Origin of the sequence: Nocardia sp. NPDC052112 (assembly GCF_040680135.1) — a bacterium.
In the GTDB taxonomy this organism is placed as follows: domain Bacteria; phylum Actinomycetota; class Actinomycetes; order Mycobacteriales; family Mycobacteriaceae; genus Nocardia.
This window is the reverse complement of record NZ_JBFAWD010000002.1, coordinates 170018-285360: the sequence shown is the minus strand read 5'-3', so window position 1 is coordinate 285360 and position 115343 is coordinate 170018. Positions and strand designations below refer to the sequence as shown.

General features: G+C 66.4%; 108 protein-coding genes (2 of these 108 running past the window's edge). 71 read left to right on the top strand and 37 right to left on the bottom strand.

Going from position 1 to position 115343, the window contains the following annotated elements; all coding sequences use genetic code 11:
• Both AB0L58_RS04655 and AB0L58_RS04650 read left to right on the top strand, forming a co-directional pair.
• On the top strand, positions 1-603 hold the final stretch of the coding sequence (locus AB0L58_RS04655) for an FAD-dependent oxidoreductase (protein ID WP_364381042.1). Its footprint begins 789 nt before the window's first position; only the last 603 of its 1392 coding nucleotides appear in the window; its start codon lies off the left edge, out of view; the stop codon is at positions 601-603.
• Between the two features lie 14 nt (positions 604-617).
• Positions 618-1889 carry a cytochrome P450 gene (locus AB0L58_RS04650; RefSeq protein ID WP_364381039.1) on the top strand — a complete coding sequence of 424 codons (1272 nt, stop codon included), beginning with the start codon at positions 618-620 and terminating at the stop codon, positions 1887-1889.
• A gap of 457 nt (positions 1890-2346) precedes the next feature.
• On the opposite strand, the gene AB0L58_RS04645 is transcribed toward AB0L58_RS04650, so the two are convergent.
• Together AB0L58_RS04645 and AB0L58_RS04640 are read right to left on the bottom strand one after the other, a co-directional pair.
• A complete protein-coding gene (locus AB0L58_RS04645) occupies positions 2347-2865 on the bottom strand; it encodes an endo-1,4-beta-xylanase (protein ID WP_364381036.1) in 519 nt (172 codons plus the stop codon).
• Positions 2858-4021 carry a hypothetical protein gene (locus AB0L58_RS04640; protein WP_364381034.1) on the bottom strand — a complete coding sequence of 388 codons (1164 nt, stop codon included), beginning with the start codon at positions 4019-4021 and terminating at the stop codon, positions 2858-2860. The genes AB0L58_RS04645 and AB0L58_RS04640 overlap by 8 nt, the downstream gene beginning before the upstream one ends.
• Before the next feature lie 220 nt (positions 4022-4241).
• Here AB0L58_RS04640 and AB0L58_RS04635 point away from each other — a divergent pair, with 220 nt between their 5' ends.
• Positions 4242-4985, top strand: a complete 744-nt coding sequence (locus AB0L58_RS04635) for a TIGR02391 family protein (protein WP_364381031.1) — start codon at positions 4242-4244, stop codon at positions 4983-4985.
• Positions 4986-5140: 155 nt separating this feature from the next.
• Positions 5141-5863 (top strand): peptidase E, encoded by a 723-nt coding sequence (locus tag AB0L58_RS04630; protein ID WP_364381029.1) that lies wholly within the window; start codon positions 5141-5143, stop codon positions 5861-5863.
• Here AB0L58_RS04630 and AB0L58_RS04625 read toward each other — a convergent pair.
• Entirely contained in the window at positions 5853-7130 is a 1278-nt protein-coding gene (locus AB0L58_RS04625) for a helix-turn-helix transcriptional regulator (RefSeq protein WP_364381026.1), read from the bottom strand. The two genes, AB0L58_RS04630 and AB0L58_RS04625, sit on opposite strands and share 11 nt — an antisense overlap.
• 216 nt (positions 7131-7346) lie before the next feature.
• Here AB0L58_RS04625 and AB0L58_RS04620 point away from each other — a divergent pair, with 216 nt between their 5' ends.
• Genes AB0L58_RS04620 through AB0L58_RS04605 form a run of 4 tightly spaced genes read left to right on the top strand, consistent with a single transcriptional unit; the run spans position 7347 to position 11057 of the window.
• The gene (locus tag AB0L58_RS04620; protein ID WP_364381023.1) at positions 7347-8123 is read left to right on the top strand and encodes a sugar phosphate nucleotidyltransferase; all 777 of its coding nucleotides are present in this window, start codon (positions 7347-7349) and stop codon (positions 8121-8123) included.
• On the top strand, positions 8114-9343 hold the full coding sequence (locus tag AB0L58_RS04615; RefSeq protein WP_364381020.1) for a radical SAM protein: 1230 nt from the start codon (positions 8114-8116) through the stop codon (positions 9341-9343). Before AB0L58_RS04620 ends, AB0L58_RS04615 begins: the two co-directional genes overlap by 10 nt.
• Complete coding sequence (locus AB0L58_RS04610) at positions 9340-10281, top strand: GDP-mannose 4,6-dehydratase (protein WP_364381017.1); 942 nt, start codon at positions 9340-9342, stop codon at positions 10279-10281. Before AB0L58_RS04615 ends, AB0L58_RS04610 begins: the two co-directional genes overlap by 4 nt.
• Positions 10278-11057: a class I SAM-dependent methyltransferase gene (locus tag AB0L58_RS04605; RefSeq protein ID WP_364381014.1), complete on the top strand. Its 780-nt coding sequence runs from the start codon at positions 10278-10280 to the stop codon at positions 11055-11057. Before AB0L58_RS04610 ends, AB0L58_RS04605 begins: the two co-directional genes overlap by 4 nt.
• Here AB0L58_RS04605 and AB0L58_RS04600 read toward each other — a convergent pair whose 3' ends face one another.
• From AB0L58_RS04600 to AB0L58_RS04590, 3 genes are all read right to left on the bottom strand, one after another.
• Complete coding sequence (locus AB0L58_RS04600; protein ID WP_364381011.1) at positions 11058-11924, bottom strand: glycosyltransferase family 2 protein; 867 nt, start codon at positions 11922-11924, stop codon at positions 11058-11060.
• Between the two features lie 156 nt (positions 11925-12080).
• Positions 12081-12467, bottom strand: a complete 387-nt coding sequence (locus tag AB0L58_RS04595) for a DUF397 domain-containing protein (protein ID WP_364381009.1) — start codon at positions 12465-12467, stop codon at positions 12081-12083.
• Positions 12468-12472: 5 nt separating this feature from the next.
• Entirely contained in the window at positions 12473-13333 is an 861-nt protein-coding gene (locus AB0L58_RS04590; protein ID WP_364381006.1) for a DUF5753 domain-containing protein, read from the bottom strand.
• Positions 13334-14026: 693 nt separating this feature from the next.
• Here AB0L58_RS04590 and AB0L58_RS04585 point away from each other — a divergent pair.
• The 9 genes from AB0L58_RS04585 (at position 14027) to AB0L58_RS04545 (ending at position 18347) form a co-directional block, all read left to right on the top strand.
• On the top strand, positions 14027-14497 hold the full coding sequence (locus AB0L58_RS04585; protein ID WP_364381003.1) for a hypothetical protein: 471 nt from the start codon (positions 14027-14029) through the stop codon (positions 14495-14497).
• 3 nt (positions 14498-14500) lie between these two features.
• Entirely contained in the window at positions 14501-14707 is a 207-nt protein-coding gene (locus AB0L58_RS04580) for a hypothetical protein (RefSeq protein ID WP_364381000.1), read from the top strand.
• Complete coding sequence (locus AB0L58_RS04575; RefSeq protein ID WP_364380997.1) at positions 14704-15597, top strand: hypothetical protein; 894 nt, start codon at positions 14704-14706, stop codon at positions 15595-15597. Before AB0L58_RS04580 ends, AB0L58_RS04575 begins: the two co-directional genes overlap by 4 nt.
• A 13-nt stretch (positions 15598-15610) precedes the next feature.
• Positions 15611-15883, top strand: coding sequence for a hypothetical protein (locus AB0L58_RS04570; RefSeq protein WP_364380994.1), 273 nt, complete (start codon positions 15611-15613; stop codon positions 15881-15883).
• Entirely contained in the window at positions 15880-16143 is a 264-nt protein-coding gene (locus AB0L58_RS04565; protein ID WP_364380991.1) for a hypothetical protein, read from the top strand. Before AB0L58_RS04570 ends, AB0L58_RS04565 begins: the two co-directional genes overlap by 4 nt.
• The gene (locus AB0L58_RS04560) at positions 16140-16580 is read left to right on the top strand and encodes a hypothetical protein (protein ID WP_364380988.1); all 441 of its coding nucleotides are present in this window, start codon (positions 16140-16142) and stop codon (positions 16578-16580) included. The genes AB0L58_RS04565 and AB0L58_RS04560 overlap by 4 nt, the downstream gene beginning before the upstream one ends.
• A 58-nt stretch (positions 16581-16638) precedes the next feature.
• Entirely contained in the window at positions 16639-17097 is a 459-nt protein-coding gene (locus tag AB0L58_RS04555; protein ID WP_364380985.1) for a hypothetical protein, read from the top strand.
• Positions 17098-17168: 71 nt separating this feature from the next.
• Entirely contained in the window at positions 17169-18068 is a 900-nt protein-coding gene (locus tag AB0L58_RS04550) for a hypothetical protein (protein ID WP_364380982.1), read from the top strand.
• A 15-nt stretch (positions 18069-18083) separates the two neighbouring features.
• Positions 18084-18347, top strand: a complete 264-nt coding sequence (locus AB0L58_RS04545) for a hypothetical protein (RefSeq protein ID WP_364380979.1) — start codon at positions 18084-18086, stop codon at positions 18345-18347.
• 459 nt (positions 18348-18806) lie between these two features.
• On the opposite strand, the gene AB0L58_RS04540 is transcribed toward AB0L58_RS04545, so the two are convergent.
• Positions 18807-19616: a helix-turn-helix domain-containing protein gene (locus AB0L58_RS04540; protein WP_364380976.1), complete on the bottom strand. Its 810-nt coding sequence runs from the start codon at positions 19614-19616 to the stop codon at positions 18807-18809.
• 754 nt (positions 19617-20370) lie between these two features.
• Between AB0L58_RS04540 and AB0L58_RS04535 the strand changes: the two genes are divergently transcribed.
• The 9 genes from AB0L58_RS04535 (at position 20371) to AB0L58_RS04495 (ending at position 28450) form a co-directional block, all read left to right on the top strand.
• A complete protein-coding gene (locus AB0L58_RS04535) occupies positions 20371-21138 on the top strand; it encodes a hypothetical protein (protein WP_364380973.1) in 768 nt (255 codons plus the stop codon).
• On the top strand, positions 21135-22388 hold the full coding sequence (locus tag AB0L58_RS04530) for a cutinase family protein (RefSeq protein WP_364380970.1): 1254 nt from the start codon (positions 21135-21137) through the stop codon (positions 22386-22388). Before AB0L58_RS04535 ends, AB0L58_RS04530 begins: the two co-directional genes overlap by 4 nt.
• Positions 22385-23512: a lipase family protein gene (locus AB0L58_RS04525; RefSeq protein WP_364380967.1), complete on the top strand. Its 1128-nt coding sequence runs from the start codon at positions 22385-22387 to the stop codon at positions 23510-23512. Before AB0L58_RS04530 ends, AB0L58_RS04525 begins: the two co-directional genes overlap by 4 nt.
• A 266-nt stretch (positions 23513-23778) precedes the next feature.
• Entirely contained in the window at positions 23779-23952 is a 174-nt protein-coding gene (locus AB0L58_RS04520) for a hypothetical protein (RefSeq protein ID WP_364380963.1), read from the top strand.
• Positions 23949-24149 carry a hypothetical protein gene (locus AB0L58_RS04515; RefSeq protein ID WP_364380960.1) on the top strand — a complete coding sequence of 67 codons (201 nt, stop codon included), beginning with the start codon at positions 23949-23951 and terminating at the stop codon, positions 24147-24149. Before AB0L58_RS04520 ends, AB0L58_RS04515 begins: the two co-directional genes overlap by 4 nt.
• A complete protein-coding gene (locus AB0L58_RS04510) occupies positions 24146-24751 on the top strand; it encodes a hypothetical protein (protein WP_364380957.1) in 606 nt (201 codons plus the stop codon). Before AB0L58_RS04515 ends, AB0L58_RS04510 begins: the two co-directional genes overlap by 4 nt.
• Before the next feature lie 2 nt (positions 24752-24753).
• Positions 24754-25629 (top strand): hypothetical protein, encoded by an 876-nt coding sequence (locus AB0L58_RS04505; RefSeq protein WP_364380954.1) that lies wholly within the window; start codon positions 24754-24756, stop codon positions 25627-25629.
• A gap of 168 nt (positions 25630-25797) precedes the next feature.
• Positions 25798-26571, top strand: a complete 774-nt coding sequence (locus AB0L58_RS04500; RefSeq protein WP_364380951.1) for a hypothetical protein — start codon at positions 25798-25800, stop codon at positions 26569-26571.
• Positions 26572-26647: 76 nt separating this feature from the next.
• Entirely contained in the window at positions 26648-28450 is a 1803-nt protein-coding gene (locus AB0L58_RS04495) for a BTAD domain-containing putative transcriptional regulator (protein WP_364380948.1), read from the top strand.
• Between the two features lie 455 nt (positions 28451-28905).
• Here the strand turns inward: AB0L58_RS04495 and AB0L58_RS04490 are convergent, their stop codons facing one another.
• Positions 28906-29205 carry a hypothetical protein gene (locus AB0L58_RS04490; protein WP_364380945.1) on the bottom strand — a complete coding sequence of 100 codons (300 nt, stop codon included), beginning with the start codon at positions 29203-29205 and terminating at the stop codon, positions 28906-28908.
• Here AB0L58_RS04490 and AB0L58_RS04485 point away from each other — a divergent pair.
• The 6 genes from AB0L58_RS04485 (at position 29199) to AB0L58_RS04460 (ending at position 34804) form a co-directional block, all read left to right on the top strand.
• Positions 29199-30392, top strand: coding sequence for an AAA family ATPase (locus AB0L58_RS04485; protein ID WP_364380942.1), 1194 nt, complete (start codon positions 29199-29201; stop codon positions 30390-30392). The genes AB0L58_RS04490 and AB0L58_RS04485 overlap by 7 nt on opposite strands.
• 34 nt (positions 30393-30426) lie before the next feature.
• Positions 30427-32220, top strand: coding sequence for a VWA domain-containing protein (locus AB0L58_RS04480; protein WP_364380939.1), 1794 nt, complete (start codon positions 30427-30429; stop codon positions 32218-32220).
• 130 nt (positions 32221-32350) lie between these two features.
• Positions 32351-32911 carry a hypothetical protein gene (locus AB0L58_RS04475; protein WP_364380936.1) on the top strand — a complete coding sequence of 187 codons (561 nt, stop codon included), beginning with the start codon at positions 32351-32353 and terminating at the stop codon, positions 32909-32911.
• A 32-nt stretch (positions 32912-32943) separates the two neighbouring features.
• Positions 32944-33258, top strand: coding sequence for a hypothetical protein (locus AB0L58_RS04470; RefSeq protein ID WP_364380932.1), 315 nt, complete (start codon positions 32944-32946; stop codon positions 33256-33258).
• Positions 33259-33536: 278 nt separating this feature from the next.
• Entirely contained in the window at positions 33537-34289 is a 753-nt protein-coding gene (locus tag AB0L58_RS04465) for a hypothetical protein (protein WP_364380929.1), read from the top strand.
• 86 nt (positions 34290-34375) lie between these two features.
• A complete protein-coding gene (locus tag AB0L58_RS04460) occupies positions 34376-34804 on the top strand; it encodes a hypothetical protein (protein ID WP_364380926.1) in 429 nt (142 codons plus the stop codon).
• Between the two features lie 99 nt (positions 34805-34903).
• Here AB0L58_RS04460 and AB0L58_RS04455 read toward each other — a convergent pair whose 3' ends face one another.
• Genes AB0L58_RS04455 through AB0L58_RS04430 form a run of 6 tightly spaced genes read right to left on the bottom strand, consistent with a single transcriptional unit; the run spans position 34904 to position 42583 of the window.
• On the bottom strand, positions 34904-36328 hold the full coding sequence (locus AB0L58_RS04455; protein WP_364380924.1) for a cutinase family protein: 1425 nt from the start codon (positions 36326-36328) through the stop codon (positions 34904-34906).
• Positions 36329-36355: 27 nt separating this feature from the next.
• The gene (locus AB0L58_RS04450) at positions 36356-37369 is read right to left on the bottom strand and encodes a bifunctional lytic transglycosylase/C40 family peptidase (protein WP_364380921.1); all 1014 of its coding nucleotides are present in this window, start codon (positions 37367-37369) and stop codon (positions 36356-36358) included.
• 7 nt (positions 37370-37376) lie between these two features.
• Complete coding sequence (locus AB0L58_RS04445) at positions 37377-38378, bottom strand: replication-relaxation family protein (RefSeq protein ID WP_364380918.1); 1002 nt, start codon at positions 38376-38378, stop codon at positions 37377-37379.
• Between the two features lie 2 nt (positions 38379-38380).
• Positions 38381-40882, bottom strand: coding sequence for a DUF87 domain-containing protein (locus AB0L58_RS04440; protein WP_364380914.1), 2502 nt, complete (start codon positions 40880-40882; stop codon positions 38381-38383).
• The gene (locus AB0L58_RS04435; RefSeq protein WP_364380911.1) at positions 40879-41892 is read right to left on the bottom strand and encodes a DNA methyltransferase; all 1014 of its coding nucleotides are present in this window, start codon (positions 41890-41892) and stop codon (positions 40879-40881) included. Before AB0L58_RS04435 ends, AB0L58_RS04440 begins: the two co-directional genes overlap by 4 nt.
• Before the next feature lie 46 nt (positions 41893-41938).
• Positions 41939-42583: a hypothetical protein gene (locus AB0L58_RS04430; RefSeq protein WP_364380909.1), complete on the bottom strand. Its 645-nt coding sequence runs from the start codon at positions 42581-42583 to the stop codon at positions 41939-41941.
• 471 nt (positions 42584-43054) lie between these two features.
• Here AB0L58_RS04430 and AB0L58_RS04425 point away from each other — a divergent pair, with 471 nt between their 5' ends.
• The 7 genes from AB0L58_RS04425 to AB0L58_RS04395 all read left to right on the top strand — a co-directional run bounded on the left by AB0L58_RS04425 (position 43055) and on the right by AB0L58_RS04395 (position 52181).
• Complete coding sequence (locus tag AB0L58_RS04425) at positions 43055-43981, top strand: hypothetical protein (RefSeq protein WP_364380906.1); 927 nt, start codon at positions 43055-43057, stop codon at positions 43979-43981.
• On the top strand, positions 43978-44382 hold the full coding sequence (locus tag AB0L58_RS04420; protein ID WP_364380903.1) for a pilin: 405 nt from the start codon (positions 43978-43980) through the stop codon (positions 44380-44382). Before AB0L58_RS04425 ends, AB0L58_RS04420 begins: the two co-directional genes overlap by 4 nt.
• 2 nt (positions 44383-44384) lie before the next feature.
• A complete protein-coding gene (locus AB0L58_RS04415) occupies positions 44385-46256 on the top strand; it encodes a hypothetical protein (protein ID WP_364380900.1) in 1872 nt (623 codons plus the stop codon).
• Positions 46253-49192 carry a PrgI family mobile element protein gene (locus AB0L58_RS04410; protein WP_364380897.1) on the top strand — a complete coding sequence of 980 codons (2940 nt, stop codon included), beginning with the start codon at positions 46253-46255 and terminating at the stop codon, positions 49190-49192. The genes AB0L58_RS04415 and AB0L58_RS04410 overlap by 4 nt, the downstream gene beginning before the upstream one ends.
• A 521-nt stretch (positions 49193-49713) precedes the next feature.
• Positions 49714-49968, top strand: a complete 255-nt coding sequence (locus AB0L58_RS04405) for a helix-turn-helix domain-containing protein (protein ID WP_364380894.1) — start codon at positions 49714-49716, stop codon at positions 49966-49968.
• 104 nt (positions 49969-50072) lie between these two features.
• Positions 50073-51482, top strand: coding sequence for a tyrosine-type recombinase/integrase (locus tag AB0L58_RS04400; RefSeq protein WP_364380891.1), 1410 nt, complete (start codon positions 50073-50075; stop codon positions 51480-51482).
• Positions 51483-51965: 483 nt separating this feature from the next.
• On the top strand, positions 51966-52181 hold the full coding sequence (locus AB0L58_RS04395; RefSeq protein ID WP_364380888.1) for a hypothetical protein: 216 nt from the start codon (positions 51966-51968) through the stop codon (positions 52179-52181).
• A gap of 51 nt (positions 52182-52232) precedes the next feature.
• Here AB0L58_RS04395 and AB0L58_RS04390 read toward each other — a convergent pair whose 3' ends face one another.
• On the bottom strand, positions 52233-52412 hold the full coding sequence (locus tag AB0L58_RS04390) for a hypothetical protein (RefSeq protein ID WP_364380885.1): 180 nt from the start codon (positions 52410-52412) through the stop codon (positions 52233-52235).
• 402 nt (positions 52413-52814) lie between these two features.
• On the opposite strand from AB0L58_RS04390, the gene AB0L58_RS04385 reads away from it, so the two are divergent.
• The 5 genes from AB0L58_RS04385 (at position 52815) to AB0L58_RS04365 (ending at position 59279) form a co-directional block, all read left to right on the top strand.
• Complete coding sequence (locus AB0L58_RS04385; RefSeq protein ID WP_364380882.1) at positions 52815-53513, top strand: hypothetical protein; 699 nt, start codon at positions 52815-52817, stop codon at positions 53511-53513.
• 731 nt (positions 53514-54244) lie between these two features.
• On the top strand, positions 54245-54517 hold the full coding sequence (gene tatA, locus AB0L58_RS04380; RefSeq protein WP_364380880.1) for a Sec-independent protein translocase subunit TatA: 273 nt from the start codon (positions 54245-54247) through the stop codon (positions 54515-54517).
• 104 nt (positions 54518-54621) lie between these two features.
• Positions 54622-55575, top strand: a complete 954-nt coding sequence (gene tatC / locus AB0L58_RS04375; RefSeq protein ID WP_364380877.1) for a twin-arginine translocase subunit TatC — start codon at positions 54622-54624, stop codon at positions 55573-55575.
• Between the two features lie 2 nt (positions 55576-55577).
• Positions 55578-58400: an RNA helicase gene (locus tag AB0L58_RS04370; protein WP_364380874.1), complete on the top strand. Its 2823-nt coding sequence runs from the start codon at positions 55578-55580 to the stop codon at positions 58398-58400.
• Between the two features lie 150 nt (positions 58401-58550).
• A complete protein-coding gene (locus AB0L58_RS04365; protein ID WP_364380871.1) occupies positions 58551-59279 on the top strand; it encodes a DUF4333 domain-containing protein in 729 nt (242 codons plus the stop codon).
• Positions 59280-59460: 181 nt separating this feature from the next.
• On the opposite strand, the gene AB0L58_RS04360 is transcribed toward AB0L58_RS04365, so the two are convergent.
• Positions 59461-60432 carry a 5'-3' exonuclease gene (locus AB0L58_RS04360; protein WP_364380868.1) on the bottom strand — a complete coding sequence of 324 codons (972 nt, stop codon included), beginning with the start codon at positions 60430-60432 and terminating at the stop codon, positions 59461-59463.
• Positions 60433-60521: 89 nt separating this feature from the next.
• Here AB0L58_RS04360 and AB0L58_RS04355 point away from each other — a divergent pair, with 89 nt between their 5' ends.
• Entirely contained in the window at positions 60522-61652 is a 1131-nt protein-coding gene (locus AB0L58_RS04355; protein WP_364380865.1) for a Xaa-Pro peptidase family protein, read from the top strand.
• Positions 61653-61998: 346 nt separating this feature from the next.
• Here the strand turns inward: AB0L58_RS04355 and AB0L58_RS04350 are convergent, their stop codons facing one another.
• Complete coding sequence (locus AB0L58_RS04350) at positions 61999-62409, bottom strand: PPOX class F420-dependent oxidoreductase (RefSeq protein ID WP_364380862.1); 411 nt, start codon at positions 62407-62409, stop codon at positions 61999-62001.
• A gap of 178 nt (positions 62410-62587) precedes the next feature.
• Between AB0L58_RS04350 and AB0L58_RS04345 the strand changes: the two genes are divergently transcribed.
• The 3 genes from AB0L58_RS04345 to cbiE are packed head-to-tail and all read left to right on the top strand — an operon-like array spanning position 62588 to position 64900.
• Positions 62588-62848 carry a hypothetical protein gene (locus tag AB0L58_RS04345; RefSeq protein ID WP_364380859.1) on the top strand — a complete coding sequence of 87 codons (261 nt, stop codon included), beginning with the start codon at positions 62588-62590 and terminating at the stop codon, positions 62846-62848.
• Between the two features lie 43 nt (positions 62849-62891).
• Positions 62892-63647, top strand: coding sequence for an SDR family NAD(P)-dependent oxidoreductase (locus AB0L58_RS04340; protein ID WP_364380856.1), 756 nt, complete (start codon positions 62892-62894; stop codon positions 63645-63647).
• Between the two features lie 11 nt (positions 63648-63658).
• Complete coding sequence (gene cbiE / locus AB0L58_RS04335) at positions 63659-64900, top strand: precorrin-6y C5,15-methyltransferase (decarboxylating) subunit CbiE (RefSeq protein ID WP_364380853.1); 1242 nt, start codon at positions 63659-63661, stop codon at positions 64898-64900.
• Between the two features lie 29 nt (positions 64901-64929).
• On the opposite strand, the gene AB0L58_RS04330 is transcribed toward cbiE, so the two are convergent.
• Positions 64930-66000 (bottom strand): dihydrodipicolinate reductase, encoded by a 1071-nt coding sequence (locus AB0L58_RS04330; protein WP_364380850.1) that lies wholly within the window; start codon positions 65998-66000, stop codon positions 64930-64932.
• Between the two features lie 14 nt (positions 66001-66014).
• Entirely contained in the window at positions 66015-66842 is an 828-nt protein-coding gene (locus AB0L58_RS04325; RefSeq protein ID WP_364380847.1) for an SDR family oxidoreductase, read from the bottom strand.
• A 97-nt stretch (positions 66843-66939) separates the two neighbouring features.
• Here AB0L58_RS04325 and AB0L58_RS04320 point away from each other — a divergent pair, with 97 nt between their 5' ends.
• The 3 genes from AB0L58_RS04320 (at position 66940) to AB0L58_RS04310 (ending at position 69048) form a co-directional block, all read left to right on the top strand.
• Positions 66940-67533: a TetR/AcrR family transcriptional regulator gene (locus tag AB0L58_RS04320; RefSeq protein WP_364380844.1), complete on the top strand. Its 594-nt coding sequence runs from the start codon at positions 66940-66942 to the stop codon at positions 67531-67533.
• Between the two features lie 187 nt (positions 67534-67720).
• Positions 67721-68302, top strand: coding sequence for a hypothetical protein (locus AB0L58_RS04315; RefSeq protein WP_364380841.1), 582 nt, complete (start codon positions 67721-67723; stop codon positions 68300-68302).
• Positions 68299-69048 carry a cobalt-precorrin-6A reductase gene (locus tag AB0L58_RS04310; RefSeq protein WP_364381758.1) on the top strand — a complete coding sequence of 250 codons (750 nt, stop codon included), beginning with the start codon at positions 68299-68301 and terminating at the stop codon, positions 69046-69048. The genes AB0L58_RS04315 and AB0L58_RS04310 overlap by 4 nt, the downstream gene beginning before the upstream one ends.
• Positions 69049-69106: 58 nt before the next feature.
• On the opposite strand, the gene AB0L58_RS04305 is transcribed toward AB0L58_RS04310, so the two are convergent.
• Positions 69107-69637, bottom strand: coding sequence for a PadR family transcriptional regulator (locus tag AB0L58_RS04305; protein ID WP_364380838.1), 531 nt, complete (start codon positions 69635-69637; stop codon positions 69107-69109).
• Between the two features lie 120 nt (positions 69638-69757).
• On the opposite strand from AB0L58_RS04305, the gene AB0L58_RS04300 reads away from it, so the two are divergent.
• Together AB0L58_RS04300 and AB0L58_RS04295 are read left to right on the top strand one after the other, a co-directional pair.
• A complete protein-coding gene (locus AB0L58_RS04300; protein WP_364380835.1) occupies positions 69758-70219 on the top strand; it encodes a hypothetical protein in 462 nt (153 codons plus the stop codon).
• A 3-nt stretch (positions 70220-70222) separates the two neighbouring features.
• The gene (locus AB0L58_RS04295; RefSeq protein ID WP_364380832.1) at positions 70223-70690 is read left to right on the top strand and encodes a hypothetical protein; all 468 of its coding nucleotides are present in this window, start codon (positions 70223-70225) and stop codon (positions 70688-70690) included.
• Positions 70691-70768: 78 nt separating this feature from the next.
• Here AB0L58_RS04295 and AB0L58_RS04290 read toward each other — a convergent pair whose 3' ends face one another.
• The 4 genes from AB0L58_RS04290 to AB0L58_RS04275 form a co-directional block, all read right to left on the bottom strand.
• A complete protein-coding gene (locus tag AB0L58_RS04290) occupies positions 70769-71323 on the bottom strand; it encodes a dihydrofolate reductase family protein (protein ID WP_364380829.1) in 555 nt (184 codons plus the stop codon).
• A gap of 107 nt (positions 71324-71430) precedes the next feature.
• Positions 71431-73374 (bottom strand): precorrin-2 C(20)-methyltransferase, encoded by a 1944-nt coding sequence (locus AB0L58_RS04285; protein ID WP_364380826.1) that lies wholly within the window; start codon positions 73372-73374, stop codon positions 71431-71433.
• Positions 73371-74000 (bottom strand): precorrin-8X methylmutase, encoded by a 630-nt coding sequence (locus tag AB0L58_RS04280; protein WP_364380823.1) that lies wholly within the window; start codon positions 73998-74000, stop codon positions 73371-73373. The genes AB0L58_RS04285 and AB0L58_RS04280 overlap by 4 nt, the downstream gene beginning before the upstream one ends.
• 104 nt (positions 74001-74104) lie before the next feature.
• The gene (locus AB0L58_RS04275; protein WP_364380820.1) at positions 74105-74542 is read right to left on the bottom strand and encodes an Lrp/AsnC family transcriptional regulator; all 438 of its coding nucleotides are present in this window, start codon (positions 74540-74542) and stop codon (positions 74105-74107) included.
• A 148-nt stretch (positions 74543-74690) separates the two neighbouring features.
• Here AB0L58_RS04275 and ddaH point away from each other — a divergent pair, with 148 nt between their 5' ends.
• Positions 74691-75554 (top strand): dimethylargininase, encoded by an 864-nt coding sequence (ddaH, locus tag AB0L58_RS04270; RefSeq protein WP_364380817.1) that lies wholly within the window; start codon positions 74691-74693, stop codon positions 75552-75554.
• 34 nt (positions 75555-75588) lie between these two features.
• Here ddaH and AB0L58_RS04265 read toward each other — a convergent pair whose 3' ends face one another.
• Both AB0L58_RS04265 and cobG read right to left on the bottom strand, forming a co-directional pair.
• The gene (locus tag AB0L58_RS04265) at positions 75589-76140 is read right to left on the bottom strand and encodes a hypothetical protein (RefSeq protein ID WP_364380814.1); all 552 of its coding nucleotides are present in this window, start codon (positions 76138-76140) and stop codon (positions 75589-75591) included.
• 221 nt (positions 76141-76361) lie between these two features.
• A complete protein-coding gene (gene cobG, locus AB0L58_RS04260; RefSeq protein ID WP_364380811.1) occupies positions 76362-77660 on the bottom strand; it encodes a precorrin-3B synthase in 1299 nt (432 codons plus the stop codon).
• Between the two features lie 670 nt (positions 77661-78330).
• On the opposite strand from cobG, the gene cobN reads away from it, so the two are divergent.
• Positions 78331-81951: a cobaltochelatase subunit CobN gene (gene cobN, locus AB0L58_RS04255; protein ID WP_364380808.1), complete on the top strand. Its 3621-nt coding sequence runs from the start codon at positions 78331-78333 to the stop codon at positions 81949-81951.
• A gap of 171 nt (positions 81952-82122) precedes the next feature.
• On the top strand, positions 82123-82653 hold the full coding sequence (locus AB0L58_RS04250; protein ID WP_364380805.1) for a hypothetical protein: 531 nt from the start codon (positions 82123-82125) through the stop codon (positions 82651-82653).
• 112 nt (positions 82654-82765) lie between these two features.
• Here the strand turns inward: AB0L58_RS04250 and AB0L58_RS04245 are convergent, their stop codons facing one another.
• The gene (locus AB0L58_RS04245; protein WP_364380802.1) at positions 82766-83740 is read right to left on the bottom strand and encodes a YafY family protein; all 975 of its coding nucleotides are present in this window, start codon (positions 83738-83740) and stop codon (positions 82766-82768) included.
• Positions 83741-84297: 557 nt separating this feature from the next.
• On the opposite strand from AB0L58_RS04245, the gene AB0L58_RS04240 reads away from it, so the two are divergent.
• Positions 84298-85191, top strand: a complete 894-nt coding sequence (locus AB0L58_RS04240) for a class I SAM-dependent methyltransferase (RefSeq protein WP_364380799.1) — start codon at positions 84298-84300, stop codon at positions 85189-85191.
• Between the two features lie 580 nt (positions 85192-85771).
• On the opposite strand, the gene AB0L58_RS04235 is transcribed toward AB0L58_RS04240, so the two are convergent.
• The 3 genes from AB0L58_RS04235 to AB0L58_RS04225 all read right to left on the bottom strand — a co-directional run bounded on the left by AB0L58_RS04235 (position 85772) and on the right by AB0L58_RS04225 (position 87138).
• Complete coding sequence (locus AB0L58_RS04235) at positions 85772-86005, bottom strand: hypothetical protein (protein ID WP_364380796.1); 234 nt, start codon at positions 86003-86005, stop codon at positions 85772-85774.
• 10 nt (positions 86006-86015) lie between these two features.
• Positions 86016-86819, bottom strand: a complete 804-nt coding sequence (locus tag AB0L58_RS04230) for an SAM-dependent methyltransferase (RefSeq protein WP_364380793.1) — start codon at positions 86817-86819, stop codon at positions 86016-86018.
• 184 nt (positions 86820-87003) lie between these two features.
• Complete coding sequence (locus AB0L58_RS04225) at positions 87004-87138, bottom strand: hypothetical protein (protein ID WP_364380790.1); 135 nt, start codon at positions 87136-87138, stop codon at positions 87004-87006.
• Between the two features lie 556 nt (positions 87139-87694).
• Between AB0L58_RS04225 and AB0L58_RS04220 the strand changes: the two genes are divergently transcribed.
• Together AB0L58_RS04220 and AB0L58_RS04215 are read left to right on the top strand one after the other, a co-directional pair.
• A complete protein-coding gene (locus AB0L58_RS04220; protein ID WP_364380787.1) occupies positions 87695-88861 on the top strand; it encodes an epoxide hydrolase family protein in 1167 nt (388 codons plus the stop codon).
• A gap of 121 nt (positions 88862-88982) precedes the next feature.
• On the top strand, positions 88983-89360 hold the full coding sequence (locus AB0L58_RS04215) for a PPOX class F420-dependent oxidoreductase (protein WP_364380785.1): 378 nt from the start codon (positions 88983-88985) through the stop codon (positions 89358-89360).
• Between the two features lies 1 nt (position 89361).
• Here the strand turns inward: AB0L58_RS04215 and AB0L58_RS04210 are convergent, their stop codons facing one another.
• Together AB0L58_RS04210 and AB0L58_RS04205 are read right to left on the bottom strand one after the other, a co-directional pair.
• The gene (locus AB0L58_RS04210; RefSeq protein ID WP_364380782.1) at positions 89362-89625 is read right to left on the bottom strand and encodes a helix-turn-helix transcriptional regulator; all 264 of its coding nucleotides are present in this window, start codon (positions 89623-89625) and stop codon (positions 89362-89364) included.
• Positions 89626-89662: 37 nt separating this feature from the next.
• Positions 89663-91291 (bottom strand): hypothetical protein, encoded by a 1629-nt coding sequence (locus AB0L58_RS04205; protein WP_364380779.1) that lies wholly within the window; start codon positions 91289-91291, stop codon positions 89663-89665.
• Between the two features lie 193 nt (positions 91292-91484).
• On the opposite strand from AB0L58_RS04205, the gene map reads away from it, so the two are divergent.
• Entirely contained in the window at positions 91485-92252 is a 768-nt protein-coding gene (map, locus tag AB0L58_RS04200; RefSeq protein ID WP_364380776.1) for a type I methionyl aminopeptidase, read from the top strand.
• Between the two features lie 6 nt (positions 92253-92258).
• Here the strand turns inward: map and AB0L58_RS04195 are convergent, their stop codons facing one another.
• Complete coding sequence (locus AB0L58_RS04195; RefSeq protein WP_364380773.1) at positions 92259-92981, bottom strand: glyoxalase; 723 nt, start codon at positions 92979-92981, stop codon at positions 92259-92261.
• 109 nt (positions 92982-93090) lie between these two features.
• On the opposite strand from AB0L58_RS04195, the gene AB0L58_RS04190 reads away from it, so the two are divergent.
• Positions 93091-93639, top strand: coding sequence for a PadR family transcriptional regulator (locus AB0L58_RS04190; RefSeq protein ID WP_364380770.1), 549 nt, complete (start codon positions 93091-93093; stop codon positions 93637-93639).
• Between the two features lie 43 nt (positions 93640-93682).
• Positions 93683-94066, top strand: a complete 384-nt coding sequence (locus AB0L58_RS04185) for a PPOX class F420-dependent oxidoreductase (RefSeq protein WP_364380767.1) — start codon at positions 93683-93685, stop codon at positions 94064-94066.
• A 35-nt stretch (positions 94067-94101) separates the two neighbouring features.
• Here the strand turns inward: AB0L58_RS04185 and AB0L58_RS04180 are convergent, their stop codons facing one another.
• The 3 genes from AB0L58_RS04180 to AB0L58_RS04170 form a co-directional block, all read right to left on the bottom strand.
• Positions 94102-95493, bottom strand: a complete 1392-nt coding sequence (locus tag AB0L58_RS04180; protein ID WP_364381755.1) for a TldD/PmbA family protein — start codon at positions 95491-95493, stop codon at positions 94102-94104.
• An 8-nt stretch (positions 95494-95501) separates the two neighbouring features.
• On the bottom strand, positions 95502-97031 hold the full coding sequence (locus AB0L58_RS04175; protein WP_364380764.1) for a TldD/PmbA family protein: 1530 nt from the start codon (positions 97029-97031) through the stop codon (positions 95502-95504).
• Between the two features lie 111 nt (positions 97032-97142).
• Complete coding sequence (locus tag AB0L58_RS04170) at positions 97143-97910, bottom strand: glucose 1-dehydrogenase (RefSeq protein ID WP_364380761.1); 768 nt, start codon at positions 97908-97910, stop codon at positions 97143-97145.
• 87 nt (positions 97911-97997) lie between these two features.
• Here AB0L58_RS04170 and AB0L58_RS04165 point away from each other — a divergent pair, with 87 nt between their 5' ends.
• The gene (locus AB0L58_RS04165; protein WP_364380758.1) at positions 97998-98321 is read left to right on the top strand and encodes a helix-turn-helix domain-containing protein; all 324 of its coding nucleotides are present in this window, start codon (positions 97998-98000) and stop codon (positions 98319-98321) included.
• A gap of 76 nt (positions 98322-98397) precedes the next feature.
• On the top strand, positions 98398-99051 hold the full coding sequence (locus AB0L58_RS04160; RefSeq protein WP_364380755.1) for a helix-turn-helix domain-containing protein: 654 nt from the start codon (positions 98398-98400) through the stop codon (positions 99049-99051).
• A gap of 4 nt (positions 99052-99055) precedes the next feature.
• On the opposite strand, the gene AB0L58_RS04155 is transcribed toward AB0L58_RS04160, so the two are convergent.
• A complete protein-coding gene (locus AB0L58_RS04155; protein ID WP_364380752.1) occupies positions 99056-99823 on the bottom strand; it encodes a TSUP family transporter in 768 nt (255 codons plus the stop codon).
• A 55-nt stretch (positions 99824-99878) separates the two neighbouring features.
• Between AB0L58_RS04155 and AB0L58_RS04150 the strand changes: the two genes are divergently transcribed.
• From AB0L58_RS04150 to AB0L58_RS04120, 7 genes are all read left to right on the top strand, one after another.
• Positions 99879-101057 (top strand): histidine kinase, encoded by a 1179-nt coding sequence (locus AB0L58_RS04150; RefSeq protein ID WP_364380749.1) that lies wholly within the window; start codon positions 99879-99881, stop codon positions 101055-101057.
• A 70-nt stretch (positions 101058-101127) separates the two neighbouring features.
• Positions 101128-101787, top strand: a complete 660-nt coding sequence (locus AB0L58_RS04145; RefSeq protein WP_364380746.1) for a response regulator transcription factor — start codon at positions 101128-101130, stop codon at positions 101785-101787.
• Between the two features lie 84 nt (positions 101788-101871).
• On the top strand, positions 101872-102348 hold the full coding sequence (locus tag AB0L58_RS04140) for an FxsA family protein (RefSeq protein WP_364380743.1): 477 nt from the start codon (positions 101872-101874) through the stop codon (positions 102346-102348).
• A gap of 127 nt (positions 102349-102475) precedes the next feature.
• On the top strand, positions 102476-102712 hold the full coding sequence (locus tag AB0L58_RS04135; RefSeq protein ID WP_364380740.1) for a hypothetical protein: 237 nt from the start codon (positions 102476-102478) through the stop codon (positions 102710-102712).
• Between the two features lie 79 nt (positions 102713-102791).
• Positions 102792-104384, top strand: a complete 1593-nt coding sequence (locus AB0L58_RS04130) for an amidohydrolase family protein (protein ID WP_364380737.1) — start codon at positions 102792-102794, stop codon at positions 104382-104384.
• Positions 104374-106068, top strand: coding sequence for an apolipoprotein N-acyltransferase (gene lnt / locus AB0L58_RS04125; RefSeq protein ID WP_364380734.1), 1695 nt, complete (start codon positions 104374-104376; stop codon positions 106066-106068). Before AB0L58_RS04130 ends, lnt begins: the two co-directional genes overlap by 11 nt.
• A 385-nt stretch (positions 106069-106453) precedes the next feature.
• A protein-coding gene (locus AB0L58_RS04120) for an amino acid adenylation domain-containing protein (protein ID WP_364380731.1) crosses the window boundary here: on the top strand, positions 106454-115343 show its 5' portion. It continues 4763 nt past the right edge of the window; the window shows 8890 of its 13653 coding nt (coding positions 1-8890); it begins with the start codon at positions 106454-106456; the stop codon falls past the right edge of the window.

The window sequence follows — 115343 nt, the reverse complement described above, 5'->3', positions numbered from 1 at the left end:
GCAGGTGCTGGGTTGGCCGCCGGTTTCTGGGGGGTTGGTTGTGATGCGGGCTGTCGCGCGTTCGATATCAACGGCGTGGTGACCGACAACATCTTCGTGGCCGGGGATATCGCGCGTCAGCCACACGTGCTGTATGAGTATCAGTTCATCTCGATGGAGCATTGGGACAACGCCGTGTGCGGGGCGCGGGTCGCCGCGAACAACATGATCAGCCTGGAGACCGAACGGTGCCCGCATCTGCCGCTGCCCTCGTTCTGGTCGGCCCAATTCGGGGTGAACATCAAGGGTGTGGGGGTGTGCTCGTTCGGCGATGAGATCGTGTTCACCCAGGGTTGTCCCGACGATTATCGCTTTGCTGCCGCCTATGGCCGCCGCGGCCGCATCGTCGGGGCGGTGACGTTCAACCATGGCAAGTGGTTGCCGTACTACGCAGCGATGATCGAGCGCTCGGCGCCGTTCCCGCCACCGCCGCCGGGCTATGACCAAGCGCCCGACCCGGCACCGATGCCGGCCCGCTTCCCCGATCCACGAGTGCCGACCGAGATTCCCGATGTGGTGCTGACCGGTCACGACCCCACCTCACGGGGCGCCGAGTACCACTGAACAAGGGAGCCAGCATGACTGCAGCGACCGCTTGGGCGGAGGCGATGAAATACGAACACCGCGCCGACCCGTACCCGTTCTTCGACCAACTGCGCCAGACCCCGGTCGCACGGGTAGCCGACAACCTGTACGTGGTGACCGGCTATCAGGAACTGCTGGCGCTGGCGCATGACCCTCGGGTCAGCTCCGATATCAGCCGCAGCCCGCTGGGCGCCACCCTGACAGCAGGCACCGACTCCGAGCCCGGCGCCGAGGACATGCAGGCCTACGGTCGCCAGCCGAGCATCATCGCCTCCGATCCCCCCGGTCACGATCGGGCGCGTCGGCAGGTGATGCGCCACTTCGGCCCACCGCATTCACCCGATGTCATCCCCGACATGGAGCCCGACATCGTGCGGTTGTGCAACCAGCTGCTCGACCACATCAAGGTCAGCGGCAAGACCCGACTGGATGTGGTCGACGATTACGCCTACCCGGTGCCGGTGATGGTGATCTGCAAGATCCTCGGGATCCCGCTCGCAGACGAACCCACATTCCATGCCTGGATCTACGACATGTTGACCGGCATGGATCTGGGCCCGGATGCGGCCACCGAGCAGGGTAAGGCCCGCGCCGAGAAGGCCCGTGCAAGCAGTGACGCACTGATGCACTATCTGACCGGGTTGATCGAGAAGCTCCAGCACGAACCCGGACAGGGATTATTGTCCGAACTGATTCACGACCACGGCCCCGATGGTCCGATGCCGCCCGAGCAGGTGTTGTCCAATGCGAGGCTGCTGCTGGTCGCCGGTCACGACTCGACGGTCAACACCATCACCAACTGTGTGATAACGCTGCTGCGCAACCCCGGATCCTACGACCAAGTACGCAGCCGACCGGAACTGGTCCCACGCGCGATCGAAGAGGTCCAGCGGCTGCAGGCGGCGGTGCAGTTCTTCCCCAGCCGCAGCGCCACCGCCGATATCGACATCGCCGGCACCGTCATCCCGAAAGGCGCCGCAATATATCTGGTCTACGCCGCCGCCAACCGCGACCCGAACAGGTTCGCCAACCCCAACCGCTTCGACATCCAACGCCCCGACAACGAACACTTCGGCTGGGGCAGCGGCATCCACACCTGCCTGGGCGGCCCGCTCGCACGACTGGAAGTCAACCTGGCGCTGGAAACCTTCCTAAGCCGCGTCGCCACACCCCGCCTGGTCGTCGACCCGCCACCATATCGGCGAAGCCAAATCTTCCGCGGCCCACGACACCTACTCATCGACTTCGACCACATCACCGACTGAGCAGAACACAACATCGACGCATCTCCACCCATCGAATGAGCCGATCAATCAACCCCACTCATGCTCGCCGTACCGATGACCCGGAGACCAGGCGACACCGGCAACTCGACAACCATCGAAGTCTCCCGCAGCGGCCGGAATCGCCCGCCGATCTGGGCGACCTACCTCAAACCGCTGAGGTCCCCACCGACAGCTCCAGCTCGTGCTCGATGGTGCCGCTGTTCATCGTTTTGCTCACGGGGCCGCCGCGGACTGCTCTAGCGGAATCCGATTCACTCACCGATTCCGTCCCGTCGGAACGCATCGGATCACACATCACTCTGTCCGGCAGCGACGCCGGTCACGGCACCCAGCCAATCTGGAAAGGTTCAGGTCGACCGTCGGCGTCTTGAAGTTGCTGTTGTAGCGCACCGGCTTGCTAGCGCGAACGGGTGTGCCCCTAGGTGAGGCAGCCAGGTCACTCCGCGAACGGGCCGTACTTCCAGCCTCGTTTCTTGGCTCGGTCGAGCAGTGCTTTCGCCGCTAGTAAACACGCGCCCTTGTCGCCCGGCGGGATCTCGTTGAAGTCGATGTGGCCATGATCGTCGGGCCTGTTGTCGTTCATCGAGTCGTCCCAGGCGGTGAGCGGGTGTCGTGACTCGCTGCCTTGGGGTGACTTGACCTCGACGGACTCGACTTCCTCGACAGTCACCGCGAGCACCCCGGCTGGAGCCTGATAGATCTTGTCGTTCTGCTCGCACCGCTCTTTGATCGCGTTGGCGCGATCCTTATACGCCTGCTCGGGCGTCGTTGCAACGCTGCGCGCGATCGACATGCGATTGAAGTCGTGCTTCCGGTCAGTCTGGCTGATATTGAACGCGTCGGGGGCAATGACGCCGTTTGTGACCCAGGGGCGGATGATCGGCCTTAGCAGTTCCTGGTCGGGGTCGGTGATGCGCTCGCGGACGCTCTCTGGCGTCTCAGCGTCGTTACTCATCGGCCGCCGCCTCGGATAGCCATGAGTCCAGGGCTTCGGGCAGGTCGTCGACGTCGGCGGAGATCTTGCCGTCGTCGAACATCCCGGCATCGAGATCAGCGGCGTGGACGTACAGATCGCCGTTCGGCTCGACATCGATCGTGAGTTGGTTTTCAGCCTCGGGCCAGTAGAAGCGGATGCCGCCCTCTTCGGTGGGAAAGACGATGCGGGTGAAGTTCCCGAGGGTGATCATCGCCTCGATCACGGCATGGCCCCGTTCGATCACGAATGCCGAAATCTTCTCTCCTGACTCGCCATCGACCCACCCCTCGCCGAGATCAGCGAGGGCATCGAGGGATGCACGGGCGATGCGAGCATCCTCGGTGATGTCAATCACATTGAGGGAGTTGACGCTGGCAAGTTTGGTCAGGCGGCCGTTGGCGTTGAACTGGCCGATACCTTCGGCTTGGCACTTGAACAGTTGGCGATCGGAGTCGATGTTGACTGTGAGGCCGGAGGCCAAGTAAGGAATGGGTATGTCAGCCTTGTGTTCTCGGTCTCGGACGATGAGTCGGCCGGAGAGGACATGAAAGTCGACGACCTGACCCTCGACAGTTACAGGTCGCGTCGACTCGACGTCGAGGCTGTTGATGGCGTTGCTGCGTGCTGACGTTGTGTATCGGGGAACGGTGTCCCACTCGATGGCATTGGTGGCGGCGACCTGGATCGTGTCGCCGGGCTGCATGGTCTGGCCGAGCTTCTTGATCTTGTTGGCGGGAAGGCGGCGTATGTCTGCGGGGATCTCGCCTCGACCGGTTAAGGCGTACTCGATGAACGACTCGACGGTGTTGAGGGCGCGGCTGTACTCCTGCTCCAGTTCTTGCTCGGCGAACATGTCGATGACACCGGCGCCGAGGTCGTATTCGAGTAGCGGCACGGCTGAGCCCTCACCGATTCTCTGGACGAGGCGTAGGGCGATGCGGTCGTCGTAGCCTTTGGGGATGCGCTTGTTGTTGGGATGACGGTCGAACCAGTAGAGCTTGACAAGCGATCGAAGAATGTCCTCGAATGCGGCGACCTCGACGAGCGATTCGGCGGGCATGCCCTTAGCGTTGAACCGCGCGCCGCTCAAGCGCATCGCCGCGATGACGCGGGACTCAGGTTCCTCGGCGGGCACGCCCAGCAGGGTAGCCGAAGCTATCAACACATGAGGGTCGAACCGGTCGACCTAGACCGCGTTGTTACCTACAGTGCTGAGTGTTAGGTACGACGGCCGCCCATCGAAGCGGAGGGCCGCCGCACTCTTCGAGACGCCTGCATAGGTCCTTGGTCCCTTCCTTCTTGCTTCGGGATTATCCGGATGCGCCGCGCAGGACGGGTCGGCAAAGATAGATGCCATGTCTTTCGACGGCGTCGACATTCCGTGGGTCCGTCAGCAACTGCGGACGTTCCTCAAGGAGACCGCGCTCTCCCACGACTCCAGCGGCGCGTACCTCCCATGCGGTCACTGCGGATTCATCGAACTCATGGAGATCACCGGACCGATCCTGAATCGGCTGTATCCCGGCTGGGCACAGGAGAACCACGACTGTGACAACACCGACGGCGACGACTACGAGCCGCACCGAGGAGTGCGCGACGCGGCCCGCCGACTGATCGTCCGTCTCGATCATCAGGCCGAGCTGATCGAACGTCTCGGTGGGATAGACACTTCGCCGCAGATGAATGCTTCGATGCTGCATCCGCTGATCTGGAACGCCGCGACCGCGCAGTGGTCGACCGGTCATCGACACGAAGCAGTACTCGCTGCGGCCAAGGCGGTGAACTCGTTGCTCCAGCAGAGGACCGGCCGACGTGACGTCTCCGAGACCGACCTGGTCAAGCAGGCGTTCTCGGACAAGCCACCCGAGTTGGGCAAGCCTCGGCTGCGCTACCCCAGCATCAGCAACGATCAGACAGCCGAATCGATGCGACGAGGAGTGATGGACTTCGGAGCAGGTTGTTTCGGGGCGATCCGAAACCCGATCGGGCATCTACCCAACGACGAGGTGGAGTTGGACGAGCAGTCGGCGCTGGAACGGCTGTGCGCGCTGAGCCTGCTGGTGCGCTGGATCGAGGAAGCCGACCTGGAAAATCTCTGACAACTGGAGATGACCCGCAGACCGAGGCGGATGGCCTTCGGCAACCGCTCCGGAGAGGATCTAACTGCGGTGAGTTGTTCGTGCACTGCTCCTTCGATGGCACGATTGGCCGTTACGCTCGACGGAGATGCTCTGTGTTCCTTGAAGATAGGCAGGTGGGATTGCCCGCAGATCACCCGACAATTCTGGCGACCTCGATGGGTTTCAATCGGGCGCGGGATCCGTGGTTGCCGTCACCGGTATTCCGGTATGCGTTCGAACTCGCCGGAGCGCCGTCCCGTCCTCGACTGTGCTTCATCACTACCGGAACTGGCGACCGGCAAGCCAGCATCGACGCGTTCTACGCCGCGTTCTCCGAATCTGGTGTGCAGACAACGCATCTGAGCTTGTTCGACAAGCCGAACATCGCCGACATGTCTGCGCATCTACTCGGCCAGGATGTGATCTGGGTTGATCGCGGCAGTGTCGTGAATCTGCTGGCTGTGTGGCGTGCACATGGTCTGAACCGAGCGCTCCGGGAGTGCTGGGATCACGGGGTTGTCCTCGGAGGGGAATCGGCGGGGTCCTTGTGCTGGTTCACCGGGGGCACCACCGACTCGTTCGGCGACGTGCGCCCGTTCCAAGATGGTCTCGGGTTTCTTCCTTTCGCCAATGTCGTGCATTACGACACCCGGCGTGAGCAGACACATCAGCTGATCGCATCGGGCACCTTCACCGACTGCTACGCCACCGATGCTGGTGCCGGACTACACTTTTCGGGTACCGAACTGGTGGCCGCATTCAGCGATCGGAAAGACGCAGGCGCGTACAAGATTTCCCGTGCAGAAAACGGTGAGGTCACCGAACAGGTTCTCGAGGTAACGCGGCTCAAGCGGTAGCGCCAAGACGCTGAATAACCGCGCCGACATCGCCGAGCCCCTGCCACCGACGCAACACCGGAAGGGCGCGGCGTAGTTCGCTGAGGGCCGACTGTGACCCGATGCTGGCGATGTCATCGAGCGCGGCGTGTGCGATGTGCGCGGCCTCGTGTGGTTGGCCGACATTGGCGTAGGCGCGGGCCAGTTTGGCTCGGGTGATCGTGGCGGTTCGGGCTGAGGATTGCGACAACCTTGTCAGGCGTGGTTCGAGGATCGGTACGACCCGTTGTCCGCGACCGAGGTAGATGTCGCAGGTGGTGCTGAAGATGGTGAACAGGTCTTCGCTGACGACGCTGCGTTGCCCGAGGATCGCGTCGCCTTCGCGCATGGGTTTCGCGAGCAGGTGCATGGCTCGGTCCAGTGCTCGGGCGCTGGCGTCTTTGTCGCCGGTCAGGGCGTAGCCGAAGGCCATTTGTTTGGCGGCGAGTCCTTGGATGCGCGGTGAGGCACCGTTGGTGTCGAAGACGTCGCTGGCGATGTCGACGGCTCGGTGCCCGTCGCTGGCGAAGCTGATGGCGACCATCGAACGGCGCACGATGGCATAGGCCGACATCTCGGGCCAGTTCGCGGTGTATCCCCACTGACTGGCGCGGTCGATCCAGTATGTGGCGGCGGTCAGATCACCGGATTCCTCGCTGAGCCAGCTCAGTGATTCGGCGTAGCGCGCTTGCATGCGCCCGTATGCGTGGCGTTGGTGCCCGCTGCTGCGTCGGCGCAGTGCGTCGAGGACGGCGACCTTGCCGATCATTCCATCGATCAGATGCTGTGGCGGCATGGTTCGCGCGAAGGACTGGAATGCTGCGTATGCATCCTCGAAGTTCGACAGGTTGTCATCGCCGAGTGCAACCTCGCCGAGTGCTTGGTCGAATTGCGACAGCAGGTGCCCACCGCCGATACCCACGCTCAGGGACACCAGGAGGTCGCGCCGCGACAGCGGCATCGCGGCACCTCCTTCGGGCAGATCCACCACCAGGGTATCGCTGAGCGGCACTAACACTCGGGCGCCGGGCGGCGCTGGGCTGCGGGTGAGGGCGGCGACGACACCGCCGGTCTGATAGATGCGGTCGAGCGCGCTGGCCAGCCAGGGGTGGAGCTGGCGACGGCCCGACTCGACGTAGGAGATGAGCGATTCCGCGCACCCAGCCTGTCGAGCCACGGCGGCAAGGGTCAGCCGCCGAGTCGTACGCAGATCACGCAGTACTGCACCCAATTCGGCGTTGCCGGGCATCCGGCCCCCTCTTGACAGTTCTTCACAGTCCCCTGTGCGCGATCGCCTCCGACTAGTCAAGCACACCAAGCTATTTCAGGTCAGGGCTTGAATCCGACACTTCGGCACCGAGCACAGGGAGCCGGGAATTCTGCCGATCCGGACCCCTGCACCTGATGAATCGGGCCGTCGACGCCAGACGCCTAACGGCCTGAACTGGAGAGAGGAAGCGCGGCAATGTCTGATCACCGATCGGTGCACGGGATTCTCCTGCTCGGAGGACGCGGAACCCGCCTGCGCCCGGCTTACACCGGAAACAAGCACCTCATCACGGTGGGAGGGCGGGCGATGGCGGACTATGGCCTGGAGTTGTTGACCCGGTGCGGGATCGACTCCCTGACCGCAGTGGTCGGCCCCGACGATATCGACGCTTTCGAGCGTCTATTCGCGCGCACCGCACCGGATTACGACATCACCTTCATCGTGCAACCACATCCGCTGGGGACGGCTGATGCGCTCCAACGCTGTGCCGCGACCGTCGATGAGCCATATGTCGCGACCTTGTGGGGCGACAACCTGTTCGAGGTGATTCCGGAACCCACCGTGCACCGGTTCCTGGCCGACCCCGCACCATGCATGATCACGATCGCGCACTCCCCGAATCCGCAGCATTTCAGCACCGCCACCCTCACCGGCGGGCGCGTGTCCGCGATCGTGGACAAGCCGACCGAACCGACGACGAATCTGGTGTGCGCTGGGCTCATGTTGTTCGAATCGACTGCGCTGTTCGAGTCGGTGCGGTGTGTGCGCCAGAACCGCCGTGGCGAACGCGAGGCCATGGACGCGGTACGTGCCTTCCTGCGCGCCGGTGAGCTGCGCTTCGATCGGATAACCGGCCAGTGGTTCGACGCCGCCTTTTCACCCGAATCCTTAACCGAAGCAGAACAATTCGCGCTGCATCGCGGCTTCAACCATCCCTCCAACACTCGACAGGAGACCTTGGCATGGACCTGACACATCCATCCAACCCGACCCGGATTCTGCTCGACACGACCCGCCGGTGCCAGCTCACATGCTGGTACTGCCACTCTTCGTCCGGTCCTAACTATCGTGGCCCGACGCTAGAGACGGACACGATTCCCGAAGTGTTCGACGCCGCTGAACAGATGCGAACCTTCGATGTGACCATCACCGGTGGCGAGCCGACGCTGTGGCCCGGACTTATTGCAGCGCTGGAGAACTCGTACCGATTTACCTTTACGAGCTTGCAGCTGATCACCAACGCGTTGGCTCCCAGTCGCAGGATCCTGCGAGCGATCGAGTCCGCGAACCTGTCACGGATCTGTGTGAGCCTCGACGGAATCGGCGACGTGCACGAGACCAATCGCGGCCCCGGCACCTACGCTCGCACCCTGCGCGGGATCCGAGAGCTGGCGACGGCCACTGACAACATCACCGTGATCTCGGTCATCGACGCCACCAACCACCAACGCTGGCCAGAGCTGACCAGGACTCTGGCCGAACTCGGTGTGTCCCAACATCATCTGGCACCAGTGTGCTTCGCCGGGCACGCGATGACCGACTACCGCGGACTGACCGCACAACAGTTCGCCGAAGTCGCCGAGGACGCTGAATCCTTGTCGGCGCAGCTGCCCGCCGGGTTCATCCTCCGATTCAACGACACGCTCGTGCGCGCACCGCGCTCGCGGACGATGAGCCTGTATCAGATGACCGAGACCTGGAAGGGCTGGCATGTCATCGTGCGCCCCGACGGCGATGTACGCACGGCGGTCCGTGCCTGGGGACGCAGTTGGCGCGCCGACGAAACCCAAGGCAACCTCCATCGAGCACCACTTACCACGATCGCTCGTCCCCAGGGCGCAACTCCGACACCGTTCTCCCGCCCGGAAGAGCTTGCCCGCAAGTTCCACCTCAACGCCACGGACCCACTGATTCTCGCCGACATCGCCGATGTCGCCGTCCAGGATCGGCACCATGAACACACCCCAGGCTCGGTGCACAGCGCACCAAGCCCGGATATCGGAGTTGCCCCCGACCTCGGCATCGACCTCACCGAACTCCGCAACCGCATCCGGGCGAATCCCAGCACGTATCGGTTCCGTGCGGAGGCCGGTTTCGCGCTGCTGTTCAACACCCGCAGCCATGACGTGCACATCCTCGATCACACCGAAACCGCTTCGCTCGCAACCGAGTTGGCGGGAGTCCTGCGATGAAGGTCCTCGTTACCGGTGGCGCTGGCTTCCTCGGCGTTCACGTCGTCGATCAGCTGCTCCGCTGCCCGAAGGTCACATCGGTGACGGTGCTGGACTGCTGCGCACACACCGCAGCGCCACAGGCGCTATCGCCCTCGTACCGGGTCACGTTCATCCGCGCGAGCATGCTCGATGCCGACCTACTGGCCGATCTGCTCGCCGACTGCGACGCCGTGATCCATTTGGCTGCCGAAACATTCGTCGACGCCTCGATCGCCGACGACCGGCCGTTCATCGAGGCGAACATCGAAACCACCGCACAGCTGCTCCGCACCCTCCGCCACGTCGGCGGACGCCGACGCCTGATCCACGCCTCAACCGACGAGGTGTTCGGCGAAGCACTCGACGAACCATTCACCGAAACCTCGCCCTACCGGCCCCGAAACCCTTACGCCGCAACCAAAGCCGCCGCCGACCACCTCATCCGCTCATACACAGCTACCCACCAGATCGAGGCGACGATCTGTCATTTCGGCAACCTGTACGGCCGCTGGCAGTACCCGGAGAAACTGATCCCGGTCACCGTCGCCCGTCTACGGCACGGCGAACCCGCTCAGATCTACGGCAACGGGCACCAATCCCGAACCTGGCTGCACGTCACCGACGCCGCCGCCGCAACCATCGCAGCACTCGAACACGGCCGCGCCGGCGAGTCCTACCTCGTCGCGGGCGACGACGAGCGCACCAGCAGCGCGATCGTCGCCACGATCACCGAACTGATGAACATCGAACGCGCTCCACAGTTCGTTGCCGACCGGCCCGGCCACGACCTGCGCTACGTCATAGACACCAGCAAAGCACGCACCGAACTGGGCTGGTCCCCGAAGGTTCCATTCGACACCGGCCTTGCCGACACCGTGCAGTGGCTGACCGAACACGATGGATGGTGGCAGCAATGAAAGACAAGCACTTCCAGCAGATCTACGCCAACGGCGCAGTATTGAACACCAAAATCGACGTGCACACCCGATTCAGCAGCATCCCCACCGACATACCAGCCGCCATCGCCTCCGCCGTAGGCGCTCCGAGCAACGCGCACGTCCTCGATATCGGCTGCGGCACCGGGCATATGCTGCGGCACTTACGCGACCTCGGCCACCGCGGTCGCCTCGTCGGCTTCGATCTCGCCATCCCGCCCGGAATCGACACCGACGGTATCGAATTCGTGACCGGCGACGCCGAAGCACTGCCCTGGCAGGACGATTCGTACGACATCATCACCGCCGTACACATGCTCGGGCACCTCACCGACATCCCCGCCGCCCTTGCCGAAGCCACCCGCGTCCTGCGGCCCGACGGGGTATGCGTGATATCGGCCAACTCCGACACCTCCTACCCACACACAGCGAAGTACCGACGCCGCGTGCACGAGCTGTACGGCTGGGGTGAACCGGTGTACACCACCACCCGAGTCAACCTCGAGAACCTCGCCCAGGTGCTCACACCGTGGCGGAACGTCGAGATCCGTACCCTCACTGGTGAATTGCGCATCCCCTACCGCGATTATCTCGACTACTTCGCCGCCAACACCGCAGTGTGGGCCGCAAGCCCGACCGCCGACCAACTCGCCGATATCCTCGTCCGCTTACAACGTTGGGCACAGGAAGACTTGGTTGACGGGCACATCATCGAACCGAAGACCGTTGGGATCGCGGTATGCACGATCCCAATCTGATCAGCGAGGGCGCGCTACAGCGGTCCGCAGCACCGACACCGCTCCACGTAATACCAGGCCAGCGGCGACCAATGGTGCGGCCAGCAGCCAGGGAGATCGGCGGTGATAGTCGCAGTAGAACCGCAACGCCGAACGGTGGTGGTTGAACACCTTGCGGAATGGAGCGTGACGGGTGCTGCCGCCCTCACGGTGGCGGATCTCCACCGTCGGATCGACCACCACCCGATATCCGGCACGGTGCACATCGAGGGCGGCTTTGGTCTCCTCGAAGTACATGAAGTACCGCTCGTCGTATCCGCCGATCGCGTCGAATACGCTGCGGCGGAACAACATACAGCACCCGGAGATCCAATCGACGTCGCTGACAACGTCGACCGGGTTACCGAAGTATGCGCGGGTCGCAGGGTTCCCTGGCCACACCGACCCGAGCAGAGCGTGAAGGATGCCGATACCGATCGAGGGGAACCGTCGACCCGTGGGGTATGGGGTGCCGTCGAGGCGGCTGATTCGGGGGCCGACGAGCCCGATCCGGTCGTCCGTCATGGCCGTCTCCACTAGGCGCGCGATCGAGCCTGGCGTCAGCTGGGTGTCGGGGTTGGCGATCAGCAGCCACTCCGTGTCGGCTTGTTCCGCGCCCTGGTTGATGGCGCGAGTCAAGCCGACGTTCTCGGCGTTGCGGATCACCTTCGCGCCGAAGTCCTCGACGATGTCGGCGCTGCCGTCGGTGGAGGCGTTGTCTACACAGGCGATCTGTAGGGAGAGCGGCTCGACCGCACGCGGGAGTGACTTGAGGAAGGGAGGAAGATCATCACTACTGCCGTAGGTGACCAGGACGAGGCCGACCGATTTGTCGTCGCGGCGGGACATGTCGGCGAAGATATCAGGTCCACGCCGCTAGCGAAAAACATGCCGTCAACCCGGTTTTGTATCGATCAGGCAGCGACGAACTCGCCGACTAGAGGATCTGCGAAGCCGGGTAGCCAGAGGGGCAAGATCTCCTCCGGCATCCAACGTCGACGGTTGCTACCGGTAGTCGAACTCGCCGCCCGCGACGCCCTTGGTGAAGGCGTCCCATTCATCCGGCGTGTAGGTCAGCCTCACAGAATCGCCTCCGATGGCCGCCCCGCTGAGGTCGGTCCCGCCGTCACTACGGAGAACGATGGTGAGGGAATCGACCTGGCCGGACTTGGCGGCCAGGGTGAGGTCGAGAACAGTGGCCCACTGCGTAGCCGGGAGGATGATCGTCGGCTGCTCATCAGGAGCGTTGACGTACGCGGTGTTCTGCTTGCTGTCGCGGATGAGCACCCGTTCCTTATCGAATTTCACCTCGACACAGGAGGGACCGTCGTTCGAGAATGACGACTTGAAGAAGACACCGTTGTTGCTGGTGACGGGCTTGATTGCGCTCATATCTATCAGGCTATCCGATCTGCTATCTGGTCTATCAGGGTCAGCGAGTCGTCACGGCTCATCGCGGACTCCAACTGACGGTCGAACAGGATGCGTAGCTCACGCACTCTCGCAGCATCATCGATAATGCCTCGTGTAGCCACCGATTCGTGCCACACAACCGGTCCGAGCATCGGGCTAGCGAAGTGGATGATGTGGAATGGTGAACCGGACAAGATCGGCCGGTTGGCTGCGGTGAACGGGACAATCCGGATGTCGATCGTTCCTGGGTGTTCACGGACCATTGCAGTCAGGTGCCGGAGTTGCCCGCGCATAACCTCATCCGTGCCTGTCCGCTGCTCCAGCGCCGCTTGATGGATTAACGCAGTCAGGTGCAGCGGATCTTCGCCGGTCAGTCGCTGTTGACGTCGCAACCGCACCTCGACATACAGGTCCGCATCCAGGGGACGGATGCGAGCGATGTCAGAGTTCATGATGGCGCGGGCGTAGTCCCCGGTCTGGAGCAGTCCGGGAATGATGAGCCCTTCGTAGCTCTGAATGCTCTCCGCACCATGCTCGAACCCGAACAGTCGGCGATGCTCATCGTCGAACAGGCTGGTGTAATCCATCCACCAGCCGCGTTCCCGCGCGTCGGCGCGTAGATCCTCGAGAATCTTTCGATCATCAGCGTCGAGGCCGAACAGCTTCATCATCGCGTTGAAGTGTTCATCGGTGAGGGCACGACGGTCGCTCATGAGCTGGTGCCAGTGGTTGGTTGTGATCTTCAGGGCCTTGGCCGCTGTCTGAACGTCGATCTTCTGTTCGGTCTTCCACTGGTTCAGTCGAAGCAGTAGCTCTGACCGCGCGACCGTAGGTGACGTCGGCACGCCGACAGCTCCTTCCGCTATGTCTGACCAGATCCTACCGCGCATCCGAAACTGTGCGCGGATCTGTTGTCTGCACTTGTTATGACAAGTTGTCAAAGCTATCGTCAAATGAGTTCATGGTCACCAATGATGACGTGTTTACTCCATAGATGTCACACACGGAGGATCCGCCCATGTCAGTACATGTAGGCGCGCAGATGATGTTTAGCCATCTCACAGAGCACCGTGCGACGGCAGTGGGGCAAGGCGGCTGGGTCGTGGACTTCCTTCCCGGTCGCACGCTGTCGGAAGAACAGGCTCTTGCAGCAGTTCACGCCGCCGAGCAGCTGGCGGCGCTCAAGTCGTACGCCGCCCTACTGGGCTTGACCGCCCTTGAACTGATGGGGATGGCGTCGGTCCCGTGCACGTGGCCGCCCCCCGACGACCGCCGACCACGCACCTGGCAGAAACCGTGCAGGGAGTCGCGATGATGCTCAGCCGGGGCGTTGGTGCATGGAGCACCGTCAGTTCGCGGGCGTTGCCGTGGTTTGGGGGTGTCCCGGTGATGAATCAACGAGCTTTGGCACGGCCCTCGGTGGTGTTCAGCGCTGGTGCGGCGCGGGCTCGTCATGTGGCGGCGGAGGCGCGGCAGAGGTCGCGATCCCACCTCTCAGCGGTATCAGAGCCCGTTGGCCGTCATCGGGAGGGGCGGTGATGTTCGAAAGCTGTCACAGTGCGCATGAGGTAGCCCACGTCTATCGCGAGTTGGGGTTCACGGTGTCGCGTGCGTTCGAGCGCGTGTCAGTGATCGCGACTCCAGCTTTGGGTGCGGTGGCCATGTCCGCAGGGCTCGGCAAGCAGGTGCGTGAGGAACTTCTCGAGGAGACCCGGTGCGTGTCGGTGCCGATCATCAGTTACTCACGACCGAATCGCGAGTGGATCTTCCTAGTTGGCCCAGCCTGGGGCGGCAGGCTCGGCGTGCACACGCTGGCCCAGCTGGAGGAACGCGGCGTACGGATCCTGGAGTCCGGCGAACGAGTGTGGCTTCCGATGACCGACCATCCAACCGGGTGGTACTGGGTATCGCAGCCCTCGACCGCGCGTTCATTGCCGTCACGTACCAGCGTGACGTCCGCTGCCCGTCGGCTCCTCGGCCCAGCCCGGTCTTCCGTGGTGTGGCGGTGATCTATGCACGCTATTCCAGGTCCGAATACGAGCGCAGAGGTCTCGGACGGTTACGAACCCGACGCCGTAGCGCTGTTCCTCTCGGGTGAGGCGCTGTTGTCGGCGTTCCGGGGGCATCACGTAGGAATCCATCCATTGGCGACGCTGGGGCACGAGTTCGGTGTCATGTTCCAGCGGCGACTGGGCATGCGCGTGGGCGTACGGCAATGAGACCTCCACAGTGCGTCCGGCACATCCGTTACGAATCCGGTGCGTTCATCGTGGATTTCCGGGGCAGCGTCGAGCAGATCGGTTGTGTCGCTGTCGAACTCGCCGCCACCGTCGCCGTCGATCGCTCCGATAGCGAAGCCAGGTCACCGCCGAGGCAACGGCTGATGGATATCTCTGCGCGGCTCACTCATCCACATCCACACCCGCACAACCTCGTATCTGGAAGCACCGACATGACACTGACAGCACATCAGCAGGGCCGATCGGCCACCGTCCACAACCAACCGCAGACCCCGCCGAAGGCGATCGGGTTCGAAACGTCCTCGATGGACTCGCCGCGCCGCCGGGTCGCGATCCAACGTCACGCCGAAAAGCGCGGCTACCACTACGTGTACACGGTGCGCCCGCCCGAAGGGCACGCCGACCCGGTCGGCTATGCGCTGAACATCGCCATCGGTATTCATGCGGCGGCGATCATCGTGTACGACCTGGAAGTTGTCGCCCACAGTCCGGCGCGGGTGTGCGAGCGATTCGACCTCGAGACCGTCTGTCCCGAGCAGACATGGTCGCGTGTGAGTGCGCCTGTGGTCGATCAGGTTGCGCACGGGCTCCCCGAACACGAGATAGATCCAGACGAGGCGCACCGGATCTTCCAACAGCACATGGGATGTCGCGCATCGGAGTGCCCACGGAAGCAGAGTGCGGTGCGCCGCCTCGTGGAGGCGGGAAAGCTCCAGCCGCAGACCGTGACTCCGCTGGAGCGGGCCGTCGCACGTGGCATCCCGGTCGAGCCGGTCGTGGATGTTGCGGCGGTGGGTGAGCAAGCGCGGGCGATGCTCGACGCCCTGGACGAACTCGTGGACACCATGCGCGGGCGAGCGCACCAGTAGCCAAGGGGCAGCCGTGACCGACGACGACATTCCGTACCAGCACGTCACCGAATGCGATGGGCTGGAAGCGAGTTGGACACTCGACAAGCACAACATCGAGATCCACGGCATCTATGACACTGCCGGAGACTTGCCGGTGGCCTCGATCGACGGGCCTTACCCGGATCTGGTGGAGGCACGAGAACGCTGGCCGAAGCTGACCGACCTGTGGAACGCGGTTCGCCACGACTTCTGGTCGCAGATGACCCTCCACGCCTACGGCCGGTCCACCAGGGGCCGAGGGTGACCGGCAACCGGGCAGCATCAGGTCCGATCCAGCCACAGCACACGAGCGGCGGATGGCGGCTCGAAGGCAACGAACACCGCTGGTGGCTGTCCAAACACCGCGCCGATGTCGTCGCGAAGGTCCGAGCCACGACCGCGCGCACGTGCAGCTGGGGGATCTACACACATGAGGGCCGGATGATCCGGGAGGCGTCGGCTGGAAACGATGTCGAGGAAGCCAAGGCGAAGGCCGATGCCTGGCTGCGCGGAGGGGAACAATGACGAATCACCATCTATCGCAACGCATTCCGGGCATGTTGAATGGCGGCGATGAGCGCCCGGTCGATCTGCAACCGGCTGATCTGATACGGCGGGTCATCGAGGGCCTCAAGAATTTGAGTACCGGTGCCGTCGGTGTGGTCCGCCTGGACCTCGATGACGCGTGGACCGAGGAGATGCTCCGCGGTGCCGCCGACAAATACGGTGTCACGCTCGTCGAGGTCATCGGGTACACGATCGGCGGGTCGATGTCCTGGTCCGACATTCTCGATGCGGTGGCCCAAGCCGGTGCCGCTGCGGTTGTGACGCCAGCTCTGCCGCACGTGGACCGACACATCACCCGGGTCTGCTCGCTGATCACCGCTGCCGATCACCACATCTGGCCTCGCGGATACCGCTGGCCCGACGATATCGCCGATCACTGTCGCGATCGGCGATGAGCGCGGCCCACAACTTTCGACCATCACTCATTCGACAAACATTGGGAAGAGAGCTTCATTGTCCGAATTGGGAAAGCTGGGCCTGACTGTGCCGCGACTGGCTGTCCTGCGCGCGCTCACCCGGACCGCGCGGCCCGCTAGTGAGTTGGCTACCGCTTCCGACCGTCAGCATGGGCAGGTCCTGCGGATACTCGACTGGCTCACTGGCCACGGCTTCGCGCAGGAGCAGACCGGGTGGGCGCTGACTGCCATCGGCCTGCATACGATCGAGACCGGCGCGCATGAGCGGCTGACCCGGTCGCAGCGCACCCTGTTAGAGGATCTGCGCCACGTCGAGGGCGCGCGGGCATTGACCGACCTCGCCCCCGGCCGCGCCAACACCGCGCTCACGATCACGAGTCAGTGGCTGCACAAACACCGCTATATCCACACGGTCCCCGTGTGGCGGGTCACCCTCGAAGGCTCGGCTACTGCCGCAGCAGATCGCCGCGACACCGGGAATGGTGAGGACCAGTGACCGATTCGCAGACTCCTTCGGAAACCGATTCTGTTGCAGGGCTCGCGGATTCGCCCAGGTCGAATTCTGTGTTGCCGACTGTTGATGATCTGATCGAGGCGATGTCCGGTCGGGATACCGATGATCCGATCTCGGCCGCCATGACTGCGATGTTTGCCTTGCACAAGCAGCGGTGGCTGTCGCTGTCGATGCTTGTCGATCCCAATTCCCGCGATATCGATGCGATGCTGCTCGCTGCCGACCAGCTCAGGGCCGCGCTGTCGGAGACTGCGCGATGGGTCCGCGCGATCGACCAGCACATCACGGTCTCGACGCGGCTGGCTCCGCCACCGGATGCCCCGGTGGCCGACGACACCGTCGGAGGGTTCGCCGCCGCGATCACCTATGCGGCGCTGAGCGCGGGGGCCGAGCGTGAGACCGGCGTGGACCACGGGAGCGCGGCTCGGCTCAGCGGGCTCTGCCGCGCCTACGACGGTTTCCGTGATGCGTTGCTGTCCGGCGCATCACGCTTGCCGCAGCATCCGAGATCATCCGATGCGGGCAATGCGCGGTCGCGCACTGGTGATTCCGCGCCGCCTGTTCGGCCTGCGCTGGTGGGTGAGAGTGTCTGTGTGGCCTGCAAGAAACCAACTGATACCGGCATCGCTGTGGTCGGCACGGGTGAGTGGCCGGTGGCGATCTTGATGCGGTTGGGCTGGAGCTTCGAAGAGGCGATGGTCCTGATCAGCGACATCACCGGATGCATGGAATCGCTGTCGGAGACCGCCCGGTTCGCCACGGTGCCCAAGGACGAGGTCACGCTACTTATCGGTCTGTGCACCGAGTGCGCTCAGCGACACGGCGATTTTCATGTCGAGGCGATAGGCAGCGGGAAAGTCCCGCTCTACAAGCAGACCGACTACTACCAGCCCACGCAGGACGACCCGCGTTCCGTCGGTGGCGAGACCGAAAACCACAGCCCCACAGCCTGATCGGAAGGAATTCTTGTGCCCATCACCGTCGGAGCGGCCCAGCTTATCCAGACCCGCACTCAGCTCACCGATATGCCCACGGGCACCATCGTGCGCACCGGCACGGGCTATCTGTGCGTGGTGGATCACGGCCCCGCCGGGCAATGGACCGGCGGCTGGACCCACATCTATCCGCTCGAGCCCCAAACCGGTTTGTTGTTCTACCCAGCCAACTTCGATCTGTCCTTACCCCTGGCCGCGTGGGTTCCCGCGAGCGAGCATCGACTACCGCTGATCTGAATACGACGAACCGGCCCCAACCCGAGAAGGGTTGGGGCCGTCGCGTTTTCGATGCCTGCCGGTGCCGAGGGCTTGTTCGGCGGGGCATCTCCTGGCGCCGGTCACGCCCCGTCGCTGCGAGGTCCGCGGTATCTTCCCGCGAGCCCTCGCCTTTCGACCGCGATCAGCGAATCGTCGGGATCTGTCCGGGTGTGTGCGACGAGTCGCCGAAGATTGCGTAGTTGTCTGCTAGCAAACCAGCCTTATCCAGTTTCAGCGGCACTCGTCCAGGACGATCGATTATTGCTGTCAACTGTGTGATTGCTGACACTGCTCGAGATGCCGCCCTGGCTCGGCTTCGCGTGCGCCGCTGATGGTTTCGTGTCGTCGTGGGTGCGGCGAGTGTTTCATGGTGGGTGATCGTCACGCGGTGCGACACCACGGTGTTGGCGTGTCTGACCGGTGTGTCGAAGATTGTTTTCAGATGTCGGTGGGTCCGGAGTAGGGGTGGCGGATGGCGGTGACGAGTAGGACGTGTTGGTTTTGGGTCAGGTCGGCGATGCTGATGCGGTAGGACGCCAGGTCGTGGGTGTTGGGGTCGCGCCGGTGCAGCAGGTCGTTGACGTGGCGGCCGTAGGCGACCTGGGTGCTGGAATTCCAGAGGCGCTGGAAGTCTCGGTTGGGGCGAAGTCGGCGCATCAGGTCGCGGGCTTGTTCGGAGTCGCGGTAGGCGCCCAATACCGCCCTGACGACCGCGACGGTGCGGTTGGCTTCATAGCGCCAGTCGGTCAGGATTTCGCGGGCGTGCCGGGTGAACACCCATGCCCGCACGTTCCCGTTTTCACCGATACCCGCCAGGCATGATCGGTATCCGTCGGTCGAGGCCAGGATGTTCCACAGCGGGTCGACATACGCTGCGAAAACATCACGTCGCTCGAGCGCGCCCAGGTAGGTCATGAGGCCGACGTCGTCGTGCACATACCGGCGAAGGCTATCGGTGGTGCGCAGGTGCTCGGCGGGGGCGCGTAGCTCGCGCAGGTTTCGTGTGCGCGGGGGATCGAGTTCGTAACCGTTGATGAGTTTTTCGAGGGTTTCGGGTTTCGGTGTGGTGCGGTCGGCCTCGATGTCGGACAGGTAGCTGGTACTGATCCCGTGACGTTGCTTGGCAACCTCGCGTGAGAGCCCCAACTCGGTGCGGATCTGGAAGCAGGTGCTGCCCAGGGTCGGGATGTGCGGCAGTGGACCACGTCGTGTGCGGTCGTGTGCACGGTGTGCAGGATTCTGGCTCACGTGCAGAGCCCCCCATCTTTCTAGAGTCTTCCGGTAGAGATCTAGCAAAGGTTATGGTGATTGGTTGCCCCCGAGATGATCTCTTGTTCCTACCAGACGGTCTCTGACACGACAAGGTCTTTGCGTCGCGAGATCGCAATGAGGTAGCTCACCGTCAAGCCATCCATGGTCGTGCCCCGGCCGCGAATCAGTGTGCCGTGCAGAAGATTCAGCGAAAAAGTTTTATTGACGTTCCCACCGTCAATTCACCGGCAAACGTGCTGGACAAGCCCAGAATAGCAATTTGACGATCTGATCCTCACCTAAAAATAGGTGAGCGTAAACCCTGGCATTCCAAGCGGTTTCAGGGTTTGGATAGAGAAGTAAGTTCAAACCGATTGAAAGGAAACCGACGTGGATCCCCTCCAGATGTTGAACGACGGGCTGATCGTGGCATCCAACGCCTTGAACGTGGTGTGGCAGGTGCTGTCGCTCATCTTCCTGTTCGTCTGACGTGAACACCTGAGAAGCGGCCTCCCAGAAGCAATTTCGCCTCTGGGAGGGCCGCCGAAAATGCGCTCGCCCCCGCGTATTCACCATTCTTTCTCATTTATCGCCCTGACTGATGAAGGGTTTATTCGGCATGTCTAAATTACGGAAATCCCCGCGCTCACCTCTGGTGCAGCGCTGTGTGGTCGGCGATGTGCGCCGAAACCGTGTGCACACCAGTCTGTCTCGTGGCGGCAGGTCGGTTGTCGCTGGTGCGGTGCCTATCGTGCTCTTGCTGTCGGCGGCGACCGCGAGCGCGATGAGTGCGCCTGCGGTTATCACTGATCAGCCCGGTGTCACCAGCCCCGTGCAACCCGGTACCTCCACCCCAGCTCCGTCGCCCGAACCCGCACTGCCCCCGCCGGTGTACTACTCCCAGCCCCCCGAGATCCGCAACCAGTCCGGGACCCGCCCAGCACCGGCGGCGGACGAACCCGTGGAGCCGATCGCGATCGCGGACCTGCATTTGCCTGAACCAGTGGCACCGGTAGCGCCGATCGAGGCGCCGGAGAACACGATTCGAGTCGGGCAATGGGAAGCACCGCGCCCGGACTGGCTCCCCCCGGAATGCGCCGACGCCATCAACGACGCTGCCGCAGGCGCTGAAGCACAGGTCGCGACCGCCCTGGATTCGGTCGGTATCCCCGCCGGACGCTCCGACCGGGTCAGCGGAGCCACCCTGGGTGGGGCCGCCCTCGGCGGTGCCGGTGGCGCTGTCGTTGCCGGAGCACCGGCCGCAGCTCTGGGCGCGGTTGTCGGTGGTCTCGTCGGCGGGACCGTCGGCGGAATCGCCGGTGCTCTGGTCGGCACGGTGATACCGGTACCGGTCATCGGAACGGTGACCTCCGGTGTGGCCGGTACCGCGTTGGGGGCGGCGGTGGGCGCGGCAGTCGGTGCGATCGTGGCCGGGGTGCCCGCCGCCGTAGTCGGCGCGGTGGCCGCTGGCACAGTGGGTGCGGGGTTCGGTGCCGGTGTGGGGGTTGGGCAGCCATGATCGGCGCGACTAAAAGCCATGCGCGCATCGTCGCGGCCGTCGCGATGGCGACCGCACTCGGCGCAGCTGGCGCGATGAACGCGAGGATCCCGAGCGCGGCAGCAGTGCCCATCAAGGGGTGCCCGGCACTGTATGTGCTCGCAGTGCAGGGCACCGGGCAGTCCTCACCTGGGGCGGACCCACTGGCCGACACCGGCATGCTCGGAGCACTAATCGGCCCGGTGGTGGCCGCTGTCCCGGATCTGGTGCAGCGCAGCTACATCGCCTATCCCGCCGGGTTCGGAGGCGCGATCGGTACCGGCGGCGGCCCCGACCCCTACACGGACTCCGTCCGCGACGGCGTCGCCGCACTCGACGCTGCCGCCGACCAGATCGCTACCGCATGCCCGAACACCGCACTGGCCGGAGTCGGGTACTCCCAAGGCGCGCAAGTGGTCTCGGAATTCGCGCGAGCTGTCGGCGCGGGCGAGGGACCGGTCGGACCCGAGCGGGTCGCGGGCATCGCGCTCTACTCCGATCCCGACCGCGCCCCGGGATCGGTGGTGTTCCCCGGCCGCCCTGGCCAGCTCACCCCGGACCCGGCTCCGGGTACGTCGGGGGTGGCGGTGTCGGGGGTGGCGATCACCACCGCGCCCACTTCCGGGCGCGGGATCGCCGCCGAGGGTGTCGGCTATGGCGCGTTGACCGGGCGGGTGGCGCAGATCTGTGTCGAGGGTGACTTGAGTTGCGCGGCACCCGATCACGCCGCATTGTTGCGGATGGCCGCCGAGATCGCTGCCCAAGCCGACCTGCGTGATCCCCTAGCAGCGCTCGGCTCCATCCAGGCCCTGCTGTCAGGCGTGCTCGGTGACGCCTGGACCACCGTGGTCAACCGCGACTTCCGCATCGGTCCCAGCGTCGTCGACTACGTGCCCGAAGCCAGTCTCGCCGAGCGGCTCACCACCGCCGCCGACCCCCGCACCCCACCTCCGGGGCCGGAGGAGACGGCCGCAGCGACAGCCCGATGGGGTCAAATCACCGGGATCGTGGCAGGAGACCCGATCGGGCAGTTACCGAAACTGGCCGGGCAACTCTCGGGCGCGTGGGGGCAGTTGGTCGCCGACAACGCCGATCTGATGAATCCGGCTGTGTGGCTTCGATACTCCGACGTGATCGGCCGCCACACCGGTTACGCTGCCGCCGGACAACTCGCCAGCGGGGTCACGTGGATGATCGCACTCGCCCACGACCTCGCCGGGAGGCAGCCGTGAACAGCGCCTTCTACGACGCCCCGGCCCTCGACCGTGACAGCCGCCCCGGCGATCTGGTGCGGACACGGCCGGTGTTCGTGCCGCAACTGACCGGGGCGGCCGGAGCCTGGCAGATCATCTACATCTCCACCAATTCCCGCGCCGAACGCATCCCTGCCTCGGGGATCGTGCTGATTCCGGAGGCGGTCGCGGAGCCCGGTGCTACCGCGATCCTGGTGTACTGCCCGGAGTTCCGCGGACTCGGCGGGGTATGCGCGCCCTCGCAACTGCTCGCGATCGGCGCAGAACCCGACACCACCGGGATCGAGGCGGCCTTGCGGCGGGGATGGGTGGTGGCGATACCCGACGGTGAAGGACTCGGCGTCACCGGCCACGGACCGTATACCTTCCTGGCTGCCCGTGCCGGGGGCCGGGTCGTGCTCGATCTCGCGCGTGCGGTCTATCGCGGTGCGAATCTCGGTGCTCCGGTCGCGCCGGTGCTGGCCTGGGGATACGCCGACGGTGGACGCGCGGTCACTGCCGCTGGGGAACTGCACCCCTGGTATGCCCCCGAGGTGGATCTGCGCGGCATCGCCGCCGGAGCCGTGGTCTCTGACCTCGCGGCACTGGCACCCGTGTTCAGTAAAGGCGCGGGCGCGGCGGTGGGGCTGGCCGCGCTGATCGGACTGTCGCGAGCCTACGAGCACATCCCGCTGCGGCACGTGCTGACCGAGGACGCGATAGCCGCCGTAGCCGAGGCGCAACACCTCACCAGAACCGAACTGCTGCAACAGTTCCCGCAACCGCTGGCGCACTGGTGCCGACGCACCGACCCGTGGAACGATCAGTGGTGGCGGCGGGTGCTGGCGTTGGAAACCCTCGCCCACACCAAGCCGGTGGTGCCGCTGCATCTGTATCACGGCAGTGCCGATGCGATCGTCCCGGTGCAGGCCGGGCGCCGCACACTCATCGCCTACCGGCAACGCGGAGCCGAGGTCTCCTGGCGCGAGTACGACGCCGGCCACATCGACACCGCGAGCGCCGCCACCAGTGATGTCCTCGCGAGGCTGGGCGAGGACATCACTCGCCGGCCGCCGGACACGGGCCGTGTTCCGCCGGACTCCGAGCACGCGGCCCGCTCCTAGACCCCTGCGGGGAACCCTGCCCGCACCCCGGCCCCCCTCCACGGGGTGCGGGCAGGCCCCGGGCGAAACACACACAGTCCCCCGAAACGCGCGGTCCCGGACGCACTGCGGATGTCTGAGCCGTTCGCGGGGCGGAGGTCGCGCTTCTGTACCAGTTCGAGATGCCCTGTCCTGCCCTGGTGCCCCCTCCACCGGGCAGGACAGGTGCCACACAACAATCCAACCCTCTTGTGTCACACAAGGATCCAACGAATTACGGAGGCATCGTGACCGATTTCTACAGCGCACCGATCCTGGGGCAGGGTCGTGTCCCTGGTGATCTGATGCGGCTGCGCCCGGCGTTGGTCCCCCCGTTGCCGGGCGCGGCGGTGGCCGCCCACGTCACCGTGGGGCCGACGTTGTCGCGCGGTCACCGCGATAAAGGCAGGTGCAAGGTATGAGAAGCTACCGCGTCTTGGTGATTGTGCTCATCGTGGTCATCGCCATCGTGATCGCAGCGTTCGTGATCACTGTTTGCCACGACGACGGCGACCGAGACGCCACCCCGCCGGATCTGCGCGGGATCGCTGCCGGGGCCGTGGTCACCGACCCGGGCCAGCTCTTGCGGCTCGCCGATACCAGCCGGGCGCGGCCATGACCTCGCCGGGCTCCCCGCTGATTCGGTTGTCGTCGGTCGATGCTCGTGATCTGACCGACCGGATCCGGGTCGGTGTCGAGGCGGTGTGGGAGCTGGTCAAACAGGCGTATGTGTCGCGGGCGTGGTCGGTGCTCGGCTACGACTCGTGGGACGACTACTGCACCCGTGAATTCGGGAACAGCCGGTTGCAGTTGCCGCGCGAGGAACGCTCCGAGGTCGTCGCCTCCATGCGCGAAATCGGCATGAGCACACGCGCTATCGCCGCCGCGACCGGCGTCAGTGACATCACGGTTCGGCGTGAGCTGGCAGGTGCGACAAATGTCGCACCTGAGCCGGTCATCGGAGTCGACGGCAAGACGTATCAGCCGAAACCGCCTGCGCAGGAGCCACAACCGCGCTCGCCTCGTCGGCGTCCGATCACGGATGCGTTCTTTGATGCCACCTACACCTTGACCAAGGACACGGCGCGGATCGCGCGCCTGGCTGCTGATGACCGGTTCGGAAAGAACTCGGACCAGATCGCTGGCTCGCACTTGAGTGATCTGGTCCGCGCACGCGACGCGGTGCAACGCGTCATCGATCTCCTGACCCCCGAAGGATAGCCATGGAACCAGTCCATCCACCCGTCGAGACACCCCCCGACCCCGAGTCGACGCTGCGCCCGGAGGTGGTTGCTGTGGATGCGGCGCTCGCGACGCGGTGGCTGCGGCGCAACACCAACAACCGCAAGGTCCGCGAGAAGAAGGTGGCGCAGTATCACGCCGAAATGATCGAGGGCCGTTGGAAATTCAACGGTGAGGCCATCAAGTTCGACAGTATGGGGAACCTGCTCGACGGGCAGCACCGGCTCGAAGCGCTCGCCCGTACCGCCGGGACCGGACTGGCGTTCCCGATGCTCGTGGTCGTCGGTCTGGGCTCGGATACGCAAGTCACGATGGACCAGGGTGTGAAACGCACCCCCGCCGATCAGCTGGAGCTGCGCGGCATCGGTTCGGCCACCACAGCACAGCTGATCGCGGGCACTATCAGGGTGCTCGAGCGGTGGCTCGACGGCAACGTGTTCGGTGATCAAACCCGGGTGTCGGCGTTGTCGGCGCCGCGGGTTGTCGAGTGGGCCGAGCGCAACCCGCGCCACGTCGAGATCATCACTGTGTATGCGAGTCGGGGGATCACGCGGATCAAGGCACGTCCGTCGGTGACGTCGGCGGTCGCGGTACGGCTGCACCACATCGACCCGGATGACTGCGCGGAGTTCTTCGACCGTGTGCTCAGCGGAGCGGGCCTGGCGCTCGATTCACCGATCCTCGCGCTACGCGAGCGGCTGGACAGGATCGCAACCAACAAGATCAAGACTTCCGATCGGGAGTTCCTGGCGCTGTTCGTCCTCACCTGGAACGCCTTCCGTCGCGGGCGTCCGCTGACCAAGTTGCAGCTGCCCAAGGGCGGTCTGACTCGCGCCAACTTCCCGGAGCCGATATGAGCAACCGAACGAACCCGACTGCTCTCCTACCGCCGGACTCCGAGCACGCGGCCCACTCCTAAACCCCTCCGGGGAACCCTGCCCGCACCCCGAACACCCCCCTCCCGGGGTGCGGGCAAGCCCGGCGAATCAACCATTGCGAGAACAACTCCCGATAGGGGGAGGTAAATGATGTTCGGCAAGAAGCCCAAGCCCAGTGAGCCCGACCCGTGGGCCTGGCTCGAGCAGCCGCGAATGGCACCGGCCCTGCACCTCGTGTCCGACCCCGACCTCGATCTCGACCCCGATCTTGATTCCGAGGCCGGGGTCGGGGTCGAGGCGAGTCCGGAACCATCGGCACCGCGGGGCCGCTGGCTGGTGGCGTTGCCGCAGACTTCTGACGCGGCAGACACAGCGGAAGCACGGCCACTGTGGAACAGGGGCGGGTATCGGGTGCCGGGGCGTGTATGGGCCGCGCTAGCGGCCACTGTTGCCGTGATGATCGGCGTGGTGGCCGTGTGGGCCGACGACGCACGCGAGAACGGTGATCCGGTGCGTGTCACGGCGGTAGCGCCGAGCGCGACAGCGGCGGTAGAGGGGGCGTGCACCGGGTTGTCGGGCACTCTGGTCACCGACCGCCCCGCAGACACCACCGCGACCGTTGCGGGAGTGATCGCGGCGTTCGAGGCGGCCTACTACATCGATCGCAGCGCGCAGGCCGCGATGCGGCTGCTGGCACCGGAGTCCGGGATCACCGCCGAGGGGCTCGCCGCTGGGATCGCCTCGATCCCGATAGGCAGCACCCATTGCGTGGCGATCACCCCGATCTCGGAGACGACCGCGAACGTGCACGTGGTGCAGCTGGGTCCGGACCGGCAACGGGTGGACTACCTCCAGGTCATCAACACCCGCCGCGGTGACGGTGGTGGACTGCTGATCAGCAACGTCCAGGGGCAGGGATGACCACGACGCCAGCACAGACTCCCGCCCGCCGAATCCGCCCGCGCCGCTCTGTCGCGGCGGGTACGAGCGTGTCCTCGTGACGGCGACACCGGCGGGCGCGGGCTCGCAGGCGCCACTACTGATCGCTGTTGCCGGGCTGAGCCCCCGCGCCGGAACCACCACGACCATCGTCGCCCTCGCCCACACCTGGCCCGGCCCGGAGGCCGCCCTGATTGTGGAAGCCGACCCCGCAGGCGGGCAGCTCGCCGACATGGTCGGCGAGGACCCGCGTCTCGGGCTGGCGAGCCTGGCCCGCAGGACCCATCCCGGCCAGCCCATCACCCCGGACGTCCTGGCGCAGCACGTGCAGTTCCTGCCCGGCGGTGAGGCGTTGCTGGCCGCGCCGCCCCAGTACGACCCCGTGCGAGCCGTCACGGCCGCAGAACTGCTCACCGATCCAGACACGGACTGGCGCGGTCTCGGGGCGACCGTGCTCGCCGACTGCGGTGTGCCCGAGCCGGACTCGGGCCCACACCCGGTCATTGCCGCCGCCGACGCCTGCCTGTTCGTTTTGCGCGCCGAGCACATCGACCCTGAGCCCGCCATCGCGCGCATCCGTGCCCTCACCCGCCACGACAGCCCCCGGGGCGTCGTGCTCATCGGCGGCACTCGCGACTACGCCACTGCCCTCGGTGTCCCGGTCGTGGGGACTCTGCCCGCTACCCGCGCCGGTGCCCGAGCGCTACTGACTCCCCGCCGCGTCCGGCGGTCCTCGCAGCTGCTCCCGCCTGCCAGGCTCATCGCCACCGCCGTGGAACTGCAGCTGCGTGCGGCCAGCCGCCGGGCCCGGTCCGCGCCGCCGCTCGCGCCTCGCGCTGCCCGCCAGGACCACCCGAGCCGTCGTGACGACACAGGGCCGACGATCTACCGGATCGACCTGCCACCGCTGCCGCCCGCGCCGGAGCCCGTGGCCGTGGAACCCGAAGCGCCCAGCACGTGGCCACCGGCTCCAGTGCCTGTCCTCGCCAGTGAGGCCGAGGACGCCGGCCAGCTGGGCGAGGGCGACCTCGCTGCGGTGCCGGAGTCCAGCCTGGCCAGCGCGCCGCCGGAGTTCGTCTCGCCGGCCCTCTCGGTGTTCGTCTTCGGGGTGACGAGGATCTTCTGGCGTGCACCCTCCTCCGGTGAGCAGACCGACATCACGAGCTACTTCCAGCCGCGCAGCCGCGAGATAGTCGCCCTGCTGGCACTTCACCCGGAAGGGCTGAGCCGATCTCGGCTGATCGACCTGATCTGGGGCGGACACTCACCGGAGCGTTCGGCCGCATTCAGCAACGCCCTCTCGCGGCTGCGCACCTCGATTACAACGGCCACCGGCGGACAGATCACCGCGATACTGATCGATGACCGGCTGCACTGCCGCCTGTCGGCCACCACCGCGAGTGTCGACTACTGGGAGTTCCTCGCCGCTGTCGCCACGCGCCGCCGCGCCAGCACCGACACCGACCGCAGTGCCGCGTGCCGAGCCATCACCGCCATCGCCACCAGCGACCTGGCCACCGACAGCATCGGCTCCTGGATCGAACCGCTGCGCGAATCCGCCCGCCGCGACGCCCACAACGCGCTGGGCTGGCTGGCCACCCACGACGCCGACCACGACCCCCGCACAACCCTCGGACTGCTCGAGATGACAGCCGAAACCGACCCCTACAACGAAACCGTCTGGCGCGACATCCTGCGTCAGCACGCACGCCTGGGCGAATACGCCGCACTCGCGCGCACCTACACACTCATGACCCGCAAACTCGCAGAGATCGGCGAAACCCCGAGCGGAGAAACCCGAGAACTCCTCGACAACCTCCGCCGAGGAGAAGACCGCAATCCACTCCAACCCGAACCCTGACCAGTCGGGCGGAATCAATTGTCCGTCCATGCCTACAACGCAGGTAATAGTAGGTATTCTGTTTATCGGGAATGGCCGAATCTGTTACGGCCAATTGTCTGCAATCCGGGCCCTGATATTCGATTGCCGGACAGTGTTCGCCGAAATCTATTGCCTCGGTTCGATTCGAAATGTCCGCAAATTCGCTTCCGAAAAACTCCCTGCGATCTCGTGTGGTCGATACGTGGAGAAATACATGGGGAAATACGTGGGAAAATACGTGGGGCGATCAAATTTCCCCACCATCAGCAGGTATATCCGCAGGTAGATGGGCATGTATCCGCGCGTATGCCATCCAGGATTGTCTATATACAAGGCCATATAGACATGCGTCGCCGGTCGACCGTCACCCATATCCGGCGTTCCTTCGAGTCCTGTAATCTGCGTTCACTGCCCATCGTTTTCCTCCTTCCATCTCATTCTTCTTTTATCTCTTTGTTGTTTTTGTTCGCCTGGTTGGCGGCGCGTGGTCGTGCGTGAGAATTGCTGTGCGCGTTTCGTATTCGTATTGCACTGCCGGAATCGCCGTTGTCCGGAAAAATTCCGGGAAATTCGCGCACTTTTGGGGTTGTGAGCACGTTCGAGGTCGAGCTAGCGTCGAGCCGTTCCCGGAATTCGCCGGGAAATTCGCAGAAATCCGAATGGCGGCCCCGCCGCATTTGTGCCGTAAATGGCGCACGAATTCGGAACTGACTTTTCAGGAGTTGCAATGCCAACCACACCCGCCACCGCCACCGCTGCACCGGCCGCCGGTCGCCTGCCGAATGGGGAATTGCGGCGCATGGTCGCCGCCACACTGGCCGCCAACCCGGGCCGCGACATGTCGCCCCGTGAAATCGCCAACGGGCTCAGCCGGTCCTCCGGGGCGGTCGGCAACGCCCTCGAGGCGCTGACCGCCGCCGGGCACGCCGACCGCGCCTCGGCCACCCCCCGCCGCTACCGCGCCAACGCTGACACCGCCAACGCCGCCGCACCGGCCGCCACCACCCCCGCCCCCGCGACGCCTGCCGCCCCGGCGGCCTCGACCCCCGGCCCGGCGGCGAAACCGGCCCGCCGCCGGACAAAGAAGAATGCCACCCCCGCCGCCCCGGCGGCACCGGCGCGCACGGGCAACACGGTGGCCCGCCCGAACGGGCAGGACTACCACGTGCGCAAGCTGGCCGGGCGCACCGATGTCGATGTGTTGCAGACCATGCGCACGGCCGAGGTGCCGGTGCTGCTGTACGGCCCGCCCGGAACCGGGAAGACCTCGCTCATCGAGGCCGCCTACGGTGACCTGCTGACCGTGCAGGGCGACGGGGACACCACGGTCGCCGATTTGGTGGGCGAGTACACCCAGAACCCGGACGGCACTTTCGTTTTCGTGCACGGCCCGCTGGTCCGGGCCATGCGTGAGGGCCGGGTGCTGTTCATCGACGACGCGACCCTCATCCCGCCGACCGTGCTGTCGGTGGTGTACCCGGCCATGGACGGCCGCCGCGAGATCGTCATCAAAGCCAACAGCGGCGAGATCGTGAAAGCCGAGCCCGGGTTCTTCGTGGTGGCCGGACACAACCCCGGGGTCCACGGGGCCATCCTGTCCGACGCACTCGCCTCGCGGTTCGCGTTCCAGGTGCAGGTGGGCAGCGACTACGACCTCGCCACCCAGCTCGGGGTGGAACGGCGCGCGGTGAAAATCGCCCGGGAACTGGCCGCCCGGCAGGAAAAGGGCGAGATCGGGTGGGCACCGCAACTGCGCGAGCTGCTGGCGTTCCGCAAGATCGCCGCCGCCACCGACTCCGCCACCGCCACCGCCAATTTGGTCGGGGCCGCCCCGGAGGAGGACCGAGACATCGTGGCCGCCGTGGTGAAAGCCGTGTGCGGCACCAGCCACGCTCCGCTGGCACTCGGCCCCCGCATCTGACACCCACCCCCGCGCACGAAAGGCACCGCCCGCCATGACCGGCCACGTGATCACCACCCCGCCACCCGCTCCCGCCCCCGCCCCCGCGCCCGCTGCCCCAGGACCCGGCCCCGCCACCGCTGGCCCGGCCACCGCTGCCGCCCCAGCACCCGCCCTCACGCCCGCCTCGGCCTCGGTGCCGGTCACCGGTGGATGGGCCACCCTTTCGGCCGCCATGACCGCAGAGGCCCCGCCGATCGCCGACCGTGACGACCTGACCGTCACCATCGCCCCCGGCGCTGGGTTCGGGAACCCGGCGGTGTTCGTGCCGAGCCGAGCGGCCATCGAGATCGACGGCACCCACCTCAAGATCAACCCGGCCACCGTCCACCCGGAACGCAACAGCGACCGCAACCGGTATCCGGGAGTGTGGGGCGCGCTGGTACACGAGTGTGCCCACGCCAAACATTCGGCGTGGAACCCGCCGCTGGTGGCACACCCCGGGGTGGTCGATGCCGCCATGATGCTCGAGGAATCCCGGATCGAGGCCGCCCAGATTCGCCGCCGCCCCGACGACCGGCACTGGCTACGCGCCAGCGCCACCGAGATCGTGATCGGGGACAACGGCGGGGCGATCGCTGCCGCCCAGATCCCGCCCACCGCCTACAACGCCGCCCGCAACGCCGCCCTCATCCTCGCGCGGCAAGACGGCGGCATCCTCGACGCCGCCGAATGCGCGCCCGCCGCCACCGCGATCGAGAACATCCTCGGCACCGACACCCTCGACAAGCTGCGCGCCATCTGGCGCGAGGCCCACACCGTGGCCGACAACGACGCCGCCGCCATGCTCGAGCTCGGGCAGCGCTGGCTCGACATCGTCGGGCCCGACCTCCACACCGACCCCGACCCGTCCTCGATGCTGGGGGCCGCGATCGGCGACACCGTGACCAACATCGGCAACGCAGTCGCCGCCTCCCCGGTAGAACCCGACCCCGCCGAGATCGCCGCCGCCGCACGGCAGGCCGCCGCCGACGACGCGAAAGACGCTGCCTCGCAAGCACGAAAGGTGTTCGGCGACGGATCGGGCCGGGGCCGGACCGCGAGCAGGCGACGCACCCGCGCCGCCCGCCCGGCCGAGCACACCGCCGCCCGGGTACTGGCCCGCGCCCTCAACACCGCCGCCACCCGCGAACGGGCCACGGTGCGCACGACCTCGGCGCTGCCGCCGGGCCGGTTGCGGATGCGCGGCGCGCTCGCGCGTGAGGCCCAACGCGCCGCCGGGGCGATCCCGACCGCCGAACCGTTCACCCGCACCAGCCGCAAAACCCCTCCGCAGCCACCGTTGCGAGTCGGCATCGCCTGCGACGTGTCCTCCTCGATGGGTGACTACGCCGCCCCGGTCGCCTCGTCCGCGTGGATCATCGCCCGCGCGGCCGAGCTGGCCACCATGCCCGCCGAGACCGCGACCGTGACGTTCGGGGCCTCGGTCACACCGATCACCTACCCGGGCACCGCACCCGCGCGGGTCACCGAATTCAGTTGCCCGGACTACCTCCACGTGATCGATAGCGCGGTCGAGGCCCTCGACGGTGCCCTCGACCTGGCTGGGCCCGGCGCGACGCGGCTGTTGGTGATCATCTCCGACGGTCACTACAACGGCCCCAACCGCCGCCGCGCCCAGAAACGCCTCGACGCATTGCGCGCCGCCGGGTGCGCGGTGCTGTGGCTCGCACCCGCCGACAGCGACCCGAACCCGCTGAACGGGGTGAACGTGCACATGGTCACCGACCCGGCCACCACCGCCGCCGCAATCGGCCGCGCCGCCACCACCGCCGTACGCGCCGCCTGACACCACCCCCGGGGCGCGGGCCACCGCGCCCCCGGGGCACCAGAACCGGGGCCGGAACCAACTACCCGCCCCAGTGCCCGCCCGAAATCCCGCCCGCCCGCTAGGGACAGCGACGACAGGAGACGACACCATGACCGACACCGCCCGCACCGCCACCGACCAGAGCCTCGCCGACACCCTCGACCGCGCCGCCCGCCCCGAGGTGGTCTGCCCGATCCAGGTCGGTGACGAGGTGACCGGCCGCAACAACCGCACCTGGAGCGGCGTGGTCAGCCACATCTACAGCAACGACGGCATCCCCGAATGCGCGATCGAAACCTCCACCGGTGCCAGGGGGTTCGCCACTCCGTGGGCGCTGGCTCCGGCTCACCCGCAACCGTCCCAGGACTGGCTCGACCGGATGCGCGCTTACCAGCGCGCCGAACACGACGGCGCGCTCGCGCGGTTGCACCGTGACCAGGACCGGATCGCCGAGCAGGCAGAGGCCCTCGCCCAGCAGCTGGCCGCGATCGCCGCCACGCTGCGCGCGGGCCGCGTTCCCGACCGGGACACCGAGAACTATCTCGACACCGACGCCAACAACATCGACAACGAACTCGCCGACCTCGCCGAGACCTGGACGACCCTCGCCCACAGCGGGCTGCTGACCATCGCCGAAATCCGCCGATTCACCGCCACCGACCCCGACTGACCCCGACCCTCGACAGCCAAGGAGCCCGAACCATGACCCAACCCGCGCGCCCGATCGCGACCACGCCCGCTCTCGACATCCTCTACGTGATCGCCAACACCGCCACCGGAGCCCAGTTCGTCATTTACGCCCCCGGTAGCCATGACGAGCGTGGCATGTACACCGTGGCTCACGTGAGCGGCAGCGTTGACGGACTCGCCGCCCCGCGCATTCACCTCGTGCATCCCGACGACATCGCCGCCTACGCCGCCGGTGTCGTGAACCGGATGCGCGACAGCGAGTGCGGTCACGCGGTGCAGGTGTGGCTCGACCGCACAACCGGACCTCTGCGGACTCGCCTGTCGTGACCCCGCGGCGAGGCCGCCCGGCGTGAGTCGGTGGGCCTCGCCGCGGCAATTGCCCGCGAGCCGAATTCCTCTCGTGCTGTTCACATTCCGGAAACCGACGAGAGGAATTCGGGGCCGGAATTTGTTTTCCACGTTCCGCTTGACATCGGCCCCGGTATCGAGCGTCCATGGAACCGGGAACGACACCGCCCCTGGGGAATTCGCCCCGATCGGTGTGGTTTCCGTCCCGGCCGGGACATCACCCGAATTCATCCGAACCATTGTTGGAGGGACCTGTCATGTCCAAAAAGAAGAACACCACCACCGCGCCCCCGGCACCGGCCGCGCCCGCCCCGGATGCCGCCCCTGCTGCCCCGGACAGCGGTTCGGGGGCGGCGGGTGTGCCCGTTCTGCGCAACGACACAGACCGGGCGTTGTGGGCGGCGCTGGGCACCCATCCCGGCAGCACCACCGCCGTGTTGGCGGATGCGGTGGGGGTCGGGCTGTCGACCGCCCGGCGATTGCTGACGGGATGGGAAACCGCCGGGGTCGTGCGGTCCCACGCCGACCCCGCATCGCCCCGGGCCGCCAAAACCTGGACCACCGCCGGATCGGCCGCGCCCGTACCCGCCCCGGACGAACCCGCCGCGCCGGAACCGGTTTCGCTCGACCCGGCCGCGCCGGAACCGGCCGATCCCGCCGAGGAGGAGGCACACGCCGACCCCGTGCCGGACAGCGCGCGGGACACGGCGGTCGCTGCCCCCACAGCCGACGAACCCGCCGACCCGGCTCCGGTGACCCCGGCCCCCGACGATGACCCGGCAGCGACCGAGCAGGAGTCGGTGGTGCGGTTGCCCGCTGGCGCGTTGCGCGGGCAGGTCGAGGACTTCCTGCGCGATCACCCGAATCAGGAGTTCAGCCCACATCAGATCGGCAAGGTACTCGACCGTTCCAGCGGCGCGGTCCACAACGCCCTGGTCAAGCTGACCAAGGACGGGACCGCTCGCCAGACCAGCACGGCCCCCAAGAAATTCACCCTCGCCGAGGGCTGACTGGGCGATGCCGGTATCCCCGGAGTCTCTACCTCCGGGGAGCCCGGCACCGCTCCCACAATCTATCTCTTCGAAAGGTGCTCTACATGTTCACCAACCCCAACTCCAACTCCGCGTGCATCGCGGCCGAACTGCACAAGGTTTTCATCAACTCTCCACATGCCGCCGACAGCGTCGAGCTGTGGCTGGCGGTTGCGGCCGAGGCCGAACGCCAGCTCGGCGTGCACATCCCAGCGGCCCTGGTGCCATGGGTGCCGATCTTCGTGCGCTACCGCTTGTTGCGCACCGAGGGCGAGTTCTTCCCGTTCACCGGCTCGACCCGGATCATGACGGGCCCGCTGACCGGCACCACCTACAACAGCCTCGACCACGCCGCCCGCGCGGTCGTCGGCGCGACCCCGGTCGCGTTGCCCCACTGTGCCCGCCACGGTGACGTACCGGATCTGGCGCAGATGCGTAGGCCGGTGCCGTCGTGGCGGTTCCGGGCCCGCGCTGTGCCCCCGCTCATCTCCTGACCTGCCCGCACGCTGAGACGGCCGGTGGGGCCGAGCAAATTGCTCGGCCCCACCGGCCGTCTCGCTGTCCGGCTGTGGTGGTCGGTGTTGTGGTGGGGGCTATTTCGTGTGGTCGATGGCCTGTTCGATCCAGTCGGTCAGCACGGGGGCGGCGGTGTCGTAGCCGGTGGCGGGGAACGTGGCTGCGTCGCCGTTCTGGGGCGCTGGAGCGCCGGTGCCGGTGCTGGTGCTGGAACCGGTTGTGGTGGTGTAGGTCTGGGTGAGCGTGGGGAACTGCGTACCGGTGAACGCGGAAGCGGTGGCCGAGAGCAGGTCGGCGGCGATCGGTGCCAAACCCGTCAGGGCGAGGAAGGCGGCGACGGGGTCGCCTTTGGCGAGGGTTTCGGCGGCGGTCCATGCGATCTCTTGGGCTCGGCCGATGTCGGTGGCGATGCGGGTGATGTCGAGTCCGGCCAGGACACCGACGATCTCGGCGGCGATCGTGGCGACCCCCGTGGTGTCCAGCGGTGCGGCGATCTTCAGTGCGCGAGCGACCAGTCGTAGGTCGAGTCCGGCGGCCATCTGCACGAGCGGGTTGAACTGGTTGTTGAGGTCGCCGGAGACGCGGTGCAGGCCGGGCACGTCGCTGCTGGCGAGCAGGCCCGGCAGTTGGGCGAGGTCGGCCACGATCGCGGGCACGTTCGCGGTGAAGCTGGCCAGTCCGTTGAGGACGGTGACCACCTGGGCGAGAACCTGGGACGCGTTGAGCTGCCCGGTCGAGGTGGTCGTGGCGGGTGTGCTCGTGGTGGTGGTCGGCACCTTCGCCGTTGTCGTGGTCGAGGTCGGCGTGGGGGCCGGGGTGGTTGTGGCCGAGGTCGAAGTGGCGGTGAGGGCGCGGCTGACCGCGGCGAGGACCGGCGAGGACTCGGCGGTGGTCGAGCAGTAGCTGTCGCCCTCGAAGCAGAGGGTCCGCACCTGGTCGGTCAGCTCGCCGAAGCTCTGCGGTCGCGGCCCGGTGACGCCCTGTCCGGAGACCGGGGTGCCGAGCTGGGTGGTGACGCGATCGCGGCGGGGGTCGGAGACGAGTGCGACCGCCACGACCCGCGAGGCCGGGATCGGGCCCTTGCCGTTGCCGATGGTGGTGGCGAGGTCACCGGTGACCTCGGCGCCCTGGCCGTAGCCGGCCAAAACGACTCGCGTGTCCGAGCACAGCCCGGTGAGCGCCGCGGTGAGTTCCTCGCCGCTCACGGACCCGGTACCTGTGGTCGGCGCGGCGAGTGCTCGGACCTCGATGTCGTTGCCGTAGCGGGCGGTCAGCGAGTCCCCGAGCTGAGCGAGGATCCCGGGTGTGGTCCGCCCGGTGGCGGTGGGGGTTGTCTCGTAGCTGCCCGGTGCCAGCAGCGCGGTCCAGCGCGGGCACTGTGCGGCGTTGCGGCCGGATGTCGGTTCTGCGGCGGCGACACCGGCCGTCACGGTGGCGGCGATCGTCGCGCACAGCGCCATCTGCGCGACGCGCCAGGGGGTTCGAGTGTGGATGTGGTGCATGAACTTTCTCCGTTCGTGCGGGGGTTATCAGGGGGCGGCGCGGGAGCCGCCGTCGTCCTGGGCGGGTGCGGGTCGCGTGGCGGTGTAGTAGTCGTCTCCTCCCCAGCGGTAGGGCGAGACCTGGACGGGCTCGTTGAAGGTCGGTGCGTGCACCATCTGGCCGCCGCCGAGGTAGATCCCGACGTGATGGACGTCCCCGCCGGTGCTGTAGAAGAGCAGGTCTCCCGGCGCGAGCATGTCTTCGGAAACCGTTGTGCCAGTGTGAACTTGGTCGTAGGTGGTGCGCGGGATGGCGATCCCGGCGGCGCGGTAGGCGGCCTGGGTGAGGCCGGAGCAGTCCCAGCCGCCGTTTACCTCGGGTCCGTTGCCGCCCCACACGTACGGGAGTCCGAGTTGGGCGCAGGCGAAGGAGATCACTTGCGCGGCAGTCGGGTTCGGTGGTGAGGCGGTGTGGCAGTCGCCGCCGCCGGAGGTGGTGTCGGTGGTGCGGTAGCGGGCGGCTTGGTCGAGGACTTGGTCGACGTACCAGTCGGCGTGGTTGTAAGCCCAGATCGCTGCCCGCAGGTCGCCGGGTGCACCGGAGTCGCACAGGTAGTACGAGGCGGCGTGAATCGCGTCGGAGGGGTTGTAGCGCGAGGGAGGGCTCGCACCACCAGCGGGGAGAGGGTGCCGTGCTGTCACCGAGTCGAAGGTGGCGGACAGAAACTGCATCGGCCCACCCGCGCCGGAGGCGTTCTCGCCCACCGACACTCCCGGCAGCGTGGAGCGGGCGTGATCGGTCTCGATCTTGCCGATCGCGGCGAGCACCGACCAGTCCAGACCGGGACAGTCCCCGACAGTGGCCTGATACAGCACAAGCATCTCGGCCGGGATGTCCTGTTGGGCTTCGGTACTCGGGGCAGAGCCGGTGCCGGTCGAGGCCCCCGGAGCGGGCGCGGTGAGCGCGTGGTCGAACACGACAACCGTGGTGACCACGGCCGCGATGACAACCGTGAGGAACACGAACCCCACGAATCCCGCTCCGAGTGCCTTGACCAGCATCGCTACCTCACCGGTATTCCGAGGCCGGTGGCTGTGGCGGTGGTGGGGCCAGGGCGAGGGTTCCGCTCAGCGGTGCCCAGGTCGACTCCGGGTCGATGCCGTCTTCGGGTGCGGTCCGTCGCGGCCAGACGGTGCAGAGTTCATGCAGGCGCTTGCGGCCGGAGTCGGTGTGCAGCGGCAGCCACACCTGATCGGCCGGGCTCGTCCCGGAGATCGAGCCGAGGAACTCGGCGGCGGCGGTGGCGACCGGCACCGCGTCGGGATCGGGCAACCGTTCCCAGCTCCGCCGCAGAACCACACGGGCATTGACCTCCCGCGCGGTGGTCGGCACCCACAACAGGACCGGGACGATGACCCCGGTGGTTCGGGCCAGTTCGCCGTAGCCGTGCAGCTTGGCCGCGACCCGGGGCAGGGAGGTGGTCCCGAGGTCGTATTCGAGGAAGAAGTCGAGCCGGTTCTGGCCGTGGGTGTAGCGGCCGTGGGCGTCGGGGCGTGCGAGGTCGCCCCAGAGCCGTTGGCAGCGGGTCTGCGACCACCACCACGAAACCCGTCCACCGTGGGATGGGCCGGTGGTGAGGGCGGTGAACCACTCGTTCACGCCGAGGGTGTGGGTCAGGTGCAGGCTGTGGGCGACCGAGAGCGTGGTTTGGTGGTTGTAGCCGAGTTCGCGCACACTCACCCCCGCTTCCGCGGCGAGGATCGCTGCTCCGGCCGGGGCGAGGGTCCAGTGGTGGGGGGCGGTGCCACGAGTTCGTATGGGCCGGAACCGGTCCAGGACCCGGTAGGTGTGCAGGATCGCCAGGCGGCGGCGGGCGATCTTGGCGGTCGGGAACGCCAGGTCGGCGAGCTGGTAGGTGGTCAGGACCCGGTGCTCGTAGACCATGCGCAGGATCCAGCGGTCGCGCCCGGTCAACGCCCGCACCGCCGAACTGTTCTCCGGGCTGGTGGTCGGTGACCAGGCCGGGCGCGGGGCCCGGGTATCGGCTTGCCTGTCGGGACGGGAAATCATCGTTACGGGAGCCTTTCTCGGGGCGTAACCGGAGTTAGGGAGTTGGGGGGTTGGGCCGTCAGGCGGGCCTGGGCGGCGGCGGCGATCTCGCGGGCACGACCCGGGATCGGCGGGTCCAGGGGCCGAGTAGTGAGAGTGAACGGGCGGGCGTTGCGGCCATCGACGAGCAGGCGGGCGGCGGCGTGGAAGGCGTCGAGGTGCGACAGGTCGTGCTCGGACAGCCACGGGTCGGTATGGCGGGCGAGGTCCCGCGCGTCATCGGGGCTGACGGCGAAGACGATCTTGTTGCGGGCATTCGCCGAGATGCCGTCACGCAGCTCCCGCGAGAGCTGGCCGAGGTTCTGATGTGCCAGCAGCAAGGACAGCCGCAGTCCTCGGGCTTCGGCGAGCATGTCCTCGATCGGGGTCGAGAGGTTGAGGAAGTTCTGTGCCTCGTCGAGAACCAGAGCGGCGTCGGGCCGGTCGGCGGCGGGCACTCGGGCACGCGCGGTCACCGCCTGCCAGGTGCGTGCCACCAGCAGCGACCCGACCAGGCGTGAGGTCTCCTCTCCGAGTGAGCCTTTTGGCAGGCGAGCTAGGCAGATGCCGCCGTTGTCGAGGATGTCGGCGAACTTGACGGTTGAGGGGCCTCCCGCGATGGCCGCCCGCACGAACGGTCGCAGCAGGAACGCGCGCAGTTTGTTCAGCAGGGGGCCGGTGAGCTGAGCGCGGCCGGTGTCGGAGAGGGTCTCGTAGCTGTCCCAGAACCCGCGCAGGACGGGGTCTTTGGTGGTGCGGGTGACCCGGGCGCGGAAGGCGGGCTCGGTGAGCAGGCGGGGCAGGTCGGCCAGGGTGGCGGTGCCGGGTTGGGCGCACAGAGTCAAAAGGCTCGCGCGCATGATGTCGTCGGTGCGCGGTCCCCACCATTGGTGGAAGATCCGGTGGAAGACAGTGACGAGGTTGTCGACCGCCAGATCCATCCCCGCCCGCCCGATCCGGTCGATGTCGAGCGGGTTCACACACGGCGGCGGGGCGGGTGAGTCGGCGTCGAAAAGCACTACCCGATCACCCATGCGGGAAGGCAGCCGGGACAGGACGTCGGTGACGAGGTCGCCTTTGGGGTCGATGACGATCACCCCGCGTCCGTTGTCGGCGTCGTCGAGGATGGTGCGTGCCAGCAGGGTGGATTTGCCGACGCCGGTGGGGCCGAGGATGTGCAGGTGGTGGTGGGCGTCGGAGATTTTGACCGCGACCGGGCGGCGAGTCCCGGTGTCGGCCATCCCCAGCGGTTTCGTGAAGTCCCCGCCGACAGGGATCTCCGGGGCGGGGGACAGGGCGCGGGCTCCGGCCCGTTGGAGACCTGGTAGCCCGGTGTCGGTGGGCAGGTGCGCGATCGTGGCGAGTTCGGGTACCGACAGCACGTCCCCGCGCCCGAGACGCCGCTGCCGGATCAGGGTTGCGAGGCGGAAAGGGCGACGCCGCCGGTAGTAGTTGTGGTCGGTGCAGGCCCCGAACACCGTGGCCAGGGCGTCGGCCCGCCCGCGTGCCACCGCTCGCGCCTGCGCTGTCGGGTTGGCGTCGTCGGGGTCTTCGGAGATCGGGATCGAGGTGGCGTAGCGCACGATGGTTTCCCAGTGCGCGCCACGCGCTTTAGCTGCCGCCGCGCGGGCGGCGACGCTGTACTCCATCACGGCTTGGCGGTCGCTGCCCCGGCCGTCGCTGATACCCCCGGCCCGGGTGGATCGGGCGGTGGTGGTGCCGGGGGTGAGCAGATTCAGCGCCTCGCGCAGCAACCCCACCACGATCCCGGCCGAGGTGCCGGTGCTCGCCGCGGCGCGGGTGGCTCGGGCGACTCGGCGGCCGGTAACCGGGCGGGCGAGGATCTGCACACAGGCGGCTTGGCCGGGGGCCAGATCGTCGGCGGCGGTGATCAGGTCGCGCACGAGATCACCGGAGTGATCGGTACTCAACGGCAGTCCTTCACGTCGTCCCAGCCGCAGCTCGCCTCCGGCCACGATCCGCCGGACGCCTTCGGCCGGGGCCGGTAGCGGCGGCCGTGCGGGTTCGCCGGTGTCGGTGTGCGCGCCGGGCCACGCCGAGGCGATGGCGCGTTCGATGAGTCCGGGTGGGATCGCGCCGGGGACCCAGAGCCGGATCGCGGCCCCCTCCTCGGGGGTGACGGTGTACTCGAACCCGAGATGCGGCTGTCCCCACAGCACCCGTGCCCAGGCCGGGCGTAGTTGCCCGATCAGGTGCGCCCAGAAGGCGAGTGCGCCTTTGGCGTCGACTTCGGGTGGGGTGAGCACGGTGATCTGGCGAGCACCCGCACTCAGCCGGCGCCGACGCCACTCGGCCAGAAACCGCACCGCGGCGAGCACCGCGAGCACAGCAACGATGACCCCCAGCCCGGACACGGATCCGAGTGCGTGGTCGATCGACTCGGCCAGATCGTGGAGCGCCGTGCCGGGCGCGAGTAGCGCCCGGCCCAGCCACCCCTGTTCGGGGCTCGCGAGGGGGGCGCTCACGCCGCCCGCCGTTCGGGCTCGGTGCCAACCTGGTTACTCCACGGCACCGACGACCACTTGGGTTCGTTCTGAAGATTCTTCAGTTTTCCTGAACTCACGGACTTTTCGGGCTTGCGCAGGATGACGACGTCCTCGTGGGCGATGAGGTGCATCGGTAGTCCGGCGGCGCGCTGTTTGATGACGAAGTCGCGCTGGAAGAAGCTCGAACGCGCGACGAGCTCACCGTCGGCGAGGCGGCCCAACAAGGCGACGCACCGCTCGACTGGGACCAGCCCGGCCAGGTCGCCGCACGTGACGAGATGGGTGGGCAGGTTCACCAACTCGGCGTGCTGACGCCACGGCCGTGCGGTGATCACGATGTGTCCGCCGGGGGCGAGGTATTCGGCGGCACCGGCGAGGATCTTGGTGAATCCCGAGAGCAGGCGGCCGAGTCCGACGTTGGCGAGGTTGCCTCGGTCGAGGACCGCGCCGTAGCGGTGATTGGACTTCTGAACCGGGGCCTTGCCGTTGGCGGCGACGTGGCCGTGCAGGGAGTCGCCGTAGGGCGGGGAGGTGATCACCAGACTCGCCTGCCCGCGCAACTCGGCCGGGATGAGGTCGGGCAGTTTGCGGGCGTCGCCGGTGTAGACGTTGGCGTCGAGATCGATGCCCGTTTCGCGGGCGAGGCCGATGTTGGTGCGGGCCAGCTCGGCCCAGCGGGACTCGTATTCGACGCCGACCGCGCGGCGGCCGAGATGTAACGACTCGACCAGGGTGGTGCCGATCCCGCACATCGGGTCGAGAACGAGGTCTCCGGGGCGGGTGTAGGTCTGCACCGCGTGCTGCACGATCGCGGGGAACATCTTGGCCGGGTGCGCGGTGCTGTCGGGGTGATAGCGGCCCCGTCGTTGCGCGGCGGGGGCGTTCTGGGCGGTCGCCCACACCGACACCGGCAGTACGGCGGGGCCGGTCTGTGCGGGGGTCGCGGAGTCGATGCCGGGGGTGTTAGTGGCGTTGGCGTCGAGAGTCATGCGGGTGTCCTTCGCGTGAGGGGTTCGGGCGGGCGAGGGGTGCCGGTCAGCCATGAGCAGGCATCAGAAACACACAGACGTCGGTGTGCGCGACGGCGTGGCGTGCGACGGCAGACGAGCCCGGTTCGGCCGGTGCGGCGGTGACGGTGGTGCCGCTGATCGGGGCGGCGATGATGTGCTGGAGGTAGAGCAGATCGGCGGCTTGGGCGGCGGCCACGACCGACCCGGCCGGGTCGAACAGGACCCCGGCGTCGCTGTGGCGGCAACGGGAGAGAACGACCAGCAAACCGCCCATCGCCAGCACCTCGGTCGCGATGTCGGTGACGTGCTCGGCAGCCTCCAAGGGATTGAGGTGATCGGCCAGCAGGCTCGCGATAACCAGATCCATCGGCTCCCCGGAGCGGTCGCGGTCGGTGGGGGCGTCGAGGCCGTGGCGGCCGAGATCACCGATCGAGGCCAGAGCAGCAGCGGTGTCGGGCTCGATGATTCGCAGCGCACCCCGGGCGACGGGGGTGGGCCAGTCGATCAGCATCACTCGCGCGGCCGGTTCGGAGAACTCAGCGATCGCGTGGGACAGGATCGGTTCGGGCCAGCGGTCCTCGGGATCGAGCGGTTCGGGACCCAACGCCCACAGGGTCGAGGGAACGCGCACCGGGGCAGACGCTGAGCGGCGACGGGAATTGGCGGTCATAACGACTCCTGACGAGAGAGAGCGGTGTGTACTCGCTTACTTCCGCCGAAAAGCCGTTTTCGGGACACAATATTCAGGACTTTTTTCTGAGAATTTTCTAAGAGGCAAATGGTGGCGAGACGCTGTTCGGTGGATGGTGGGCAGAATTCTTTTTTCGAGACTTTTCGGCTGATTGCTAACGCGCTCGGGTGGGATATCCACGTCCTATCTGAAATATATCCAGTTCATATCTTGAACCTATCCGCGCGTTCACAGCCGCAGGTAGATGGATATATCAAGCCGGGCATAAGTGGGTGATCGGGACCGGGGCGAAGCGATAGCGAAATATTCGCCAGATCGCTCAAGATATGACTTGGATATGTTTCAGATAGGTTTTGGATAGAGTTTGGATAGGGTTTGGATACGTTTCAGATAGGGGTCGCAGGTGTCCTTGTGAGGTCGGAAATTTTCGATCGAACAAGGAGTTTTGTAGTGACGAATTCACACGTCGTGAAATATTCGGGATCGGGTGGCAAACCGAGATCTCCGCTGGCAGTGGTGCGGGCGGGTTTCGACCGAATCGCCGCCGAGTTGTTGCCCGCCGATCCGCGTGCGGTGCCGACCTCGGAGACCACCGCTGTCAGCTCGGTGCGGACATGGGAGCAGTTGCGCGAGCGGCTGTGGGATCCTGCGGTGCCGATCGCCGAGATCGACGCGATCTGGGTATGGCTGATCGAACGCGCACGCACCCACGACGAGGACGCGATGCTGGCGTGCGCGGGCCTGGCCGTGCCGATGCTGGGAAGGGCTGCCGGGGAGTACGCCGCCCCGGGCAGCAGCAGCCGCCACGACATCGAGTCCGAGGTGCTGACTGGATTCCTCGCCCACCTCGCTCGCGTCGCCTTGGACCGGCCGGGGGTGTGGCATCGGCTGCGGTGGGCGGCCTACCGCGCGATGATCACAGGGGCGAATCAGCAGCAATCACCGGTGATGTCGGCGGGCGACGTCGACTGCGACCTCGGTCCGCTCGCGAGGCGGGCGCGGTCGGCGATCGCCGAACCCGGCCATCCCGAGACTGTCCTGGCCCGAGCCGTGGCCGCCGGAGTGATCTCGGCCGACGCGGCCGAATTGATCGCGGCCTCGCACTGGGAGGGCCGCTCGTTGACCTCGCTGGCGGCCGAGCGTGGCGTGTCGTTGGCGCAGCTGCGCAAGCAACGCCGCCGCGCCGAACGCGCCCTGCTGGCCTGGCTGACCGAACGCCGCCGAGACCTGGACCCGGATCGCACCAGCACCGTCGAAGCCGCGACGGTCACCGCACTCGCGCCACCGTTCCTGTCACCGCGGCGAGGTCGGCCGAAGAAGGACACCTCGGTACCGGCGCAGTCGGGCACCGAGCACGGGCAGGAGGCAGCCGCATGAACGCGAACCGAGGACACCTTTGCGAGGCGCCAGCGCAGTCGGCTCGACAGGCAGTGCGGCGGCGGTGGCCCACGGTCCTCGCGGCCGTGGGCGCCACCGTGGCTCTGATGGTGCTGATGGCAGGGTCGGCGTCGGCCGCACCTCCGCAGACTGCGGTGCTGGCGGTCGCCTCCTCGCTGGATCAGGTGATCGACAACGCCCGCAACTGGGTGATGGGGATCCTGGCCGGGTTGGCGACGCTGTGCCTGACCGTGGCTGGTGCCCGTTATCTGCTCGGCGCGGGCGATCCCGCTGAGACCGAGAAGGCCAAGACCGCGTTCCGCGCCGCGTGCATCGGCTACGGGTTGGCGGTGCTGGCACCGGTCATCGTGTCGGTTCTCAAGTCCATCGTCGGAGGCTGACGGTGAACGCCTCACACGAGCCCGGTCCTACCCGGGACTCCGCCCGAGGGCCGCGCCTCGTACACACCGCCACCACGGCGGCAGCGGTGGCGGTGTTGATGGCGCTCCTGCTCGGCCTTACCGGCGCGGGCGGTGCCACCGCCCAGCCCACAACGCCGACGCCGTCCGTGCCGGTGACCCCGACACCTGCCGCGCCGACCATGCCCCCGCCGTCGCGGTGGGTGACCCCGCCCTCCACCACCGCCCCGAGTCCGGCCACGCCCACACCAACCACACCTGGCACCACCACCTCTCCGGCTCCGGCGGGTTCGTCGACCTCGGCCGAGTGCGGGGTCACCAATATCAACGGGTGCGTGGAGAACGCGATCGACGGGTTCTTCCAGCGGATCGTCGACTCCGCGCTCGACCCGCTGCTCGAGTTGGTCTCGGTCACCCTGCTCACCACTCCCGAACCCGGCGAGATCCCGCAGATCGGGGTGTTGTGGACCCAGTCGTGGCAGCTGGTGAGTGCCCTGTATGTGCTGGTGGTGATGGCGGCCGGGGTGCTGCTGATGATGCGCGAGACCCTGCAGACCCAGTGGTCGATCCGAGAACTCGCACCCCGGCTGGTCGTCGGATTCGTTGCCGGAGCCTCGAGCATGGTGATCGCTACGACCGCGATCGGCTTCGCCAACGCCCTCGCCGAGGCCGTGGCCGGGGACGGTGTCGGCTCCAATTCGGCGGCGGCGGGGTTGAAAGAGCTGGCCACGACCGGGCCGCAGAGCCAGAGCTTCGGGCTGCTGCTGACGCTCGCGCTGGTGGTGATGCTGGTCGTGTTGGTCATCGCCTATGTGGTGCGGGTCGCCATCACGATCTTGCTGATCGTCTCGGCACCGTTGGCCTTGATGTGTCACGGCCTGCCCGGAGCCGAGGCGATCGCGCGGTGGTGGTGGCGCTCGTTCGCGGCGTGCCTGGCGATCCAGGTCGTGCAATCACTGACGTTGGTGACGGCGGTGCGGGTCTTCCTGACTCCCGGCGGGTGGGAGGTCTTCGGACCGAACGCGAACGGGATCGTGAACCTGATCGTGGCTTTGGCGTTGATGGGGGTGTTGATCAAGACCCCGTTCTGGCTGCTGTCGGTGCTCAAGATCGGGCAAGGTCGTTCGTTTTTCGGGTCGATCGCGCGCGGCTTCATTGCCTACAAAACCCTGGGACTGCTCAAAGGTTCCACCGCGAGCAGCGCACGGACTGCCGCCGCACCCGCCCGGCGCGCCACACAGCCCACCCGGGGTCCACGAACGCCCCGCCCCGCCGCCCGCTCCGGACCTCCTAACCCGTACGCGCGGGTTCGTGCCACCAGCACCGGGCAGCTGATACTGCCCCTGCCGGGGGTGCACCGGGTCCCACGACAACCCAACGCTGCCCCCGCCGCCTCTCCCAGCACCACCCCCACCAACACGGCCCGAACACCTCGCGGTCGGCAACTCGCCTTCAACTTCACCCCACCGAATCCCTATCAGGGAATCCGCGCTGGAGCCGGGGGGCAGTTACCGCTGCCGATCCCGGTGCGCCGGGTCCGGCCCACACCACCGGCACCAAGGCAACCACCACAGCGTCCCAGCCCCCGGCGTCGCCAGCCCCAACAGCTCGCCTTCGATTTCACCGATCCCGGCCCGGTCGATCCCTACGCCCGGCTGCGGCCGACTCGCAGCGGGCAGTACCCGCTGCCGTTCCCGGTGACCCGGGTCAAACCCGCACCGCCGCCACCGAACCCACCACAGCCGCCCGCACCCACACCGCCGCGCCCGGCCGGGCGGCAACTGCACCTGCCCATGCCCGACCTGCCCGTGCGCCGCCGCGCGCCGCGCGCACCCCGAGGAGGACAACTTCGATGACCACAATCGTGCGCATACCCGCCGACGTCGAGCGCAGCGACCGGATCCTGGGCCCGTTCACCGCCCGCCAGGTCGCAGTCCTCGCCACCACCGCCCTACTGTTGTACTCGGTATGGATTGTGACCAGGACGGTAATCGCCGCCCCGATCTTCCTGGCCGCCGCCATCCCGATCGCGGTCGTGGTCACCGTCGCGATTCTGACCCGCCGCGACGGCCTCTCCGCCGACCTGCTGCTCGTGGCTGCGATCGGTTACCGCCTCCGGCCGCGTCACCTCGTGACATCGCGCGGGGACGCCGGAATCGGTGCACCGAGGTGGATCACCGACCGCGCCACCGGATCTCGGTCGCGCCCGACCACTCCGGTGGCGTTGACCGCGCACGCGGCACGGTTGCCGGAGTCGGTCTCCGCCAGCGGCAGCGGCGGGGTCGGGGTGATCGACCTCGGCGGCGACGGGCTCGCGGTCGTCGCGGTCGCGGGTACCCTCAACCTGTCTCTGCGGACCCCGGCCGAACAGGACAGCCTCGTCGGGCAACTCGCCGGGTGGTTGCACACCCTGCGCCAACCCGTCCAGATCCTCGTGCGATCGGCGCGCCTCGACCTGAGCGAACACATCACCGGGCTGCACACCGCCGCCGAGCAGATGTCACCGGATCTGGCCGCCGCCGCGCTCGACCACGCCGACCACCTCACCGCACTGGCCGCAGTGGAGAACCTGACGCACCGCCAAGTGCTGTTGGTCTGGCGAGAGCCCCTGCCCGCCACCGCTTCTCGGGCCATGCTGCCCGGCCGTCGCCGGGCACGGCGCGCACCCTCGGCCACCGCACGCAGGGGAGCAGAATCGCGGCTACTACGCCGTATGAACGAGGCCGCTGACGTCCTGGCTCCGTTGGGTGTGTCGGTCACCGCTCTCGATGACACCCAGGCGACCGCCGTCCTGACCAGCTGCACCAACCCGGAAAGCCTCGTCTCCGCCGCCGCCGACATCGCCGCCCCGTCGGCGATCATCACCACCGACCCCGACTCCGCGGCCCGCGACCCGTTCATCAGCGTGGCCGGGTTCGCGCCGGAATCTCTGACCATCGGCACTCGGCATCTCGAGATCGGCTCGGACTGGACTCAGACCCTCGCGGTCACCGGATGGCCGAGAGAGGTGACGGCCGGCTGGCTCGCACCGCTGCTCTCGCACCCGGGCCGGGTCGAGGTCGCCATCCATATCGATCCCGTCGACCCGGTCACCGCCGCCACGCGGCTGCGCCGCCAGCAAGCCCGGCTCGAGTCCTCCCGGATGCACGAGACAAGCCGAGGACGCCTGTCCGACCCGCAGGTCGATGTCGCGGTCGAAGACGCCGCTGACCTGTCGGCACGGGTGGCGCGTGCGGAGGCCCGGTTGTTCCGCGTCGGGGTGTATCTGAGCGTGCACGGCGAGTCCGAGGCCGAACTGGCCGACGAGGTCGCTGCCGTGCGGGCGCTGGCGGCGAGTCTGCTCGTGGACACCTGCACCCTGTCCTACCGTGCCGCGCAAGCCTGGACCACCACCCTCCCGCTGGGACAGGACTTGATCGGAGTCCAGCGGACCTTCGACACCACCGCCCTCGCCGCGGCATTCCCCTTCGACTCCCCACAGCTACCCGCCGTCGACCCTGCCCAGGCCGCGCGCCCGCACGGAGTGCTCTACGGCCGCGACGCCGCCTCGGGACTGCTGTTTGTCGACCGGTTCGCCCCCGAAGCCCACAACCACAACCTGGTGATCCTCGGACGGTCCGGCGCGGGTAAGTCCTACCTGGTCAAAACCGAGATTCTGCGCTCGCTGTATCGCGGGATCGAACAGATCGTGATCGACCCCGAAGACGAATACCGCCGTCTCGCCGAAACTGTCGGCGGCACCAACATCCGCCTCGGCGCACCCGGTGTGCGTCTCAACCCGTTCGACCTGGAAATCCACACCCGCCGCGACGGACGCCGCAGCGCCCCACCCGACGCCCTCACCGGCCGCAAACTGTTCCTCCACACCTTGATGCAGGTGTTGCTCGGTGACCAGAACGCCGCGCAAAGAACAGCATTGGACTCTGCGCTGACGGCGACCTACGCCGCTGCCGGGATCACCGAGGACCCCGCCACCTGGACCCGGCCCGCACCCACGCTGAGCGGACTGCGTGACCAACTCGCACGCCTCGCCACACCGGCTGCCGGGGAGTTGGCCGCCGCACTGCACCCGTTCGTCGGCGGCGGGGCCTATGCGGGGTTGTTGGACGGGCCGACCACCACCGACCCCGAGGGCGGACTGATCGTGTTCTCCCTGCGCGAGCTACCGGAGGAGTTGAAGACGATCGGGACCATGTTGGTGCTGGACGCGACATGGCGGCGCGTGTCGAGTCCGGCCGATCGGCGGCCCCGGATGGTCACCGTGGACGAGGCGTGGCTGCTCATGCGCCAACCCGCCGCAGCCGAGTTTCTGTTCCGGGCCGCGAAGAGTTTCCGCAAACATTGGGCCGGACTCACCGTCGCCACCCAGGACTGCGCCGACGTGCTCTCCACCGAACTGGGGCGCGCGATCGTGTCCAACGCCGCCACCCAGATCCTGCTGCGTCAAGCCCCCCAAGCCATCGACGAGGTCGCCGCCGCGTTCCACCTCTCCGACGGCGAACAACACTTCCTGCTCTCAGCCGCTCGCGGTAGCGGTCTGCTCGCTGTGGGTGGCACCGACCGCGCCGTCTTCGGCTCGCTGGCCTCATTCACCGAAAACGCTGTGATCACAACCGATCCCAGCGAACTCGCCACCACCGGCGATGACGGCGACACCGATATCGACATCGACATGCTGGCACCGCTGCCTCCACTCACCGACCCCGGAGATACCAGGACCGCGACCGCAGACCACGTCGCCGACGATACCGACAGCGGTGAAGAGATAGTCCTCGACGGGCGGGCGGCATGACCCCGGATTCGCCAAACCCCGTCGCCGAGCACAAACCTCGAACGCCCTACGCCCCTGTGCGCTGTCGCACGAGAATAACTTCCCGGTCGCCCACGCGCGGCGCTGTCGCCGATCGCGGGAACCGGATTCCGCCCCCGATGGTGGGCTACACCCACACCCGACGCCCGGACCCGAACAGGGTCACACCGCCCGGAACACGCGCCTGCCGCCATATCGCGGCCCGGCCGGTTCCCACGTGCCCGACCCGGAATCGGCGGCGCTACAGCCCCGACACGAGTCGCGCCGAACACTCAGCCCCTCACCCCGCACGGTGATGCAGGGCATCACGGTTCGCTTGACGACAGCCGGTGTAGGGAGCGTTCATGGACCCGCATTCGGGCACGGTGGAAACGACACCAACACGCAAAAGGAGACGAAATGACCGACACACCACAAGAACTCGACTTCTCGACATCACCGACCACCACCCCACCGGACCCGTATGCACCCGGCCGCCACACCGCCGCCTGAAAGGAACCCCGATGCCCGACCACGAACCGACCACCCCCGCTGACACCACCGCCCACCGCAACCAGCGCGACGACTGGCTCACCACCGCCGAGCTGGCCCAGGAATACAAGTTCACCATCGGGACTCTGCGCTACTGGCGGCACATCGGTTACGGCCCCGCCTGTTTCGCCCTCGGCCGCAAGATCTTCTACCGGCGCACCGACGTCGAGGCGTGGATCACCGAGCAGGAACAACAAACTCGGCGCGGCGGCACCGCCGCCGCCTAACAGGCAGCCCTGATAACGCAGCTGGCCCCCGCCGGTTCAACCCCGCTGCGCCAACAGCGGGCGACGGAGGCCAACACCACTACACCCTCCAAAGGAATAGAGGCATGGTCCAGACTAAACGTGGCCGCCCGGAACTCGACCCCGGCACCGTCCCGGAACCGAACGTGAAACCGCACCCGAGCCTGCCGGGTGTGTGGACGGCATCGGGGCGGCCCCGCGATTGGAACGGCAACTACAAGCGCATCACCCGCTCATCACCCCCGGAAACCGACAGCCGGGGCCGGACCAAACCGGACCGGACCGGCGAACGCGCCCGCCGCGAATTCCTCGACGTCGCACAGGAGTGGATCGATTCCTCGGTCACCCTCGCGGGCGCGCTGACCAAACGCTCCACCCTCGCCGAGACGTGGGCCGCGTACAAAGACGATCTGCGCAAACGCGGACGCCTGGAAGCGACGATCAACAACTACGAACCGATGATGCGCGACACCATCATCCCGAAGTACGGACGCCGCGAAATCGGCATGATCAACACCGCCGTCATCGAAGACATGCTCGCCCATGTGGCCCGCGAGCGTGGTGGCAGCGCTCCACGCATCTTGAAGGAGAACATCCTGTCGGGGATGTTCCGATTCTGCATCCGCGTCGGCGCACTCGGACCAGGCAACCCCGCCAACCCCGTCCGGGAAGCGTTGCTCCCCAAACCCAGTAACTTCCAGCGCCGCCGTGGCGGTGCCGCATTCGTCGACACCGCGACCGTCGCACGCATCCTAGTCGGCGTCTATACCTCCACCGCGCCGTGCCCCACCCTGGACAAGCGACAAGGCAAGCGGGCGTGGAAACAGCGGATGCCTACGGTCGCGCAGTACTGCGACACCCACGATCTGGCCGATTGGGTGGTGTTCGTCGCCGCGACCGGATGGAGGCTCGGCCAAACACTGGGCGTGTGCGAATCCGACATCGACTTCGACACCGGAATCCTCACCCCACGCGGCGCGGTCCGCAACCGCGACGGCTCGGCGCAGGTGTGGACCGACTACACCACACACGACGCCGAAGACCTGAACCAGGGCAAGTTCATCACCAAGCCTGTCCAGCTGCCGCAAGTGGTCCTGGACATGCTGGCTACCCGGATACGCCGGTTGAAGAAGGTCCGGTTGGCGTTGCCGCCGCGCCCGCAGAAGGCGGACTGGCCCGACGATTTGTTGTTCTTCGATCTGGACGACGGCGGGCCACGCAACCTCAAAAGCATGAGCCGACGCTGGCGGCGAATCGCCGCCGCGCTCGGGCTACCCGACGCGGTCACGCCCCACAGCTTGCGCAAACACCTTGGCACCGAAGGCATCTCAGCCGGACTCGACGTCACCAAGGTCGCCGACCAACTCGGCAACACCTCCCGGGTACTGCGCAAATCGTACGTGCGACGCCACCAGCCACACGCCGACGTGACCGCACTCATCGGCGACAAGATTGGCCCCGCACTCAACGAGGTCGCACGCCGCCGCTCCAGCTAGCCCGCGTACCGAACCGAAATGTGGGGCGGCACCGCCAAGCGGTGCCGCCCCACAACTGTGTCCGCCGACGCATGGAATCTCGCACACCTCACCGACGACCGAGCACGACAGCACACCGGACCCGTCCCGCCGTTCGGGAACATGCTTATGACGACACCTTGTTCACCGATATGGAGCTCAGCGCGCCAGTCACCGACGCTGTTTCTGAGTAAGCCTGTAGTATCGGTGCCGCGCTTTGATCAGCTGACGGACGGGCCAAACTCTCACGCCCGATTCCGTTGGAGTCAGCATGATTTGGACGACTCGACAAGGGGTCGACCGGACTGGAGCGCGCAGGGTACAGACTTCCAAGGAAGAACTTGTGCCGGGTATCGGCGCTCCACCGCTCCCGGTTCGATCATCCGCAACCACTGGGATGGCCGAGCCGGTGACGCATGCTCAAAATCTGATCGCGCCCCCCGATGAGGCTGTTCCACAGACCATTTGGGACGCAATGTGTTCAGCGCTTTCTCCGGGATCGCGACTGTTGGTGCAGTCATCATCCTGGCTGCCGTGCCGCTGCTGTACATCCTGTCGATGACCGCAGTATTCGCCCGGGACCGGGAGCGGAGAGAGGCAGCACGGCGTGTGCTGGCGATGCTGTGGCCGTACCGACGACCCAACGACTTCCAGGAGATCGATCCTCCAGACCGGGAGTAGCAGGCATGAGAGTGCACCGACCGGTGTCGGATCCGCCGGTCTGCCCCTGGGTCAGCACTGGAACGGGAAGTACTGCTGCGGCGAAGCAGTCGACTGCACGGGCGCGACGGTCGAGGGCACCACAGCGGTGTCGCCCGTCCTGTCAGTAGTTCCCATGTGGGTGAGGGTCAGCACGATCAGCAGGAAGACGGCACCGCCCACGATCGCGCCGAGGGCCCACCGGATCGGCATGGATGCACTGCGGTAGCCGTCGACGTACGGAGACCGGTAGCGCCCCGGCCGGGCGGGCGGCCGAGGCGCTGCCCGCGGTGAGCGCCGCCCCCGATCGGATCGAGCGCGTCACCGTCGAGGGTAAGCGGCGTGAGGACGTCGAGATCGCCTGTCGCCGAGGCCATGCCGCGAGCGGTATGAGAAAGGGCCGACAAGAATTGTTGGACACCAATACTTTTCGATACGTTTATCGACACATGCCCTGTCCCGCCTACCTGGGCTTCCAGGCCACACCGCGCCCTGGTGCTGGAGTGTCCAAGAACCGATCAATTCTCAACACTCGCGCGGCGGGCGCTGGCGGGTAACGTCTTCGCATCCCATCGAAAGAAGGTCGAGCACACCATGGGAGCATCCCTTGAGCGCATGATGGAAGCCGCTGATGCCGCTGACCGCAACCGCAACCGCGACCGCGCAGGCGCCTTACACCGTCTCATCGAAGCTCACGGCCTCGGCCAACTGATGGGTGTACGCCAAGACGGCGGCGTCTACGTTCACGTTGAACAGCTGAGTTCGATGCCGCCTGATGCATTGAATGACGCGTTACTCACTACCCGGCAAGCACTAGAGGAAGCCCAGAAGCAGGACGCGACGGACTCTGGTGGCACGTTGTCGGTTCGTGCGTTGAGATCCCTGGACCGGGCGCTCCAAATAGAACGCGCACAACGACTTCACCACCAACAGGTGCAGCAGGCTCAGGCCACGGCAGAGAAGGTCGAAGATCCCGATGTTCGAAAAGAACTCTCGGCGCTTATCGGGAAGATCGAGGAACAGCAGCAACAGATCGAGCAGCTGATCCAGGAGAATGGAGATGCCCAGAAGGCGGACTTGGGCCGCCTGAAGTACCGGCAACAGTTGTGGCAGATGCGTAAGTCCCTGTTGGAACGTGAACCTGCAGCCGTACTGCTCGGAGGCGTCTTACTTCTGGCATTCGCAATCACCCTGGTCATTGCCACGTTCACTCATACCGAGACACCAGAGATCGTCGCCAGTGCGTTCTTGTTGATACTGGGATTCTTCTTCGGCCAAACCACCAGCCGGGAGCGAGACCGCGGCAACGACTAGCTTCACCGTGCCGTTGATCGAGTGTGATCGTGACCCTTGGGTATACAGCCTTATCGGCGGTCGGACACCGGATCTGCGCACCTCCTCGTGGCGAGCGATTTCCCCTGACGACCCATCCGCCGAACCCGCGCCGACGAACAGTTGCCGACCGAATCCGCACAAAACCGACAGGAGCGCAATGGTGCGCGGTAGCAGGTTCAGAATGCTCGTGCTGACGTTGGCGGCGATACCGGCCGGGCTGGCCGCCTTCGCCGGGTCGGCCCAGGCGGCACCCGGCGGTACAGCGGCCGGTACCTACTGCCGCTGGGTTACCGGCCGTACCAATAACGCGGCCCGTGCCACCTTGGCCTGGCGTGGGAGGTGTCGTGGCCCTGGGGGTTCGCCTACCGCCGTCAACGTGATCTCAAGCAGGGCCGCTCCGTCGAATTCGACATTCAGCACCGCCCTACACACACGTCGGCCGAATTCTTGACGACTAGATGGCAATTGGCCACAGAACACACGGTACTGTCGGCACCATGACCAGTGCCGACGCGTTTAGCGAGCACATTGGTAACTCGTTGGGTACGCCCAGAAATGAGCACATCGCTCGACCGCCGGCCCGCTACGAAACCATCGACGCACCCACGTCCGGCAAAGGCTCGGGGAGGCGGGGGAGTACACCTACGTGGGAGTTCTCGCATGTCATAGTCCGGTAGCATCAGAGCTACCACATTCTTTGGAGGTTAATTATGGGCAGTCTGAGCATCTGGCACTGGCTGATCATCGCCGCGGTCTTCGTGATGTTCTTCGGCGCGAAGCGTATGCCCGATGCCGCCCGTAGCCTGGGCCGCTCGCTGCGCATCTTCAAGAGCGAAGTCAGCCAGATGCAGAACGAGAGCAGCGCACAGGCAAGTGCAGCACCGGCCCAGCAACCGGCCGCTGAACTGCCGCAGGCCTCGGCCGTTCAGCCGACGGTCGCTCAGCCGCAGGCCGAGCCGCAGGCACAGCCGAAGTCGCTCTGAGCCCAGCCTTGCCGCCGGGGTGAGTAGCGAACTCGCTCCGGGCGTAGTGCTGTTGCCCGCCGACCGCTGCGGGCACCTTCGACCCCAGGGGCCAACACACCACCATGCGAATCCCGTTCGATCCCCGGCGCAGTAAGCGCAGGACGAATCCCGACGGCACCATGTCGTTGGTCGAGCATCTGCAGGAGCTGCGCCGTCGGCTGCTGGTCTCGATCGCCGCGGTCGTCGTCACCACGCTGTTCGGCTTCTTCTGGTATGCGCATACGATCTTCGGCGTCGAAAGCCTGGGTTCGCTGCTGACCGGACCGTACTGCTCGCTGCCCGCCTCGTCGCGGGCCGTACTCACCGCTGACGGCGCCTGCCGACTGCTGGCGACCGCGCCCTTCGAGCAGTTCATGCTGCGGTTGAAGGTCGGTATGACCGCGGGCGTGGTGCTGGCGGCCCCGGTATGGCTGTATCAGATCTGGGCCTTCATCACGCCAGGTCTGTATGCGAAGGAACGCAAGTACGCGGTCGGATTCGTCACCTGCGGTAGTGCGCTGTTCGTGACCGGCGCCGTACTCGCGTATTGGGTTGTCGCGCACGCGTTGAGCTTCCTGCTGAATATCGGCAACAACGCGCAGATCACCGCGCTGAGCGGTTCGCAATACTTCAGCTTCATCATCCAGCTGCTCGTCATCTTCGGTGTCAGCTTCGAGATCCCGCTGCTGGTAGTCGGATTGAATCTGGTCGGGGTGCTGCACTACGACAAGCTCGCCAAGTGGCGGCGCGGAATCATCTTCGGGCTCTTCGTCTTTGCCGCGATCGTGACCCCGCAGGATCCGTTCTCCATGCTGGCGCTGGCGCTGGCCCTGACGGTGCTGTTCGAGGTCGCCATCCAATTCTCCCGGATCAACGACAGGCGGCGCGCACGTCGGGAGGCCGACGCATTGGCGGCACTGTCGGATGAGGAAGCCTCCACGATCTCGGGCCCCGAGCCGATCAACCCGGCCGATTCGATCATGGAGCCACCGGAAAAATCAGCACGACCCGTGTCGGACTACTCCGATACCCTCTGACGGTGACGTATCACCAGTCGCAGGCGGGCGAGCTGGCAAAGTTCTCCGCTGAGCTGACTTTCGGGTTGGATCCCTTCCAACGCAATGCCTGCAAAGCCCTCGAGGGCGGGCACAGCGTGCTGGTCTGTGCCCCGACCGGCGCGGGTAAGACCGTCGTCGGTGAATTCGCGGTGCATCTCGCCTTGGCGGCTGGCGGGAAGTGTTTCTACACCACGCCGATCAAGGCGTTGTCGAATCAGAAGTTCGCCGATTTGATCGAGCGGCACGGGCGCGACCAGGTCGGTCTGCTCACCGGCGACCAGTCGATCAACCCGGATGCGCCGGTGGTCGTGATGACCACCGAGGTGTTGCGCAATATGCTCTACGCCTCCTCGGACGCGCTGCGCGGACTGTCGTATGTGGTGATGGACGAGGTGCACTACCTCGCCGACCGCTTCCGCGGCGCGGTATGGGAGGAGGTCATCCTGCATCTGCCGCCGGATGTGCGGCTGGTCAGCCTGTCCGCGACGGTCAGCAATGCCGAGGAATTCGGTGCGTGGATGGAGACGGTGCGCGGCGATACCGCGGTGGTCGTCGACGAGACCCGCCCGGTGCCGCTGTGGCAGCACGTCATGGTCGGGCGGCGGATGTTCGATCTGTTCGATACCAACTCCAGTGAGCAGAAGGTGCTCGTCGACGAGGATCTGGTCCGCTATATCCGCCATCGCGAGGCCGCGGACCGGATGAACAGCTGGGGTGGACCGCGCGGTCGCGGTGGGAACCGCAGCTTCCGGCCGTTGCCCCGGCCGGAGGTGCTGGCCAAACTCGATGAGGAAGGGCTGCTGCCCGCGATCACCTTCATCTTCAGTCGGGCCGGATGCGATGCGGCGCTCGCGCAATGCCTGCGTTCCCGGCTCGATCTCTCGGGGGCGGCAGTCGGCGGAGCCGACGGGGTGGGTAAGCACAGGGGGGCGGCAGTCGGCGGAGCCGACGGGGTGGGTAAGCACAGGGGGGCGGCAGTCGGCGGAGCCGACGGGGTGGGTAAGCACAGCCGTGACGACGAGTCCGAAGAGATCGACGCGATCATCGAGAAGCACACCGGGGATCTGCCCAAGGGCGATCTCGAGGTGCTCGGCTACTGGGAGTGGCGCGAGGCGCTGCACCGCGGCCTGGCCGCGCATCACGCGGGCATGCTGCCCGCCTTCCGGCACACCGTAGAGGAATTGTTCGTGCGCGGTCTGGTGCGGGCTGTATTCGCCACGGAGACACTGGCATTGGGCATCAATATGCCCGCGCGGACGGTGGTGCTCGAGCGGCTGGTCAAATACAACGGTGAGTCGCACGCCGAGCTGACGCCAGGGGAGTACACGCAGCTCACGGGCCGGGCCGGACGACGCGGGATCGATGTCGAGGGCCATGCCGTCGTGCTGTGGCAGCCCGAGGTCGATACCAGTGCGGTCGCGGGCCTGGCATCCACCCGGACCTATCCGCTGCGCAGTTCGTTCCGGCCGGGCTACAACATGTCGATCAATCTGATCGATCGGATGGGTGCCGACGAGTCACGGGCACTGCTGGAGCGGTCCTTCGCGCAGTTCCAGGCCGACCGATCGGTGGTGGGGCTGGTGCGTGGGATCGAGCGCAACGAGGGGCAGTTGCGCAAACTGCGCGATCAGCTCGGCGGCGAGGACGGCGGCTTCCTGGACTACATTTCCCTGCGCGAGCGGATCAAGCAGCGCGAACGCCAGATCGAACAGCAGGGGCGGGCCGATCGGCGTGGGGCCGCGGTCGAGGCGCTGGTCTCCTTGCGGCGTGGCGATGTGGTGGCGATTCCGTCCGGGCGGCGGGCCGGGCTCGCGGTGATTTTGGAGCCGGATGCCACGCCGGGCGATCCGCGTCCGCTGGTGCTGACGGAGGACAAGTGGGCGGGGCGGGTATCGGTCGCCGATTTCCCGGTGCCCGCGAAGACCCTCGGTCATATGCGGCTGCCACGCAAGATCGATCACCGCACGGCCAGGACTCGGCGGGATCTGGCGTCGGCATTGCGCAGCACCGGGATCTCCGCGCCGGGCCGGTCGCGGCGCGGCGACCGTTCGAAGGCGGGCGAGGACCGCGAGCTGTCGACACTGCGGCGCAGTCTGCGTTCGCATCCGGCGCACACCCGGCCCGATCGCGAACAGATGAGCCGGGTCGGCGAGCGCTACAACCGGCTGCAACGCGAGACCGAGACGATGCGCCAGAAGGTTGCCGCGACCACCAACTCGCTGGCGCGCACCTTCGATCGAATCCTCGGACTGCTCGAGGAGCGCGGGTTCGTGGCCGCGGGCGAGGTAACCTCCGACGGTCGTCGGCTGGCCAGGATCTACGCCGAAAGCGATCTGCTGGTCGCCGAATGCCTGCGGCAGGGGCTGTGGCGCGGGCTCGGTCCGGCCGAATTGGCCGCGGTGGTTTCCATCCTGGTGTACGAATCCCGCCAGGAGGGTGGCTATCTCGGCGCCAGCGGGCCGACCGAACCGATACGCCGGGCCGTCGCCGCGACCGTGGGCGTGTGGAGCGAGTTGCGCTCCGATGAGGCCCGGCACAAGCTGCCGCCCACACGCGAACCCGATCTCGGTTTCGTGACGGGTGTTTATAAATGGGCCCGCGGCGATGGGTTGGCCGAATCATTGCTGGCCAGCGGTGATCAGAACGCGCCGCTGTCCGCGGGCGATTTCGTGCGGTGGTGTCGGCAGGTGATCGATCTGCTCGATCAGATCCACGGAACCGCCGACGATGTGGAGGTCGCGGGAACCGCGGCCAAGGCCGTCCGCGGGATCCGACGGGGTGTCGTAGCCGTGGACGCCGCGTAGCCGATTCGATTGTGATTTGATTTCTTTCGCGTACCGACCGTGGCGGAGGAGTCGGACAGGATCGCGCCTCGTACCGGGATGGTCCTGTCGTGCGACGAGTCTCACGCGGGGGGCTACCGTGTGTATAACGATGCGAGTGGAGGCAACCAGATGAGCGGCCCGTACGGACCGAACGACGCCCCTGGTCCCGGGGAGGGACGCAACGATCCCACCCAGCAGTGGGGCGGACAGCAGGCACCCGGCGCAGCCGGGCCTACCCAGCAGTGGGGTAGTGCCCCGCAGGCTCAGCCGACTCAGCAGTGGGGCGATCCGAACGCGCAGCAGCCGCAGTGGGGCCAGCCGAATCCGCAGAGCCAGCCCAGTCAGCCGCAGTGGGGCCAGCCGAATCCGCAGAGCCAGCCGAGCCAGCCGCAGTGGGGCCAGCCGCAGCCGAGTCAGCCGAGTCAGCCGCAGTGGGGCCAGCAGCCGACCCAGCAGGACTGGTCGGCGCAGCAGGGGCAGCAACAGCCCTGGCAGCAGGGCCAGCAGCAGCCGTGGCAGCAGCAGACCCCGCCACCGAGCAGCGGCGGCAAGAGCAAGGGCCTGTTCATCGGCCTTGGCGTGCTCGCGGTCGCGGTCATCGGCGCCATCGTGGTGCTGGTGCTCGTGCTGACTAGCAAGGACGAACTCGACAAGGCCGCCGTTCAGGACGGCGTCAAGAAGGTGCTCTCGGATTCCTACGGAATCCAGGACGTCGCCGACGTCTCCTGCCCCTCGGGCCAGCAGGTCAAGGTCGACGCCACCTTCACCTGTGACCTGAAGGTCAGCGGTGAACAGAAGAAGGTCACCGTCAAGATCACCAAGGACGACGGAACCTACGAGGTCGGCCGCCCGAGCTGACAGTTCGGGCCTGCGGTCGGCAGGTTGGCGAGCGGGTGTCGGTGGGGCGGCCCCGCTGCCGAAAACGTCCGGTGGGCTTCGATGGCGTACAGCCGTGAGCAGAACCTGTGACCTGCGTGCGGCAGCTACCGGGTGGGCGAGGGCTCAGTTCTGGTAGGTGACCACCGGTGTGGTTCGACGGTCACGCCGAGTGCGCAGCAGTCAGTGCCGTGATCAGGCGGGTGATGGGGCTTTCCGCGTTGTAGGCGGTGGCCAGTGCGCGGAGGCGGTCCGGATCGGCGGGCGTCCTGGGGAGAGTGTCCGGGCGGGACAGTTCCACATCGGCATCGCAGACCACGCGGGTGACCGGGGCGGCGGCCTTCAGGTAGGTCTCGGCGGCGCGGAGTTTGGCGCGTATGCCCTGGGCCAGGTCGGCGGCGGGGTCGTCGACGGCCGAGGTGAGCGCGTCGAGGGAGCCGAAGCGGGAGATGAGCGTCGCGGCGGACTTCTCGCCGATCCCGACGACGCCGGGCAGGCCATCGGAGGAATCACCGCGCAGGGTCGCCATATCCGCATAGGCCGGACCCGCATTCTCCAGTGGCACACCGTATTTCGCGGATACCTCAGCGGGGCCGAACAATTCGGCCTTGGCCAGGCCGCGACCGGCGTAGAGCACACGCACCTGCGGTTGCGGCTCGTCACGGACGAGTTGGAGCAGGTCGCGGTCGCCACTGACGACCACCACCGGATCGGTGCGCTCACGGGTGGCCAGTGTGCCGAGCACGTCGTCGGCCTCGAGTCCGGCTGCCCCACCGGTGGCGATACCCGCCGCGGTGAGCACGTCTAAGATCATCTCGACCTGCGGGGTCAGCGTGTCCGGCACGTCCTCGGCGCCGGGCGCGGCATCGGCGGCGGTGTCGAGGCGGTGGGCTTTGTAGGTCGGCACCAGCGCAACCCGGAACGCGGGGCGCCAATCCAGGTCCAGGCAGACGACCAGCCGGCTCGGCCGGTGTTTGGTGATGAGCGAGGCGACCATATCGGTGAAGCCGCGCAGCGCGTTCACCGATCGGCCGTCGGGTGCGGTGATCTTCTCCGGAATCGCGTGGAACGCGCGGAACCACAGGCTCGCGCCATCGAGCAGCAGGAGGGGCCCACCGGAAGTCGCAGTGTTCACGCCGCTGAGGCTACCTGTCCGCAACGACAACCTCGGGTGATCGGTATTCGTATTCGGGTTGATGTCGGTGGCGGGTACCGTCGGACGGTATGAGCTCGCACACGGAGTCCCGATTCGCGGCGGATGTCTACGGTGATCGACTCGAGCGGGCGGTGCAATTGATGCGCGCCGCTCATCTGGATGCGCTACTGATAACGCCAGGGCCGGATCTGCGTTATCTCATCGGCTCGGCGGCGGAGTCCTTCGAGCGGCTGACCTGTCTGGTGATCCCGGCCGATGGCGCGACCCCGTCGGTGGTGATTCCGAAGCTGGAGTTGGCGTCGCTGGAAGGTTCGGCCGCGGGTGAACTCGGTCTGCAGGTGCTGGACTGGGTCGACGGCGTCGATCCGTATCAACTGGTGAAGTCGTCGCTGCACGTCGGCTCCCGGGTCGCGGTCACCGATGTCATGCCCGCCCTGCATCTGCTGCCGCTGGCGGAATCCGTCAGCGGGCTGCCCACATCCGCGACGCCGGTGCTGCGGGAACTGCGAATGATCAAGGACCAGGCCGAAATCGAGGCGCTGCGCCGCGCGGGTGCGGCCATCGACCGGGTGCATGCGCGGATGGGGGAATTCCTGCGTGTCGGGCGTACCGAAGCTGAGGTCGGCGCGGATATCGCGGCGGCGATCGTCGAAGAGGGCCATACCGCGGCGGCCTTTGTCATCGTCGGCAGCGGACCGCACGGCGCCGACCCGCACCACGGTGTCTCCGACCGTCGCGTCGAAGCCGGCGATGTGGTGGTGATCGATATCGGCGGCCCGGTCGACCCCGGCTACTACTCGGACTCCACCCGCACCTACGTCCTCGGCGAGCCCGCGCCCACCGTGGCGGCGCAATTCGGCGAACTGGAGCGCGCGCAAGCGGCCGCCGTCGCCGCCGTTCGTCCCGGTGTCACCGCCGAATCGGTCGACGCCGCGGCCCGAAACCTGTTGACCGAAGCCGGTTTCGGCCCCGCCTTCGTGCACCGCACCGGCCACGGCATCGGGCTGTCGGTCCACGAGGAGCCCTATATCGTCGAAGGCAACAGCTTGCCACTGCAACCGGGTATGGCGTTCAGCATCGAACCCGGTATCTACTTCCGCGGTGAGTGGGGCGCACGGATCGAGGACATCGTCGTGGTCACCGAGGACGGCTGCGAGTCGATGAATCAGCGGCCGCACGGGTTGACGGTGCTGAGCTGACAGTCCGGGGATGCGCTGGGTGTGCGGTGCGTGGTTGGGGGCTGTGATTCGGCCGCATGGGTCTGCTGGTGCCGGTCCAACGCTCGCTGACCGCCTGCGATGACCGACCTCTCCCTAGGAGGACGGGCCTCAGTCGCTTTCGACGATCGGCTCCGCCCATACGGCCGGAGTCAGCCCGGTCCGAGGCGGCCGGCTCGGATTCACCCGTCGCCGTCCCGATGGCTGTAGCGATCGCGTGCTGCCCAGGCCCTGAGTAGATGACAGGTGTGGCAGCTGCGGTCCGCTGGCACGGCGAAACGGGCTGGGGCGCAATGACTCTTCTCGGGGGCTGGGGCGGCGGTGCGGTTCAGGCTGGGGTGTGGGTGAGGGTGCTGCTGCAGAGTACGCGCTGGACCTGGATGGCGATGACCACGCGCGTCGGGTTCTCGCGGGGGACTCGGTAGCGGCCCGCATATCGGTCGACCGCATCCGCGACATTGTCCGGATCGTCGAGCACGGTGGCCGGGCCCTCCAAGGTGATCCACCGGATTCCGTCCACCTGGCTCACCGCCGCGTAACCGGAACGTCGCACATTGCGCACCTTGACAGAGCCGTCGTTGGTGATCACCCGCGCGATCCCGGCATCGGGATCCCAGGTGAAACCCACCGCGACCACATGCGGTGTGCCGTCGGCGCGCAGGGTGGTCAAGGTCGCGAGGTGCCGCTCCGCGACGAATTCGAGTGCGGCAGTGGACAGCTGTGTTGTGCTGGTCGGCATCTCCCGACCGTAGCGGTATGCGGGCCGCCCGGTACCGGCGCATACCGAGTCGCCAGCTCCAGGTACCGACTGGTTCGTTCGAAATGCGGTGCATGCTCGGATATTCTGACCGCCGAGATCGACAATCGAGGGGTTCGAGGTCGAAAGGTCGTTGTTTCGACACGGCGGTCGGGCTCCGGTGGTAGCGACGGCCAGCGGTCATGCCGAGCTGAACGGCATCACACTGCCGCTGCTGGAAGTGACCAACCGCGCGGCATTCCCGATCAACGCGGCGGCCGGCGGCCCGTTCCCGGTGTCCGGCCGTTTCAAGGCGACGGCACGGGGACTCTGGTGCAGGCTGGACGACCTACTCCGCGGCGCCTACATCCGCACCTTCGGCGGTGAATTCGAGCCGGGCGGCTTCTGGGTCGAGGCCTCCTATCAACTCGAGATCGTCTGACCTGGCGGATCGGCATATCGGGGTGGGGTGAAAGACTGGTGGCATGGGATCGCGTGGAATTGCCGAGGGGTCGGTGCTGGTACTCGGTGGCCGCAGTGAGATCGGGCTCGAGGTGGCGCGGCGGCTGGCGCCGGGGCGAGTGGTGATACTCGCGGCGCGGCGCAGTACGGAGTTGGCGCGGGAGAGTGCGGCGGTTGCGACGGCCGGGGCGACGGCAGTACATACCGTCGAATTCGATGCGGACGATACGGCGAGCCATCCCGCGCTGCTGGAGAAGATCGCGGCCGAATACGGGGGCATCGGGGTCGCGGTGGTCGCGTTCGGGGTGCTCGGGGACCAGGCGCGGGCCGAACGCGATCCGGCACATGCGATCGCGGTGGTGCACACCGACTATGTCGCGCAGATCAGCGTTCTCACCATCCTTGCGAATCTGCTTCGCACACAGGGCAGCGGGCAGCTCGTCGTATTCAGCTCGTTCGCGGGCGCGCGGGTGCGTCGGGCCAACTACGTCTACGGTTCGGCGAAGGCGGGTCTGGACGGATTCGCCGGCGGCCTCGCGGATGCTTTGCACGGCAGCGGTGTTCACCTGCTCCTGCTGCGTTGCGGGTTCGTCATCGGCCGGATGACCGAGGGCATGGACCCGGCCCCGATGTCCAGCACCCCCGACCAAGTGGCGGACGCCGTCGTGCGCGGTCTGCGTCGCCGTGCCGGTCGGGTTTGGGTGCCGGGCATCCTGCGTCCGGTCATCTTCGCGATCCGCCTACTGCCCCAATCCATCTGGCGTCGGATGCCGCGGTGAACGGCGGTGCGGTGACCACCGATTGGAGCGGGCCACCGATCGCCGTGGTCGGTATCGGTGCCGATGGGTGGGGTGGGCTCGGCGGGGCCGCGCGCGAAGCGGTCTCGGCTGCCGAGATGGTATTCGGGTCGGCGCGGCAACTCGAGCTGATTCCGGAGGACGTAACGGTGAAACGGCGAAGGTGGCCTTCGCCGTTGGTCCCCGCACTGCCGGGATTGTTCGCCGACCACATCGGGCGGCAGCTATGCGTGCTGGCCAGCGGGGATCCGATGTTCTACGGCATCGGCGTGACATTGGCGCGCTTGTTCGGGGCGGACCACCTGCGGGTATTTCCGCAGGCGTCATCGGCGTCGCTGGCCTGTGCGCGGCTGGGGTGGGCATTGGCGGAAATTCCGGTGGTGAGTGCGGTGGGGCGGCCGGTGGCCACGGTGTTGCCGGAGTTGGCCGCCGGGCGGCGGCTGCTCGTGCTGAGCGCAGACAAGCACACGCCGGGACAGCTCGCGGAATTGTTGCGGGGCAATGGCTTCGGGGAGTCGACGTTGACCGTACTCGAGCAGTTGGGTGGCCCGCGGGAACGGGTTGTGCGCGATCGCGCGGCGGGGTGGGAGCTCGAGACGGGTGATTCACTCAATATCGTCGCGATCGACTGTGTCGCCGATCCGAAGCATCCGCGGGCGACACGGGTGCCCGGACTGCCGGATGGTCTCTACGGTGGTGACGGTCAGCTCACCAAGTCCGAGGTCAGGGCGTTGACCCTGGCCGCGCTGGCGCCCGCGCCCGGGGAACTGTTGTGGGATGTCGGCGGCGGTTCGGGCAGTATCGCGATCGAATGGTGCCGGACGCATCCGAGCTGTCGTGCCGTGAGCTTCGAGCGGCTCGAACACCGGCGGCGGCAGATCGCCGACAACGCCGCCGCCCTTGGTGTTCCGCACATCGGTGTGCGTGGAGACATACGCACCGATATCGGAAAATCTACCGAATCAGCGCCTCCAGACGCTATTTTCGTCGGTGGCGGCCTTACTCAGGATGGCGTGCTCGAGACATGCTGGTCGCATTTGCGTCATGGCGGCCGTTTGGTGGCGAATGCGGTGACGGCGGAATCCGAAGCGCTGCTACTGAACTGTGCCACCGCGCACGGTGGTGAACTGCGGAAGTTTCAGATTTACCGTGCCGAAGCCCTCGGCAAATTTACGACCTGGCGGCCGCAATTGCCGGTCACCCAGTGGACGGTTGTGAAAGGCGGCTCGGTCTAGCGACCTCGCTTTCCGGGTGCAGCAGCCACTCAGCGGATCGTGCCTGCGCCCGGAATCAGTGGCAGATCCAGTGCGGTTATCCAGCCGGGCGGCAGTTCGTTGACCGCGGGTACGGCATTGAGCGCGCGCATACCCGTGGCCAGACAGCCCGCCACGGCCGGTGTGCGGCCGGAACCGTCGGTGAACCGGAATTGGGTCTCCTGGGATATGGAGGGGGAGCCGATGATATCGACGCGGTAGACGTCGTCGCGGGTTCCGGCGGGCCAGTGCGGTGCGGCGTCGCGGCCGATGCGGTTGACGTGTTCGAGTGTGATGACCTCGCGTCCCTGGTAGACACCGTTGATGGTGAATCGGATGGCGGCGACGGTGCCCGCTTTCACGATGCCCTTGGCCGACGGGCGATCCTCGGGGGTCACCCACTTGTCCCAGGTGGTGGTGACGGCGTCGAGTTCGATGCCCGCGGCGCTGGCGATCATGGGTACCGTCGGACCCCAGGCCATGATCAGTAGGTCCGGATATTCCAGTAGCGCTCGGAATTCCGGCGGATGGCCGATGCCCATCTCGAATTCGTAGTCGCCTTCGTAGTCGGTGTAGTCGAGCAGTTCCGAGGCCCGCACCGACTCCACCGCACCGCACAGGCCCATGAGGGTCATGGGGAACAGGTCGTTGGCGAAGCCGGGGTCGATGCCGGTGGTGAAGCATGACGCACCGCCCTCGGTGCACGCGTCGGTGATGGGATCACGCCATACGTCGGGAGTCCGGTCCATGGCGGGCCAGACCCACGGTGTCATGGCCGTCGAGCACACGTCGATGCCAGCGCGCAGGAACGCGCTGATGACCCTGATGTTCTCGTCGGCGAACTGGGCGGTGGGGCCGTAGTGCACGACCGCATCGGGTCGCAATGCGATCAGGTCGTCGACCGAATCCGTGGCCAGGACACCGGTTTTCTGCGCTCCGCAGAGGTCTCCGGCATCCCTACCGACCTTGTCGGGGTTGCTGACGCCGACGCCGACCAGTTCGAAACGTGGGTGGCGCAGCATTTCCGCCAGCACCATCGAGCCGACGACGCCGGTGCCCCACAGGACGATTCGCTTTGCCATGGTTGCTCCTGTGCTCATCGGTGGAACTCGCCACAGTCGACGGTCAGCATCTGCCCGGTGACGGCGGTGGCCAGGTCGCTGGCCAGGAAGAGCGTGGCGCGGGCGACTTCCTCGGGTTCGGCCAGGCGCTGTAGATCGGTTGGTGCGGCCTTCTCCCGGTAGATGTCGGCGTGGGTGACTCCGGCTCGGCTGGCCAGCCAGTCGAAGTAGGCCTTGTTGATGTCCTCGTAGACGTACGACGGTGCGACGCTGTTCACGCGGATGCCGCGTGGGCCGAGCTCGGTGGCCAGGGATGAAGCCAGATGCTGCAGTGCGCCTTTGGACAGCTTGTAGCCGGAGTACTCCGGTTGCGAGCTGTAGGACACGCATGAGTTGAGCATGATGATCGAGCCGCGCGCGGCCGCCAGTGCGTCGGCGAACAAGGCCGAAAGGCGCAGTGGCGCGAACACATTGGTTTCGTTCACGGTGCGCAGGTGGTCGATCTCGATCTGGGTGATCGGGTTCATCGGGGGGATCGCGAAGGCATTGTTGATCAGGCAATCGATACGTCCGTACTCGGTGAGTGCGCGGTCCACCAGGGACTGTCGCTGCTCTTCGACGGTGATATCGGCCGGTGCGACCAGGGCCGTGCCGCCGTGGGCGCGCACCTCCGCCGCGATCTTGTCCAGCTTGTGCTCCGTGCGGCTCACCAGGACCAGGTTCGCGCCCATGCGGGCGGCCTCGATGCTCAGCGAGTGTCCCAGGCCGGGGCCTACGCCCGATATCACCAGGACTTTGTCCTGCAGCAGCGGAACCGGTCGATATGTTTCGGCGAGTGCGGTGATGTGCGGGGCAGCTGACACGGTTTACTCCTCGAGTCCCCAGCGGTTACAGAATGTAACGACTAATGCTGTGACAGACTGTAACGACTCCACCTCGCGCGGACAAGGGACGAATTTCATGACCGAACGTCACCGGCTGGGCCCACGCCGTGATCCCGCGGTCGATCGCGCAGTGCTCGACGCCGCACGCGCCCTGCTGGTCGAAAAGGGGTATGCCGCGGCGTCCATCGATGCCATCGCGGCCAGGGCCGGAGTCAGCCGCCCGGCCATCTATCGTCGCTGGCCGTCCAAGGCCCACCTCATCGCCAAGGCGGTGTTTCCCGACGTGGGCTCCGACCAGGTGGCGCCCGACCTGATCGGCGAGATTCGCAAGGTGATCCGCGGGACCGTCCAACTGTTCGGCTCCGCCGAAACCCGCGTCGCCATGCCCGGTCTCATGGCCGAGATGCGCGAGGACTCCGGACTCTACGAGAAACTCGCCGCCCGTCTGGACACCCCGACCCGCGTCGAACTCGGCGACTATCTGTCCGGCGACAGTGCATCGGCACGCCCAGGCCTCGATGCGAACACCCTGCTCGATGCCATCGCCGGTGCGGCCCTGTTCGCCATGTGCATCCGTGACATCGATGATGTCGACGGTTTCGCTGCGTCGCTCGAAGATCTGCTGTTGTACGGGGTTATCGGGGCTCGCGGCGAGTCTCGAACTTCCTGACGATCACGGTGTGTGTGGTCGTGGCCGACGCGCTGATGGGTTGCGTGACCTGAAGCCGACGAGTTGGACCGGGGAATCTCGCTCGGATTGCGACGTCCTTAGTGAAACATCGGTGAGTAAAAGGTATGGTCTGGGCCCAAGACTCGCAGTGTAAAAGGGGTCTGATACCAGCTGTATCGGGAGATTTATGAAGTACAAGAAGTTTGCCGCCACCGCGATGATGGCCGTTGCGGCTACCGGTATTGCGGCGGGTACGTCCGGCGCCGCGCCGACGGCACCCGCGCCTGCCGTGCAGAACCAGGCCGCGCCCGCGGTACAGGGCGCGGACCATGATGTGAACTACGCGGTGCAACTGGTGGACAAGTCGATTGTCGCGGCGGTCACCGGCGGTGTGTTCGGTCTGGACGCCGACCAGAAGTACGTCACGGTGAAAAACACCGAGGGCGCGGTCGTCACATCGATTCCGTTGCAGGCGCAGGTCGGGGACCAGTTGATCCCGATCGCGGCCACCATCGACCCCGCCGGGCAAAAGCTGACGCTGACACCGGAGGTCAAGCCGACCGCCGCGGTCAGCGCCGAGGCCATTTCCTCGCAGGAGTGGTTCTTCAGCGAACTGCAGCGCGCCTCGCTCGGCGCGGTGATCGGCGGCATCATCGGATTCTTCTTCTTCGGTATCGGTCTGCCGGTGGGTGCGCTGATCGGCCTGCTCATCGCGGGTGGTCCGAACCTGATCAACGCGGGCATCGCCTACTTCAGCGGGCAGCCCTGAAAACTCTGATTCTGGGCGGCACCCGGGAAGCCAGGGAAATCGCCCACATCGCCTCCGGCGAGCGAGGATTCGACATCGTCTCCTCGCTCGCCGGTCGTGTTCGCGACCCACTGCTGCCGGACGGGCCGGTTCGGATCGGCGGCTTCGGTGGTGTCGAAGGCCTACGGAAGTGGTTGGCGGATAACGAGATCGCGGTCGTCGTCGACGCCACACATCCGTTCGCGGGCACGATCAGCGCGAATGCGGCCGGTGCCGCAACGGACCTCGGCCTTCCGCTCTTGCATGTGCGGCGGCCGGGATGGTCCGAACGGCCGGGCGATCGGTGGATCCGGGTGTCCGATCTCGACGCGGCCGCGCGGGAGGTTTCGGACCTGGGGGATCGCGTGTTCTTGACCATCGGTCGTCAGGGGGTCGCCGCCTTCGCTGACCTGGCGAACCAGTGGTTTCTGATCCGTGCCATCGATCCGCCCACCGGCGCGCTGCCGCCGCACCACGATGTCCTGCTCGCGCGTGGGCCTTTTACACCTTCGGATGAGCAGCGTCTGCTGACTCGACATCGGATCGACGTGTTGGTCACCAAGGACAGCGGTGGGGACCAGACCGCCGCCAAACTCGACGCCGCTCGCTCGGCAGGCCTACCCGTGGTCGTCATCGATCGTCCAGGGTTACCGCCCGGCGCGGTCGTTGCAGGAACTGTTGATGCGGCGTGGAAGTGGTTGCGGGAGCACGCATCCGGCAATTCGTAAATCGGCCGGATGTCGTGGGTTCGGTCTGCGCCGGCACCGTGCTGTGGCGCGGCCTTGCTCAGCGTCCGAGGAGTTCCGGCAGCCGGTCGAACCAGGCCAGCACCGTGCGCTCGTAACCGATGCCGAATTCGAGAGTGGCGCGTTGGTAGGGGGACATATCGGTGTGGTCGTCGATGAGGTAGCGGTCGAGTCGCTGCTGATGAATTTCCTTGTTGGCGGCGATGATTCGATCGAGGTGATCGGGATCGACATGCTTGCCGAAGGACAGGGTCAGTAGCAGCGGCACCCGAATGGTCTCCGCGCCCGGATCGCGGGCGATCCATTCGAGAAATGCTTCGCGACCGGCGTCGGTGATCTGATACGGCGTGCGCTCGCGGGCCCCGGTCTCACCCTTTTCGACGAGTCCGGCCGCGTCCATGGCGGCCAGTTCTCGGTAGACCTGGCTTTGGGTAATGGTCCAGAAATCGCCGATCCGGTCCTGGGCCTGGCTGACCAGATCCCAGCCCGACATCGGACCGTCGTGCAGAAATCCGAGCAGCGACGCCGCCGTGGAATTCAGCGATTTGCGTTGTGTCGAGGTATTCGCCAACGTACTGCTCCTTTCGCTCTCAACGTTCCATAGTGGAATGTTATATGACTCTCGGCCAGGGCCCATGTCGGGCCCCATGGCCCATCGCTCAGCGAGGGGGAGATCGCCACCGATCTCGGCATGTCACGGACCCCGGTGCGGGAGGCATTCCTGCGGCTCGAGGTAGCGGGGTGGATGCGGCTGTATCCCAAGCGGGGTGCACTGGTGTTGGCGATGGCGGTGGGAAGTAGTTGGCTCGAGGAACTATCGCAGCCGCCGTTCGGGCCGGAATTGCCCGCGCGGACCGGTGCGCGACGTTCGGCCATGAGCCTGACCGGTGGGTTCGCCGTCGGTGCCGGTGTCGCGGGTGGGCTCGCGCGGTGGGCGCGGCTGCCGAATACGTTGGCGTATCCGATCAATGTGCTGTTGTGCCTGATCGCGGCGGTGTGGGTGCCTCGGGTACCGGAAACGCTATCGCCGCAGCGGAATTCGGGGCGGTTGATCGACGACCTGAAGGTTGTTCCTGCGGCCGCGCATCGCAGGCTCCGCTGTGTTGCGCTGCCGGTCGCGCTGTCGTTGTTCAATTCTGCCGCAACGGCTTAGGCGGTGCTGCCTACCCTGCTGGCGTCGCGGGTGCACGATGCGCCCATCGCGTTCTCGGCATTGATCACGGTGATCACGCTGGGCTGCGGTTTCGCGATCCAGTCGCTGGCACGACGGATCGATCGGCCGGGCACCGCCCGTGCCGCTGTTGTGGCGCTGGTCGTATGTGGAGTGGCCCTGGCCGCATGGGCTTGCGGTGCATTGGCCCTCGTGCTCGCTGTCGTGCTCGGTGCCGGTTATGGGATCGGGCTGGTCGCCGGACTGCAGGAAATCGAACGCATCGCGCGTCCCGATGATCTCGCCGGACTGACCGCGGTGTTCTATTCGGTCGGCTACCTCGGTTTCGGCGTTGCCGCGCTCCTGGCATTCCTGCACCAGTCTGTTGGTCTGGAGTATCCGAGGATGTTCGCCGTAGCCGGCCTCGGTGCGGCCGGATGCTTGGGGGTCGTAGTCCGGAACTACCGTGCCTGACCGGTACTTTCGGCTTCCGGAAGATGCCGATGGATTCGCTGATCGGCATCTTCCGCGCGTGGTTGCGGGCGGCCGCGCTCAGCTGCTCTTCGGCCGGTAGTGCAGTTCGGTCACACCGCACTCGAATCCGGTGGCGGAAACGAGGTCGAGTCGGGTAGTGCCGCGGAAGACCGGCAGGCCCGCACCGATCGCGGTCGGATTGACGAACAGGTGCAGATCGTCGATGAGGTTCTCGGCGATCAGGTTCGCGACGAGGGTGCCGCCGCCGTAGACGATGATGTCGCCACCCGGCTGGGCCTTGAGGCCGTTGATGGTCTCGGTAAGGTCGCCGCCCGCGACGACAGTGTTCTCCCACGGCGATTCGGTGAGGCTGTCGGAGATCACGACCTTGGGCGTGTTGTTCATCTTGTCGATGGCGACCTGGGGCTCGTGTTCGGGCTTGGAAGCCCAGTGTGGAATGAAGCCCTCGGCGAGTTTACGGCCGAGCACGATCGTGTCGAAATCCGCGGTAATGGCAGTGACGCGGGCGGCGAGGTCATCCGACCACTGGAATGTCATCCAGTCCATCTCGCCGTTCGGGCCGGACATGTAGCCGTCGATGGTGGTCTGAACCTGGAGCTCGAGCTTGCGCATCGGGTTGCCTTTCCGTGGTGTGCGGTCCGTCCGGCCCGCTGTTGTTGATGCCTTCAGCGTGGCCGAACCCGTTTTCGGAATGTTTACGGTTTGCTGCGGAACCGGAATCAACGCTGGTAGCGCCGCGAGGTGAAGACCCTGGTGCCCTGGTCGGATTCGATTACCGCGGTGGTGGAGGCACCGATGATCAGTAGCGTACGCATATCGACCACGGCCGGATCCAACTCGGCGAGGGTGACCACACGGACGGATTCGGTGGGGCCGCCGACATCGCGACCCAGCACCACCGGGGTATCAGGCTTGCGATGCTCGAGCAGCACATCGCGCATCGCGGCGACCTGCCAGGTGCGTTGACTGGAGGCCGGATTGTAGATCGCGATCGCCATATCGGCCGCGGCCACCGCCGAAAGCCGCTGCGCGACAACCTCCCACGGCTTGAGCCGATCCGAGAGCGAAATCATCGCGTAATCGTGGCCGAGCGGCGCGCCGACCCGGCTGGCGACGGCATTGGCCGCGGTGAGCCCAGGCAGCACCCGTACCGGCACCTCTTGCCACTGTGGATCTGCGGACTCCTCGAGCACCGCCGTCGCCATCGCGAAAACCCCGGGATCACCCGAGGACACGACAACCACCTTCGCCCCGTGCTTGGCGAGATCCAAAGCCATGGCGGCACGTTCGGATTCCACCCGGTTATCGCTGGCATGCCTCCGCTGCCCGGGACGTGACGGCACCCGGTTGATGTAGGTCGTGTAGCCGACCAGATCGGTGGCTTCGGCGAGTGCGCGTTCGACCTCCGGCGTCGTCCACTCGGGCGAACCGGGGCCGAGCCCGACGACGACGACTTCGCCGACTCCGTCGGCGTTCCTGGCACCGACGTCGACCGGTCCGGATTCGGCGCGTGCCCGTGGTGTGGAGCGGTGCGGATCCGGTACCGGATCGGCGATGCGCGCGTCTGCCGCGGCTTCGCCGCTGGCAACACCGGCTCCGACCGAACCGGCGTTCGGGACAGGGGTGGTCGTCGTGCGGACGCAGGACTGCTGACTTCGCGCCGGATTCGGAAGGGACAGTGGAGTTGTCGGCTGTGGGCGCGGGACGAGGGTGCGGTCCGCCGCGGATTCGCCGCTGGTATCGATGGTTGCGTTCGGGACGGGGGTGGTCGTCGTGCCGACGGTCGACACCTGACTCTGTGTCGAACTCGCAAGGCGCACGCCTGCTGCGGGTTCGTCGCCGGCAACGATGGTTTCGTCTGATCCGGCGTTGACGACGGTGGTGGTCGTGCCGACGGTCGACTGCTGACTCCGCGCCGAATTGGCAAGGCGCAGTGCCGTTGTCGGCTGGGGACCGGGGACCAGTGTGATCGAGAAGTACGGCACGTCCGCGTCATCGACGTCGGCGGCGGCGAGTACCCGCTCACGGCTGCTGCTCGCGCGTTCGATGTAGTAGGCGTCGGCGAGGCGGCCGGAATCCGAGAGGGCTCGGCGCACACCGGGATAGGTACGGCCGAGCTTCATGATGGCGGCGGCGTCGGTGTCACGGAGACGGCGGGTGAGTTCGTCGGTGGGCATGGTGCCCGGTAGGACGGTCAGCACCTGCTCGCCCTCGACGAGCGGGGTGCCGAGGGCGGCCGAGGCCGCGCTCACCGAGGTGATGCCGGGGATGATCTCGGCCTCGAATCGGTCGGCCAGCCGACGGTGCATATGCATATACGAGCTGTAGAACAGCGGATCGCCCGCGGCGAGCAGCGCTACGGACCGGCCCGCCGCCAGATGGTCGGCCAGGCGTTCGGCGGCCTGTTCGTAGAACTCGTCGATGGCACCCTGATAGCCGCCGGGGTGGTCGGTCGTCTCGGTGGTCACCGGATAGACGAGGTGTTCTTCGAGTTGGCCCGCACGCATATAGGGCGCGGCGATGCCCCGCGAGATGCTGCGACCGTGGCGGGCGCTGTGGAACGCGATGACATCGGCCTCGGCGATCACCCGCGCCGCCTTCACCGTCACCAGCTCCGGATCACCGGGGCCCAGTCCGACACCCCACAACTTGCCGTTGCTCATTCCTGTTCGCTCGCAATCGCATTCAGTGCCGACGCGGCAATGGCGCTGCCACCGCGCCGCCCCCGCACCGTCAGATATTCGACTCCGTCGAATCCGATCAGCGCATCCTTGGATTCGGCAGCGCCTACGAAGCCGACCGGAATGCCCAGAATGGCGGCGGGCCGTGGCGCACCCGCATCGATCATGTCGAGCAGATGGAACAGCGCCGTCGGAGCGTTCCCGATGGCGATCACCGCGCCCGCGAGGTGATCGCGCCACAACTCCAATGCCGCGGCCGAGCGCGTATTGCCCATTGCCGCAGCCAGTTCCGGCACCCGTGGGTCGGCGAGGGTGCAGATGACGTCATTGTCGGCGGGTAGCCGTTTACGTGTCACACCGGACGCGACCATCCGCGCATCACACAGAATTGGCGCCCCCGCTCGCAGCGCACCCCGCGCCGCCGCCACCACGCCGTCCGAAAACGCCACATCCTCGGCCAGATCCACCTGCCCGCAGCCATGGATCATCCGCACCACCACCTGCGCCACATCTTGCGGAAACCCGCTCAGATCCGCCTCCGCCCGAATCATCGCAAACGACCGCCGATAGATCTCGGCCCCATCAGTGACATAACGACCTTCGGACATGCGCACCACCATATGAGCCCTTCCGCACCGCACTCGGCGCGGGTCGAGAATGCAACGGTGGCGGCAAATGCCGAGAGGGCGCGCATCGCTGCCTTCTCGGCGGATCAGGTTCGCGGGCGTTCGAGGATTCGAGACATGACTATGGAGCTACGGGTGCGGCCCACGCGAGTGTTTTCCCGGATGCGTTCCACGGTGGATTCGATTTCGGCCATGTCCGTGGCCATGACGTGGACGAGGGCGTCGGCTTCGCCCGCGATGGTCCAGACGCCGACTACCTGGGGGATCGGTTCGAGGCTGCGGCGGAGTTCGGCGGGGGTGATGTTGTCGCGGTAGTACACCTCGACGTAGGCCTCGGTGGTCCAGCCGAGTGCGGCGGGGTTGACCAGTGCGGTGAAGCCGGTGATCTGGCGGCTGGCGACCATCTTGTCGACGCGGCGCTTCACCGCGGGCGCGGACAACCCCACCTTCGCCCCGATCTCCTGGAACGAGGCGCGCGCCGATTTGAGCAGCTGCGCAAGAATCCGCCGGTCGATGTCGTCCACGCCACACCTGCTCTCGATCGACGCAATGATTCGCCGAATTCTGTCGATCATGCGCAATGGATCGTTGTTTCTGGCGCAATACTAGGCGAATTACCTTCGTGTCAGCGGAAACGATCCGCGCCTACCTCCGGGAGACACGTTGACCTCTGTGACCACCCTCCGTGTCGAGCCGGTGCGGCAGCCATCACCACGCCGGTTCGTGATGTGCCGTCCGGATCACTTCGACGTCTGCTACTCGATCAATCCGTGGATGAATCCGCAGGAACCCGTCGATCGCGCGCTGGCGCTATCCCAGTGGCAGACATTGCGCGCGACATTCGAGCACTACGGCCATCGCATCGATGTGGTGCCTGGGGAGCCCGGTCTGCCCGATATGGTTTTCGCCGCGAATAGTGGCCTGATCGTGGGGGAGCGGGCGATGTCGGCGCGATTCACCCATGCCGAGCGGGCCGCGGAAGGTCCGGCGTATCACCGCTGGTTCGCTCAGCAGGGACTGGTGGAATTGGTCGGGGCGCAGGAAACCAATGAGGGCGAAGGCGACTTTTTGCTCGTCGGTGAGCACATGCTGGCCGCGACCGGATTCCGGAGTTCGACTGCCGCGCACCGCGAGGTCGAGCGGTACTTCGACCTTCCGGTGATTTCACTCGAACTGGTCGATCCGCGCTTCTATCACCTGGATACGGCGCTGATGGTCCTCGATGACACGAATGTCGCGTACTTCGCGCCTGCCTTCTGTGCCGCGAGTCGGGCGATACTGGGCGACCTCTATCCGGACGCCATCCTCGCTACGGACGCCGACGCGGTGGTTCTCGGCCTCAACGGTGTTTCCGATGGGCTGAATGTGTTCATCAGCAGTCGGGCCGACAATCTGGCTTCGGAGTTGCGTGCGCAGGGCTACAACCCGGTGGGCGTCGATCTGTCGGAGTTGTTGAAGGCCGGTGGTGGGGTGAAGTGCTGCACATTGGAGATCCACGAGGATCCGCGCAGCGCGCCGACCGCCGTGGCATCGTAACTCGTGAGTTCGCCCGCGCTGCACGATGATTCGGTCAGAACGGGAGTTTGGTGCGCCAGCCGCTGACGCCCGGTTCGGCCAACGGATGGATCTCGGCGACGAATTTGAACAACAGGAGTGCGCCGCTGATCTGTAGCAGGGCGAGTGGGATTTCGGCGACGCAGGCGATCGTGATGGAGAACCAGAGGTCGCGAGAGTTGGCGGTCGTGATGTCGAACCAAGCGTCTACGAGCAACAACAGGCCGGTGCCGAATGCTGGCAGCATGAGTAGTTGCTTGCGCTGCCAGCCCAGGTAGGCAGTCGTCGCCATCATGATGACCAGCAGGATGTCGAACCCGACCCAGGTGAGCGTCCAATTGCGGGCGTGATAGTCGGGCGGCAGCGACACCGCGAGATACACGATCCACGGAATCAATGCGATGCATCCGCCCACCATGAGCGTCAACCGCACCCGCCGATGGATCCGCACCACCTCCGGCCGCGGCAACACCCGCTCCGGCGGCAACTGCAACCGTCGAATCAACGCCCGCCGCTCCCGCACCGACATCGCCTGGATCTCCTCATCACCGAGCCGCCCGACCGTCATCGGAACACTCCTCCCATGAGTCACCCGCTGCCCTCACCGTCCCACGACTCACACAAAAGAGCCAGCTCAACGAGCCATTCGTGCCGCATGGATGCGCGCTGCCAAGCCCGACCACCCCACGTTCCGCCCGCCGCCCCCTCCCGCCACCGGGCACCCCGTCTCGCCACCCGGCACCCTGTGTACGAAGTGCCCGGCGGCGAGACGGGGTGCCCGGCCGTGAATCAGGGTCGGCCCGTGGGCGGTGGCGCGATGCGGTAGCCGTTTTGGGTGGCGACTATGTCGGTGACCGGGCCGCGCGGGCGGCCGCAGCGGCGGTCACAACCGGACCAGTGTTGGCGGCCGGTGACCGTGACATCGTCGGCGCCGCGCAGCCCGATGGTCGTGCCGAGATCTGTTATGGCGCTGGGGGCTGTGGCGGTCGAGTCGGGGGTTGCGGTTGCGCGGTCGGGTTCTGTGGTGTGGCCGCTGGTATCGCTCGCTGCGGCGGGCTGGTTGCCGGGGGGTAGGACGCGACCGGACTCGACGGCGGCGGTGGCATCGGCGCGCACATCGGTGAGGGCCTTGGCGCAGCCGGGTCGGCCGGCGCAGGCGGTGACCTGGAGCCAGGGGGAATTGGCGTCGAAGATCAGGCCCATGGGGGCCAGTACACGGACGACCTGTTCGGCGGGCCATTCCTCGAGATCGGTGATCACCATGCTGCGCCATGGGGTGATGAAGATGGGGCGTTCGATGGCGGCGATGAATTCGGCAATACGGGCGGGCAAGGAGCCGAGGCGGACGGCTGCGCCGAGGCTGACGAGACCATTGTCCTGGTCGAGCCAGCCGATCGGAATGTCAGGGGCGGCACCGAATTCCAAGCGTTCGGTGCCGGGGGACAGGCCGAGGATGTCGATCACTCTTCGCGCACCGTCGTCGACCTCGTGTAGCCGCCAGTGACCCGAGCTCAGATCGAGGAAGGCGTGCGCGGCGGCCAGCATCACCTGTACCGCATCGGCCGTGGATACGCGGATGCCGCAATCACGACCGGCCAGCACGAGCGCGAATTCGTCTGCGTCCGTGGCGTGCACACCGATATCGCCACCGAGGCCGCTGATATCGTTGCGACCGTCGTCGAGAGTGAACAGCACCCGGCCGGGCAGTTCGGCCAATCGCGGTGCGGCGCGCAAACCCGTGTCGAGTGCCGGAACGAGCGCGTGCACGTCCGCGAGGCCACCGATTCGACCCGACAGTGGCGACGCGACAATATTGCGCACCCGCTCGTGCGTATCGCTCGGCAACAGCCCGGCATCCGCCAACCGTTCACTCAGCGCGGCGGCATCACGCACTTGCCGCAACTGCACATTGCCCCGCGAGGTCAGCTCGATATTCCCGTCGCCAAGTTCGGCGGAGGCCTCGGCCATAACCTGCAGTTGTCGCGGCTCCAGGCGCCCACCGGGCAGCCGAATCCGAGCCAACGGCCCATCGGCCGCCTGATGCAGCCGGAGCACACCGGGGCAGGAATCGGGATTCGTACGCGTCATGACCCACCCAGCCTACGACCCGGCGGCAGCGCAACCGGGCACGGCCGCGATGTCCCGGGGCCGCCGAGTCGCCGTTCGGTCCGAGAGCGCATCGGGCACGATGCCCTGGGCGCCGATCGCTTCCGGTGTGCGCGGCCCAGCCGCGAGTTGGTCGGTGCATGTGAACAACGATGCGTCCCACGGCAAGACGCGCACTTCGGCAGCTACACCATCGGCGCCGAGCGCACCGCCGCTGGCTGGCGGTTCGACAAATTCCACTACACCCCGAGGTGATCGACGGGAACGTCGACCTGAGCTGAAGTCGAGCGCGTCGGCACTCAGCTGTCGGCCAGTGGCTCAGGACACCAGGGCCGTCTCCAGGATTGGATTCGACCGCGGGCTTCGGTAGGCCCGAAGACTTGTCGGTGGGTGGTGGGATGCTCGTGTTCGGCCGTCCCGGATGACGCGGAAACCGACACCCACACCACTTCGGTGACGATGGGTTGGGACACCCGAGAAGGGGGGTGTCACCCGATCATCCGGTTGGAAGACACGCTGTAGCATCTGGTTGCTCGGCGGGCGATGAGGAAACCGGTGGAACTCCGGTGCGGTCGCGCCACTGTCGAAAGCCAGACCCTCTCCGGCGAGCACCGTAACCGATGGGCGCGTCACCCGAGGAAGGCTGCCACCTGTGATTTTGCTGCTGTCGACGTCCGACACCGATTTGTTGAGCGCGCGTGCGAGCGGTGCGGAGTATCGGTGGGGGAATCCGGCTCGGCTGTTGGTCGACGAGTTGCCCACGCTGCTCGATGGCGTCGATCTGGTGATCGTGCGGATCCTCGGCGGCAAGCGCGCCTGGGAGGACGGGCTCGCGGCGGTGCTGGCCAGTGGGGTACCGATGGTGGCGCTCGGTGGTGAGATCGCGCCCGACGCCGAGCTGATGGAATGCTCTACGGTGCCCGGTGGTGTGGCCGCCGACGCGCACAATTACCTCGCCGCGGGTGGTGCGGAAAACCTCCGCCAACTGCACAACTTCCTCTCGGATACGGTGCTGCTCACCGGTCACGGCTTCGAGCCGCCGGTGCAACTGCCGAGTTGGGGTGAGTTGGAGCGCACGCCGATCGTGGATCCGAGCGCAACTGCCGAACATTCGCCCACGGTGGCCGTAATCTATTACCGCGCACAGCATCTCGCCGGAAACACCGCCTACGTCGACGCCCTCTGCGCGGCAATCGAAAACGCGGGCGCCACGGCGTTGCCGCTGTATTGCGCGTCGCTGCGCACCGCCGAGCCAGCACTCCTCGACACCTTGCGCACCGCAGACGCCCTGGTGGTAACTGTGCTCGCGGCGGGCGGCACCAAGCCCGCCAATGCATCGGCCGGTGGCGACGACGGGGCCTGGGATGTCGCCGCCCTCGCCGAACTGGATGTGCCGATCCTGCAGGGCCTGTGCCTCACCAGCGGCCGCGCCCAATGGGAGGCCAACGACGACGGTCTCTCACCACTGGATGTCGCCACCCAGGTGGCGGTCCCGGAATTCGACGGCCGCATCATCACAGTTCCGTTCTCCTTCAAGGAATTCGACGCCGACGGACTGTCCACCTACGTGCCCGATCCCGAGCGCGCGGCCCGCGTCGCCGGTATCGCGGTCCGGCACGCCCGGCTGCGCCACATCCCCGCCGAACGGCGTCGCATCGCCATCATGATGTCGGCCTACCCGACCAAGCATGCGCGCATCGGCAACGCCGTCGGCCTGGACACCCCGGCCAGCGCGATCCGGCTCCTCACCGAGATGCGCGCGGCCGGTTACGACCTCGGTGACGAGACCGAAGTGCCAGGACTCGCGGAACGCGACGGCGACGCGCTGATCCACGCGTTGATCGCCGCGGGCGGTCAAGATCCCGACTGGCTCACCGCGGAACAGCTCGAGGGCAATCCGATCCGCATCGGCGCCGACCAATACACCAGCTGGTTCGGCACCTTGCCCGCGGACCTGCGCGCCGCCGTGATCGAGGCATGGGGACCGCCGCCCGGCGAACTCTACGTCGACCGCTCCGCCGATCCCAAGGGCGAAATCGTCATCGCCGCACTGCGTTTCGGCAATGTCGTACTGATGGTGCAGCCGCCGCGGGGCTTCGGCGAAAACCCGGTCGCCATCTACCACGACCCGGATCTGCCGCCCAGCCACCACTACCTCGCCGCCTATCGATGGATCGCCGCGCCGGACGGTTTCGCCGCCGACGCCATGGTGCACCTCGGCAAGCACGGTAACCTGGAATGGCTGCCAGGCAAGACCCTCGGCATGTCCGCCTCGTGCGGTACCGACGCCGCTCTCGGTGAGCTGCCACTGATCTACCCGTTCCTGGTCAACGACCCGGGGGAGGGCACCCAGGCCAAGCGCCGCGCCCATGCCACCCTCGTCGACCACCTCATCCCGCCCATGGCCCGTGCCGAAAGTTATGGCGATATCTCGCGTTTGGAGCAGCTGCTCGACGAACACGCCAACATCTCGACGCTGGATCCGGCGAAACTGCCCGCCATCCGCCAGCAGATCTGGACGCTGATGCGCGCGGCCAAAATGGACCACGACCTCGGCCTGGCCGAACGCCCCGACGAGGACGTCTTCGATGACATGCTGCTGCACGTCGACGGCTGGCTGTGCGAGATCAAGGATGTGCAGATTCGCGACGGATTGCACGTCCTCGGGCAGGCCCCGACGGGGGAGACCGAACTCGACCTCGTTCTCGCGATGCTCCGTGCGCGCCAGCTGTGGGGTGGCGAACGGAATGTGCCCGGTCTGCGGGAAGCCCTGGGGCTGAACGAGTCCGGTGCCGAGGTGCGCGAGCGGGTTGACGCGGTGGAGAACCAGGCGCGCGAGCTGCTCGCCGGACTGCAAGCCGCCGATTGGTCGGTAGACGCCGTCGACGGAGTTGTCGACGGACTGCACGCACCCGCGACCGATCCGACGTTCGCCGCGGTGCGAACCGTGCTGCGCTTCGCCGCGACCGAAGTCGTGCCCCGCCTGCGCCAGACCGGTATCGAAATCGAACGAATCCTGCACGCGCTCGATGGTGGTTTCATCCCCGCGGGACCGAGTGGATCTCCGCTGCGTGGCCTGATCAATGTGTTGCCGACCGGTCGGAATTTCTATTCGGTCGACCCGAAGGCGGTCCCGTCACGACTGGCCTGGGAGACCGGGCAGGCCATGGCGGATTCCCTGCTCGATCGATACCGGGCCGATCACGGTGAGTACCCGCGCTCGGTCGGGCTGTCGGTGTGGGGCACCTCCGCCATGCGCACCTCCGGCGACGACATCGCGGAAGTGTTTGCGCTACTGGGTGTCCGCCCGGTCTGGGATGAGGCGAGCCGCCGCGTCACCACCCTGGAGGTGATATCGCTCGCGGAACTGGGCCGCCCGCGCATCGACGTCACGGTGCGCATCAGCGGCTTCTTCCGTGACGCGTTCCCGCATGTGCTCGCACTACTCGACGACGCGGTCCGCTCGGTCGCCGACCTCGACGAGCCCGCCGAGTCGAATTACATTCGCGCCCACGCCCAGAACGATCTGGTCGAACACGGCGACGAGCGTCGTGCCACGACCCGAATCTTCGGCTCCAAACCGGGCACCTACGGTGCCGGCCTGCTGCAATTGATCGACTCCAAGAGTTGGCGCACCGATGACGACCTCGCGCAGGTGTACACGGCATGGGGCGGCTTCGCCTATGGTCGCGACCTCGACGGCGCACCCGCCGCCGACGATATGCGCACCGCGTATCGTCGGATCGCGGTGGCCGCCAAGAACACCGACACCCGCGAACACGATATCGCCGACTCCGACGACTACTTCCAGTACCACGGCGGCATGGTCGCCACCGTGCGCGCGCTGACCGGCAAGAACCCGGAGGCCTACATCGGCGACAGCACCCGTCCCGACGCCGTGCGCACCCGGACGCTCTCGGAGGAGACCTCCCGCGTCTTCCGTGCCCGTGTGGTGAATCCGCGCTGGCTAGAGGCGATGCGCCGCCACGGCTATAAGGGCGCCTTCGAAATGGCGGCCACCGTGGACTACCTGTTCGGCTACGACGCCACCACCAATGTCGTGGCGGACTGGATGTATGAAAAGTTGGCGGAGAGTTACGTTTTCGATGACGTGAACCGCAAGTTCATGGAACAGTCCAACCCGTGGGCGCTGCACGGCATTGCCGAGCGGCTGCTGGAGGCGGCGCAACGGGAGATGTGGGAGCATCCGGAGCAGGCAACGCTGGACCGATTGCGGCAGATCTACCTGGAGACCGAAGGTGAACTGGAATAGCCACTGAAGCAATACCCCAGTTCCTTGGTATTTCGAATTATTTGATCTTGCAACATAATTCGATTTCCTGATTCCCGCGACGCCGAGTGTGCCGAGAGCGCATGATGATTGATGACCGATGTCCGTTTCTCGGATTCATCGATCGAATCGGCTGGATGATTGGAAATCAATATGAAGATCAAAAAGTTGGTAGCGACAACGGTTTTGACCATTGCCGCGACAGGCATCACCGCGGCCACCGCCTACGGCTCGCCTGAAGTGTCGTCGGAAACCGTTCTCAGCGGCGTGGATCACGGCGTCCAATACACCGCGGCGGTGGCGACGGACCGCTCCGATGCCACCATCAGGCTGGCCTCGGGCAAGTTCGTCCTGACGCCCGATGCGGGCATCACGGTGCTCGCACCCGACGGCAGTGTGGTCGCCACCGTGCCGACCACCCTGCAGACGGTGGCGGGTCAGCAGGTGCAGGTCACCCCCGAAGTCGATGCCACGGCAACGACATTGACGCTGACGCCGGTCAATGCTCCGGCGCCGCAATCGGCTCCGCTGCAGTTCATCGGTGATGCGGGCACCACGGTCGCCGGTGTGTTGATCGGATGCGCCGTCGGCGCGCTGATCGGGCTGTTGTTCCTGATCGTCGGATTCCTGCCCGGATGTGTCATCGGGGGAATCATCGGCGGTATCGCGGGCGCTAATCAATGATGCGGTGATTCGAGCTGTTCGAGTAAGTCTCGAACGGGTAGTCCCGGCCGGGCATTCAGAAGAATTCGCCCGACCGGGTTGCCGCTCATCGAAATTCAGGACATATCTCATTTCAATTCTCGCCCGCCGCTTTCCGGAAGCGTTCGGCGGTTGCGCGGAGGTGCGCGGCGAGTTCCGGTGCGTCCAGGACTTCGAAATCGACATCGAGCAGTCCGAGATACAACGTCAAGGTATGTGGCGTGTCCGAACCCACGTGGATCACACAGTGGTTCGGACCATCGGGTTCGACCGTGACGGCGGCGGGCAGCCGCGTACGCACAGTGGTAGCCGGGGCCGCGACCCGCACCCTGGCCCGGTAGCGCCACGTCGCCGCACCAACACCGCGTTGGATCCGTTCGGCCACTTCGGCTTCGGGAACGCTGCGCGGGGTGAAGCGCACGCCGTTCGGTGTCCGCGGCGTCATCCGGTCGACGCGAAAGGTGCGCCAGTCCTCGCGCCCGATATCCCACGCCACCAGATACCAGCGGCCGTTCCAATGCGCGAGCCGATGCGGTTCCACCTCGCGCCGGTGCGGCGGTCGTTGTTCGATTGCGTCGGAATGGGTTTCGTAGTCGAATCGCAGCCGCTCGTTCGCCCTGATCGCTGCGGCGATGGCGGTGAGGACTCCCGCGTCCACATTCGACTGGCCCGGATGCGGCACATGTACGGTGGCGGCGGTCAGCGCGTGCACTCGGTGCCGCAGCCGCGACGGCAGCACCTGCTCCAGCTTGGCCAGCGCCCGCACCGAAGTTTCCTCGATCCCGGTCACCGCCCCATTCGCCGCGGTCGCCAACCCCACCGCCACCGCCACCGCCTCCTCGTCATCCAAAAGCAATGGCGGCAGCGAAGATCCGGCCCCCAGCCGATATCCCCCCGCTGCTCCCGGCGTCGCGTCCACCGGATACCCGAGTCTGCGCAACCGCTCGATATCCGTACGAATGGTCCGCGTCGAAACCCCCAGCCGCTCGGCCAACGCGGGCCCGGTCCAATCCCGATGCATCTGCAGCAGCGACAACAACCGCAACAACCGTGCCGAAGTCTCCAACATCGGTCGATCATCTCAGCAATTGCGGAAAGATTTCTTCCGCTACCTGCCAGCCGACAATCGGGGCCGATGGCCGCACGCCACTGGTCGCGACCATCCTGTGAACGCGTCAAGGTCGTCGAGCGCGCGGACGTGCTGCACACCAGCCTCGGCATGACTGTGCATTGAACCCGACTGGAGACGACCAATCCCTGCGCGGTTGTATGACACCGCGCTCCCGGCGGCTACGACAAGACTTGCACCTGCGACATAGCCGAGTTGGGACAGCGCGCGCTGGATCTGTTCGCCGAGGCCGCCGGCGTCGACCGGATTCGAGGCGGGCATGGTGCCCGACCGCGGCGGCAAGGGAGGCGCCGGTCACGCCGTAGGGGCCGGCGGCTACTTCCGGGCATCCGCGTCGGCAATCGCCGCAGTCGTATGATCAAGTTCATAGCAAGCTCTACTCACCGACAGCAGCAATATTGCCAAGCCGACAAGAGGACTCCCTCCTCCACGCTCGAGTGCCATCCCGGATTCCGACTTGTCAGCCATGGCAATCAGGACTCTTCGAGGACGGCACTATGCGAACCGAAGGCGATACCTGGGACATTGTGAGCAGCGTCGGCATGACCGCGCTCGGCGTCGCGGCCGCGCGCGCCATCGAGACGAAACGGCCCGATGCCCTCGTCCATGACGAATACGCTGCCCCGTTCGTGGTGGCATCCGGCGATTCGGACATGAAACGACTGATCACCGATCCGACATTGTGGACGCAGATCCCGTTCACCTCTGGGTTCATCGGATATCGAAGTAAGTTTTTCGACGATTTCTTCCTGTCCGCAGCGACGGCCGGTGTGCCCCAGGCCGTGATCCTGGCCGCTGGGCTCGATGTCAGGGCCTACCGGCTGGATTGGCCGAAGGGCGAGGTCGTGTATGAGATCGACCAGCCCAAAGTACTGGAGTTCAAACGTCAGGTGCTCACCGAATCCGGCGCCGCGTCGAGGTCGGACCGGCGCGCGGTGGCCGTTGATCTGCGCGATGACTGGCCCGCGGCGCTTGTCGAGGCGGGCTTCGATCCGACCTCCCCCACCGCGTGGTCGGCGGAGGGCCTGCTGCCCTATCTACCAGGCGCCGCACAGGACGCCTTGTTCACCAGGATCGATCAACTTTCGGCGCCCGGTAGCACGGTGGCGGCGGAGACCATCGACAGTAGCGTCGACATAGGCCGCATCACCGAACAGGAGTCGCAGTACTTGAAGGACACCCCGTTCGGCAAGGTCGACCTCGCGTCACTGTTCTACACCGACGAACGCACCGATCCGGATGAATTGTTGACCGCCCTCGGCTGGACCACCTCGAGCCTGTACATCCAGGAACTGGCCGAACGCTACAACCGTCCCCTGGCACCGGTCCCGGAGCCGCTGGCGCAAATGTTCGACTGCACGCGATACCTGACGGCTTTCAAGCCGTCCTGATTCGGCGCTGTTCAGCCAGCGCCGCTCCCGTTGCGATCGTCCGGCGACATTGTGTCCGGCGGGTGGTGTCGTCGGGGCACAGCGGTGCGTCGTCAGTGGAATCTGGCCGAACACCATGGAGTCCAGCCGGATTCGGTGGAAGATGGTAGCACGCCGTGACCACTGGTGGTGGTGTGGAATCGGCGGGGGCCAAGGAATGAAGCGGCCGTCATCTTGTCGGGTTCAGATCTGCCCACCGTAGCGTGACGGGCGTAGCCCGAGCGTGGCTGGAAGCGCTGGGTTCCGGACGAGGAGGCCACCGATCGAGACATCGTTTGGACCCAGGAATCCTGAACCCGAGCGCGCCGCCGCAGTCGCCGAATATCTCCATCACAGACCTCATGTTTGCGGCAGTACCGGCAAAGATTGTGTTCGACGCAATCGCTTCGGAGGCATCGCCACCTGTGCTCGCGGCGCTATCGGCGGTCTCGGCCGCGACTGATGGAGACAATCCCATCATCTGGAGTCGAGTCACTGATTCCGGGAGACGACGACGCCAGGGAGTCGCTGAACGCGCAGATCAGCGGCGTCGCTCGTGGCGCTACCGTGCGAAGAAACCTGTTGCGGCCTTGATGATTACGATCATCGTCCCGAGTCGGCCATCCTTGCGGACGCTCCACGATCGCTCGCATTGCGTTCCGTGCAACACACGATTCGTTGTCGCGATGAACAGTCGGAACGAGAACTCCGACCGCATTGACTCGGTCGGAAAGGTGTCGACGTCACGCTTGGTGACCGTTGTGGCGGGGTTGTAGGTCTTGGCCTGTGTCGCCACGCGGGTTGTCTTACTTGCGTGCAACGCCCGCGTAGGCGGACACCTGGGCGTCCATTATCGTCGGGGGTGCGATACCGTCCGCGCGCCAGCGGTGCGGCACCTCTACACCGGGATCGACCAGCTCTAGTCCGTGGAAGAACCGCATGAATTCGTCTCGGCTTCGGACTTGGCACGGCAAGCCGCTGCGACGGTAGATGTCGACCACGGTAGCTATTGCCGTCGGATCGAAGTCTGGCGTGACGTGTGTCATCACCAGATACGAGCCGGGAACGAGCGCGTCCATCAACGTGTCGACGATTCCGTAGGGATCCTGCTCGTCGGGGACGAAATGCATCAGGGCGTTGAGACTGAGCGCAACCGGTTGGGTGAGGTCGAGTGTCTCGTGCAATCCCGCGGCGTCGAGAATCTTTTCGGGTGTCGTGACGTCGGCGGAGACGTAGTTGGTACGTCCCTCCGGTGAGCTGACCATCAATGCCCTGGCGTGGACGAGCACGATCGGATCGTTGTCGACGTAGACGACGCGCGCGTCAGGTGCAACCTGTTGGGCCACCTGATGCAGATTCGGCTGGGTCGGGATACCGGTTCCGACATCGAGGAATTGACGAATGCCCGCATTTGCGAGGAATCGTGTGACGCGGTGTATGAAGGCCCTGTTCTTCTGCGCGGCCACCCGCACTCCTGGCCAGATGGCCACGACCTGTTCAGCCGCTTCCTCGTCCGCGCTGTAATGGTCCTTGCCGCCGAGGTAGTAGTCATACATTCGGGCGGTGTGGGGCTGATTCTGCCGCAGGTCGACAGGAGAGCCGGGTTCCACGGTCGGAGTCCTTTCATAGTCGAGGCAACATCAAGGTAGCGAGCGGGCGGTATGCGGGCGTGTCGTTTCAACCTTGTTGGGGGGTGCAGCTTGCGGCCCGCTACAGGCGTCTGGGCGCGCCGAGACGCATCAGCGGCGACAGTGGGTCGGCGGACAGGGCTGATTCCATGCTTGCCACGTTAGCCTACTTGGCGCCTTGCATCCGGCCACCGGTCAGCTCTACTACCGGACCCGAGATCGCAAGCGCTGGACCGAGTTTCGAGCTCGCCCGCAGTCGCTGCGCCAGGGCCGGCCGGGCGAGGAGCTTGTCTGCGATCACCGATGTCCCACCTACCGCAGCGGGTTTGATGCGCGCCCAGCGGCATCGGCGGATGTTCGCGACGAGCCATCAGGGAGATGAGTGCGCGCGTGAGATGCGCTGGCCAGGCTGGGACGAGGAGGTCCGGCCACTGTCCCTCTCGATCGGGGCTTGCGATGTACCCGCCGCTGTGGAGTGCGGAGGGCTGGACCGGCATCGCAACCACCAGCCGCCGCCCCTGTCCGATCACCGAACTCGTTGCGCTCCATGCTGATGTGGCCGAGCAGCAACTGACGTCACAGTTCGCGGACAGTGCCAGGACAGGGCGCGGGCCAGCGGCTTGTGATTCGTTGCCGACCGATACAGCGGGTAGCTAGATAGGTATTTATATATGCGCATCAAACTATGTGAATAGACTGGGAGTCGAGGTGCTATGCGCCCATGGCGAGTCCAGAACTCGCGCAGGAACGCGAGATGGTGCGTGCTCGGGGGCGGTGACCACCTACCGCCAACGAATCTGGAAGAAACTTTGTAATGCGGAAGTAGACCTTCCGCAATGGGGTCGAGAGTGGTCCGCATGACGAACACAGCGACTATCCGCCCCTTCCGGATCGACATTCCGCAAGCTGAGCTCGACGAACTGCGGGCGCGGCTCGCGAGCGCGCGTTTGCCCCATTCGATGCCGGGCACCGAGTCCGACTGGGAGCGTGGCATTGCGCCGGATTATCTGCGGGAGCTGGCGGAGTATTGGCGGGACGGGTTCGATTGGCGGGCGCAGGAGATGAAGCTCAATGCGTATGACCAGTACACCACCGAGATCGATGGGCAGACGATTCATTTCTTCCATGTCCGCTCGCCCGAGCCGGATGCGGTACCGCTGCTGATCACGCATGGATACCCGAGTTCGGTCGTGGAGTTCATCGAGCTGATCGGACCACTGACCGATCCGCGAGCGCATGGTGGGGATCCGGCGGACGCGTTCCATGTCGTGATTCCGTCGGTGCCGGGTTTCGGGTTCTCCACACCGCTCGCCACCACGGGATGGGAGCTGGCGCGCACCACCGAGGCATTCGCCGAACTCATGACCCGGCTCGGCTATGAGAAGTTCGTCGCTCAGGGCGGTGATATCGGTGCGGGGGTGACCGGGCGTTTGGCCGCCACGCATCCGGAGCGGGTCATCGCTACGCATGTGAACAGCGACCGGGGCTCGCTCGGTCTGGTAGGGGAGCAGCTGCCGATGCCCGAGGGGTTGACCGAGGGCGAACTCGCCGCCATCCAGGCGGCGCAGGGCAGGTGGAATCAGCAGAAGGGGTACCTGGTCCTGCAGACCACTCAGCCCAATGCCATTGCCGCCGCGCTGACCGATTCCCCGATCGCGCAACTGGCGTGGATCGCGGAGAAATTCCAGGTCTGGACCGATCCGGTTCGGGCAACCGGCGAAGCGGTGGATCGCGACCTGCTGCTGACGAATATCAGCATCTACTGGTTCACCCGCAGCGGCGCTTCGGCCGCGCAATTCCTCTGGGAGACAGCACATTCCGGTATGGAATGGGTGGCGCCGTCGGGCGTGCCGCAGGGGTGGGCGGTGTTCAATACGGATCCGCTGATGCGTCGGGTGATGAATCCGACCGGGCATATCGAGCACTTCAGCGAATACGCCCAGGGCGGACATTTCGCCGCGCTGGAGCAGCCGGACCTGCTCGTGGACGACGTCCGGAGTTTCTTCCGGGCTTACCGCGGCTGAGCAGGTGAAATTGGGGCGGGCGCTGGCCCGCCCCATTTCGGTTCGGTACGTCGCCACGCGTACGAGCAAGTCTGTCCGCATACGGATGTCGCCGACTTCACCGCGGCCTACCGTTTCGGGTATGACTTGGAACGAAGTGAGCACCAGCAGTTTCGCCCTGCTGACCACTTACAAGAAGGACGGAACGCCGGTCGGCACCCCCGTGTGGGTGGCTCGGGACGGCGAGCGGATCGTGGTGTGGACCAACCCGAAGACCTGGAAGGTCAAGCGGATTCGCCGCAATCCGGCGGTGACCCTGCAGATATGCGACGGCCGTGGCCGCCCGAAGAGCGAGGAGAAGTTCGCGGGTAAGGCCGAGGTGCTGGATGCGGCGGGGACGCAGCGGGTGCGCGATCTCGTCTCGCGCAAATACGGGATCACCGGCAGGGTACTGATCCGCCTGCACAAGCTGTTCAGGGGAGCGGACGGCTCGGTCGGGATCGCGATTACCCCGGCGTAGGTCAGGCGGATTCCGCGAGGCCCGCCGAGCGCCAGGTGTCGGCGAGCTCCTGTAGTGGAATCTCCAGGGCTGCGGCCAGCGATACGATCGTTCCGAATGCCGGCGTCGGCAGCCGGCCGGTCTCGATCTTGCGCAGCGTCTCCGGTGAGATTCCGGCGACCTGGGCGATCCGGGCCGGATCGCGGTCGGCGCGTGCGGCCCGCAGCCGGGCTCCGAGTCGGCGACCGGCCTCGACCTGGGCGGCAGTCAGCGGAAGTCGGACCATGCGACCAGACTATGATCGGTATTTAAATACCGCAAGCTCAACCGTTGTATTTCACTCGGAAGGGACCGCCGACGCTGTTGAACAGCAGATCCCCATTCGGAAAGAACTGGACCAGCGCGTAGGCGCCGTTGCCCAGATTGGTCTGCCCGAAGACGGTGCGGTGCGTCGTCTTTCCTGATCTCCAGTCCAGTCCGGTCACCTCCCAGCCGTCGGTCTTGGTGTAGCCGTTGACGAAAACCACGCCGGATTTACTGCTCTCGGTGGGCACCATGCTGGTCGAGACCACATCCGCCCGCGACCATACCGATGACCAACCATGGTTGAGCGGATCCCATTGGAATCGCTCGACACCCGATGGCGGCGCGAATACCGGACCGCCCGCGAGCACATCGACGAGGCGGTCCGGTGTGCCTTGCGGCCGGGCATTGTTGACCACGAATGCGCCGTAGCCATCCACCACGACCGACTGCTCACTCTGGATGAACTCGGGCAGTGGATTCAGCCCGGCCGTCACCGGGATCTGGTCGGCGATCCGATTGGATTTGGTGCCCGGCTTCGGTTGGAACCCTTCCGGAATGGCGTCGCGCCAGAACGCGAGCAGATTCATCCGGTCGGCACCGTCGGTGATCACCACGAGTCGGTCGTCCTTGCCGTAGCCCATGAGTGTGGGTGTCGAGCCCGTGCCGATACCGAACTTCACCGCCGGCGGCTGCCGCCCGAATTCGTAGGGTGCTGCCCATGCGCCATCGGTGGCGGCGGTCGAGAGTGCGGATCCGGTCCACACGACCTTGCGCATGATCTTGTCGGAGGCCGCGTAGATCCCGCCCTTCTCGTCCACGGCCATCGCATTGGAGACCACCTCGTCGGCGCCGAAGTGGACCTGCTGCGGTTCGCCCTGCAGGCTGCGGTCGACGATCGATAGCCCGCGGGTGCTGAGTACGGCCAATTTGCCGTCATAGGTCATATTCAGGCCGACGATGGACTCGGGTTGGCCACCGAGCCCCGGTCCGGTGCCGAGCCAGGGTTTGAAGTCGAGGGTGCGCAGGATCCGCACGCCCGCTTCGGGATTGTTCGAATTCGTCAGACCGAACACGACGATCTGTGCGTTCTGCGTGACGTAGTAGACCCGGTTGTCCTTGTCGACCAGGCTGTAGACGCCATTGGTGATGCGCGTCCAATCGAGGCCCCAGTCGTTGTGCACGGCGGCCTCCACCTGACCTGCGTCGGTGAAGTTCTGGTCGAGCACCCGGTTCAGCGCCTGGGGCGCGAGCGGTGTCACACCCGGCGCGTCCGCGCGGGCGATCTCGTGGAACATGCCATTGCCGACCTGGACATAGACCACACCTTGGGTGGAGGAGACCCACATATAGTCCGGATTGGTGGCGGCGAGCGTCATGATGTTGACCGGTCCCGCGGTGACGCGCTGCTGCTGCTTCGGGTCGATATGGAATTCGCCCTGCGGCGTTTGATACGGGAAGGTGTCGGACTGGCCCGGATCGATATGTGTGAGCGCGTAGGTCGCGGCGGCGAGATAGGGATTGCGCGCTGGGCCCGCGGCGCTGCCCGACTCGTTCTCGTGCTTGGCCGACTCGCTGCCACATGCGGGTGCGGCCACGGCCACGGCCAGCGCGACGGCGGCGACGAGTGCCTTGCGGCGCAGGCTCATCGCTTGCTCCTCTACGTTCGCTATCGGGCAGTCGATCGGGCGGAACGCATGCCGCTCGGGGCGGCGAACAACGAAACAGACCAGTGCTCTCGCGTTCGCGAACATAACACATCGCCTGGTCAGCGGGATAGTTGGTATTTTAATACCGATCATCGCTATGCTCGGTATTAAAATACCGAGATGGAGGTTGAGCATGGTGGAGTTGAAGTCGCCGGGGGAGATCGAATGTATGCGGGTGGCGGGGCGCTTCGTCGCCGAGGTGCTGGCGGAGCTGCGCGTGCTGGCTCGGGTCGGGGTGAACCTGCTCGAACTGGAAGAGCATGTGCGGCAGCGAATTCGGGAGCGCGGTGCGGTGTCGTGCTATTGGGATTACGCGCCGTCGTTCGGTCGTGGTCCGTTCCGCAATACGGTCTGCCTCTCGGTGAATGATGCTGTCCTGCACGGACTTCCGTTCGACTACCCGCTGCGCGACGGTGATGTGCTGACCATGGACCTGGCGCTGGGCATCGACGGTTGGGTCGCCGATTCGGCCACCAGCATGATCGTCGGCACCGCCGATGCGGAGGATCTGCGGCTGATCAAGGCCACCGAGGACGCGCTGGCGGCCGCGATCGCGGTCGCATTGCCCGGCAATCGGATCGGCGATATCTCCGCCGCCATCACGGAGGTCGCGCGGGCGAACGGCTATCCGGTGAATACCGAATTCGGCGGACACGGGCTCGGGCGGACCATGCACGAGGATCCGCATGTGCCGAATGTGGGGCGTGCGGGTCGCGGGTATCCACTGCGACCCGGTTTGACCATTGCCATCGAGCCGTGGTTCGCGCGCACGACCGACCGGATCTATACGGATCCGGACGGTTGGACGATCCGCTCGGCGGATGGTTCGCGGACCGCGCACTCCGAACATACGATCGCGATCACCGTCGACGGGCCACAGGTGTTGACCGCCGCCGCGTGACCTGGCTCACGTTGTTTCGGCGAGCCACTCCGCGAGATCGTCGGCGGCGCGCAGCTCGGCCGCGACGGTCGTGCGTTCGCCTTTCGAGAGCGATATGGTTCTGAGTTCGGCCCGCAATGTCTCGGCCCGCTCGGAATCGCCGGTGGCGACGGCCAATTCGGCCAGCGCCGCAAGCGCTCGAGCCTTGTCGACGGCCGCCGCTTCCGCGCCGTAGCGACCGAGACCGACCTCGAGCACCCGGATCGCGGCCGCATCGTCGTTCTTGAAATCGCGCAGGATGCGCGCATTGTCCAAAACCCTTGCCAGGCTGTCGAGTTCGTGGGAGCCGCCGTACTCGACGTGGTCGGGCTCGTCGCGCTGGATGTAGATGATGGTGTTGCCCACCGGGTCGACCACGCTGAATCTGCTTTGGCCGGGGCGGAATCGGGTGATACGTGGGCAACCTTTCGCGGGGACCTTCCCATAGCGCTTGCGCAGCGCCGCGGTGAATGCGCCGTGCCGCTGCGCGACATCGTCGAGCATGACCAGGCAGCCGACCTGTTCGCTGGGGAGTGCCATTCCTGGCGGCGCGGCGGCGAAATGGACCGCGCAGCCGTGGGCCTCGATCGCGCCGTAGGCGTACGGCCTGGTCTGCTCATGGGTCACCGTGTAGCCCAGTACTCGGTAGAAGTCGAGGGTGTCCGTCAGATCGCCGCTCCACAACACCGGAACCGCAGTATCGCTCGTCATCGCCCTGCCTCGCTAGCGGTAATCAATTTTGACTACCCGAGGTTAGGGCGGTGAAATGCTGGAAGTCAAATTTGAGTAGTATGGCCGTTTCGAGAGAAGGGATGTCCGGATGTCGGCGGTGCGCCTGCTCGTCCTCGGCGTGATGCGGTTGCGTCAGCCCACCTATGGCTACGCCGTGCGTCGCGAACTGCTGTCCTGGCGTGCCGAAACCTGGACCAATGTGAAGCCGGGGTCGATCTATCACGCGCTCAAACAGCTGACGCAGGAAGGGAAATTGACCGCGTTCGGCACCGAGGGGAGTTCGCAGGGGCCGGGACGCACCCTGTTCGAGCTGACCGAGGCGGGGGAGGCCGAGTTCCGCAAGCTCATGGACGAGGCGCTGGTCAGCGTCGATATGGAGGAGTTGGGTGCGGGGATCGCGTTCATGGATGCGTTGCCACGCGCGCACGTCATCGAGAAGTTGCGCGAACAACGGCGCAATGCCGCAGCGGTCCGCGACGATCTACTCGCCATGGTCCCGACCTTCCCCGGCCGATACGAACCGCCGCACGCGACCGATCTGCTCGAGCTGTGGAGCGGCGTATTCGAGAACCTGTCGCAGTGGACCGGTGGCGTACTCGAGCGCCTGGAGGCGGGTGAATACCGGATGTCGGGCTGATGGCGGGCCGCGCGTGGCGTCCGCCGGCGGATAGGCTGGCCACATGACGAATACGCTGGGTGCGGTCGGCGAGGCCGACTACGTGCTGCTGACGACCTTCCGCAAGGATGGCACGCCGGTCGGCACCGCCGTCTGGGCCGCCGAGGACGACGGCAAGCTGTATGTGTGGACCGAGACCAACAGTTGGAAGGTCAAGCGGCTGCGCAACAATCCCGCCGTCACCCTCCAGCCGTGCAACACGTCGGGTAAGCCGCGCGGTGACGTCATCGAAGGCACCGGCCGGGTGCTCGATGCCGCCGAAACCGAACGCGTGCGCAAGCTGATCAAGAAGAAGTACTGGCTCCTCGGCCCGATTCTGGTGACCGCGAGCAGTATTCGCCGCGGCAAGTCCGGCACCATCGGCCTCGAGATCACCCCGGCCGCGTAGCGTGTGGGGCTCCCGCGACGGGAGCCCCACACGTGTCAGGTCGCCTGGCTCACCGAGGACATGTGGAAGTCCGGGATTCGCAAGGGCGGCATGGCGGTTCGGGTGAACCAATCCTTCCATTCGCGAGGGAGAGTGGTTTCGGTGGCGCCCGCTTCGGTGGCGCGGCGCAGGAGGTCGATCGGGCTCTCATTGAAGCGGAAGTTATTGACCGCGGCGGAGACCGCGCCGTTTTCGACGAGGTACACGCCGTCGCGGGTGAGACCGGTGAGCAGCAGGGTGGCGGGATCGACCTCCCGGATGTACCAGAGCGTGGTGAGCAGTAGTCCGCGCTCGGTGTCGGCGATCATCGCATCGATGCTCGTGTCCGAGCCACCGGTCAGCAGCAGGTTGTCACCGGGAACCGTGGGGGGAGCGTCGAATTCGGCGGCGGTGGCACGCGGGTAGATCAGCGATTCGATGACGCCGTCGCGCAGCCAGTCCACGCGCCGGGCCGGTAGACCGTTGTCGAAGACCGACAGCGATTCCGACGACGACGAAGTCGCGACGAACGGACGGTATTCGAGTCCGCCCGCGTTCGGGTCGGAGTAGAGCGTCAAGGGGATATCGCTGAGCCGCTCGCCGATTCGGGTGCCGCCCGCCTTCGCGAAGGCGCTGTGCCCCTCGTGTGCGCCACGGCCCTCCATGGACCAGGTCAGGTAGATCATCAGGTCCGCGACCGCCGAGGGCGGCAGCAGGGTTTCGTAGCGACCCGCGGGCAGCTCGACCCGACGCTTGGACCAATCCAACCGCCGTGATAATTCGGTGAGCAGCCCGGGTACGTCGACATCGGTGAAGTCCGCGGTGCCGACACCAACCCACGCACTCGCGAGATCCGCGCCCTCGCCGCGCTTTCCATTGATCTCCACCGAACCGGTCGGCTGCACGAAGCGGCGGCGAATACCCGTGGAGGTACCCAGCCACGTCGTGTGCATCTGGTGGTGCGCGAAACCGTAGAGTCGATCGGCGCCGTCGAATCCACCCGCCAGATCGCGGGCCAGGTCGGTGAAGACCTCGATTCCGGTGCTGCCCGGTGCGGACGCCCAATCGCCCCCGATGTCCGGCAGACCGTCCGAATCCGGCGTGAGCAGCGGCATCGCATCCTTCGCGGGTTCGGCGGTGCGGGCCGCCGCCTCGCTGGCGCGGACTACCGCTTCGATCTCGGCCGGGTCGACACTGGTGGAGCCGACGCTGCCGACGCGCGCGGAATTCGGGCCGTCGCGGAAGATCGAAACGACCGCCCAGTCCCGGGAAATCGAGGAACCATTGGTGGTCATCGAGTTGCCCGCCCACCGCAATGACGCCTCGTGCGCATCGGTGACGATGACCATCGCCTCATCCGCATGCGAAAGCGCGAGCGCCTGCTCGACGACCGCACCAGCGGGCACCATCACCTCGGTCACTGGCCTGCCTCCGTCCGGGTATTGAGAATGTTGATGCCGCGTACCAGGATCGACGGGCAGCCGTGGCTGACCGCCGCGACCTGGCCGGGTTGCGCCTTACCGCAGTTGAACGCGCCGCCGAGGCGCCAGGTGGACGGTCCACCGACCGCCTCCATAGCACCCCAGAAGTCGGTGGTGGTGGCCTGATACGCGACATCGCGCAGCTGACCGTCGAGCTTGCCGTCGCGGATGCGGAAGAACCGCTGGCCGGTGAACTGGAAGTTGTAGCGCTGCATATCGATCGACCACGACTTGTCGCCGACGATATAGATGCCGTTCTCGACCCGGGAGATGAGTTCGGCGGTGCTGGTGTCGTTTTCGGGATCCGGTTGCAGCGACACATTGGCCATGCGCTGGATCGGAACATGGTGCGCCGAGTCCGCGTAGGAACAGCCGTTGGAGCGTTCCAGGCCCAGGCGCGGGGCGAAGACGCGGTCGAGCTGGTAGCCGACCAGAATTCCGTCGCGCACCAGATCCCAGCGTTGTCCCGCGACACCCTCGTCGTCGTAGCCGACCGAGGCCAGACCGTGCGCCTCGGTGCGATCACCGGTGACGTGCATGATCGGCGTACCGTACTGCAGGGTGCCGAGCTGGTCCGGGGTGGCGAACGAGGTACCCGCATAGGCGGATTCGTAGCCGATGGCGCGATCGTATTCGGTGGCGTGGCCGATGGATTCGTGGATGGTCAGCCACAGGTTGGTCGGGTCGAGCACCAAGTCGGTCGGGCCGGCCTCGACGCTCGGCGCCTTCACCTTCTCGGCCAGCCAACCCGGGATTCGCGCGAGTTCGTCGTTCCAGTCCCAGATTCCGTCCGCACCGGTGACGTACTCCCACCCGCGTCCGGCCGGGGCGGCGAGGGTGCGCATGGTCTCGAAGACGCCCGCCGCCGCGTCCACGGTGATCGCCTCGAGCTGCGGGTGCAGGCGCACGCGCTGCTGTGTGATGGCGGAGCCCGCGGTGTCGGCGTAGAAAGTCTGCTCCTTGACCTGCAGCACCGAGGCAGTGACGTGATCGACGCCGTCGGCGGCGGACAAACGGCCCGAATAGTCCTGCAGCACAGCGACCTTGTCGGTGGTCGGCATCGTGAACGGGTCCACGTCGTAGGCCGAAACCCAGTGCACATCGTCGTATCGGGGCTCGTCGGCGAGTTCGATGCGTTCACGATTGAGGGCGCGCAGGGTCGTCGCCACCGTCACCGCCCGCCGCGCCACCTCGGCGGCGGTCTCGGGGGTGAGCGCGGCATGCGAGGCGAAACCCCAGGTGCCGTCGACGATCACGCGCACGGCGAAGCCGAGGTCGGTGGCATTGCTGATCGCCTCGACCCGGCCGTCGCGTAGGCGGATCGACTGGGTGACCAGCCGATGCACCCGCAGGTCGGCATGCTGCGCGCCCGCCGCGCGTGCCGCGGTCAGCGCGGCGTCGGCAAGCGTGTGCAGTGGTAACGCAAGGAACTCGGCGTCCACGTCTTTGGAAGTCGCGATGCTCACCCGATCAAACCTAGTCGGTCGGGTCGGCGAGCGCCGCTTCCGCTGTGCTGACGCAGACCTAGCGGACAATGCATCGACGGCAATGCCGCTCGAGTGTCCAGCGGTGCGGTGCTAGACCATGGCCGCCGGCGTGGCGGCGACCAGGCCGCCGTCGATGAGCAGGTCCTGGCCGTTGATGTAGGACGCCTCGCCCGAGGCCAGAAACGCAACCGCGGCGGCGATGTCCGCCGAGGTGCCGATGCGCCCTGCGGCCACGGTGGCGACGGCGGCTGCCTGCACTTGCGGCGACGCTTCGGCATAGAACGCGGGCGTCCCGGTGTAACCCGGGCTGACCGAGTTGACCCGGATTCGCCTGGGGGCCAGTTCGGCCGCCAGTGTTCGTGCGAGGTTGTGCACCGCCGCCTTGGTCGCCGAGTAGAGTGCCGCGCCCGGTCCGCCCCGGTGCAGTGCGAATGATGCGTTGATCACGATCGCCCCGCCGTCGGTCAGCAGGGGAAGGGTCTGCTGGATGGTGAAGAACGCGGCCTTGAAGTTGATGTCGACGACCCGGTAGAACTCCGCCTCGCTGACATCGGCCACCGCCTGGAATGCGCCGACACCCGCATTGGCGAAAACCACGTCCAGGCGTCCGCAGCGGTCCCGGATCGCCACCGTCAGCGCGTCCAGATCGGCGAGATTCGCTGCGTCGCCGCGGATTCCGAGGACACGATCGCCACCGTTCAACTCTTCGACCGCGGCATCCAGGCGGGACTTGTCCCGCCCGGTGATGACCACCTGTGCGCCTTCATCCAGCAACCGGCGCGCGGTGGCCGAACCCATACCGCTGGTTCCGCCGGTGATCAGCGCGATCTTGTCGTCGAATCGGGAATTGCTCGGCATGGCATGACCTCTCACACAGTTGGATAGTTCAACTACATATGAACAGTTCGACTGTATATCAACAATCGAGCTATCCTGGGCGGTGTGATGACTGCACATCCCGAGCGGGATCGGATCGAGTTGGCGAATGTCTTCGCCGCACTGGGAAATCCGTTGCGGCTGCGGATCGTTCGTGTCCTCGCGGACGGGGCGGAGTACACGTGCGGCTCGATCGTGGACGGTGTGCCCAAGTCGAATCTGACGCACCACTATCGGGTGCTGCGCGATGCCGGCATCATCTGGCAGCGGCCGTCCGGACGGGAGACCTTGCAGTCGCTGCGTCGGGACGATCTCGACGCCCGGTTCCCGGGTTTGCTGGATTCGGTGATCGATGCGGCCCGCCGGGATCGGTCGGACCAGACCCGAATTTGATCACGGTTCGGCGGCATGGCGCGCGCGAAAGTCGGGGTTACCGTACCCAAGTCGGGTTATGCCGTACTGTGCCCGCGTGCCGCCATCCGCCCTCCGCGATCGCAAACGAGAACGTACCCGCCGTGCCCTCCTCGAGGCAGCCGTCGAACTTTTCGAGAACAGAGGCTATGAGGAAACCACGGTGGCCGATATCGCGGCCGCGGCCGAGGTCGGCACCCGGACGTTCTTCAACTATTTCGCAAGCAAGGAAGAACTGCTCTTCCCGGAACAGGACGAACGGGTGCGTGCCGCGGTGGCGGCGATAGCGAGTCGTCGGCCCGGCGAGCGGCCGGTGGAGGTGCTGCTGCGCGCGTTACGGGCGGCGGGTGACAATCCGGGCGAACACCTCGTCGATGATCTGAGCGCGCGCATTGCCGCACTGCGCGCCCGGGTTTCGCGCACGGTGCCCGCGGTGAGCGGGCGGGCCGCACATGCGCAGCTGGTGGCGCAGCGCGAAATCGCGCGGCAGTTGCATATGGCATTTCCTGTCGAATTGGACGAGGTCGGTGCCGCCGCATTGGTCGGTGCCGTGGTCGGCGCGGTCTCCGGTGCGCTGACGGTGCTGTTCCAGAGTCCGGTGGCCGGAGTCGACGGCGAGCGGCTGCACCGCCAGATCCACGAAACGACCTCGCGCGTCCTGCAGCCCTGGCTGGCGTCGAATTCCAAGATGCATGCGGGACCCGTGCACTGATCGGTCAGCCGAATTGCTGCCAGCCCAAACGGATTACCATGCCGATGACGACCACCAGCAGGACGACGCGCACGAACTTCGCGCCGTTGCGTAATGCCATGTGCGAGCCGATGATCGCGCCCGCGACATTGCCGACCGCCATGGCCGCGCCCAGCGCGAACATGATGTGACCGGTGACGCCGAAGAAGATCAGCGCACCGATATTGGATCCGCAGTTGATCACCTTCGCCATCGCGGCCGCGCGCACGAACTCGGTGCCGAGCAGGGTGGCGAAGGTAATGATCAGGAAGGTGCCGGTGCCGGGGCCGAGCAGTCCGTCGTAGAACCCGATCAACCCGGCGGCCAGGGCGATCACGAGCACGAATTTGCGCCGACTCGGTGCATGCGTGGCCAGGGTGATGCCGATCGACGGGCGCAGCGTGACGAAGACGGCAACGCCGACCAGCACGACCATCACGATCGGGATGAACAGGTCGCGATCGATGAGGGACACCGCTGCCGCGCCGGTCGCCGCCGTGACCGCCGCGATCGCCGCCGCGGGCAGCAGTGTGCGCCACCGCATGGGAACCTTACGCGCGAACGTCACGACCGATGCGCTGGTGCCCGCGACCGCGGCGAGCTTATTGGTGCCGAGTGCGGTCTGCGGTGCGATGCCCGGTGCGACGAGGAACAGTGTCGGGAGGATGATCAATCCACCGCCGCCGACCACCGCATCCACCCAGCCAGCGGCGGTCGCGGCCGTGAGCAAGGCCGCCCAGTCTCCAAAATCCACCCGGCCAGCCAACCAGATGGTTGGATCGCGCCCGTCCGCACCTAGGCTGATGTCCGTGCGCCGGTTCAGTCTGTGGCTTCGCGGCAAGCCCCTCATCTCGGATTCGATGCTGGCCGCCGTGCTGCTGCTGCTCGAGATCGTCGGGGTGAGCAATTCCGACAGCAAGCTGGCCTACCTGGGAATCGGCGTGCTGCTGCCGGCACCGGTGGCGTTTCGGCGGCTGTACCCGCGGGCGATGGCGGCCGCGATGCTCGGACTCTCGATCGCTTCCACGCTGGTGAGCTACGCATCCGAGGACGAGGCCGACCACATCGCGCTGCTCGGGCTGGGCATCATGCTGTACACCCTGGTCGCGTATGTCGGTCGCAAGGAAGGACTTTGGTATGCGCTCGGCCTGATCGCCGACAGCTCCAGCTCATTTCTCTTGGTGCACAAGCCGGCCGGTTCGGATCTGATCTTCACCGCGATGTTCTACGCGCTGTGCTGGACGCTGGCCGAGTTCATCGGTGCCCGGCACGCCTACGACCAGGAGGTGGCGGCGCGGCTCGCGGTCGCCGACTATGACCGGGAACGCCGCGCGCACGATGCCGTCGCCGCCGAACGCACCCGCATCGCCCGCGAATTGCACGATGTCGTCGCCCATGCGGTCAGCGTGATCATCGTGCAGGCCGACGGCGCGAAGTACGCGCTGCGCCGCGATCCGGACGCGGCCGAACGGGCATTGGCCACGATCGCGAGCACCGGTCGGGAGGCGCTGCGGGAATTGCGCCGAACCGTTGCGCTGCTGCGCATCGAACACGCCCCGGATCAGTTGCCGCAGCACGGAACCGCGGGGTTGGCGAAGGTGGTCGAGATGATGCGCGATACCGGCCTGGCGGTGGAACTCGAAATGACCGGGGAACTTGACGATATCGCCCCCGAGGTGAGTCTCGGCATGCATCGTATCGTGCAGGAATCGCTGACGAATACGCTCCGGCATGCGGGTTCGCATCCGAAGGCGTGGGTGCGAGTGCAGCGTCGCCATGCGGATGTGGTCGTCGAAGTCACCGATACCGGCGGGGTTCCGGTGCAGGAGCAGGCAGCGAGCCCGATCGTCGGCGGCGGCATGGGACTGGTCGGCATGCGTGAACGCATCGCCGTACTCGGCGGCACACTGGAAGCGGGCCGCACCTCCGATGGTGCGTGGCGGGTATACGCGACCATCCCGCTGGTGCGCGGCGCCGAAAACGGTTAGCCCGAGGCTTGTTTCGGGGCCGCGGGAACGGTGCGCGAAACACGCTGGACGGTGCCGATAGATTAGGGATGTGCCGATTACCGTTCTCGTTGTCGACGATCAGGAACTCATGCGTATGGGGTTGAAGATGGTGCTCGGTGCGCACCAGGACATCGAGGTGATCGGGGAAGCCGAGAACGGCGCCGCCGCGATATCGCGGGCCAAGGAGCTGCGGCCGGATGTGGTGCTGATGGATGTGCGGATGCCGGTCGTCGACGGGGTATCGGCCACGCAGCGCATCGTCGAGGCGGGTGACGGCTGCAAGGTGCTGGTGATGACGACCTTCGATCTCGACGAACACGCATTGGGTGCGCTGCGAGCGGGTGCGAGCGGCTTCCTGTTGAAGGACACGCCTCCCGAGGATCTGGTTTCGGCGATCCGGAGTGTCGCCGGCGGCGATGCGGTGGTGTCGCCGAAGGTGACCAAGCGGCTGCTGGACCGGCTCATCGCCGACGATCCGGGCGACATGCGGGATCCGGCGGTACTCGAAGTGCTGACCGCGCGTGAGCGTGAGGTGCTGGAGCAGATCGCGGCTGGACGCTCGAACGCCGAAATCGCCGAGCAGTTGTATCTTTCCGAGGCCACCGTCAAAACGCATGTCGGGCGGGTGCTGACGAAACTCGGTCTGCGCGACCGGGTTCAAGCGGTAGTGCTGGCTTACGAGACCGGGTTGGTGCGCCCCGGCGGCTGAGATCTCAGCGGACTATCAGGCTGTGTCGGGAGAAAAATCGGGCGGTGCGACGTTGAACGGGGTAGATCGTCCGAAAGGATCGCCATGCCCGCCGTACTGTTCGTGCTCTACGTCATCGTCGAGATCGCCGCGCTGATCGGCGTCGGCCACCTCATCGGGGTGATGCCGACCATCCTGCTGCTCATCGCCGGATCCGCCGCGGGCATGCTGCTCATCGGTTCCCAAGGCCGCCGCGTCTTCGAACAGTTTCGGCGCGCCGGGCGGGGGGAGATCAATCCGGGCACCGCGGTCGCGGACGGCGCTCTCGTCGCCGCGGGCGGGTTCCTGATGTTCATCCCGGGCCTGGTCACCTCCTTCTTCGGGCTGCTCCTGCTGCTGCCGCCGACCCGCGTCCTGGTCCGTCCGCTGGTCGCTGCGTTTGCAGCGCGCCGGTTCAGCCGCTTGGCCGCGGCGATGCCATACCGCGGCGTGATCATCGACGGTGACGATGTGGTCGACGGCGTGGTTGTCACCGAGTGGTACGACGACCCGCGCCCCTCGACTCGCCCGGCACTCCCGTAGCGATTGCTCGCAGCTCGCTCGAAAGGTCCGGTTCGGTCGGGCTCACGCCGGACAGCTCCATAAACCGTGCCGACAATCACCCTCGTTGCCCATTTCCTGAGACGGCTCGAAGGACTAGGGTGGCCGGATGGCGACCGAAGAGCTCACCGTCACGGTGAGTGAGGAGCTGGCAGCGGCGGTTCGGCAAGCCGCGGCGGCTGTGGGGCAGTCGATTTCCGGATTCACGGCCGCGGCATTGCGGCTGGAGCTGATCGCGGCGGAGGCTGGTATGCGGGCCGCACCCGGCGCCGCGCCGCCGAAATATCCGGAGGTCATGGCGGTGCTCGCACAACCCGCGGATGTTTCGCCGCCGACCATTCCGTAGCGACTTGCAAGCAGTCGCTACCGAGCGGAGGCTGTCCGACGCTACGGACTGAAACACCCATACGGCAGACTGGTGTCTCGTGAGTACCCAGTTGCTGATCGGCGGTCGTTTCTACAGTTCGAGTTCACCCGATGCGACGGCAATGGCCGTGACCGACGGCACCGTGGTGTGGCTGGGGGCCGAACAGCCGGGACGCGCGCTGCATCCGGATGCGGAGATCATCGACCTGGACGGCGCTTTCGTGGCACCGGCGTTCGTCGACCCGCATGTGCACCTGACGGCGTTGGGCTTGAAGCTGACCGGACTCGATCTGTCGTCGGCGCGCTCACTCCAGCACTGTTTGGAACTGTTGCGCGCGTTCGCGGCGTCGCATCCCGACGGCGCGATTCTCGGCGACGGCTGGGACGAGACCGAATGGCCGGAAGGTCGGCCGCCGACAGTCGAGGAGATCGACGCGGCGGTGCAGCCGGGGCGCCAGGTGTACCTGTCACGGGTGGATGCGCATTCGGCGGTGGTGTCTTCGGAACTGCTGACTGCGGTGGTCACCACCGCGGCGGGCTACACCCGAGGTGCATCCCTGCGCGCCGACGCGCATCATCTGGTACGGACCGCGGTCCTGTCGGGATTGGATCGCGCACAACGGGATCGGGTGCGCAAGGCGGCGCTGGACGCGGCGGCCGCGCACGGTGTCGTGGCCGTGCACGAATGCGGGGGACCGGATATCGCTGGGCGCGCCGATATTCGCGAGTTGCTCGAGTTCGAACACGGTGTGCAGGTGCGCACCTATTGGGGTGAGGCGGTGCGCACGGCCGACGAGGCGCGGGCACTGGTCGCCGAACTCGGGGTGCACGCGCTCGGCGGCGATCTGTTCGTGGACGGTTCGCTCGGCTCGCACAGTGCCCGACTGCGGGCACCGTACGCCGATGACGCCGGAACCGGTCTCGGCTACCTCGACGTCGACACGATCGCCGCACATGTGCGCGCCTGCACCGAGGCGGGCATTCAAGCCGGATTCCACGTCATCGGTGATGCCGCGATGGATGCGGTCGTCGCCGGATTCGAACAGGTGGTCGCCGAACTCGGCGGCCCGGCCGTCGCGTCGCGTGGGCACCGCGTCGAGCATGCGGAGATGATCGATGCCGATCAGATCGCCAAACTGGCCGCGTGGGGGGTGATCGCCAGTGTCCAACCGGGTTTCGACGCAACATGGGGCGGCCCGGACGGTATGTACGCCACTCGCCTCGGCGCCGAACGCGCCGCCACCCTCAACCCATTCGCGCCGATGGCCGCCGCGGGCATCGCCCTCGCCATCGGCTCGGACGCACCGGTTACCGCACTCGACCCCTGGTCGGCGGTTCGCGCCGCGGTCAACCACCGCACTCCCGGCCACGGCCTCTCACCTCGTGCCGCCTTCGCCGCCGCCACCCGCGGTGCCTGGCGCGCGGGCGGCATCCGTGACGGTGTCGCGGGCACTCTGGTCCCGGGAGCCCCCGCCTCCTACGCGATCTGGGACGCCGCCGACCTCGTCGTCGCCGCGGCCGCCGACACCGTTCAGCGCTGGTCCACCGATCCGCGCTCGCGAGTCCCCGGCCTACCTCCACTCGACCCCGACGCATCCCTGCCCACCTGTCTGCGCACCGTCCACCGCGGAGTCACCATCCATGAGGCGTGAAATACCCGGTGTGGGTCGCGCGACGGTCGCGTTCGGGCGGTATCCGGTACTGAGTCGGTCGGTGGCGGCGGTGGCTTCCGGTCTGCTCATCTTCGGGAGCTTCCCGCCGCGCCCCTTCTGGTTCCTTGCGCCCGTCGGGATCGTGGTGCTGACCCTGACCGTGCGCGGTGCCGCGCGGTTGCGTGGGGGATTCGGGTACGGATTCCTTGCCGGGCTCGGATTCTTCGTGCCGCTGCTGCCGTGGACCGGGATCTACGTGGGGCCGGTGCCGTGGCTTGCGTTGTCGACAGTGTGTTCCTTATATATAGGACTCTTCGGGCTGTCGGCGCGGTTGTTGTTTTCGCTGCCGGGGTGGCCGGTGTGGGTGGCGTCGACATGGACGGCCACCGAGTGGCTGCGATCGAGCTTTCCGTTCGGCGGATTTCCGTGGGGTCGCTTGGCATTCGGGCAGGCCGACGGGTGGTACCTCTCGCTGGCCGTGGTCGGGGGCGCACCGCTCATCGGATTCGCGGTGGCACTCACCGGAACCGCCGCCGCGGCACTGCTGGTGTATGTGTGGACGCGCATAACGGTGGCGCCGACGGATGGTCCGTCGGCTGTGGCGCCGGGCCGTGCGGATACCGCGACCCGCCTCGGAATTGTCGCCGCGGCGGCGACCCTGGTGGTCATCCCGGTCACCGGAGCGATCCTGCGGACCGCGCTGCCCGGCCCGGCGGAGGGTGACCGGACAATCACGGTTGCCGCTGTCCAGGGCAGCGTGCCGCGGCTCGGGCTGGACTTCAATGCCCAGCGACGCGCCGTACTGGACAACCATGTTCGGCGCACCGAGGAACTGGCTCGGGCGGTCGCGGAGGGCAAGGCACCCAAGCCGGACGTGGTGATCTGGCCGGAGAACTCATCCGATATCGACCCGCTGCGCAATGCCGATGCGGCGGCGGAGATCACCGAGGCGTCCGAGCAGGTCGGTGCGCCGATCCTTGTCGGCGCGGTACTGGTGAACGGCGATCGCACGACAACGAACTCGGTTATCGTCTGGAACGGTGCGGCCGGTCCCGGTGAGCGGCACGATAAGAAGATCATCCAGCCGTTCGGCGAATACCTGCCCATGCGCGGCTTCTTTCGCCTGTTCTCCGAATACGCCGACCGGGCCGGATACTTCGTTCCCGGCAACGGCGACGGCACCGTGCACGCCGACCCTTTCGAGCGACCTGCAAGCGGTAGCTACGGCGACGGTATCGATATCGGCGTCGCGACCTGCTACGAGGTCGCCTTCGACCGTGCCTTCCGCGATTCGATGCACGCGGGCGCGCAATTGCTGACCGTACCCACCAATAACGCCACCTTCGGCGACAGCGAGATGACCTATCAGCAGCTGGCCATGTCCCGGGTCCGCGCCGTCGAACACGGCCGCGCCCTCGTGGTGGCCGCGACTTCCGGTGTCAGCGCCATCATTACCGCGGACGGCACCGTCCAGCAGCAGACACCGAAGTTCGTACCCGCCGCCCTGATCGCCGAACTACCATTGCGGAGCAGCACGACACTCGCGACCCGATTCGGTCCGCAACAGGAACTTCTCTCGGTTATCCTGTCCGCTGCCGCCGTCGTGGTCGCGGTTATCCGGCGGCGAAAAGCTCGCGGCAAGTATGTGAACGACCAAGCCGCCATGGATCAGCCGGTCGGCTGAGCTCGCGAGATCGGCTGAGCGCGTCGTATTGGGCTTCCCCTAACCAAACAGTTGGTATGTTTCGGGGCTGCAAAACCGTCTCTTGGTCCGCCCTGGGCGTTAGCGCACAGTTCGCCAGTTTGTAGTCGAAGCTGGCGTATTTTGTGCACTTTTCGGCATTTCTGCTGGTAACCTGGTGAATCGGGCAAGTTTGCGGGAAGATAGCTTATGAAAATGCCTTGCTGCCAACGTCGTTCGAAGTGAAACAAATCCGCAACGCTGGCCATCCGCTGCATTCGATGCTCCGAATCTATGGGCGTGGATCACGTCCTACGGCTGGCGCGTGCGCGCCTGCGGTGGCGGTGCTCGGGGAGTTGTGCATCAACAGCGGCAGAAGGAGTGATTGATGAAGTCATTGGCCACGGATCGCGTCGACCAATGCTCTTCCGGTGAATTCTCACAACCATTCGCTCTGTCGCCGGCGCAAACAGCCCTCTGGTACGCCCAACGTATCCGCCCGGATGTCCCGCTGACCATTGCGCAGTATGTCGAGATCCACGGAGACCTGGACGTCGGACGCCTGCTGTACTCGATCGAACGCTTCGGTGTCGAAACGCAGGTCGGACATGTACGTCTGGTCGAAATCGACGGTGTCCCGCATCAGGTGATCGACCACGCGCGCCGCCCTGGCTGGGCCCGGATCGATCTGCGCGGCGAGCCTGATCCGCACGCTGCCGCGCTGCGCTGGATGAACGAGCACGCCAGCTCGCCGATCGATTTCGAACGCGATCCGCTGACCACGAACATTGTGCTGCGGACCGGTGAATCCGACTACATCTGGTATGCCCGCGGCCATCACATCGTGATCGACGGCTACGGGGCGATGAACGCACTGACCCGCACCGCCGAGATCTATACGGCGGTAGAGAACCGCACCGAGCCCGCGGTATCCCGAGCCACACCGCTGGCCGACATCTATGCCGACGAATCCACATATCGCGACTCCAGCCGGTTCCGCAACGACCGCGATTATTGGCTCGACCAATTGGCGGGCGCCGGTGGACCGATGACTCTGTCCGGCGTGCACGGCCTCACCGCCGCCCCCGACGCGGGGCGGCGGCGTGCTTGCGCGGTCCTCGACGGACGCGCGGAGGCCGCCATGACCGCGGCCACCGCCGAGCTCGAGACGCACAGCTCGACCATGTTCGTCGCCGCACTGGCCGCCTATGTCCGGTCGGTGACCGGCAATCCCGACGTGGTGCTGAGCCTGCCGGTCTCGGCGCGGACCACGGTCGCGCTGCGCCGCTCCGCCGGCGTGGTCTCGAATGTGGTGCCGATCCGGGTGCGGTTCGATCCCGACACCACTGTTCGCGATGCAGTGCGCGCCGCCGAATTGCAGATCACCGGCGCGCTGCGCCACCAGCGCTACCGGCACGACGATATCCGCCGCGATTGCGGCTACTCCCGTGATGCGCGCGGGTTCTTCGGCCCGATGGTCAACATCATGCTGTTCCACGACGAGCTGAAATTCGGCAGTCTGCTCGGCTCGCTGCATGTGCTGGCAACCGGTCCGGTCGAGGACCTGTCCATCAATCTGTACAACGGCGAGGGCGGTCGCATCCATATCGACTTCGAGGCCAATCCGCGGCTCTACGCGGAGTCCGAGGTCGCCGCGCACCACAGCCGGTTCCTGGACTTTCTGACCCGATTCCTCGCCGCCGAACCCGATGCGCGCGCTGATGGCCTCATCGCCATCACCGATGCCGAGCACGAGCGTGTGGTGCACACCTGGAACGCCACCGAGACCGCGCCGCAGCAGGGGACGCTGCCCGGTCTGTTCGCCGATCGCGCGATGATCTGCCCGGATGCGGTAGCGCTCGAATTCGGTGACGAGACAATGACTTACCGCGAACTCGATGAGCGTGCCAATCGGTTGGCCCGACTGCTCGTCGCGCGCGGCGCGGGCCCGGAGACGGTGGTCGGCCTGTACCTGCGGCGCAGCATCGAACTGATCGTCGGCATGTACGCGATCATCAAGGCGGGCGCGGCGTATCTGCCGCTGGATACCGATCACCCGGTCGAGCGGATCGAACAGATCCTCGAACAAGCCGCTCCGGTCTGCGTATTGACCATGGCTCGAGACGAACTCGCGCTGGCGGAGGGCGCGGATACGGTGGCGATCGATACCGTCGACCTCGCGGATTTCGACGCTCATCCGATCACCGACACCGACCGTCTCGGCCCGCTGCGTGCCGATCATCTCGCGTACGTGATCTTCACCTCGGGTTCGACCGGAAAACCCAAGGGTGTCGGCGTAACCCATGCCGCGATCGTCAACCGGCTGCGCTGGATGCAGCACGAGTATCCCCTCGACGCCACCGATGCCGTACTGCAGAAGACCCCGGCCACCTTCGACGTCTCGGTCTGGGAGTTCTTCTGGCCCCTGCAGCTCGGCGCGCGATTGGTCGTCGCGACGCCCGACGGCCATCGTGATCCCGCCTACCTGGCGCGAACAATCGCCGAAAAGTCCATTACCGTAGCGCATTTCGTGCCCTCCATGCTTTCGGTGTTCGTCACCGATACCGACGTGCGCGGCTGCACCACGCTGCGCCGGGTGTTCTGCAGCGGTGAAGCATTGCCCGCGGCCACCGTTCGCGACTTCCACGCCGCCCTGCGCGGGCCGGAACTGCACAACCTGTACGGGCCGACCGAGGTCGCCGTCGATGTCACGTACTGGCCGTGCCCGGCCGATCCGGAGACGGTGCCGATCGGCTCGCCGGTGTGGAACACCCAGACCTACGTCCTGGACACGCGCCTGCGACCGGTGCCGCCGGGAGTCGTCGGCGAGTTATACCTGGCGGGCGTCCAACTGGCACGCGGCTACCTCGGCCAATCCCCTTTGACCGCTGATCGTTTCGTGGCCAACCCGTTCACCCCGGGCACCCGGATGTACCGCACGGGCGATCTGGCACGCTGGCAGGGCGATCCGGCTCGCGGGAGCCACCAGGCGGATTCGGGGCGGGGTATCCTCGAGTACCTGGGCCGCAGCGACTTCCAGGTCAAGATCCGCGGTCTGCGCATCGAACTCGGTGAGATCGAGGCGGCACTGCTGGCCGACGAACGGGTCGCCCGCGCGGTCTGCGTCGCACACCACGGTCGCACCGGCGACGAACTCGTCGCCTATGTTGTTGCCGCTCCTGCCTTTTCGGACGACCTGGACCGAACCGCGCTGCTGAATGCGCTGCGTCGCACACTGCCCGGCTACCTGGTGCCGTCGGTGCTGATGGTGCTCGACGAGCTGCCGTTGAGCCCGAACGGGAAGATCGACCGCACGGCGCTGCCCGAACCCATTACCCCCCGCCCGTCCGGCCAGCTCAGTGCCGAACCCCGCACCGAGGTGGAGCGGGTGCTCGCCGGTATCTTCGCCGAAGTTCTCGGCCTCGACGGAATCGGTATCGAGGACGGCTTTTTCGATCTCGGTGGCAATTCGCTGATCGCCGCCCGCGCGGTCGCGCGGATCAATGCCGCCCTCGGCACCGGACTGACCATCCGCGACCTGTTCGAGGCCTCGTCCATCGCCGCATTGATCGAGCGCTTCGGCACCCACAACCCGGACGCGTCCTCCCCGAAGCTGGTACCGGCGGCACGGCCGCAGCGGATTCCGCTGTCGCTGGCGCAGCAGCGGCTGTGGATCCTCAACCGGTTCGCCGAACACGCCGCGGCCTACAACATGCCGCTGGCCGTCGAGATCGACGGCCCCATCGATCTCGTGGCGCTGCGTGCCGGACTCGTCGATGTGATCGAACGGCACGAATCCCTGCGCACCACCTTCCCGGATGCGCCCGAGGGGCCGTACCAGCTGGTGCATCCGGCCACCGATATCCCGCTCACCCTGGATCCGATCGACGCGACCGGCGCCGATGTGCGCGCACTCGCCGAGGAATTCGCCGGATACGGCTTCGATCTGCGCAGCCAGGCGCCGATCCGGGTGGCGCTGTGGACCGCCGAGCCGGATCGGCACGTATTCCTCATCGTGCTGCACCACATCTGTGGTGACGGCTGGTCGATCGCTCCGCTGGCCAGGGATCTGATGTCCGCGGTAGCCGCGCGTGCGAAGGGCGCGGCGCCACAGTGGAATCCGCTGCCGGTGCAGTACGCCGATTTCGCCCTGTGGCAGCGCGAGCTGCTCGGCGAGGAAGCCGATCCGGCGAGTGCGCTGAGCCGCCAGCTCGCCTATTGGCGCTCGGCCCTGACCGGTCTGCCGGACCAGCTCGACCTGCCGCTCGATCGCCCGCGCCCGCTGCGTCGCTCGACCGATGGCGGCCGGGTCGAATTCACCATCGCACCCGAGATCCGGCGCGCGGCAGGCGAACTCGCAGCCAGCCGGGGTGTCAGCATGTTCATGGTGCTGCATGCCGCACTGGCAACCCTGCTCGCGCGGGTGTGCACGAGCACCGATATCGCCATCGGCACGCCGATCGCGGGCCGTTCGGATCCGGCACTCGACGACCTCGTCGGCATGTTCGTCAACACACTCGTATTGCGGACCGAAGTCGACCCGGCCGCCGGATTCGACCAGATGCTCGATGTGGTCCGCGAAACCGACCTCAATGCCTTCGCCAATGCGGATGTGCCGTTCGAGCGGCTGGTCGAACTCGTCAACCCGGAGCGCTCCGCCGCGCGGCACCCACTGTTCCAGGTGATGCTGTCCTATGACCGCGCGCCGGATCTGAGCGTCGAGCTGCCCGGTGTACAGGCGCAGGTGCTGCCGATCGCGACGGATATCGCCAAATTCGATCTCCAGCTGGAGTTGCACGACGGTCTCGCCGACGGTCCGATGCATGCCGAATTCGGCTATGCCATCGATGTTTTCGACAAGCGTACGGTCGAATCGTTCGCGCGCCGCTTCGTCGACGTGCTCGATGCCGTCGTCGCCGAGCCGAATCGCCCGGTCGGTGATCTGCAGATCCTGGACACGCGCGAGACCGCGAAGCTCGTACCGATTGCCGGTGCTCCCGGCGAGCCCTCGATCACCCTGGCGCAGTTGTTCACCGACATCGCGGAGCGGCTGCCGGATGCGACCGCCGTGCGCTACGCGGGCGTCGACACCAGCTACCGCGAACTCGACGAGATGTCCAACCGCTTGGCGCGCACGCTGATCGAGCACGGTGCCGGACCCGAGGTGGTGGTGGCGATCGCCTTGCCGCGCAGCCTCGATTCCATCGCGGCCATCTGGGCCGTGGCGAAAACCGGTGCGGCGTATGTGCCGATCGATCCGAGCTACCCGGCCGAGCGGATCGGACATATGATCGCCGATTCCGGTGCCATGCTCGGGCTGACCGTCCCGGAATCCCTGGCCACCATGCCTGCCTGGCCTGCCGCAGGCGGTAAGCACCGCAAGCACTATGTCGATTGGCTAGTGCTCGGCTCGGATGAACTGGCCGCCGAATCCGGCCGCTACTCAACCGATCCCGTCACCGATGCGGATCGCCACTACCCGCTGCGCATCGGACATCCGGCCTACCTGATCTACACCTCGGGTTCCACCGGAAAACCCAAAGCCGTGATCGTCACCCACGCCGGTATCGCATCGCTCGCACAAGAGCAGATGTATCTGTTCGGTGTCACGGATTCGGCGCGCACGCTGCACTTCTCCTCGCCCAGCTTCGACGCGTCGGTGCTGGAGATGCTGCTCGGGTTCGCGGCGGGAGCCACCATCGTGGTCGCACCCGCTGGCATGTACGGCGGTACGGAACTCGCCGACCTGCTGCGCACGGAGCGAGTCACCCATGCCTTCATCACCCCGGCCGCCCTGGCCACCGTGCCGGAGGAGGGACTCGACGAGCTCGAGGCCGTCATCGTCGGCGGTGAGGCGTGCTCGGAGGAACTGGTCGAACGCTGGTCGGCCGGGCACCGCATCCACAATATGTACGGACCTTCCGAGGCGACCGTCGCCGCCACCGCCAGCGGACCGATGCAGGCGCGGCGCCCGGTGCCACTCGGGATGCCGGTGCGCGGTATGCGACTGTTCGTGCTGGACGGTCGACTGCATCCGGTGCCACCGGGCACCCCGGGCGAGCTGTATCTGTCCGGCCCGGGACTGGCCCGGGGCTACCTGGGCCGATACGGCCTTACCGCACAGCGCTTCCCGGCCAATCCGCATGGTAGGCGCGGTGAACGCATGTACCGCACAGGTGATCTCGTCGTCTCCGATCCGACCGGACACCTGCGCTTCCTCGGTCGTGCCGACGACCAGATCAAGATCCGCGGCTTCCGCATCGAACTGCGTGAAATCGACCATGTGCTGCGCGCCCATCCGGGTGTGAGCGCCACGCTCACCGTTGTCCACACCGATGAACACGGCCAGTCTCGGCTGGTCGCCTATGTGACCGCGAACCAACCGGTCGACGCCGCCGACATCACCGAGACCGCGCGTCAGCGGCTGCCCGGATATATGGTGCCCGCCTCGATTGCGGTACTCGACGAGATGCCCGTCACCCAGGCCGGCAAGCTGGACCGAAATGCGCTGCCCGCGCCGGTGTTCGCGGCGGCGGGTACCTCGCGCGCGCCGAGTACGCTGCTCGAGCAGCGCGTCGCCGCCGCGTTCGGCGAAATCCTCGGCCGTCCGATGGCCGGCGCGGAGGACAGCTTCTTCGAGATCGGTGGCAACTCGCTGCTGGCCACCCGCCTCGCCGCCGCACTGCATGCGGAATTCGGCGTCGACCTGCCGGTGCGGCTGCTCTTCGAAGTGCCGACGGTGGCGGGTATCGCGGAACGGATAACGGAAGCGCCCCGGACGCAACGGTTGGCGCTGGCTGTGCACTCCCCACGTCCGGGACGCATTCCATTGTCGCTGCCCCAGCAGCGACTGTGGTTCCTCAATCGATTCTCACCCGAATCGAGCGCCTATAACATCGCATTCGTCATTCGGATCGACGGCGATCTGGATGCGGCGGCACTGCGCGCGGCGCTGACCGATGTGGTCGAGCGGCACGAGGTGCTGCGCACTGTGTTCCCGCAGGACAATCTCGGTGCCCAGCAGTCGGTGCTGCCGACTGCCAAGGTCATGCCGGCGGTCGAACCGGTCGCGACCGACGAAGGTGCCGCCGAGCGGGCACTGCGGGCCATGGCCCGCACCGGATTCGATCTCACCAAGGAAATCCCGCTGCGGATCACCTTGCTGCGCACCGACTCGCGGCGACATCTGCTCGGCATCGTGGTACATCACATCGCCGCCGACGGCTGGTCGCTCGGCCCGCTGACCCGGGATCTGGCCGCCGCATACATGGCACGGCGCGCGGGTGCCGCACCCGATTGGACGCCACTTCCGGTGCAGTACGCCGATTTCGGGCTGTGGCAGCGCACCTACCTCGGTGACGAGGCCGAGCCGGACAGCCTCGCGGGCGAACAACTCGCCTACTGGCGAACCGCACTGGCCGATCTGCCCGATGAACTGCCACTGCCCTACGACCGGCTGCGGCCGGCCGCGCCGACGCAGGAGGCGGGTTCGGTGCGTTTCACCGTGCCGGTGCCGATGCAGCAGGCACTGGCCGAACTCGCGCGCGCACAGGGTGTCAGCATGTTCATGGTGCTGCGCTCGGCCCTGGCGGTCATGCTGCGGTTCATTACCGGCGGTCGGGATATCGCGATCGGCACACCGATCGCGGGGCGCACCGATATGCAGCTCGACGAGTTGGTCGGCATGTTCGTCAACACGCTGGTGCTGCGCTCGGATGTAGACCCGGATATCTCGTTCGCGACGCTGCTGCGCGCGGATCGGGACAACGAGCTGTCCGCGATGGCGCATGGAGATATTCCGTTCGAACGCATCGTCAAGGAAATGGGGCGCGATGCGCGCGGCGGCAGTCGCCATCCGCTGTTCCAGGTGGCGCTGACCGTGCAGGACGGTCCGGTGCCGTCGCTCGAACTGCCCGACCTCGCGCTGCATGCCGAGGAATTGGATATCGCACTGGCCAAATTCGAGCTGGAGTTGCGCGTCGCGGCCGGTGCCGCCGGACCGGACGCGCCGCAGCGCTCTTTCGAATTCGTATACGCCGCAGAGCTTTTCGATGCAGCGACCGTCAGGACGTTGGCCGATCGCTTCCTGGCGGTATTGGCGGCCATCACCGCGACGCCGCAGGTCCTGGTCCGAGATATCGACGTGCGTACCGACTTCGAGCGCCGACAGCTCACCCCGGCCACCGGCGGTCCGACTACGCCGCAGTGCACGCTGGGCGCGTACTTCACCGCCACCGCGCATATGCATCCGCAGCGCACGGCAATTCGCGCGAACGGCATCGCGCTGACCTATACCGAGGTCGATGTACGCTCGAATCGATTGGCGCGGGCGCTGATCGAGCGCGGGCTCGGTCCGGGGGACCGGGTGGCACTCGGTCTGACCCGCTCGGTCGACTCGGTCATCACGATGCTGGCGGTCGCCAAGTCCGGTGCCGCATTCGTGCCGGTGGATCCGAACTATCCGGCCGACCGGGTGCGGCATATGCTGATCGACTCCGGTTGCCGGGTGGGTGTCACGCTGGCCGAGCATGCCGACCGGCTGCCGGCGACCGCGGGTACCGACTGGCTGCTGCTGGATGCTCCCGAGTTCCTCGAGGAACTGGATGAATTCGAGGACTGCCTGGTCGACGACTACGAACGCCTGCGTCCCGTCGAAATCGCCGATCTGGCCTACGTGATCTACACGTCGGGCTCGACCGGCAAACCCAAGGGTGTGGCCGTCACGCACAGCGGCCTGTCGAACTTCGGTGACGAGGTCCGCGAGCGCATGCGGATCGACAAGGATTCGCGTACGCTGCACTTCTCTTCCCCCAGCTTCGACGCGGCCATTTTCGATCTGCTGCTCGCGATCGGATCCGGTGCGACCATGGTTATCGTCCCGACCGACGTCTACGGCGGCGACGAACTGGCCGCCCTGATGGAGCGCGAACGTGTCACCCACACGTTCATCACCCCGGCGGCGCTGGCCACCATTGATCGGGAACGGTGGTCATTGCCGGACCTGCGTGCGCTGATGGTGGGTGGCGAGGCTTACGGTCCCGAGTTGGTTTCCCGCTGGGCGCCGGGACGGCAGATGCACAACGGATACGGGCCGACCGAAACCACTGTCGTCATCACGATTTCCGAGCCGATGGCGATCGGCGAACCGATCACCATCGGTACCCCGGTGCGCGGTGCGCGGGCGCTGGTGCTCGACGAGCGGCTGCGCCCGGTGCCGGTCGGCGTGCCCGGCGAGCTGTACCTCGGTGGATTCGGTGTCACGCGTGGGTATCTCGACC

Excerpts from the sequence above, each read along its gene's own strand:
- AB0L58_RS04650 (WP_364381039.1), top strand. The coding sequence starts at position 618 with ATGACTGCAGCGACCGCTTGGGCGGAGGCGATGAAATACGAACACCGC.
- AB0L58_RS04645 (WP_364381036.1), bottom strand. The coding sequence starts at position 2,865 with ATGAGTAACGACGCTGAGACGCCAGAGAGCGTCCGCGAGCGCATCACC.
- AB0L58_RS04635 (WP_364381031.1), top strand. The coding sequence starts at position 4,242 with ATGTCTTTCGACGGCGTCGACATTCCGTGGGTCCGTCAGCAACTGCGG.
- AB0L58_RS04625 (WP_364381026.1), bottom strand. The coding sequence starts at position 7,130 with ATGCCCGGCAACGCCGAATTGGGTGCAGTACTGCGTGATCTGCGTACG.
- AB0L58_RS04620 (WP_364381023.1), top strand. The coding sequence starts at position 7,347 with ATGTCTGATCACCGATCGGTGCACGGGATTCTCCTGCTCGGAGGACGC.
- AB0L58_RS04615 (WP_364381020.1), top strand. The coding sequence starts at position 8,114 with ATGGACCTGACACATCCATCCAACCCGACCCGGATTCTGCTCGACACG.
- AB0L58_RS04610 (WP_364381017.1), top strand. The coding sequence starts at position 9,340 with ATGAAGGTCCTCGTTACCGGTGGCGCTGGCTTCCTCGGCGTTCACGTC.
- AB0L58_RS04605 (WP_364381014.1), top strand. The coding sequence starts at position 10,278 with ATGAAAGACAAGCACTTCCAGCAGATCTACGCCAACGGCGCAGTATTG.
- AB0L58_RS04600 (WP_364381011.1), bottom strand. The coding sequence starts at position 11,924 with ATGTCCCGCCGCGACGACAAATCGGTCGGCCTCGTCCTGGTCACCTAC.
- AB0L58_RS04595 (WP_364381009.1), bottom strand. The coding sequence starts at position 12,467 with ATGAGCGCAATCAAGCCCGTCACCAGCAACAACGGTGTCTTCTTCAAG.
- AB0L58_RS04585 (WP_364381003.1), top strand. The coding sequence starts at position 14,027 with ATGTTCGAAAGCTGTCACAGTGCGCATGAGGTAGCCCACGTCTATCGC.
- AB0L58_RS04580 (WP_364381000.1), top strand. The coding sequence starts at position 14,501 with ATGCACGCTATTCCAGGTCCGAATACGAGCGCAGAGGTCTCGGACGGT.
- AB0L58_RS04575 (WP_364380997.1), top strand. The coding sequence starts at position 14,704 with ATGAGACCTCCACAGTGCGTCCGGCACATCCGTTACGAATCCGGTGCG.
- AB0L58_RS04560 (WP_364380988.1), top strand. The coding sequence starts at position 16,140 with ATGACGAATCACCATCTATCGCAACGCATTCCGGGCATGTTGAATGGC.
- AB0L58_RS04530 (WP_364380970.1), top strand. The coding sequence starts at position 21,135 with ATGATCGGCGCGACTAAAAGCCATGCGCGCATCGTCGCGGCCGTCGCG.
- AB0L58_RS04515 (WP_364380960.1), top strand. The coding sequence starts at position 23,949 with ATGAGAAGCTACCGCGTCTTGGTGATTGTGCTCATCGTGGTCATCGCC.
- AB0L58_RS04510 (WP_364380957.1), top strand. The coding sequence starts at position 24,146 with ATGACCTCGCCGGGCTCCCCGCTGATTCGGTTGTCGTCGGTCGATGCT.
- AB0L58_RS04505 (WP_364380954.1), top strand. The coding sequence starts at position 24,754 with ATGGAACCAGTCCATCCACCCGTCGAGACACCCCCCGACCCCGAGTCG.
- AB0L58_RS04500 (WP_364380951.1), top strand. The coding sequence starts at position 25,798 with ATGATGTTCGGCAAGAAGCCCAAGCCCAGTGAGCCCGACCCGTGGGCC.
- AB0L58_RS04485 (WP_364380942.1), top strand. The coding sequence starts at position 29,199 with ATGCCAACCACACCCGCCACCGCCACCGCTGCACCGGCCGCCGGTCGC.
- AB0L58_RS04480 (WP_364380939.1), top strand. The coding sequence starts at position 30,427 with ATGACCGGCCACGTGATCACCACCCCGCCACCCGCTCCCGCCCCCGCC.
- AB0L58_RS04475 (WP_364380936.1), top strand. The coding sequence starts at position 32,351 with ATGACCGACACCGCCCGCACCGCCACCGACCAGAGCCTCGCCGACACC.
- AB0L58_RS04470 (WP_364380932.1), top strand. The coding sequence starts at position 32,944 with ATGACCCAACCCGCGCGCCCGATCGCGACCACGCCCGCTCTCGACATC.
- AB0L58_RS04465 (WP_364380929.1), top strand. The coding sequence starts at position 33,537 with ATGTCCAAAAAGAAGAACACCACCACCGCGCCCCCGGCACCGGCCGCG.
- AB0L58_RS04460 (WP_364380926.1), top strand. The coding sequence starts at position 34,376 with ATGTTCACCAACCCCAACTCCAACTCCGCGTGCATCGCGGCCGAACTG.
- AB0L58_RS04455 (WP_364380924.1), bottom strand. The coding sequence starts at position 36,328 with ATGCACCACATCCACACTCGAACCCCCTGGCGCGTCGCGCAGATGGCG.
- AB0L58_RS04450 (WP_364380921.1), bottom strand. The coding sequence starts at position 37,369 with ATGCTGGTCAAGGCACTCGGAGCGGGATTCGTGGGGTTCGTGTTCCTC.
- AB0L58_RS04445 (WP_364380918.1), bottom strand. The coding sequence starts at position 38,378 with ATGATTTCCCGTCCCGACAGGCAAGCCGATACCCGGGCCCCGCGCCCG.
- AB0L58_RS04435 (WP_364380911.1), bottom strand. The coding sequence starts at position 41,892 with ATGACTCTCGACGCCAACGCCACTAACACCCCCGGCATCGACTCCGCG.
- AB0L58_RS04430 (WP_364380909.1), bottom strand. The coding sequence starts at position 42,583 with ATGACCGCCAATTCCCGTCGCCGCTCAGCGTCTGCCCCGGTGCGCGTT.
- AB0L58_RS04420 (WP_364380903.1), top strand. The coding sequence starts at position 43,978 with ATGAACGCGAACCGAGGACACCTTTGCGAGGCGCCAGCGCAGTCGGCT.
- AB0L58_RS04410 (WP_364380897.1), top strand. The coding sequence starts at position 46,253 with ATGACCACAATCGTGCGCATACCCGCCGACGTCGAGCGCAGCGACCGG.
- AB0L58_RS04405 (WP_364380894.1), top strand. The coding sequence starts at position 49,714 with ATGCCCGACCACGAACCGACCACCCCCGCTGACACCACCGCCCACCGC.
- AB0L58_RS04400 (WP_364380891.1), top strand. The coding sequence starts at position 50,073 with ATGGTCCAGACTAAACGTGGCCGCCCGGAACTCGACCCCGGCACCGTC.
- AB0L58_RS04390 (WP_364380885.1), bottom strand. The coding sequence starts at position 52,412 with ATGCCGATCCGGTGGGCCCTCGGCGCGATCGTGGGCGGTGCCGTCTTC.
- AB0L58_RS04385 (WP_364380882.1), top strand. The coding sequence starts at position 52,815 with ATGATGGAAGCCGCTGATGCCGCTGACCGCAACCGCAACCGCGACCGC.
- tatA (WP_364380880.1), top strand. The coding sequence starts at position 54,245 with ATGGGCAGTCTGAGCATCTGGCACTGGCTGATCATCGCCGCGGTCTTC.
- tatC (WP_364380877.1), top strand. The coding sequence starts at position 54,622 with ATGCGAATCCCGTTCGATCCCCGGCGCAGTAAGCGCAGGACGAATCCC.
- AB0L58_RS04365 (WP_364380871.1), top strand. The coding sequence starts at position 58,551 with ATGAGCGGCCCGTACGGACCGAACGACGCCCCTGGTCCCGGGGAGGGA.
- AB0L58_RS04355 (WP_364380865.1), top strand. The coding sequence starts at position 60,522 with ATGAGCTCGCACACGGAGTCCCGATTCGCGGCGGATGTCTACGGTGAT.
- AB0L58_RS04350 (WP_364380862.1), bottom strand. The coding sequence starts at position 62,409 with ATGCCGACCAGCACAACACAGCTGTCCACTGCCGCACTCGAATTCGTC.
- AB0L58_RS04340 (WP_364380856.1), top strand. The coding sequence starts at position 62,892 with ATGGGATCGCGTGGAATTGCCGAGGGGTCGGTGCTGGTACTCGGTGGC.
- AB0L58_RS04330 (WP_364380850.1), bottom strand. The coding sequence starts at position 66,000 with ATGGCAAAGCGAATCGTCCTGTGGGGCACCGGCGTCGTCGGCTCGATG.
- AB0L58_RS04320 (WP_364380844.1), top strand. The coding sequence starts at position 66,940 with ATGACCGAACGTCACCGGCTGGGCCCACGCCGTGATCCCGCGGTCGAT.
- AB0L58_RS04315 (WP_364380841.1), top strand. The coding sequence starts at position 67,721 with ATGAAGTACAAGAAGTTTGCCGCCACCGCGATGATGGCCGTTGCGGCT.
- AB0L58_RS04300 (WP_364380835.1), top strand. The coding sequence starts at position 69,758 with ATGTCACGGACCCCGGTGCGGGAGGCATTCCTGCGGCTCGAGGTAGCG.
- AB0L58_RS04290 (WP_364380829.1), bottom strand. The coding sequence starts at position 71,323 with ATGCGCAAGCTCGAGCTCCAGGTTCAGACCACCATCGACGGCTACATG.
- AB0L58_RS04285 (WP_364380826.1), bottom strand. The coding sequence starts at position 73,374 with ATGAGCAACGGCAAGTTGTGGGGTGTCGGACTGGGCCCCGGTGATCCG.
- AB0L58_RS04280 (WP_364380823.1), bottom strand. The coding sequence starts at position 74,000 with ATGTCCGAAGGTCGTTATGTCACTGATGGGGCCGAGATCTATCGGCGG.
- AB0L58_RS04265 (WP_364380814.1), bottom strand. The coding sequence starts at position 76,140 with ATGACGGTCGGGCGGCTCGGTGATGAGGAGATCCAGGCGATGTCGGTG.
- cobG (WP_364380811.1), bottom strand. The coding sequence starts at position 77,660 with ATGACGCGTACGAATCCCGATTCCTGCCCCGGTGTGCTCCGGCTGCAT.
- AB0L58_RS04250 (WP_364380805.1), top strand. The coding sequence starts at position 82,123 with ATGAAGATCAAAAAGTTGGTAGCGACAACGGTTTTGACCATTGCCGCG.
- AB0L58_RS04245 (WP_364380802.1), bottom strand. The coding sequence starts at position 83,740 with ATGTTGGAGACTTCGGCACGGTTGTTGCGGTTGTTGTCGCTGCTGCAG.
- AB0L58_RS04240 (WP_364380799.1), top strand. The coding sequence starts at position 84,298 with ATGCGAACCGAAGGCGATACCTGGGACATTGTGAGCAGCGTCGGCATG.
- AB0L58_RS04220 (WP_364380787.1), top strand. The coding sequence starts at position 87,695 with ATGACGAACACAGCGACTATCCGCCCCTTCCGGATCGACATTCCGCAA.
- AB0L58_RS04215 (WP_364380785.1), top strand. The coding sequence starts at position 88,983 with ATGACTTGGAACGAAGTGAGCACCAGCAGTTTCGCCCTGCTGACCACT.
- AB0L58_RS04210 (WP_364380782.1), bottom strand. The coding sequence starts at position 89,625 with ATGGTCCGACTTCCGCTGACTGCCGCCCAGGTCGAGGCCGGTCGCCGA.
- AB0L58_RS04205 (WP_364380779.1), bottom strand. The coding sequence starts at position 91,291 with ATGAGCCTGCGCCGCAAGGCACTCGTCGCCGCCGTCGCGCTGGCCGTG.
- map (WP_364380776.1), top strand. The coding sequence starts at position 91,485 with ATGGTGGAGTTGAAGTCGCCGGGGGAGATCGAATGTATGCGGGTGGCG.
- AB0L58_RS04195 (WP_364380773.1), bottom strand. The coding sequence starts at position 92,981 with ATGACGAGCGATACTGCGGTTCCGGTGTTGTGGAGCGGCGATCTGACG.
- AB0L58_RS04190 (WP_364380770.1), top strand. The coding sequence starts at position 93,091 with ATGTCGGCGGTGCGCCTGCTCGTCCTCGGCGTGATGCGGTTGCGTCAG.
- AB0L58_RS04185 (WP_364380767.1), top strand. The coding sequence starts at position 93,683 with ATGACGAATACGCTGGGTGCGGTCGGCGAGGCCGACTACGTGCTGCTG.
- AB0L58_RS04180 (WP_364381755.1), bottom strand. The coding sequence starts at position 95,493 with ATGGTGCCCGCTGGTGCGGTCGTCGAGCAGGCGCTCGCGCTTTCGCAT.
- AB0L58_RS04170 (WP_364380761.1), bottom strand. The coding sequence starts at position 97,910 with ATGCCGAGCAATTCCCGATTCGACGACAAGATCGCGCTGATCACCGGC.
- AB0L58_RS04165 (WP_364380758.1), top strand. The coding sequence starts at position 97,998 with ATGACTGCACATCCCGAGCGGGATCGGATCGAGTTGGCGAATGTCTTC.
- AB0L58_RS04140 (WP_364380743.1), top strand. The coding sequence starts at position 101,872 with ATGCCCGCCGTACTGTTCGTGCTCTACGTCATCGTCGAGATCGCCGCG.
- AB0L58_RS04135 (WP_364380740.1), top strand. The coding sequence starts at position 102,476 with ATGGCGACCGAAGAGCTCACCGTCACGGTGAGTGAGGAGCTGGCAGCG.
- lnt (WP_364380734.1), top strand. The coding sequence starts at position 104,374 with ATGAGGCGTGAAATACCCGGTGTGGGTCGCGCGACGGTCGCGTTCGGG.